The 115,343-nt window shown below is 41.8% G+C and carries 120 protein-coding genes and 9 pseudogenes (1 of these 129 running past the window's edge); 118 read left to right on the forward strand and 11 right to left on the reverse strand.

Translation table 11 applies throughout. The features are described from left to right. Nucleotides 1-171: 171 nt before the first annotated feature. The 21 genes and pseudogenes from CLOL250_RS09500 to CLOL250_RS09605 all read left to right on the forward strand — a co-directional run bounded on the left by CLOL250_RS09500 (nucleotide 172) and on the right by CLOL250_RS09605 (nucleotide 15,175). On the forward strand, nucleotides 172-672 hold the full coding sequence (locus CLOL250_RS09500; protein ID WP_274922270.1) for a hypothetical protein: 501 nt from the start codon (nucleotides 172-174) through the stop codon (nucleotides 670-672). A 109-nt stretch (nucleotides 673-781) separates the two neighbouring features. Further along, nucleotides 782-1,018 (forward strand): hypothetical protein, encoded by a 237-nt coding sequence (locus tag CLOL250_RS14195; protein WP_008402185.1) that lies wholly within the window; start codon nucleotides 782-784, stop codon nucleotides 1,016-1,018. Next, a complete protein-coding gene (locus CLOL250_RS13405) occupies nucleotides 987-1,415 on the forward strand; it encodes a ThuA domain-containing protein (protein ID WP_008402186.1) in 429 nt (142 codons plus the stop codon). The genes CLOL250_RS14195 and CLOL250_RS13405 overlap by 32 nt, the downstream gene beginning before the upstream one ends. 279 nt (nucleotides 1,416-1,694) lie before the next feature. Next, on the forward strand, nucleotides 1,695-2,474 hold the full coding sequence (locus tag CLOL250_RS09520) for a hypothetical protein (protein ID WP_008402188.1): 780 nt from the start codon (nucleotides 1,695-1,697) through the stop codon (nucleotides 2,472-2,474). Nucleotides 2,475-2,483: 9 nt separating this feature from the next. After that, complete coding sequence (locus CLOL250_RS09525) at nucleotides 2,484-2,711, forward strand: hypothetical protein (RefSeq protein WP_044945850.1); 228 nt, start codon at nucleotides 2,484-2,486, stop codon at nucleotides 2,709-2,711. A gap of 168 nt (nucleotides 2,712-2,879) precedes the next feature. After that, on the forward strand, nucleotides 2,880-4,115 hold the full coding sequence (locus CLOL250_RS09530) for an ATP-binding protein (RefSeq protein ID WP_342413221.1): 1,236 nt from the start codon (nucleotides 2,880-2,882) through the stop codon (nucleotides 4,113-4,115). Nucleotides 4,116-4,332: 217 nt separating this feature from the next. Continuing rightward, nucleotides 4,333-4,668, forward strand: a complete 336-nt coding sequence (locus CLOL250_RS09535; protein WP_044945854.1) for a helix-turn-helix domain-containing protein — start codon at nucleotides 4,333-4,335, stop codon at nucleotides 4,666-4,668. 485 nt (nucleotides 4,669-5,153) lie between these two features. Then, nucleotides 5,154-5,761 (forward strand): annotated as a pseudogene (locus CLOL250_RS09540) (recombinase family protein). A gap of 200 nt (nucleotides 5,762-5,961) precedes the next feature. Next, on the forward strand, nucleotides 5,962-8,091 hold the full coding sequence (locus CLOL250_RS09545; RefSeq protein WP_008402195.1) for a hypothetical protein: 2,130 nt from the start codon (nucleotides 5,962-5,964) through the stop codon (nucleotides 8,089-8,091). Nucleotides 8,092-8,355: 264 nt separating this feature from the next. Next, nucleotides 8,356-8,709, forward strand: a complete 354-nt coding sequence (locus CLOL250_RS13410) for a tyrosine-type recombinase/integrase (RefSeq protein WP_274922271.1) — start codon at nucleotides 8,356-8,358, stop codon at nucleotides 8,707-8,709. Further along, entirely contained in the window at nucleotides 8,693-9,088 is a 396-nt protein-coding gene (locus CLOL250_RS09555; protein WP_274922272.1) for a CPBP family intramembrane glutamic endopeptidase, read from the forward strand. Before CLOL250_RS13410 ends, CLOL250_RS09555 begins: the two co-directional genes overlap by 17 nt. 27 nt (nucleotides 9,089-9,115) lie before the next feature. Beyond that, the gene (locus CLOL250_RS09560; protein WP_008402199.1) at nucleotides 9,116-9,463 is read left to right on the forward strand and encodes a DUF6608 family protein; all 348 of its coding nucleotides are present in this window, start codon (nucleotides 9,116-9,118) and stop codon (nucleotides 9,461-9,463) included. A gap of 70 nt (nucleotides 9,464-9,533) precedes the next feature. Beyond that, the gene (locus CLOL250_RS09565) at nucleotides 9,534-10,010 is read left to right on the forward strand and encodes a hypothetical protein (protein WP_008402201.1); all 477 of its coding nucleotides are present in this window, start codon (nucleotides 9,534-9,536) and stop codon (nucleotides 10,008-10,010) included. A 30-nt stretch (nucleotides 10,011-10,040) separates the two neighbouring features. Next, a complete protein-coding gene (locus CLOL250_RS09570; RefSeq protein ID WP_147554327.1) occupies nucleotides 10,041-10,544 on the forward strand; it encodes a cysteine hydrolase family protein in 504 nt (167 codons plus the stop codon). An 84-nt stretch (nucleotides 10,545-10,628) separates the two neighbouring features. Continuing rightward, nucleotides 10,629-11,063 carry an NUDIX hydrolase gene (locus CLOL250_RS09575; protein ID WP_008402203.1) on the forward strand — a complete coding sequence of 145 codons (435 nt, stop codon included), beginning with the start codon at nucleotides 10,629-10,631 and terminating at the stop codon, nucleotides 11,061-11,063. A 235-nt stretch (nucleotides 11,064-11,298) separates the two neighbouring features. Next, the gene (locus tag CLOL250_RS09580) at nucleotides 11,299-12,258 is read left to right on the forward strand and encodes a hypothetical protein (RefSeq protein WP_008402204.1); all 960 of its coding nucleotides are present in this window, start codon (nucleotides 11,299-11,301) and stop codon (nucleotides 12,256-12,258) included. Between the two features lie 39 nt (nucleotides 12,259-12,297). After that, nucleotides 12,298-12,600 (forward strand): hypothetical protein, encoded by a 303-nt coding sequence (locus CLOL250_RS09585; protein ID WP_008402205.1) that lies wholly within the window; start codon nucleotides 12,298-12,300, stop codon nucleotides 12,598-12,600. 112 nt (nucleotides 12,601-12,712) lie between these two features. Then, nucleotides 12,713-13,123, forward strand: a complete 411-nt coding sequence (locus tag CLOL250_RS09590; protein WP_227572967.1) for a hypothetical protein — start codon at nucleotides 12,713-12,715, stop codon at nucleotides 13,121-13,123. A 67-nt stretch (nucleotides 13,124-13,190) separates the two neighbouring features. Next, nucleotides 13,191-13,775 carry a hypothetical protein gene (locus CLOL250_RS13415; protein WP_049941073.1) on the forward strand — a complete coding sequence of 195 codons (585 nt, stop codon included), beginning with the start codon at nucleotides 13,191-13,193 and terminating at the stop codon, nucleotides 13,773-13,775. Between the two features lie 77 nt (nucleotides 13,776-13,852). Next, nucleotides 13,853-14,815: an alpha/beta hydrolase gene (locus CLOL250_RS09600; RefSeq protein ID WP_008402206.1), complete on the forward strand. Its 963-nt coding sequence runs from the start codon at nucleotides 13,853-13,855 to the stop codon at nucleotides 14,813-14,815. A 66-nt stretch (nucleotides 14,816-14,881) separates the two neighbouring features. After that, complete coding sequence (locus CLOL250_RS09605) at nucleotides 14,882-15,175, forward strand: hypothetical protein (RefSeq protein WP_004853536.1); 294 nt, start codon at nucleotides 14,882-14,884, stop codon at nucleotides 15,173-15,175. Nucleotides 15,176-15,197: 22 nt separating this feature from the next. Here CLOL250_RS09605 and CLOL250_RS09610 read toward each other — a convergent pair whose 3' ends face one another. The 3 genes from CLOL250_RS09610 to CLOL250_RS09620 form a co-directional block, all read right to left on the reverse strand. Beyond that, on the reverse strand, nucleotides 15,198-15,671 hold the full coding sequence (locus tag CLOL250_RS09610) for a GNAT family N-acetyltransferase (RefSeq protein WP_008402207.1): 474 nt from the start codon (nucleotides 15,669-15,671) through the stop codon (nucleotides 15,198-15,200). A gap of 225 nt (nucleotides 15,672-15,896) precedes the next feature. Then, on the reverse strand, nucleotides 15,897-17,192 hold the full coding sequence (locus CLOL250_RS09615; RefSeq protein ID WP_005608354.1) for a tyrosine-type recombinase/integrase: 1,296 nt from the start codon (nucleotides 17,190-17,192) through the stop codon (nucleotides 15,897-15,899). An 86-nt stretch (nucleotides 17,193-17,278) separates the two neighbouring features. Continuing rightward, nucleotides 17,279-17,908 (reverse strand): helix-turn-helix domain-containing protein, encoded by a 630-nt coding sequence (locus CLOL250_RS09620; protein ID WP_008402208.1) that lies wholly within the window; start codon nucleotides 17,906-17,908, stop codon nucleotides 17,279-17,281. A gap of 171 nt (nucleotides 17,909-18,079) precedes the next feature. On the opposite strand from CLOL250_RS09620, the gene CLOL250_RS09625 reads away from it, so the two are divergent. From CLOL250_RS09625 to CLOL250_RS09660, 8 genes are all read left to right on the forward strand, one after another. Next, entirely contained in the window at nucleotides 18,080-18,310 is a 231-nt protein-coding gene (locus CLOL250_RS09625) for a helix-turn-helix domain-containing protein (protein WP_004843519.1), read from the forward strand. A 140-nt stretch (nucleotides 18,311-18,450) separates the two neighbouring features. Next, nucleotides 18,451-18,765, forward strand: coding sequence for a hypothetical protein (locus CLOL250_RS09630; protein WP_005608351.1), 315 nt, complete (start codon nucleotides 18,451-18,453; stop codon nucleotides 18,763-18,765). Nucleotides 18,766-19,094: 329 nt separating this feature from the next. Next, complete coding sequence (locus tag CLOL250_RS09635; protein ID WP_040893156.1) at nucleotides 19,095-20,816, forward strand: MobA/MobL family protein; 1,722 nt, start codon at nucleotides 19,095-19,097, stop codon at nucleotides 20,814-20,816. Next, the gene (locus CLOL250_RS09640; protein WP_008402209.1) at nucleotides 20,755-21,489 is read left to right on the forward strand and encodes a DUF6040 family protein; all 735 of its coding nucleotides are present in this window, start codon (nucleotides 20,755-20,757) and stop codon (nucleotides 21,487-21,489) included. Before CLOL250_RS09635 ends, CLOL250_RS09640 begins: the two co-directional genes overlap by 62 nt. Nucleotides 21,490-21,552: 63 nt before the next feature. Then, nucleotides 21,553-21,897, forward strand: a complete 345-nt coding sequence (mdcF, locus tag CLOL250_RS09645; RefSeq protein WP_008402210.1) for a broad-spectrum bacteriocin mediterrocin MdcF — start codon at nucleotides 21,553-21,555, stop codon at nucleotides 21,895-21,897. A 67-nt stretch (nucleotides 21,898-21,964) separates the two neighbouring features. After that, a complete protein-coding gene (locus CLOL250_RS09650) occupies nucleotides 21,965-22,414 on the forward strand; it encodes a hypothetical protein (RefSeq protein ID WP_004843525.1) in 450 nt (149 codons plus the stop codon). Beyond that, the gene (locus tag CLOL250_RS09655; protein ID WP_005608344.1) at nucleotides 22,415-24,355 is read left to right on the forward strand and encodes a DUF1430 domain-containing protein; all 1,941 of its coding nucleotides are present in this window, start codon (nucleotides 22,415-22,417) and stop codon (nucleotides 24,353-24,355) included. It begins immediately after the preceding gene. Further along, entirely contained in the window at nucleotides 24,352-24,960 is a 609-nt protein-coding gene (locus CLOL250_RS09660; RefSeq protein ID WP_005608342.1) for an ATP-binding cassette domain-containing protein, read from the forward strand. Before CLOL250_RS09655 ends, CLOL250_RS09660 begins: the two co-directional genes overlap by 4 nt. Nucleotides 24,961-25,111: 151 nt before the next feature. Here CLOL250_RS09660 and CLOL250_RS09665 read toward each other — a convergent pair whose 3' ends face one another. Next, a complete protein-coding gene (locus tag CLOL250_RS09665; RefSeq protein WP_004843528.1) occupies nucleotides 25,112-25,348 on the reverse strand; it encodes a DUF6061 family protein in 237 nt (78 codons plus the stop codon). Nucleotides 25,349-25,735: 387 nt separating this feature from the next. Here CLOL250_RS09665 and CLOL250_RS09670 point away from each other — a divergent pair, with 387 nt between their 5' ends. The 27 genes and pseudogenes from CLOL250_RS09670 to CLOL250_RS09805 all read left to right on the forward strand — a co-directional run bounded on the left by CLOL250_RS09670 (nucleotide 25,736) and on the right by CLOL250_RS09805 (nucleotide 44,870). Then, nucleotides 25,736-26,470, forward strand: coding sequence for a MerR family transcriptional regulator (locus tag CLOL250_RS09670; protein WP_008402212.1), 735 nt, complete (start codon nucleotides 25,736-25,738; stop codon nucleotides 26,468-26,470). 118 nt (nucleotides 26,471-26,588) lie between these two features. Then, a pseudogene (locus tag CLOL250_RS09675) lies at nucleotides 26,589-26,966 on the forward strand (tyrosine-type recombinase/integrase); the annotation flags it as partial. Nucleotides 26,967-27,020: 54 nt separating this feature from the next. Next, a complete protein-coding gene (locus tag CLOL250_RS09680) occupies nucleotides 27,021-27,323 on the forward strand; it encodes a type II toxin-antitoxin system RelB/DinJ family antitoxin (RefSeq protein ID WP_172681925.1) in 303 nt (100 codons plus the stop codon). Further along, a complete protein-coding gene (locus CLOL250_RS09685) occupies nucleotides 27,323-27,643 on the forward strand; it encodes a type II toxin-antitoxin system RelE/ParE family toxin (protein ID WP_008402216.1) in 321 nt (106 codons plus the stop codon). The genes CLOL250_RS09680 and CLOL250_RS09685 overlap by 1 nt, the downstream gene beginning before the upstream one ends. Nucleotides 27,644-27,709: 66 nt before the next feature. Next, a complete protein-coding gene (locus CLOL250_RS09690) occupies nucleotides 27,710-28,294 on the forward strand; it encodes a hypothetical protein (protein ID WP_008402217.1) in 585 nt (194 codons plus the stop codon). 617 nt (nucleotides 28,295-28,911) lie between these two features. Beyond that, a complete protein-coding gene (locus CLOL250_RS09695; protein ID WP_008402220.1) occupies nucleotides 28,912-29,580 on the forward strand; it encodes a hypothetical protein in 669 nt (222 codons plus the stop codon). Nucleotides 29,581-29,850: 270 nt separating this feature from the next. Next, the gene (locus CLOL250_RS09705; RefSeq protein ID WP_008402222.1) at nucleotides 29,851-30,486 is read left to right on the forward strand and encodes a CHC2 zinc finger domain-containing protein; all 636 of its coding nucleotides are present in this window, start codon (nucleotides 29,851-29,853) and stop codon (nucleotides 30,484-30,486) included. Beyond that, nucleotides 30,440-31,726 carry a virulence-associated E family protein gene (locus tag CLOL250_RS09710; protein WP_023923443.1) on the forward strand — a complete coding sequence of 429 codons (1,287 nt, stop codon included), beginning with the start codon at nucleotides 30,440-30,442 and terminating at the stop codon, nucleotides 31,724-31,726. The genes CLOL250_RS09705 and CLOL250_RS09710 overlap by 47 nt, the downstream gene beginning before the upstream one ends. A 266-nt stretch (nucleotides 31,727-31,992) precedes the next feature. Next, on the forward strand, nucleotides 31,993-32,157 hold the full coding sequence (locus CLOL250_RS13770; protein WP_004853612.1) for a transposon-encoded TnpW family protein: 165 nt from the start codon (nucleotides 31,993-31,995) through the stop codon (nucleotides 32,155-32,157). Between the two features lie 112 nt (nucleotides 32,158-32,269). After that, entirely contained in the window at nucleotides 32,270-32,716 is a 447-nt protein-coding gene (locus CLOL250_RS09715) for a hypothetical protein (RefSeq protein ID WP_226801020.1), read from the forward strand. A gap of 147 nt (nucleotides 32,717-32,863) precedes the next feature. Further along, nucleotides 32,864-33,766: pseudogene (locus tag CLOL250_RS09720) on the forward strand (VirD4-like conjugal transfer protein, CD1115 family); the annotation flags it as partial. A gap of 129 nt (nucleotides 33,767-33,895) precedes the next feature. After that, nucleotides 33,896-34,156: a Maff2 family mobile element protein gene (locus CLOL250_RS13420; RefSeq protein ID WP_008402226.1), complete on the forward strand. Its 261-nt coding sequence runs from the start codon at nucleotides 33,896-33,898 to the stop codon at nucleotides 34,154-34,156. A gap of 245 nt (nucleotides 34,157-34,401) precedes the next feature. Beyond that, nucleotides 34,402-34,914: an RNA polymerase sigma factor gene (locus tag CLOL250_RS09730; protein WP_003533443.1), complete on the forward strand. Its 513-nt coding sequence runs from the start codon at nucleotides 34,402-34,404 to the stop codon at nucleotides 34,912-34,914. Further along, the gene (locus CLOL250_RS09735; RefSeq protein WP_015527904.1) at nucleotides 34,907-35,611 is read left to right on the forward strand and encodes a zf-HC2 domain-containing protein; all 705 of its coding nucleotides are present in this window, start codon (nucleotides 34,907-34,909) and stop codon (nucleotides 35,609-35,611) included. The genes CLOL250_RS09730 and CLOL250_RS09735 overlap by 8 nt, the downstream gene beginning before the upstream one ends. A gap of 158 nt (nucleotides 35,612-35,769) precedes the next feature. Continuing rightward, nucleotides 35,770-36,228, forward strand: a complete 459-nt coding sequence (locus CLOL250_RS09740) for an RNA polymerase sigma factor (protein WP_023921375.1) — start codon at nucleotides 35,770-35,772, stop codon at nucleotides 36,226-36,228. Beyond that, a complete protein-coding gene (locus tag CLOL250_RS09745) occupies nucleotides 36,206-36,403 on the forward strand; it encodes a helix-turn-helix domain-containing protein (RefSeq protein WP_008402229.1) in 198 nt (65 codons plus the stop codon). Before CLOL250_RS09740 ends, CLOL250_RS09745 begins: the two co-directional genes overlap by 23 nt. A gap of 42 nt (nucleotides 36,404-36,445) precedes the next feature. Further along, on the forward strand, nucleotides 36,446-36,871 hold the full coding sequence (locus CLOL250_RS09750; RefSeq protein WP_005921288.1) for a hypothetical protein: 426 nt from the start codon (nucleotides 36,446-36,448) through the stop codon (nucleotides 36,869-36,871). Nucleotides 36,872-37,310: 439 nt separating this feature from the next. Then, nucleotides 37,311-37,709, forward strand: coding sequence for a plasmid mobilization protein (locus tag CLOL250_RS09760; protein ID WP_040647222.1), 399 nt, complete (start codon nucleotides 37,311-37,313; stop codon nucleotides 37,707-37,709). Further along, nucleotides 37,681-39,300 (forward strand): relaxase/mobilization nuclease domain-containing protein, encoded by a 1,620-nt coding sequence (locus CLOL250_RS09765; protein ID WP_044945864.1) that lies wholly within the window; start codon nucleotides 37,681-37,683, stop codon nucleotides 39,298-39,300. The genes CLOL250_RS09760 and CLOL250_RS09765 overlap by 29 nt, the downstream gene beginning before the upstream one ends. A 174-nt stretch (nucleotides 39,301-39,474) precedes the next feature. Then, a complete protein-coding gene (locus tag CLOL250_RS13780) occupies nucleotides 39,475-39,669 on the forward strand; it encodes a hypothetical protein (protein ID WP_006573562.1) in 195 nt (64 codons plus the stop codon). Further along, nucleotides 39,659-40,399 (forward strand): phage replisome organizer N-terminal domain-containing protein, encoded by a 741-nt coding sequence (locus CLOL250_RS09775; RefSeq protein ID WP_044945867.1) that lies wholly within the window; start codon nucleotides 39,659-39,661, stop codon nucleotides 40,397-40,399. Before CLOL250_RS13780 ends, CLOL250_RS09775 begins: the two co-directional genes overlap by 11 nt. Next, entirely contained in the window at nucleotides 40,396-41,235 is an 840-nt protein-coding gene (locus CLOL250_RS09780) for an ATP-binding protein (protein ID WP_008402238.1), read from the forward strand. The genes CLOL250_RS09775 and CLOL250_RS09780 overlap by 4 nt, the downstream gene beginning before the upstream one ends. Nucleotides 41,236-41,247: 12 nt before the next feature. Then, complete coding sequence (locus CLOL250_RS09785; RefSeq protein ID WP_005946147.1) at nucleotides 41,248-41,439, forward strand: transposon-encoded TnpW family protein; 192 nt, start codon at nucleotides 41,248-41,250, stop codon at nucleotides 41,437-41,439. A 134-nt stretch (nucleotides 41,440-41,573) separates the two neighbouring features. Next, nucleotides 41,574-43,180, forward strand: a pseudogene (locus CLOL250_RS09790) (recombinase family protein). Between the two features lie 193 nt (nucleotides 43,181-43,373). After that, a pseudogene (locus CLOL250_RS09795) lies at nucleotides 43,374-43,643 on the forward strand (helix-turn-helix domain-containing protein); the annotation flags it as partial. Nucleotides 43,644-43,873: 230 nt separating this feature from the next. Further along, nucleotides 43,874-44,401 carry a hypothetical protein gene (locus CLOL250_RS09800; protein ID WP_006859268.1) on the forward strand — a complete coding sequence of 176 codons (528 nt, stop codon included), beginning with the start codon at nucleotides 43,874-43,876 and terminating at the stop codon, nucleotides 44,399-44,401. 43 nt (nucleotides 44,402-44,444) lie between these two features. Continuing rightward, nucleotides 44,445-44,870, forward strand: a complete 426-nt coding sequence (locus CLOL250_RS09805) for a hypothetical protein (protein WP_022261510.1) — start codon at nucleotides 44,445-44,447, stop codon at nucleotides 44,868-44,870. A gap of 44 nt (nucleotides 44,871-44,914) precedes the next feature. On the opposite strand, the gene CLOL250_RS09810 is transcribed toward CLOL250_RS09805, so the two are convergent. Beyond that, nucleotides 44,915-45,736 carry a helix-turn-helix domain-containing protein gene (locus tag CLOL250_RS09810; RefSeq protein WP_006859270.1) on the reverse strand — a complete coding sequence of 274 codons (822 nt, stop codon included), beginning with the start codon at nucleotides 45,734-45,736 and terminating at the stop codon, nucleotides 44,915-44,917. Nucleotides 45,737-46,271: 535 nt separating this feature from the next. Here CLOL250_RS09810 and CLOL250_RS09815 point away from each other — a divergent pair. The 13 genes and pseudogenes from CLOL250_RS09815 (at nucleotide 46,272) to CLOL250_RS09875 (ending at nucleotide 56,416) form a co-directional block, all read left to right on the forward strand. Continuing rightward, on the forward strand, nucleotides 46,272-46,457 hold the full coding sequence (locus tag CLOL250_RS09815) for a hypothetical protein (protein WP_033118356.1): 186 nt from the start codon (nucleotides 46,272-46,274) through the stop codon (nucleotides 46,455-46,457). Beyond that, nucleotides 46,458-46,790 carry a hypothetical protein gene (locus CLOL250_RS09820; RefSeq protein ID WP_006859272.1) on the forward strand — a complete coding sequence of 111 codons (333 nt, stop codon included), beginning with the start codon at nucleotides 46,458-46,460 and terminating at the stop codon, nucleotides 46,788-46,790. It begins immediately after the preceding gene. Then, complete coding sequence (locus CLOL250_RS09825; protein WP_006859273.1) at nucleotides 46,787-47,089, forward strand: DUF3847 domain-containing protein; 303 nt, start codon at nucleotides 46,787-46,789, stop codon at nucleotides 47,087-47,089. Before CLOL250_RS09820 ends, CLOL250_RS09825 begins: the two co-directional genes overlap by 4 nt. Nucleotides 47,090-47,376: 287 nt before the next feature. Continuing rightward, a complete protein-coding gene (locus CLOL250_RS09830) occupies nucleotides 47,377-47,736 on the forward strand; it encodes an SdpI family protein (protein ID WP_006859274.1) in 360 nt (119 codons plus the stop codon). A gap of 152 nt (nucleotides 47,737-47,888) precedes the next feature. Next, nucleotides 47,889-49,478, forward strand: coding sequence for a MobQ family relaxase (gene mobQ, locus CLOL250_RS09835; RefSeq protein ID WP_006859284.1), 1,590 nt, complete (start codon nucleotides 47,889-47,891; stop codon nucleotides 49,476-49,478). A 64-nt stretch (nucleotides 49,479-49,542) separates the two neighbouring features. Beyond that, entirely contained in the window at nucleotides 49,543-50,184 is a 642-nt protein-coding gene (locus CLOL250_RS09840) for a CHC2 zinc finger domain-containing protein (RefSeq protein WP_014081132.1), read from the forward strand. A gap of 13 nt (nucleotides 50,185-50,197) precedes the next feature. Beyond that, a complete protein-coding gene (locus tag CLOL250_RS09845) occupies nucleotides 50,198-51,490 on the forward strand; it encodes a virulence-associated E family protein (RefSeq protein WP_007884071.1) in 1,293 nt (430 codons plus the stop codon). 242 nt (nucleotides 51,491-51,732) lie between these two features. Beyond that, on the forward strand, nucleotides 51,733-51,930 hold the full coding sequence (locus CLOL250_RS09850; RefSeq protein ID WP_006858666.1) for a hypothetical protein: 198 nt from the start codon (nucleotides 51,733-51,735) through the stop codon (nucleotides 51,928-51,930). 6 nt (nucleotides 51,931-51,936) lie between these two features. Continuing rightward, nucleotides 51,937-53,601, forward strand: coding sequence for a recombinase family protein (locus CLOL250_RS09855; protein WP_007884068.1), 1,665 nt, complete (start codon nucleotides 51,937-51,939; stop codon nucleotides 53,599-53,601). A 175-nt stretch (nucleotides 53,602-53,776) separates the two neighbouring features. Beyond that, a pseudogene (locus tag CLOL250_RS09860) lies at nucleotides 53,777-53,992 on the forward strand (SDR family oxidoreductase); the annotation flags it as partial. 92 nt (nucleotides 53,993-54,084) lie between these two features. Next, nucleotides 54,085-54,390 (forward strand): thioredoxin, encoded by a 306-nt coding sequence (gene trxA / locus CLOL250_RS09865; protein ID WP_008402246.1) that lies wholly within the window; start codon nucleotides 54,085-54,087, stop codon nucleotides 54,388-54,390. A 12-nt stretch (nucleotides 54,391-54,402) separates the two neighbouring features. Next, entirely contained in the window at nucleotides 54,403-54,723 is a 321-nt protein-coding gene (locus CLOL250_RS09870; protein ID WP_008402247.1) for a rhodanese-like domain-containing protein, read from the forward strand. Nucleotide 54,724: 1 nt separating this feature from the next. After that, on the forward strand, nucleotides 54,725-56,416 hold the full coding sequence (locus CLOL250_RS09875; protein ID WP_008402248.1) for an FAD-dependent oxidoreductase: 1,692 nt from the start codon (nucleotides 54,725-54,727) through the stop codon (nucleotides 56,414-56,416). Between the two features lie 121 nt (nucleotides 56,417-56,537). On the opposite strand, the gene CLOL250_RS09880 is transcribed toward CLOL250_RS09875, so the two are convergent. Further along, on the reverse strand, nucleotides 56,538-57,197 hold the full coding sequence (locus tag CLOL250_RS09880) for a Crp/Fnr family transcriptional regulator (RefSeq protein WP_226801021.1): 660 nt from the start codon (nucleotides 57,195-57,197) through the stop codon (nucleotides 56,538-56,540). Between the two features lie 118 nt (nucleotides 57,198-57,315). Here CLOL250_RS09880 and CLOL250_RS09885 point away from each other — a divergent pair, with 118 nt between their 5' ends. The 21 genes and pseudogenes from CLOL250_RS09885 (at nucleotide 57,316) to CLOL250_RS09985 (ending at nucleotide 76,428) form a co-directional block, all read left to right on the forward strand. Next, nucleotides 57,316-58,089: a DUF134 domain-containing protein gene (locus CLOL250_RS09885; RefSeq protein ID WP_008402250.1), complete on the forward strand. Its 774-nt coding sequence runs from the start codon at nucleotides 57,316-57,318 to the stop codon at nucleotides 58,087-58,089. Nucleotides 58,090-58,277: 188 nt separating this feature from the next. Further along, nucleotides 58,278-58,487: a DUF6219 family protein gene (locus tag CLOL250_RS09890; protein WP_008402252.1), complete on the forward strand. Its 210-nt coding sequence runs from the start codon at nucleotides 58,278-58,280 to the stop codon at nucleotides 58,485-58,487. A gap of 3 nt (nucleotides 58,488-58,490) precedes the next feature. Further along, nucleotides 58,491-58,946 (forward strand): thioredoxin-dependent thiol peroxidase, encoded by a 456-nt coding sequence (gene bcp / locus CLOL250_RS09895; RefSeq protein ID WP_008402253.1) that lies wholly within the window; start codon nucleotides 58,491-58,493, stop codon nucleotides 58,944-58,946. Continuing rightward, a complete protein-coding gene (yaaA, locus tag CLOL250_RS09900) occupies nucleotides 58,946-59,695 on the forward strand; it encodes a peroxide stress protein YaaA (protein WP_008402255.1) in 750 nt (249 codons plus the stop codon). The genes bcp and yaaA overlap by 1 nt, the downstream gene beginning before the upstream one ends. A 127-nt stretch (nucleotides 59,696-59,822) precedes the next feature. Further along, on the forward strand, nucleotides 59,823-60,230 hold the full coding sequence (locus CLOL250_RS09905) for a Fur family transcriptional regulator (protein WP_008402256.1): 408 nt from the start codon (nucleotides 59,823-59,825) through the stop codon (nucleotides 60,228-60,230). A 7-nt stretch (nucleotides 60,231-60,237) separates the two neighbouring features. Then, nucleotides 60,238-60,675, forward strand: a pseudogene (locus CLOL250_RS14410) (flavin reductase family protein); the annotation flags it as partial. Between the two features lie 57 nt (nucleotides 60,676-60,732). After that, nucleotides 60,733-61,404 carry a rubrerythrin gene (rbr, locus tag CLOL250_RS14415; protein ID WP_446714953.1) on the forward strand — a complete coding sequence of 224 codons (672 nt, stop codon included), beginning with the start codon at nucleotides 60,733-60,735 and terminating at the stop codon, nucleotides 61,402-61,404. Nucleotides 61,405-61,431: 27 nt separating this feature from the next. Continuing rightward, nucleotides 61,432-62,376, forward strand: a complete 945-nt coding sequence (locus tag CLOL250_RS09915; protein WP_008402259.1) for an L-lactate dehydrogenase — start codon at nucleotides 61,432-61,434, stop codon at nucleotides 62,374-62,376. A 27-nt stretch (nucleotides 62,377-62,403) separates the two neighbouring features. After that, nucleotides 62,404-62,778: a desulfoferrodoxin family protein gene (locus CLOL250_RS09920; RefSeq protein ID WP_044945872.1), complete on the forward strand. Its 375-nt coding sequence runs from the start codon at nucleotides 62,404-62,406 to the stop codon at nucleotides 62,776-62,778. Nucleotides 62,779-63,328: 550 nt separating this feature from the next. Continuing rightward, nucleotides 63,329-63,985, forward strand: a complete 657-nt coding sequence (locus tag CLOL250_RS09930; protein ID WP_008402263.1) for a hypothetical protein — start codon at nucleotides 63,329-63,331, stop codon at nucleotides 63,983-63,985. A gap of 198 nt (nucleotides 63,986-64,183) precedes the next feature. Next, nucleotides 64,184-64,612, forward strand: coding sequence for a GNAT family N-acetyltransferase (locus CLOL250_RS09935; protein ID WP_008402265.1), 429 nt, complete (start codon nucleotides 64,184-64,186; stop codon nucleotides 64,610-64,612). A 32-nt stretch (nucleotides 64,613-64,644) separates the two neighbouring features. Then, a pseudogene (locus CLOL250_RS13955) lies at nucleotides 64,645-64,776 on the forward strand (linear amide C-N hydrolase); the annotation flags it as partial. Between the two features lie 248 nt (nucleotides 64,777-65,024). Continuing rightward, the gene (locus CLOL250_RS09945) at nucleotides 65,025-67,127 is read left to right on the forward strand and encodes a LacI family DNA-binding transcriptional regulator (protein ID WP_008402268.1); all 2,103 of its coding nucleotides are present in this window, start codon (nucleotides 65,025-65,027) and stop codon (nucleotides 67,125-67,127) included. Nucleotides 67,128-67,645: 518 nt separating this feature from the next. After that, nucleotides 67,646-68,611 carry a sugar ABC transporter substrate-binding protein gene (locus CLOL250_RS09950; RefSeq protein WP_008402269.1) on the forward strand — a complete coding sequence of 322 codons (966 nt, stop codon included), beginning with the start codon at nucleotides 67,646-67,648 and terminating at the stop codon, nucleotides 68,609-68,611. 145 nt (nucleotides 68,612-68,756) lie between these two features. After that, complete coding sequence (locus CLOL250_RS09955; RefSeq protein ID WP_008402270.1) at nucleotides 68,757-70,256, forward strand: sugar ABC transporter ATP-binding protein; 1,500 nt, start codon at nucleotides 68,757-68,759, stop codon at nucleotides 70,254-70,256. 1 nt (nucleotide 70,257) lies between these two features. Further along, entirely contained in the window at nucleotides 70,258-71,277 is a 1,020-nt protein-coding gene (locus CLOL250_RS09960; RefSeq protein WP_008402271.1) for an ABC transporter permease, read from the forward strand. 21 nt (nucleotides 71,278-71,298) lie between these two features. Continuing rightward, nucleotides 71,299-72,777 (forward strand): glycoside hydrolase family 32 protein, encoded by a 1,479-nt coding sequence (locus CLOL250_RS09965; protein ID WP_008402272.1) that lies wholly within the window; start codon nucleotides 71,299-71,301, stop codon nucleotides 72,775-72,777. 21 nt (nucleotides 72,778-72,798) lie between these two features. After that, entirely contained in the window at nucleotides 72,799-73,764 is a 966-nt protein-coding gene (locus CLOL250_RS09970) for a carbohydrate kinase family protein (protein WP_008402273.1), read from the forward strand. Nucleotides 73,765-73,961: 197 nt separating this feature from the next. Beyond that, complete coding sequence (locus CLOL250_RS09975; protein WP_008402274.1) at nucleotides 73,962-74,360, forward strand: hypothetical protein; 399 nt, start codon at nucleotides 73,962-73,964, stop codon at nucleotides 74,358-74,360. A gap of 137 nt (nucleotides 74,361-74,497) precedes the next feature. Next, a complete protein-coding gene (locus tag CLOL250_RS09980) occupies nucleotides 74,498-75,832 on the forward strand; it encodes an ATP-binding protein (RefSeq protein ID WP_008402275.1) in 1,335 nt (444 codons plus the stop codon). Nucleotides 75,833-75,942: 110 nt separating this feature from the next. Next, nucleotides 75,943-76,428 carry a YaiI/YqxD family protein gene (locus CLOL250_RS09985; protein ID WP_044945878.1) on the forward strand — a complete coding sequence of 162 codons (486 nt, stop codon included), beginning with the start codon at nucleotides 75,943-75,945 and terminating at the stop codon, nucleotides 76,426-76,428. 130 nt (nucleotides 76,429-76,558) lie between these two features. On the opposite strand, the gene CLOL250_RS13960 is transcribed toward CLOL250_RS09985, so the two are convergent. The 3 genes from CLOL250_RS13960 to CLOL250_RS10000 all read right to left on the reverse strand — a co-directional run bounded on the left by CLOL250_RS13960 (nucleotide 76,559) and on the right by CLOL250_RS10000 (nucleotide 80,029). Further along, nucleotides 76,559-77,833 carry a sensor histidine kinase gene (locus tag CLOL250_RS13960; RefSeq protein ID WP_044945880.1) on the reverse strand — a complete coding sequence of 425 codons (1,275 nt, stop codon included), beginning with the start codon at nucleotides 77,831-77,833 and terminating at the stop codon, nucleotides 76,559-76,561. Nucleotides 77,834-77,848: 15 nt separating this feature from the next. After that, nucleotides 77,849-78,583, reverse strand: a complete 735-nt coding sequence (locus tag CLOL250_RS09995) for a LytR/AlgR family response regulator transcription factor (protein WP_008402280.1) — start codon at nucleotides 78,581-78,583, stop codon at nucleotides 77,849-77,851. Between the two features lie 540 nt (nucleotides 78,584-79,123). Continuing rightward, complete coding sequence (locus CLOL250_RS10000; protein ID WP_008402282.1) at nucleotides 79,124-80,029, reverse strand: GGDEF domain-containing protein; 906 nt, start codon at nucleotides 80,027-80,029, stop codon at nucleotides 79,124-79,126. Nucleotides 80,030-80,395: 366 nt separating this feature from the next. Here CLOL250_RS10000 and CLOL250_RS10005 point away from each other — a divergent pair, with 366 nt between their 5' ends. From CLOL250_RS10005 to CLOL250_RS10045, 10 genes and pseudogenes are all read left to right on the forward strand, one after another. After that, entirely contained in the window at nucleotides 80,396-81,661 is a 1,266-nt protein-coding gene (locus CLOL250_RS10005) for a substrate-binding domain-containing protein (RefSeq protein WP_008402284.1), read from the forward strand. A gap of 94 nt (nucleotides 81,662-81,755) precedes the next feature. Then, nucleotides 81,756-83,264 (forward strand): sugar ABC transporter ATP-binding protein, encoded by a 1,509-nt coding sequence (locus tag CLOL250_RS10010; RefSeq protein WP_008402285.1) that lies wholly within the window; start codon nucleotides 81,756-81,758, stop codon nucleotides 83,262-83,264. 18 nt (nucleotides 83,265-83,282) lie between these two features. After that, nucleotides 83,283-84,935 (forward strand): galactose/methyl galactoside ABC transporter permease MglC, encoded by a 1,653-nt coding sequence (locus CLOL250_RS10015; protein ID WP_008402287.1) that lies wholly within the window; start codon nucleotides 83,283-83,285, stop codon nucleotides 84,933-84,935. A gap of 243 nt (nucleotides 84,936-85,178) precedes the next feature. Beyond that, complete coding sequence (locus CLOL250_RS10020; RefSeq protein WP_008402289.1) at nucleotides 85,179-86,783, forward strand: response regulator; 1,605 nt, start codon at nucleotides 85,179-85,181, stop codon at nucleotides 86,781-86,783. A 19-nt stretch (nucleotides 86,784-86,802) separates the two neighbouring features. Then, a complete protein-coding gene (locus tag CLOL250_RS10025) occupies nucleotides 86,803-88,698 on the forward strand; it encodes a sensor histidine kinase (RefSeq protein WP_008402290.1) in 1,896 nt (631 codons plus the stop codon). Continuing rightward, nucleotides 88,685-89,659 (forward strand): sugar ABC transporter substrate-binding protein, encoded by a 975-nt coding sequence (locus tag CLOL250_RS10030; RefSeq protein ID WP_008402292.1) that lies wholly within the window; start codon nucleotides 88,685-88,687, stop codon nucleotides 89,657-89,659. The genes CLOL250_RS10025 and CLOL250_RS10030 overlap by 14 nt, the downstream gene beginning before the upstream one ends. Next, nucleotides 89,652-90,692 carry a galactose ABC transporter substrate-binding protein gene (locus CLOL250_RS10035; RefSeq protein WP_008402293.1) on the forward strand — a complete coding sequence of 347 codons (1,041 nt, stop codon included), beginning with the start codon at nucleotides 89,652-89,654 and terminating at the stop codon, nucleotides 90,690-90,692. Before CLOL250_RS10030 ends, CLOL250_RS10035 begins: the two co-directional genes overlap by 8 nt. Nucleotides 90,693-90,716: 24 nt before the next feature. Then, nucleotides 90,717-91,286 (forward strand): DUF6553 family protein, encoded by a 570-nt coding sequence (locus tag CLOL250_RS10040; RefSeq protein WP_008402294.1) that lies wholly within the window; start codon nucleotides 90,717-90,719, stop codon nucleotides 91,284-91,286. Between the two features lie 212 nt (nucleotides 91,287-91,498). After that, nucleotides 91,499-91,675 carry a hypothetical protein gene (locus CLOL250_RS13965; protein WP_156782873.1) on the forward strand — a complete coding sequence of 59 codons (177 nt, stop codon included), beginning with the start codon at nucleotides 91,499-91,501 and terminating at the stop codon, nucleotides 91,673-91,675. A gap of 94 nt (nucleotides 91,676-91,769) precedes the next feature. Further along, nucleotides 91,770-91,991: pseudogene (locus tag CLOL250_RS10045) on the forward strand (type II toxin-antitoxin system RelE/ParE family toxin); the annotation flags it as partial. A gap of 70 nt (nucleotides 91,992-92,061) precedes the next feature. Here the strand turns inward: CLOL250_RS10045 and CLOL250_RS10050 are convergent. Further along, complete coding sequence (locus CLOL250_RS10050; protein ID WP_008402298.1) at nucleotides 92,062-93,549, reverse strand: DUF1846 domain-containing protein; 1,488 nt, start codon at nucleotides 93,547-93,549, stop codon at nucleotides 92,062-92,064. A 111-nt stretch (nucleotides 93,550-93,660) separates the two neighbouring features. Continuing rightward, nucleotides 93,661-94,605: a GTP-binding protein gene (locus CLOL250_RS10055; protein WP_008402299.1), complete on the reverse strand. Its 945-nt coding sequence runs from the start codon at nucleotides 94,603-94,605 to the stop codon at nucleotides 93,661-93,663. Nucleotides 94,606-94,968: 363 nt separating this feature from the next. On the opposite strand from CLOL250_RS10055, the gene CLOL250_RS10060 reads away from it, so the two are divergent. The 18 genes from CLOL250_RS10060 to ftsH all read left to right on the forward strand — a co-directional run. Then, complete coding sequence (locus CLOL250_RS10060) at nucleotides 94,969-96,525, forward strand: ABC-F family ATP-binding cassette domain-containing protein (protein ID WP_008402300.1); 1,557 nt, start codon at nucleotides 94,969-94,971, stop codon at nucleotides 96,523-96,525. Between the two features lie 141 nt (nucleotides 96,526-96,666). Next, nucleotides 96,667-97,257, forward strand: coding sequence for a M48 family metallopeptidase (locus CLOL250_RS10065; protein WP_008402301.1), 591 nt, complete (start codon nucleotides 96,667-96,669; stop codon nucleotides 97,255-97,257). Nucleotides 97,258-97,283: 26 nt separating this feature from the next. Continuing rightward, a complete protein-coding gene (locus CLOL250_RS10070; RefSeq protein ID WP_008402302.1) occupies nucleotides 97,284-97,508 on the forward strand; it encodes a hypothetical protein in 225 nt (74 codons plus the stop codon). A 153-nt stretch (nucleotides 97,509-97,661) separates the two neighbouring features. Beyond that, nucleotides 97,662-98,222 carry a GNAT family N-acetyltransferase gene (locus CLOL250_RS10075; RefSeq protein WP_008402303.1) on the forward strand — a complete coding sequence of 187 codons (561 nt, stop codon included), beginning with the start codon at nucleotides 97,662-97,664 and terminating at the stop codon, nucleotides 98,220-98,222. Between the two features lie 11 nt (nucleotides 98,223-98,233). Next, complete coding sequence (locus tag CLOL250_RS10080; protein ID WP_008402304.1) at nucleotides 98,234-99,754, forward strand: glycoside hydrolase family 32 protein; 1,521 nt, start codon at nucleotides 98,234-98,236, stop codon at nucleotides 99,752-99,754. Nucleotides 99,755-99,985: 231 nt separating this feature from the next. Beyond that, nucleotides 99,986-100,741, forward strand: coding sequence for an exodeoxyribonuclease III (locus tag CLOL250_RS10085; protein WP_044945919.1), 756 nt, complete (start codon nucleotides 99,986-99,988; stop codon nucleotides 100,739-100,741). Nucleotides 100,742-100,845: 104 nt separating this feature from the next. After that, nucleotides 100,846-102,330, forward strand: coding sequence for an AAA family ATPase (locus CLOL250_RS10090; RefSeq protein WP_008402307.1), 1,485 nt, complete (start codon nucleotides 100,846-100,848; stop codon nucleotides 102,328-102,330). 53 nt (nucleotides 102,331-102,383) lie between these two features. Continuing rightward, a complete protein-coding gene (locus tag CLOL250_RS10095) occupies nucleotides 102,384-103,181 on the forward strand; it encodes a Cof-type HAD-IIB family hydrolase (RefSeq protein ID WP_008402308.1) in 798 nt (265 codons plus the stop codon). Between the two features lie 40 nt (nucleotides 103,182-103,221). Further along, nucleotides 103,222-104,751 (forward strand): C69 family dipeptidase, encoded by a 1,530-nt coding sequence (locus tag CLOL250_RS10100; RefSeq protein ID WP_008402309.1) that lies wholly within the window; start codon nucleotides 103,222-103,224, stop codon nucleotides 104,749-104,751. A gap of 47 nt (nucleotides 104,752-104,798) precedes the next feature. Then, complete coding sequence (locus CLOL250_RS10105) at nucleotides 104,799-106,154, forward strand: sodium-dependent transporter (RefSeq protein ID WP_008402310.1); 1,356 nt, start codon at nucleotides 104,799-104,801, stop codon at nucleotides 106,152-106,154. A gap of 52 nt (nucleotides 106,155-106,206) precedes the next feature. Further along, nucleotides 106,207-106,647 (forward strand): SseB family protein, encoded by a 441-nt coding sequence (locus tag CLOL250_RS10110; RefSeq protein ID WP_008402311.1) that lies wholly within the window; start codon nucleotides 106,207-106,209, stop codon nucleotides 106,645-106,647. Nucleotides 106,648-106,872: 225 nt separating this feature from the next. Beyond that, nucleotides 106,873-108,090 (forward strand): iron-containing alcohol dehydrogenase, encoded by a 1,218-nt coding sequence (locus CLOL250_RS10115; RefSeq protein WP_008402313.1) that lies wholly within the window; start codon nucleotides 106,873-106,875, stop codon nucleotides 108,088-108,090. Between the two features lie 246 nt (nucleotides 108,091-108,336). Further along, nucleotides 108,337-109,965 carry a Na+/H+ antiporter NhaC family protein gene (locus CLOL250_RS10120; protein ID WP_446714954.1) on the forward strand — a complete coding sequence of 543 codons (1,629 nt, stop codon included), beginning with the start codon at nucleotides 108,337-108,339 and terminating at the stop codon, nucleotides 109,963-109,965. 101 nt (nucleotides 109,966-110,066) lie between these two features. Continuing rightward, nucleotides 110,067-111,467, forward strand: coding sequence for an alanine/glycine:cation symporter family protein (locus CLOL250_RS10125; protein WP_008402315.1), 1,401 nt, complete (start codon nucleotides 110,067-110,069; stop codon nucleotides 111,465-111,467). 267 nt (nucleotides 111,468-111,734) lie between these two features. After that, nucleotides 111,735-112,652, forward strand: coding sequence for a GDSL-type esterase/lipase family protein (locus CLOL250_RS10130; RefSeq protein ID WP_008402316.1), 918 nt, complete (start codon nucleotides 111,735-111,737; stop codon nucleotides 112,650-112,652). A gap of 24 nt (nucleotides 112,653-112,676) precedes the next feature. Continuing rightward, a complete protein-coding gene (locus tag CLOL250_RS10135; RefSeq protein WP_008402317.1) occupies nucleotides 112,677-113,249 on the forward strand; it encodes a sigma-70 family RNA polymerase sigma factor in 573 nt (190 codons plus the stop codon). Next, nucleotides 113,239-114,123, forward strand: coding sequence for a DUF3298 and DUF4163 domain-containing protein (locus tag CLOL250_RS10140; protein ID WP_021944519.1), 885 nt, complete (start codon nucleotides 113,239-113,241; stop codon nucleotides 114,121-114,123). Before CLOL250_RS10135 ends, CLOL250_RS10140 begins: the two co-directional genes overlap by 11 nt. 268 nt (nucleotides 114,124-114,391) lie before the next feature. Beyond that, nucleotides 114,392-115,343 carry the 5' portion of an ATP-dependent zinc metalloprotease FtsH gene (gene ftsH, locus CLOL250_RS10145; protein ID WP_008402320.1) on the forward strand. 866 nt of this gene lie beyond the right edge of the window, so the window shows 952 of its 1,818 coding nt (coding positions 1-952); the start codon lies at nucleotides 114,392-114,394; the stop codon falls past the right edge of the window.

Here is a 115,343-nt window from a genome sequence, read left to right on the forward strand (position 1 = left end):
GACTCGCACTGTGGTGGATTCTAATTTTTTGATGATATAAGGAATGCAGAAAATCCAATATCCAATAATAGAAAACTTATAAATACCATAGCGATATTGTTTCTCGGAATAGCTTTGGGAACTTTCTCAAAATATCTGGATTTTCGTCAAACTGAACTTCCAGGTGTGCTTATGGCAATAAATGGAGTCTTAGATATTGGTAATTTTCTTGGGCGTTTTGCAATCTGGATATTGATTGCACTGTGTATTTCTATTTATAGCAATTCTGCAATAAGAGCAAGCATCAATGTTTTTGTATTCTTTGTTGGTATGGTTGCAAGCTACTATTTGTATTCAAACTATATTGCAGGATTTTTCCCAAGAAGTTATGCGATGATTTGGTTTGGATTTACAGCTGTTTCTCCATTATTGGCTTTTGTCTGTTGGTATGCAAAGGGGAAAAGCAAACTGGCATTTATACTATCAGCGCTGATTTTGGCAGTATTGTTCAATATGTGCTTTGTATATGGATGCTGGTATTTTAATGCAAAATCTGTTTTGGAAGTGATAGTCTTTATTATTGGACTTATTGTTTTGAGGAGAGACACATTGAGGAGTTCTGCGCTAATGGGAACGATTAGTATAGTTCTTGCAGTTTTACTTGATATGGTTATTCCATTTCATTTTGGATAAACAACTTCCAGTTTGTCGAACACATGAAAATTTGAATTTAACGCACATCTAAAAAACGAGAATTCACAAAAACGTAGCCATAAAATGGTGATGAAAGGACGTATAACTTATGAGTAAAAAAGTATTTGTTTTGGTACACGATTACTGGCATCACGATGATTCCATCAAGCCTATGATGAACTATCTGTTTAACGCAGATTATGAAGTAACATTCACAAAGAATCCAAATGATTATTTCAAGGGGCAGTTTGATTTGTTTTTGTCTTTCAAAGATCCTATTGAAAATGATCAGATTCCTACTCCAATCTGGTGTGATGAAAAAATGGACGGAGAAATTTCTGAATGATATTCAGAATGGTATGGGAACGATTATGCTTCACGCATCACTTACTGATTACACAGAAAATCACGCAATCCTCACAAATGTTGTAAGAAGTAACTTTATCACTCATCCCGAACAATGTCCGCTTACTGTAAAACCGATAGCAGAACATCCGATTATTGAAGGCATTGGCAAATTCACATTCCCTGATTTTGACGAACATTATGTAATGAAAATGATTCCGAATGCTGATACAACGATTCTTGCAGAAACCGTTTCAAAGAACGGCGTTCAGCCTGCTGTATGGATTCACACCTATGGCAAGGGAAAAATCTGCTGTATCGTTCCTGCACACACTACCCAAAATCTGACCTGTGAACCATTTGTCAAACTTGTAAAGAATGCTATTGATTGGGTTTAATAGCATTAATAGAGCGTCAAATTCCAGTTTGTAGGGAACAACAGATAAGACAATTTTATAATAAAACAGCGTCAGAGCATTTATGTGTAAAAGCATGAATGCTCTTTTTTTGTCCTTTCATGGACAAAGAACAAGAGAGCAGCTTTTGGACAAATTGTCCAGAAGTTCAAATAAAAAAGAAGGAGGATACCTGATGTATAGCAAAAATGGTATTCCGTGGGTAAGACCACCCACACAGGACAGGAAGCATAGAGAAAATAATATCGGGAGGACAGAACAATGGTCGATGAATTGACGCAGGAGTCGTTCCAGACAGGAAAGGCGATTGTGACTGTCAGCGTAGATCTGATTACTGCCATTGCAGATGCGTGCAAGCGGTCTGAACAGCAGAATCCTGGTATGAGCGAGGAACAGAAGGAGACATTGCTCGGCAAGGTTGTCGATAAGGTAATGTCGAATTATAAGGAAACGCATGGCTCATTAAAGGGATTCAACAGAGAGGGCAAAGATGTCACGCATATTGATGTGAATGATGAGAGAACAGCGGAGCTTTTAGAGAAAGCCTGTAAGAAAAGTCATATTCCGGTGGATATGAAAAAGGTAACGAGGGCAGATGGTTCCATCACGCATACTGCATTCTGTGAAGTGAAAAGCATAGACCAGATGGCAGCATTACTGAAGATGGCTTCCGAACAGGTACTTGAGGAGCAGAAGGAAATGACCAAGACACTTGTACTTTACGATGATAAGGGCAAGGAGGTTATGTCGGCTGACTTTGTAAATAATGGTGAGATAAATATGGATGATGTGGAAACACTGTCAAGATTCTCTACGAGATTTGAGATCAAGGATCACAAGAATGAAGTTTTGGAATCCGGAAGTATCACACCAAATGCAAAGGAGGAAATCAAGGAAGCGGCGAGAAAACATAATCCGAAGAAGGATAAGTCGCTTACGGAGAGAATCAAGGACAAGAAGGAGCAGTCACAGAAGAAACAGAAAGACAAGAACCGGCAGCGTGAAAAAACGAAGAAAAAGAGCCGGGATACAAGTTTGTAGGTGGTGCTTATGGGAAAGAAGAATATTGGCGGTGCCGTACTCGATGACCTGAAGGCATTACCGAAGAAACTGTTAAAACCATATTATAAAAATGGCAAGTTAAATGCAAATAAGGTTGCGATTGATGGCATACCGTTCATCATCATATTTTATGTCATAAATAAATATGTGCAGGCTGCGGTTATGTCGGATGGTGGAGATATAATTATTTTGAATTGTGATACAATGAAAATATAGTCAGATAGAATGTAAACGTCAAACCATGCGTTTACGAAATGTCTGCTGCTTTTTTGCTCTATAAGAAAATGCTATTACCAGAAAATGAATTATTTAAAAAAATGGGAATAGAATAATGACAGAAGCAGCTGACTGTGCTAGAATATACATGAAATGTATTACCAAAATATAAAGAAATTTCAAAAAATGGGAATGGGAGATAGTGATATGCAGTTTATTGTAAGGCAAAAGTATCTAGATGAATTGATTGAATTATATGGGACGCCAGATATAAAAGTAATCACGGGCATCAGACGAAGCGGCAAGTCTGTTTTGCTACAGGAATTTATCACTTATCTGCAGTCGTTAGAGGAAAAGAGCAATATTGTAATGATAAACCTTCAGGAATTAGAGTTTGATCATTTGCTGGAATATCATGCATTGCATAAGTATATCTTGGGTCAATATAAAGAGGGAATGAATAACGTATTATTGATTGATGAGGTTCAGATGTGCCCTCAGTTCGAACTTGCAATCAATAGTATTTATACAAAAGGAATCTATGATATTTATGTTACCGGTTCAAATGCATTTTTGTTAAGTTCAGATTTGGCAACACTTTTTACCGGAAGAACGATGGAAATAAAGGTATATCCTTTTTCTTTTGTGGAATATCTGACTTATTATGGAATTACGGATGGATTTGATGATGCATTTGATCAGTATGTCCGAACCGGTGGTATGCCGGGAGCCTATGTATATAAGACAGAGGATAGACAGTATGATTATATCAGAGATGTGTATGGGACTATTCTTATAAGAGATTTGGTTGAGAAATATAGAATAAGAAATACATCAGAGTTTGCCAGTATATCTGAATTTATGATGGATAATATTGGCAACCTGCTTTCTCCCAATAATATCTGCAAGACATTAAATAATGACCAAAGAGAGATTACCAGAAAGACAGTATCAAAATACATTGGTTATTTAGAGAACGCATTTCTATTTTATGAGGCAAAACGGTATGACCTAAAGGGGAAAAAATATCTCGAAAACAATAGTAAGTTTTATCTTTGTGATCCAGCATTTCGATATGCAGTCAATGGTACACGAAATATGGACTTTGGAAGGGTTTATGAGAATATTGTTTATCTGGAGTTACGAAGGAGAGGTTATGAGGTATATGTTGGTAAACTTTATAAAAAAGAAGTGGACTTTGTAGCAAAGAAACGAGACACACTGATATACATTCAGGTAAGTGACAATATTTCAGATGAAACAACATTTGAGAGGGAATATTCGCCATTGCTTGCAATACGAGATGCATATCCTAAGATGGTAATTGCAAGGACCCATCATGAAACTTATGATTATCAGGGTGTGCAGGTGGTCGATATTTGTAGATGGCTGCGATGCAGATAGATAAATTCCGATTTGTTTTTCTCTGGATTTCATATTATACACCAAAATTGTGAATATTTCTACCCGCCATCTATTGACCTCAATTTTGAGGAAATAGGCGGCTTTTTTTCGTTCAGAAAAAATTTTTTCAAGAAATTTTTGCAAAAGTAGCGATTTTGGGTGTGCATTTCATACCCCTTTGTCCAAATGAGTGAAGCACACTAAGGGAGGTGATGTGATGAAGCTCGATACAATCGGCAAGAATATAAGAAAGTTCCGACTTGCGAAGAAATTACGCCAAGAAGATTTGGCTGAGAAAACAGACTTGACAACAAATTATATTGGTATGGTTGAGCGTGGAGAGAAAATTCCGTCACTCGAAACTTTCATAAAGATACTAAATGCTTTAGGTGTATCATCGGATATGGTTCTTACAGATGTTTTGGAAACGGGATACACAGTCAAGAACTCTATGCTGAATGAGAAACTTGAAAAACTTGCTCCTGAAGATAGAAACAGAATTTATGAAGTTATAGATACACTTGTGAAGCAGTCAAAGCAAATACTTCCATAAAACACAGAAGTTCGTCCTAATCGACGAGCTTTCTTTTTTTGTGCCAAAAACAGATACCAAATTGAGGAATACCGCATAAATACAGTATCTATCAGCAAAATAGCAAGAAGAAAATAAGGAAATTTACAACGAAATTACAACAAATGAAAGAGCCTGATGTAACGACTTATAAAGAGAAATACAGAGTTATAAGAAATCGACGCTTGAAATAGAGCGTCTTTTTCTATGTCGTGAAACAACATACTATCTCATTTCTGCTTGTTCGCTATCAATGTCTTAGTTCACGGCGTGTCAAGAGCCTGTTGCAACGCAATGTGTCAACGCTCTTTACAAGCTGTGGGATAAGGCGTAGCTTCTTAAAGGCAGAAATGGAAAGATAATAACAAGTGAATATATTTTTCTATAAAGCATTTTACTTTTACAGTAAGGTGCTTTTTTGTTTATGATACTTTTCTATATCCATAGCAAAGGAGGATTGATAATAAATGGCAGAGATTTATGGATATGTACGAGTGTCAAGTATAGACCAGAATGAAGAACGGCAGATTGTCGAACTCTCAAAAAGAAACGTGCTTCCTAAAAATATCTACATAGACAAGCAGTCTGGAAAAAGTTTTGAGCGTCAGCAATATAAAAAGCTCGTCAGAAAGCTAAAAAAAGGTGATTTGCTCTATATCCTAAGTATTGACCGTCTAGGCAGGAACTATCTTGAGATACAGGAACAATGGCGAATACTGACGAAAGAAAAAGGATTGATATATGTGTCATAGATATGCCCTTACTGGACACAAGGAACGGGAAAGATTTAATGGGTACATTCATCGCTGACCTTGTATTACAGATACTATCTTTCGTGGCACAAAATGAGCGTGAGAACATCAGAAAAAGGCAGGCACAGGGCATAGCTGTGGCAAAGGCACAGGGCGTAAAATTCGGCAGACCAGAAATCATGCTTCCAGAGAACTTTGGAGAGCTTGTCCGTGAATGGGAAAAGAAAAGGCTTCCTCTGTCGGAAGTCTTGAACGTATGTAAAATGAGCGAAGCTACATTCTATCGGAAATTAAGTGAATACCGCTTATTACAGCAAAGGTAGTCTATTCTGAACTATCACAAAGTACACCTTTTGCAAAAAATATAATCTGGCAATATTAGCAAAAATAACATCTTCAAAGCTGTTCTAAATGATTTGTTTATTGAAAAAACAGGCGTTTTCAGCTATACTAGATAATGATATAGTGGCTATTAACAGGTGTACCTTTTGAGAAAAATCAAGGAAAGGAGCAGAAAGTAAATATGAAACAAAGATATTTGAAAAAGCCTTATTCATTTTTGCTGGTAAGTGCAATGGTATTGACTATGTTTCCGACGTTTAGTACCAGCGTTCATGCAGAGGAAAATCAATCGCCAACGAAAGAGCAGTTTTCAACTGTTGAAGAATTAAAAAACTATGATACAAATGATAATGACGGAGTGAAAAATCCTGCAAAAGTCTATTTCGGAAATAACAATCAACAGTGGTGGATTGCAGGAAGTCAAAGTAATGATAGCATAACGTTTTTTTCTGCAAGTTCTATGAGAGATGATGTACAATTTGAATCAAATTATATGGACAATAAAACATATGATGATAAGTGGAACTGTACCTATCCTGATAGAGAACCAGCAGAAGTTTTCCCGAATCACTACGGTGCGAGCTATATAAGGAATGTTACCTTAAAAGAGATGGAAGCTTCTTTTTTTACAAGTTCAGAACAGGCACTGATAAATGAAACAACGATTTATACGGATGATACGAAAAACAACAGCGTCTATTCCACGACGGACAAGCTATATTTGGCTTATGGAGACCAAGAAGATTATAATCACATTACTGTGGGAAAGAACAGCGCAAATGATTTGAATGACGGTCTTCGTATTGATCCAAGTTATTGGGGAGAATCTGTTCTTGAATTATTTTGGATTCGTTCACCATTTGTTAGTAATGATGATCCGAATGATGGAAATGATGTTTTGACTGCGTGGCCTTCTAAGAATTATCCTGCTTTTAATGGAGCTCAAACAAGCAATGTAGAAAAAATAAGACCTGCTTTTGAACTGAATTCATCAACGATTCTTTTTGCATCGGCTGTTCCGTCAGCAACATCTACAGGTAATTTAACATTGCAGGATACGGATGGAGATGGAGCGTTTACATTACGCTATGACGCCGGTAAGTATAGCAAGAACCTAGGTTCAGCCGTAATTTCTTATGATGGTAGCAAGGTTATCTTAACAGATGTTCCAAATGGTACATATCTGGTTGCGCAAAACAGCAATGGTGCGTATGCGAAACAAATTACGAATGAAACAGAAGTTTCTGCAAGTGGTATGAATTTAGATAATTTTGCGAATTGCAAGATATGGCTGGAAACAACAGATACAGCAAATAGAATCACATATGCGGCTTTGGCAGAGAAAGAACAAGAAACTGCTGTGAATATTGTTGCGGGTGCGGGATTGAATATCACATCGAATAATGGTGTGCAGGAAGTTGTTCCAAACAAGGCAATTACAGATATTATAGTAGAAGCTGTTGACGGATATTTTCTTCCGGATGGTTATGAGGACAGAATCCAAGGCTTGAACGGATTGACAGTGACAAAAATGACTAAAAATGGTTTTACCATTTCAGGTACGCCGATAAGTGATGTGAATATCACACTGCCACCTGCAACAAAGAAAGTTTACAGCATGCTTTTAAGTGGTGACGGAACATTTACAGGAACTTGCGTAGGATATCAACCAATTACCGCAAAGGAATTTACGATTACAAATAGCGGAAATGTTGATTTAGAGAATGTAGATATATCTATCACGGGTACAGATAAGGATAAGTTCGAGTTGAGTGGTGATGGTACTACAACCATCCAGCTAAACGATACTCTAAAAGTAGCAGTAGCACCAAAAGACAGTTTAGCAACAGGTATATATCGGGCAACGCTTACTGTAACAGCAGCTAATGCTCAAATAGCAACAACGGAGCTACAGTTTACTGTAAACGAACATGATTATGTTGCAGTCGTTACACCACCAAATTGCACAGAGAAAGGATATACGACATATAACTGCAGAAATTGTGGCTATAGCTACAGAGGAAACGAAGTAGATGAGTTAGGTCATACGTGGGGAGCATGGAAAGTCATCAAGGAAGCAACAACCACAGAAACAGGCAAAAAAGAACGTGTTTGTGAACGTTGCGATTATAAAGAAACAGCAGTCATTTCTATGATTTCCAACGAAGAACAGCCTACTACTTCTACAAAGCCAGATACAGCAGTTAAGACAGGCGATAGTACAAATATTTTGCTGTTGAGTATGGTAACGGTCATTTCCCTTGCAGGAATGCTGACAGCATTGTTCTTCAAACGCAGAAGAAGCAGATAAGCAAGGATAAGGACAGGGACAAAGGTTTCTGTCCTTTTCTTATCCCCTGCTTTAGAAACGTATTTTTAAGGACGCAAACAGCAACCGACGGAGTGATCCAGACACGGTGGCGGTTGTAAGACAAATCGCCACGCCAGCCTGCTGGCGAGTGCCTGGTTCACTTTGGCGGTTATGCGAGCGAAGCGAGCTTTCTAAGCCCCCGTTATCTAACAGGGGGGGACTATTACAAAAAGCAAAAGGCAAAACAAATATAAAATCGCCGATATGCAACGATTTACAATGTGTCGCTCGACAATCAGACAGGACAGAACCTATCAGAAATATTATGATGATATATTTATCCTGCTGAAAACAGGCTTGCGAATATCAGAGTTCTGCGGACTGACAAAAAAGGACTTGGATTTTGAAAAGCATACTATCCATGTCAATCATCAGCTTTTAAAGGACAAGGACGGATATTACATAGCCGAGCCTAAGACAGCAAGCGGAAACCGCAAAGTCCCTATGAGCAATGAAACAGAAAAGGCATTTCACAGAGTTCTGAAAAGAAAGCAGAAAGCAAAGATAAAAGAGATTCATCATATTTATACAGGCTGCGTTCCTGTACGGTGGAAATGAAGAACTTGGCTGGCGAGGTACTATGTTGCCGATTCTGGAGAAGAAAGTTTCTGCACCTTTAGCAACATTAATCGTTGGAATTGTATGGGTCATTTGGCATATTTCACTCTGGTTCATAGAAGGCAATTCACATCAGGGCATGTCATTTATCTGGTTTGCAGTCTTAGGACTGGCGCTTAGCTATTGGTTATCTATGGTTTATGATGCCACCAGAGCTGTCATGTTCTGCATGATTCTACATGGATGGACAAACACATTGATGGGAGTGGTAGATATCAATCAAGATTCGTTATATTATGTGTTACTGGCTGTAATGACAGCAATCTCAACGATAATTAGCATCTGGATTCAGAAAAAACGAGAGAACGTTCATTCATAACTTCCAATTTGACGGAGGAAACAATACATGAAAAACATATGGAACAGAGGTTTAAAGGATTCGTTATTAATATATTGTGGCTTATATACAATTGCGACAATAGTAAATAGTATTTCTTATCTTTCAAAAGGGATATATGAAGATCCAACAGGAAACTGGCACGAATTAGACCGTGCAATTATTACTTTAATTGTGATTTTAGCATACTCACTAATTAGATATATACATATAAAGAATTTTGCAATTAAATTAGTTGTGGTGTATGTTCCAACAATTTTATTGGCTTTTTTGTATGTATGGTTTAGGGGACTAACTGCTGAATTAGCATCTTCGGCATATAGAGATATTTTTGTCAATTATACTATTGGTTTTTGATTGTATCTATTATAGTATTTATTGTAAATAAGATAATACAAAAGATAAAAGCAAAGGAAACTTCCAGTTTGTGGAATCAAGAAAATCGAAATTTGAAGGTGAGAACATGATGGAGTGGATAAACATTTTTGGGGCAGTATTTATAGCAGTAATCATGGTACCCAATATTATTTTTACATTAAAGTATAAAGATGGTTTTGAAAATAAGTGGAATAATAAAGGTGTTGAAGTTGTAGAACAGATAGGAAGATTTGGGTGTTTCGGATTTATGGTTGTTAATATTCCTGGAACCTGGTTCGGTTGGTGGTCTGATGAAGCTTTTGCGATATATTTAATAGCAAATGTCGTTTTAATTATACTTTATTGTGTGATATGGATTATTTGTTTTAGAAATAATACGATTTTTAAAGCATTGACATTATCTATTATTCCATCCGTAATTTTCATCTTCAGTGGAATTATGAGCAGGTCTGTATTATTGATTGTGGCATCACTATTATTTGCACCTGCACATATATTGATTTCATATAAAAATGCAAAGTATTAGATGAATTTGAAGATGACGGAGGGAAAGAAAGTGAAAAAAGCATTGTTGGTAATTGATATGCAGAATGTATGTGTTGGAAAAAATCACGCTACATACTTTAAATATGATAATGAAATTCTGATTCAAACTGTAAACGAAGTTATTGACGCAAATGAAAGTAATGTGGTTGTTTATATCAAAAATATCATGAAGAAAAATTTAATAAATAAGCTTGCACCATTTAAGGCTTATGAAGGAACTGAAGAAGTGGAACTAGTTAGCAATCTTCATGTTGTATCTGATTATGTTTTCATAAAATATGAGGGAAATGCATTTAGCAATCCTAAACTTAATGAGTTCTTAAAAGCACATAAGATTAAATGTGTTGAAATCGTAGGAGTTGATGGTGGTGGGTGCGTAGCATTGACTGCGTTAGGGGCCATAAAAGAAGGCTATAGTGTAATACTTAATGAATCAGCTATCGGAACAATGTTTAATAAGAATAAAGAAAAATATTTTAAAAAGCTTCGAGAAGCAGATGCAAAAATTATTTAGATAAATATAAGGCACTCAAAACTTTCAGTCATGCGGAGAGATTGAAAGCAACAGAAACTTTGAATTTGACGAGGTATTGGTAGAATGGTAGAAGTAAAATTTTATGACAATGTCGCAGATGAACTTTTGAAGTTTGCAGTAATAATATCAAAAACAGACAACAAGTGGGTATTCTGTAAACACAAAGAAAGAGAGACTTATGAAGTGCCAGGCGGTCACAGAGAACCTGGAGAAAGTATTTTTGAAACAGCCAAAAGAGAATTACAAGAAGAAACAGGGGCAATTGATTTTAAAATTGAACCAATATGTGTGTATTCTGTTAAAGGAAAGACACGAGTAAATGAAAATATTGATGATGAAACTTTTGGAATGTTATTTATTGCAGACATTAGCTCATTTGTGGAATTACATTGTGAGATTGAGAAAATATTGATTTCAGATAAGTTAGTTGATAATTGGACATATCCTTTAATTCAACCTATATTGATTGAAGAAGCAAAAAAAAGAGGTTTTATATAAAAATCAAGATAAGCAACGGAAACTTTCAGTTTATCTTTTATAATACCGTGGTTTATGGGATTAGGTGCATAGGAACTTATTCAAGTGCGAAGTTTGAGTATATAAAAATATATAACATATATGAAAGTATATAGAAATATATAAAAATAAATAAAACATATAAGAATATATAAGACAAAAAGTCGGGGGACTGACGAAAATTTTATTTCAAAGGTTATGTAGGGAGTAAACCGGAATGAAAAATGATAGGAAGAATGTTTCAAATATGGTGATTGCCATTGTGTGTGTCGTTTTGTTTGCTGTGACTGCGATTTATTGTGTGCCGAGATTCTCTTTGCTTTCATCGAATGCATTGCCGGCAACGGTTGCGGGTGTGGACAAGCATGGGACAAGCGGCTATGCAGTATTAAAGGTAGACGGAGCCAGAGAGAATGGAGGAACGATATTCTTCCACTATTATTATCCCGGAAGCAAGTCGCATCTAAAACAGGATGAAAAGGTGTTGGTAAGTGGTAACATCACATTTATGGATGAATCGACAGAAGAGGGAGTGAACGCAGATCTGGTTATCGGAACAAAGACACCGGTACTTATATGTTTGATTTTATCCTTGCTGGGGTTGGTTGGCGCAATCTGCCTGTTACCATCAGCAATTCGCAATTTCCGTAATAAACCATGGAGTCGTGATGAGGAGATAGAAACGAAGAGCAAATCGGTGGATGCATTCTATACGGCTGAGATTTTGGCACTTGTAGTTGCTTTGATTTTCTTTGTGGCGGGTATGACGCAGGTGGTCGGATATGCCTGCGCGAAGAATCATACAACAGGAACTGTAACATATCAAAGTTCTCGGCAGAGCTCCAATCATGTTAAGGTACATAGCGGAAATGATGTCAGAAATTACAAATCACGTTATGGGAAAGGTATTCGACCAACTTATACGGTGCTGCAGATTAAGGCGGATTCACCGGTCAATGGTGCCGATGTGTTCTGGTATGAGGGAAATTGCAGTATTCTGGGCAGTAAGAATGTTTATATAGGCTATAGTGATAATTCCATGTCGGTCTTATCACAGTTTGAACTGGTGATGACTCTCATAAGCGGTGCATTTTTATTATTCCATGCAGTTTCAGCACGGTTGCTCAGTAAGAAAAATCCATATGGCGGGAAGCTTTTCTGGTTCTTTAAATTTTGACTGGTCCGGTAGTTTATTTTTTGTTTGGAGGTGTTTATTATGAATAATGCAATCAAGAAAATATGCTTGGGAATACTAGGGCTTCTGCAAGGAACGCTTGGTAGTTACTTAGCATTACTGGGGTGGGTGCTTGCTTTTCCTGAAACTTCTCCCGGCACAAAAGATTATGTAGAGGATATGTTTTTTGTACCATTTGGATATTTTATTATGTTCGCATGGTTAGCCATAATGATAACCGCAATGATTCTGCTTCGAAAAAATAAAGCAAATTTTCTATCTTTTATAATACCGTGGTTCGTGGGATTCGTTGGATGTTTGGTAGTAGTGTTTGTAATACTTTGATTTTCAACGATTATAAAATATGAATCCGACATGATGGTGAAATTGTAAGGAAAGCTGAAAGATAATGGGGAAATACAAAAGTAAAGTATTAAAGAGAACATGTAAAAGGTGTATGATTGCGGTGCTTATAACGGCTATCCCCGGAATCATTGCCGGACTTTTTAACAGATGGCTTTTTTTAGCTGCTCTCTTTGCAATTATTCCTATCATCTATTTGGTCAATCGATTTTCCGTGATTATAAAATGGAATCTGGTCGAGGGGATCATCGAAGATGTAACGTTAGTTAATGATTTTAACCAGCCCTATACCGAAGCTCATATTATATTTAAGACAAAAGATAATATGGAACATGAGTGCCGCTTCACGATCGGGCATTATGGAGATTACGAAGAAGGAATAGAACCAGAGTTAGAGAATATGCTTCAAAGTGACAAAAAGTTGTTTATGAAGAAGAAAGTTCCGGTTTTTTATTCTCCAAAAGATGTTAACAGATGTATAGTGTATTTAGAAGATTCACAATGAATATAAAATGATATCAAGCGTTTTTAAAACTAAGAAATTGGTATTTGTTAGGAAAGGAACTTTATTTATGACAGCTGAAACAGAGGCAATAAAAGCACAAATTCTTTCAACAGGAAACGCTGAAATATTGCTTGAGGAAAACGATTTTCTGATTGTAAAATGGATAAAACCGGAAATAAAATATAGTATGGCAGCATATCAATACGGGAAAACAGGAATGGCTAACAACTATCCATGGGAATGTAGTTTGACGGAGGAACAAATCGCATTTTTTCTGGAACATATCAATGCAGCTGTCGAGTATTTTAAATCAAAACATCATTATTTCCATCTTGAGGTTAAAGAAGTCTCCTACGAGAATATTGTTTCTATTGATGAGCATGGAATAAAATTTAGTGATTTGCATTGGTTGACATACAAAGAATGTACTATAAATTTCAATCGGAAATATCCCAACAGTAGAGGAAACTGTATCGGAGAAAGAAATATCACTGCCGAACCGCCATATATCGAATTGTATAGCACATACGCACATACTAAAATATTGTTTAATAAAAAAGGACTATTTCGGAAAAATAAAAACATGATAGATTTTCATAATTTGCAAAGACATATCAACGAGTTTGGCTATACAACTCTTGATTTAAGTTAAGAACAATTTTATCATTTATCTAACTGATAATTTCAAGTTTGTAGAATCAAGAAAATCGGAATTTTTAGGAGAAAACGATGAAGAAATGGACAAAAATATTGTTGATAATAGTTATAGTTATTTTACTTTTGTTTGTGGGAATGTCCTATTTTATAGGGACGCAAGTTTTCATGGGGTCTACTCAATTGGTTACTTGTGAAGATACTTCAAAAGTGAAAGATAGTTTTTGGGAAAGATATAATATGGATTATGATGTTTTCTGCAGTACATATACTATAGAAAAAGTTGAAATCACTTCAACTTTTGATGAACATATGATACCGGCAGATTACATATATGCTCTTGGTGAAGAAGGAGATAAGAATAATCCAACAGTTATTTTAGTGCATGGTCTTGGTGGAAATCGTTATACCAATTATCCTTTAGCAGAAATGTTTTTACAGAAAGGATATAATGTATTGACTTATGACCAGAGAAGTAGCAACGAAAATACAGCTCAATATACTACATTTGGATACTGGGAAAAATATGATTTGATTGATTACATTGATTATGTCTATAGCCATGCACCGGAGCAAGTGATAGGAATATGGGGTACATCGTTTGGTGGAGCAACTGCAGGATTAGCAATGGGAGATAAGGATGTTGAAAACAAAGTGGATTTTCTGATTCTAGATTGTCCGGTTAGTGATATGAAATGGATGGTAGAAGAAGAAATGAGAAAGATGGATATTGGATTGCCTATATCTTACATGACATTCTGTGGCAACATTATCAACAAAATGAAATTGGGATTTAGTTATGATGATGCAAATGTATGTGACAAAATTGCAGATATTGAAATTCCGGTTTTGGTAATAAACAGTGAAGCAGATACATTAACCCCACAGTTTATGGGACAAGAAATATATGATTCAATACAAAATGAAGAAATTAAAATGATTTGGACGGTAACTGATAGTGAACATACAGAAATATGGTTAGATCATAACCAAGAATATCGAGAAAAGGTTCAAGAATTATTGAATTTTACTAAATGATAGAAATAGGGAAAGTAAACTTTCAGTTTGTGGAATCAAGAAAATCGGAATTTGGAGGGGAATAACATGAATAGATTTGGTGTAAAGCTAATTCTTTCAATCGTTTCTTTTTTGGCAGTCAATATCTGGCTTATAGGTAAGGGTGTAGCAAAGGGCGCTGCTGACTTTTTCATATCTGCAACGGTTGAGGAAACAATACTATTTATCATTTTACAGCTATTAGTTGTACTGATATATTTTATATATCCTCTTACGGTAAAAAAATATAAAATCATTTACTGGTCTGTATCTGAAGCCTTAGTCATTATTACAGTTCTCTTTTGGGGAATATTTATTGTCGGTCCGATTTGGTTAAAATAAGCAAATTTGAATTTGCAAGTGTCTATAATTTACAAATCATAATATATTCTTCATCATTTTCATCAATAATTTCAAATCCTATCTTCCTATACATACGGACAGCATAATTCATCTTTTGAACTGATAATGATGCTTGTTTATATCCTTCTAATTTTAGTTTTGTTAGCATCTGTTTCATTAATTCTGTTCCGATACCATAGTTTCTATACTCCTTAAGAAGTGAAATTGCAAAAGACGGTGTTTCATTATCTATATGACCATAATCATTCATAATCCGAACCCATACGGCACCAACAATTTTATCCCCAACTTGAGCAACCAAACATAAGTCTCCCTTATTCTTACCAAAGTCTTTTACATATACTTGCAAATCTGGTTGGTTAATAATATCTTTGGGCGGTGCAGAAACTCCTTCGGGAATAAAAATCGCCTCGTACAAAAAAGTATCTAATACCTTATTTCCATCTTGTTTTAATTCTCTTATTGAATAATTCATATAAACCTCCGATTTATTTTTATTTATAAATCAGTTGTCATTCCACACATAATGATTCCTCCGTTAAATTCCGATTTCTCAGTTTCAAAAACTAGAATTTATATAATTATTCCTCTAACTTTCCCCATTTTATAGGCTTTCCCGCCTGTCCATTAGTGAAATGATATGTAGTTTCCCTTATTTTTGCCCTTATGAGATAATCACAAGGGAAATAAGGGAAATTTTTTAGTCATTGCCCACCACTTTATCAAGAAGCCGAACTGATTTTCGTTTCGCATCTCTTGTGGAGTGAGCATAGACGTTCATTGTGGTACTGACATCTGAGTGTCCCAACAATTCCTGCACATCTTTTGGGGCAGCTCCATTTGCTAAAAGGTTGCTTGTATAGGTGTGACGTAACTGGTGGAAATGAAAGCCTTCAAATCCCTCTAATGTTTTTGCCACCTTTCTGCAAACAGTCCCCAAAGTAGTTGGAAGTTCCAAACAACCATCCGGTCTTAAACAGACGAAAGAAATTTCTTTATAATCTGTCGGGACTTCCTCTGTTCTGTCTAAACAATAATATTCGTAGTACACTCTGTTTTTCTCTTTGACCTCTTTGTAGTAGTTCGTGTGATAAAGTTCTCCGTACTGCATTCGATTTTTTAACTGCTCTTTCCGGGCATTACGGAAAATCTCTACCAGTGTATCTCCAAAATCAACAACCCTTACTTTTTTCCGCTTGGTTGGTCCGATGATATATTTGCGCTTTGAGCCATCATATCGGATGCTGCGTCTTATGGTAAGGCATTGTTCTTCCAGATTTACGTCCTGCCATGCCAAACCGCAGGCTTCTCCAATACGAAGCCCGGCATAATAGGCTATCTGGATTGGAAGTATTGCGGCTGGGTTCTTTTTTTGCAGATAAGCAAGCAATCTTTCATAATCTTCTCGTGAAATTGGTTGGACATTTCCGTCCATATCCTCATCGGAAAACAAATCCACTTCATCCGTCTGATACCGCAGTTTAATATACTGCATGGGATTGAACGTAATATACTGTTTTGGAAATACTGCAAAGCGGAAAGACTGCTGCATGACTGCGGAAAAAGAATGGATGTAATCTTTGCTGTAACCCTTTCTCTCTTTTCCATCGGGATGAACTCCCCCGAAGGAAAGCAAATCAAAGAAAGATTGCAAATGCTCAGAGGTTACATTTTTTAATTTCCGTTCTGCCAGCGGATGTTTCTTAATATTTCGGATTGTTCCGAGGTAATTCTCCACAGTACCATTGCTGAGCGTACCTGTTTTTAATTCCTCCTCTGCCCACACATCCAGAAGTTGTCCGACTGTGAGATTTTCCGCTTTGGCAACAAATTTCTTTTTCTCATAATCATCCATTGCCTGACGGAGCAGCTTTTCAGTTTCACTTTTGCTTTCTGTTCCAACGCATTCTTTCTGAACAAGATTGCCGCTTGCGTCCTCTACATAGAAGCGGTAGTACCATTTCTTTCCTTTTTTTCTTACAGATCCTTTTGCCATAATCGTATGTCTCCTTTCGATATTAGACAATCGGAACTGATGAAATGCTTCGTGCGTGTAAGTATATCATAACTCCGGTTGTCTTACTATACCGATTCGGAATCTTCGTATAAGACTTCTGATAAAAGATTTGCAAGCCTTTGTTCTGCTGTTTTTGGTTTCTTGGAATAGAGCCTTACAACGTCTGCCATCTCATTAAAAGCATTGATGGTAGGAGTGATTTCCCTTAAGAACATAATCTCATTATATTCATCATTCGATTCAAACCCTATTGTTTTGGCAATATCCGTCTGACCAGCATTCCCCTTGAAGTTTTTGCAGGCGAACTGGAAGGAATCCAAAAACAGACCATATTGTTTTAACATCAGCAGTAATAAATCTTTTGAAAAAGCATCTTCTTCTTTGGTAAGGGCAAGCGGTAACTGTTCCAGAATATCTCCCATCGCATCACGAATCTGTAACTCTCTCTTATCCGTAATGTCGGTTTCATATTCATCTGTTTCCCCTTTGAGCCATTCCACAGATACATGGAGTGCTTCCGAAAGACCTTCCAGCACCATTTTTTTCGTATTGTCAATCGAACCATTCTCATAACGCAGGATTGTAGAAGCGGTAACACCCATCTTTTCTGCGACATAAGGCTGTGTCAGATTCAATTCCAGACGGCGCTGTTTTACTCTGCTGCCTATCAGCTTGCGTAGTTCTTTATCTTTCATGCTGACTGCCTCCTTTTTCGGTATGTATGAATTATAGCATTGTTTTTCTGTAATTGCAATATGCAACTTAAAAATTATTTTTAATATTTCGTAACGCTTGACAAAAAGATATGAAAAGGATATACTTACATCACAAGAATTGCATAATGCAATTTATAAGGAGGTGATTATATGACGCAAAGAAAAATTGCATTATCCATCGAAGAAGCTGCTGACTATACGGGAATCGGCAGAAACACCTTAAGACAGCTTGTAGAATGGAAGAAACTTCCAGTATTAAAGGTTGGTCGCAAAGTCCTGATTAAAACCGATATTCTGGAAATGTTTATGGAAGCGAATGAAGGTCGTGATTTGAGGGATAGAGGAAATGTAAAAGCCGTAACAAGAACTGCGGCAAATTAAAAAGGCGGCTTCCAAAGAAACCGCCAAAGGTTCTATCAGACCGAAGCCATGATATACCTACACGCAAGAAGATTATACCATGTGCTTCTTCTGATACGCAACCGAGAACTTATGTTTGTAAAAGAAAGGGGAATGTAATCATGGCAAAATCAACAAAAAGTTATGAAGAACGAATGCTTGAAATGGAAAAGAAGGAACAGGAAAGCCTTGAAAAAGCAAAACGATATGCAGCACAGAAGAAAGAACTTCTGAAACGAAAGAAAGCCGAAGAAAGTAAAAAACGAACCCATAGGCTCTGTCAGGTTGGCGGTGCGGTGGAATCCGTTCTCGGTGCGCCTATCGAGGAAGAGGACATCCCAAAGCTGATTGGTTTTCTGAAAAAGCAGGAAGCCAATGGGAAATTTTTTTCAAAGGCAATGCAGAAAGAAACACATACCGATATGGAGGAAGTGTAATGGCGGGGGGGGGATGAGTTTTTCATTCCCTTCATTGCTTTTTCATGAAGGGCGCACTTATGGACAACCAGAGGTCGTCCCAATAAGTTTGCCACAAGTGGCAACCGGTCTTCGCTCACGCTTGCCGGGCTCGTTCCGTCGGCGGGGCTTTCAGCCAGACCTGCTCATGCCGCAGGAGGCACTCTTCGCCAGAGGGGCGCATTCCATGCAGGCTGCTATGCGCAGGGCACTCTTACGCAGAGGGCGTTCCGGCAATACTGCTTTTTCTAAAACTGAAAGCAATGTTGCCGGAAATCTATGCCGGATGTGCAGAAAGGGGGAATCCAGACATGGCGATTTTTCATTACACAATCAAAATAGTCGGACGAAGTAAAGGGAAATCTGTTATCTCCGCTTCCGCATATCTCAATGGGGATGTGATGAAAAACGAGGAAACCGGGCGAATCAGTTATTACACTTCTAAAAAAGAAGTGGTCTACACCAGTCTGATGATGTGCGAAAACGCACCTCCTGAATGGCAGATAGTACCAGAAGAAAATATAAAACGCTTTCAAAAATCTGTCCGATACAAAAGGTCAGAAGATAAAGAAGCTGCTTTAGAAAAATTTAAAATCACATTTCAGAAACAACGGTTATGGAATGAGGTATTGAAGATTGAAAAAAGTGCAGATGCCCAACTTGGCAGGTCATTTGAATTTGCCCTCCCCAAAGAATGGAGCAGACAGGAACAGATTCAATATACAGCCGACTATATCAAAAAAACATTTGTGGATAAGGGAATGTGTGCTGATTGGAGTATCCACGACAAAGGGGATGGCAATCCTCATGTCCATCTGCTTCTGACAATGCGCCCTTTTAACCCGGATCATTCTTGGGGGAAGAAAGAAGTCAAAGATTGGGATTTTGTCAGAGATAAAAGCGGAAATATCGTGATTGATGAATCCCATCCGAACTGGTGGCAGGATAAGAAAAACCCTGACCGTCATGGAATCCGTATCCCTGTATTAGATGAAAACGGAATCCAGAAGATTGGTGCAAGAAACCGCCTGCAATGGAAACGGGTACTGACCGATGCTACGGGATGGAACAATCCAAAAAACTGTGAACTGTGGCGGAGCGAGTGGGCAAAGGTGTGTAATGAACATCTGCCTTTGCATAATCAGGTCGATCACCGTTCTTACGAAAAGCAGGGAAAACTCCAGATTCCTACCATCCATGAAGGTGCTGACGCAAGAAAGATTGAACAAAAGTTTCTTGCCGGGCAGGAAATAAAAGGTTCGTGGAAAGTAGCGGAAAATCAAATCATAAAACAACAAAACACGTTATTGCAAAAGATACTGGACACCTTTGGGAAAGTATCAGGTGCATTATCATTATGGAAGGAGCGATTAAATGACATTAGAAGAAAGCCGGGAAATTATACCCTTAATGGAGTCCATGATTGGGCAAATCGAAGAACAGCAGACCTTAATGGCAGAAATGCTTCTGGAAATGCAGAACCGGGACACCCAACTCTCTCTTATGCAGGAACAGAATCAGAAATTGCAAAAATTAAACAGCGAGTTATCCGAGCTGCTCAACATTTTGCCAAATACCGAGGAACTACTTTCCAAGATGGAAGAACAGAAAACGAAGATAGAACTTTTGGAAAACGAAAATCAGCAATGGCAGATATTGGCACAGAAGCTGAACAGCGAAAACAGTTTATTACTGAAACAGAACACCGAATTGCTGAACTGGAACAGCAGGTAGAGAAAGGACGTGATATAGATGAACGAATCCAGAGAATTAAAGAACGCCGAACAGTTGGAAGAACTTCTGCTCTTGACCGAGGAGATACAAGAAGAGTTGGAACAGAAAGACCAGCTTATCGTGGAACTGAAGACGCAGCTCAACGAATCTCTGACCTTGAACGAGAAATTAAACAAAGAGAACAGAGCCGGGAATATTCAAGCATTAAAGAACGACTTGAAGCTGGCAGACAGAGCATTGCGGAGCGAGAAAGAGAAGCTGCGAAGCGCAAACGTCACGATAGAGGAATGTCAAGATAAAATACGATGCTTAACACAACAACGGGATTATGCCCGGACACATCAGAAAATCGTAGGGATACCGGTAGAAAAGCCGGTACTCTATAAAAAATGCGAAGCCTGTGACCGGACAGCCTATCAGAATGCAAAAGCAAGATACGAAACACAAAAAGAGCAACTTGCAGGACAATATAAAGCAAAAACGGTAATGTTCCAAACAACCTTGTTCCTTCTTGCATGGTATTCGCTGACAACCACTCTTTTTCAGGCAGTACAGTCAGATGTGTTCCTTTCCGATTGCAAATCATTCTTCCATGATGCAGCATCATTCATACAAACTTTTATCGGTTGGACGATTGATGCCGGGCAATCTGTGGCACAAATCAGCACAAAAATTCCAAATGAGATTATAGCCGGAATCATATATTGGTTATTGATGATATTGGTTGTTGGAATATGTGTGGCAGGGACAGGGATACTGGCAATACTGATAGAAATAAAGGTTATAGAATTATATAAGAAAAACTGTTGGGATGTTATTACCCTACTGATGATACTGACAAGTGCGGCTGTCATCATTTATTTTGGAGAAGTAATTAAAAAAGCATTATCAATAAATCTGTTGTTCTTTTGGTTAATTTTACAAGGAATATATCTTACAATTCGACGCTATATAAGTCAAGATACTGATTGACTTGATACAAAATATTTGATAAAATATAAATAGAAATACAGCAGATCAAAGGAAGTAAAACTTATGAGAGCAAAGAAAGTGATTGTAGGGGTAGCTATTAGTGCAATGTTAATTTCTTCATCAATTCCAGTAATGGCATTTTCTGTTACAAACGGGAATAAGACATTTGATAAAAAGTGGGAATTGAGCACTACATCTGATGACGGAAAAGGTGTTTTGACTTATGGTTATAATACTCTTGCTATTAATGAAGATTATGCACACGCATATCATTCAACTAAAGATCATTACGCATATGTCAAGAATGGAAATGGTTCTTTTTCGGGTTCAAATGTTGGTAAAGGTAATTGGTCTAAAATTGAGGTTGCTCATAAAGGAAATAGTATTACCTACGGTAATAGCTACTAAACAAAGGTTCGGGATAATGGCTGAGTGGTTGGAATTCCAACCACTCTTTTTTGTGGAGTGTATATAAATGAAGAAAAAAATAAAATATATAGGAATTGTTTTGGTTATTTTGTTCTGTTGCTATAATTTATTTTGGTACTTCGGGAGTTATAAACCATATAACGAATTTCAGAAAGACTTCCCTGAAATAGAAGAATCTGGAGTAAAAATTTACACAGATAAAGATGGATTCCAGTATAGTGTGTCTGTCCCTGATTATTTGCTTTGGAATGGAAATCTTGCGATAGCTGAGTCAGATGTTCGATATGCACTAATTATTTGGATAAAACCATTTCACCAAGGAATAAGTCAAGGCGTGCTATTTAATGACTATAAGGATTTGAATACTCAAATTATGTTGTCAAGTAGCAAAAAAGCTGAAGATCAAGAAGATCAATGGATTGTTGATGAAAATAGCACAATATTGACTACGATATTTGAAAAAGCAAATAAAGTATGGAATCTGGGGTTGAAATAAATGAAAGCAATTAAAAACTTATGTTTGTTTTGTTTCCTGATTTTTGGAATACTTATGCAATCTGAAATATTTCAAGATCAGCTTTGGAACTTTTCTACAGCATATTTTACGTCATCACGCTATGAAGTTGCTAGTGAAGATATGTCGCAGTTTCTGAAAGATGTATCAGAAACTGCAACGGAGAATGATGTACATATTTTTTCTCAGTACAATGAAATCAATAATAAATACCTTTCAACACTTCATATTTATGGCGATGATAAAGTAATCAGACAAACATTAAAAAATACTGCAAACATAGAAGAATCAGAATATACCGCTTTAGTTTCCGGAATTACGAAAGTAAAATTTCATAATCTCTCAGAATTGCAAAGTACCTCTGTGGGTTATGAAAACTTTATCTCATACATAGGAAATGAGGACAATATTATCTCTGCATATCAGAAATTATCAGAAAAATATAGCTTAACTTATCCAGAATATTGGAATTCTACGGAAAAGGACATGATTTTTATTATATGGGGTATGATTATTGCATTGATGATTGTTCTAAATGTAATTGAAGTGGTTAGGCGAAAAAAAGAGGTTGTTGTACGAGTTTCCTTAGGAGAAAGTGCTGGTTTCATAGCATTTAAGGCTGCTTTATTCGATGTAACTTTTGACATTGCATTATTTATTGTTGCAAAAATATTGCTGTCAAATTATATATCGGGAGCATATGAGAATAGACTCGTCACAATTTTATATTCCATTGGAATTATTCTTTCCACTATTCCATATTGTTCTTTTTGCTTTTTTGATATTAGAAAGGCATTCGCAAATGCAACACACAAAAGAGGAGTGGATTTTTTAATTTATTCGTTAAAATTTATAGCAGGGGTAGCCGCTGTTTTTACAATTACCACTAATATTAGTAGTATTCATAATAACCTATTTACAAATGAACATTTGTTAGAAGAATATTATGATGCAAATTATTTTACCGTAAAGACTACTGATTTTAATGCTGAAAAAGAAGAAGCTTTTTGGAATAAACTATACAAGAATGAATATAACACATTAAAGCCTGTAATATGCTTGAATATTTTAAATGATAAAAATGATGTGATATATGTAAATAATCATGCAAAAGATATGTTACAAGGTTTTACGAAGCAGATAAATGCAGTAGAGAATGAATCTTCTGATTTGATTATTTTCATTCCAAAGAATAGATATTTTGCTAAAAACAAGCAATTAGCCTATGACTCCTTGAGCCATGTTTTAAATCATGATAATTTACAACAATTAAATATTCAGTACATAGAGTATAGCGAAACAGAATACTTTTCCTATTTAGATACAAGTAGAATAAATGGTATCGAAAAAAGCAAAAATCCGATAATTATTTATCAGGCAAACAAAGATTTAGCAGTCAATGGTGGGTATCTTGAAAGCTATAAAGCAGGAGCAGTTTTATTTCAATGTGATGAAAAACAGCTAAGAAATATCAGCAAAAAGTATGAAGATATGCTTGGAAATTATCAGCTAGTAATTACAAACGTACATGAACAGTATTTATATAATCACACATTTTTAATAAAACTCGTGGGATTTTTAAGTTCTCTTTGTACGATTGTATTGCTTTTAAATATTATGATTATTGTTACAGTAAGTAGACTAGAGTTCCGAGAAAATGCAATGAAAATTTCCTTGATGAAAATCTTTGGATATAGTTTATTTGAACGGCACAAAACACTTCTTAAAATGATTGTAGTGGAAAATTTTGTGATATTAGTAGGTATGCTTATCTATTCTTTATTATCGGTACAGACTGAAGTAGGAATTAGCATTCTTGTTAGTTCATTTATGGCACTAATAGAATTTACAATTATTTTCTTTAATATCACAATTGTTGAAAAAACAAACATACCGAAATCATTAAAAGGAGGTTGCTTATGATAACAATTGAAAATCTATGCAAAGCATATAATGATAAAATTTTGTTCAAAAATTTTCATTTGGAAATTCCAGATAGCCGTTTTTTGGTAATTAGTGGCGAAAGTGGATGCGGAAAAAGTACTTTACTTAATATGATTGGAGGTATTGAAACTCCTGACAAAGGTTCTATTATTGTGAATGGTTTTGATGTGGCAAAAAAAGGAAAAAAGCAGAAATATTTCAAAGAAGTTGTTGGATTTTTATTTCAAAATTTTGCCCTTTTGGAAAACAAAACAGTAAAAGAAAATCTAGAAATAATAAAAAAATCAGGTAGAACGGATATTTCAATAAATGAAGCTCTTGAAAAAGTTGGTTTACAGAAAGTAATTAACAAAAAAGTCTATCAATTATCTGGTGGCGAACAGCAGAGAGTTGCGTTAGCTCGTTTAATGCTAAAGAAATGTTCGATTGTATTAGCAGACGAACCAACTGGTTCCTTAGACAAAAAAAATAGTGAGATTGTTATGAATATATTGCATGAGTTAAGTGAACAGGGAAAAACAGTTATTGTTGTAACTCATAGTGAAGAAATTGTAGCACAAGAAAAGCATGTTCTATATTTATAATTACCCATAATAGAAGAATATGTTCTTTCGGGAGACACCTCCTCTAAGAACATATTCTTTTGGTTAAAATTGATTATAAAGATACTTTTATTTCAGTATATTCGCTATATTGATGGGATATATATTTGCATATTATTTATATGGATAAGGATTATAACTCTAGTGAGTCTTCTGCATCTACCCACATCTGTAAATTACCCTCAAGATATAATCTTGCATATTCCAAAGGCTCATCCACAGCCAATGAAGTAAGCGCACATTCTGATCCGTATGTGGTTTTTAGATTTTTTTCAGCTTTCCAGCAATCAATGCGAAGCATATATCCGGCACTTGTGTAAACATCAATACTATCGTGATTTATGTTGTATTCTGCATAAATTGTTCTCATCGTATCTTATCTCCATTTTCTTTTAATAATCAGTTATAGAGTTAAATATCGAAAACATTTCAATCAGTTCACCATGTCGTTATTGTTATACTGTGTTATGAAATTTTCTTTCCCTTATTTTTTCCCATATTAAGGTTCATGAAAACCAATGTGAGAATATAACACAAGGGAAAGAGTAAGGGAAAGCTCACTTGCTACAAACTTAGTATTTTCAAGGGTTTGCGAAGAATTTGATAATTAAATATAACAGTTATTAAATTTCCTAAAATATGTGAAATATCAACTGGAATTTATCAAGCTGTTAATTTTGAAAATTTCTTTGAAAATCTATTGACTCCTACGCAACGTAATAGTTTACGATATGTTTATCGAGAGGAGGAAATGACAATGATGACAGTGAATGAGGTAAGTAAATTAACAGGAATGAGTATACGCACTCTGCAGTATTATGATACCATTGGTCTCTTAAAACCTATTGAATATACAGAGTCAGGTTATAGGCTGTATGACGATACATCCTTGGAAAGGCTGCAACAAATTTTACTGTTTAAAGAATTGGAATTTCCGCTTAAGGAGATTAAAAAGATAATTGATGCCCCTAACTTTGACAGGAATAAAGCATTAGAGCAGCAGATTGAATTGCTTACTATGAAAAAAGAGCATCTTGAAAATCTTATTAGTTTCGCTCGAGGAATAAAAGGAATAGGAGTGAAATATATGGATTTTAAAGTATTTGATACAACAAAGATTGATGAGTATTCTAAACGAGCAAAAGAACAATGGGGACAAACCTCTGAGTATAAGGAGTTTGAAGAGAAAACAAAGAACTGGACGAAAGATGATGAAGCTACTGTTGCAAATGAGTTTATGCAATTATTTGTTGAATTCGGACAAATGAAAGAAATGGACCCAGAAGATGAACAGGTGCAGTTGCAGGTAAGGAAACTTCAGGATTACATTACAGATCATTTTTATACATGTTCTGATAAGATTTTATGCGGTCTTGGAAGAATGTATGCCGGTGGAGGAGAACTTACGGAAAATATTGATGATGTTGGAGGAGTTGGCACAGCAGAGTTTGCAAGTAAAGCTATTGATATATTTTATATGAGCGGAAGGTAAATTCCAGTAATACGCTCTGTTGATGCGCTGATTTTTCTACGATATACTCCTTCAAAAAGGAGTGTGCTCTTATGGGTAGAGAAATTTATGACATCATCAATGACATGGCGGAAGTATTAAATGCATCGCAGATGGCAAAGGAGACAAAGAGAGGAAAGCATATTTTGATGCTAAGACCAAAATTCATTTGTTGAATTATATTGAATCAAGGACAGATAATAATATAGCGTTATTTGTGTCGTTAAACAAACCATACAGTAGACTTACTGAAAGCGGTGTGGAGTTACGATTACGAGAAATGGGGAAGAAGTTAGGTGTAGAAAAGGTACACCCACATAAGTTCAGAAGGACTATGGCCACCAGAGCAATTGAGAAAGGTATGCCGATTGAACAGGTACAGAAAATTCTGGGACATGAGCAAATAGATACAACGCTCAGATATGCAATGGTTAATCAAAACAATGTGAAGCTATCGCATCGAAAATATATTTCATAGATTGATTTGTAACGCAAAAGACGTTACAATAAAAGAAAGATGGAGGTGTATTCTATGGGAAAAACAGCAACATTAAATATAAGAGTAAATCCAGATGTAAAAGAAAATGCAGAAAGTGTATTGGCACAATTAGGGATACCAATGGCTACTGCTATAGATATGTATTTAAAACAAATATCATTAGTAGGAGGAATTCCTTTTTCTGTTGTATTACCAAAAGCGGCTAATTCAGTGAATGCAGATATGATGTCTGTTACACAGATTCATCAAAAGTTAGAAAAAGGATATGCCGATATAGAGAAAGGAAATGTTGAGGATGCAGCTAGTGCGTTTGTGGCATTTAGAGAGAGGCATTAATGAAGCACTATAAGGTAGAGATTACAAAAGAAGCTTTGCAGGATATGGAAGATATATACAATTATATTGCTATAGATTTGCTTGCTCCGGATAATGCAATGGGACAATATAATCGCATTGCTGATGAAATACTTACATTAGACACTTTCCCGGAACGATTTAGGATTATGGATTCTGAGCCGGAAAAGAGAATGGAGTTGCGTAGAATGCTCGTCGATAATTATTCAGTATTTTACACAATCCGTGACGAAAGGGTAATTGTAACGGATGTGTTATACACGGCATCTGATATAGAAGCACGTTTGAGAGGCGAGCTATAAAAGCACGCGTTTATTTGAATTTGTCGACTTGTTAATTTCCAATTTTTAGTGATAGGGAGATACACAATGAATGGTTTGATTATAAAGGTACTCAGCATAAGTATTGCGGTAGTAACCGTAGTATACTTGATTATTTATAAAGGAAATACCATGATTACAAAGATATTTAGCGTGTGTATTATAGCAGCAATGGTAATATACTGGATTGTTTATGAAAGAAATACAAGAAAGCGAAAAAAACAGGAATTACAGCGTGATGACTATTTATTTGCGAAAGAAAACGATTTGCCGTTACAGATAAATTGGAATGAGATAAATGACTTTTTGTCAGATTCCGGATATGGTGTAAATATGCCAATGGAGAATTGGTTTATGATGGATTGGGCGATACAGCCCTGTGTGGAGAATGGTATAAAAGAAGGAAAGTTTTCTATGAAAGGATTTCGAGTGTTACAAGCTTTAAGTAACGATATGAAACACATTTTTTATGATGTGAGGTTTAATTATGACCGTGGTCCGGATATAGAAGATAAAAATAGGAAGTACGAAGCCGTAAAAAAGGTGTTGGATACAAAATACGCCGGTTTGTCAGAAGAAGTACGGAAAAATATATATGACCAATTTGTTAAGATATATGAAAGAAAAATCTAATTACAATACAAAGGAGGAAGCCGTTGGTTTTTTAATGAATGAAACTAATCTTACATATGAAGAATGTTCTAAAGCCAACGATTTCCATATTAGACTAAATAAGAAAAATTAATATACAATTCCAGTTTGTTGGTTATAGTGAAATTCGTTTCGTGAAGACGCCAGAAAAAGTGTGGCAACGAATATTGATTAAATTTTTGAAATAGACATAAATTACCCAATGTTGAAGGGATATATAGATGCATATTGGGTGAAAAATTCCAATATGAAAAAATCACCCAATCAAAATGGGAAGAAGTTCAGAGGACGATGGGGAAATTGTTGAAATATGAAAAAATTCCCCAATTGCGGATGAATGTGTAGGGAAGGATTGGGTGAATATTTGGAATGAAAAAAAACACCCAATGCAGGAGAAAATGTTATCGTAATGCGGTGCCATTCGCATTACGCTGCGCTTCATGCTCATGTCGCGCTGGCGCGCTATACATCCAGTCCGAAAATCAGCCGATTGTGAGCAAGCTCCCATGGCTGATTTCGTCCTGCCTGTGCACCGCTTGTAGAAACGCGCAAATTCCAGTTTATAGAGTTAAAAAATATAAGTTAAGGAGGCATGTATTATGAAAAAAGTAATCTATCTGCTTGTATTATGTATGGTGCTGGGAATGGCTGGATGTGGAACGAATCAAGAAAATAAAGAACCTGTGTCTGGAAATGTGTCCGTAGAAACAGAAAATAAAGAAAATGATGATGTAGTACAAAATGAGCAAATAGCAGATACTGGCTCATATCCTCCATGTGTTATGGTTGATGGTGTTATATATAAAGACACAGGATATGTAGCGTCAATGCCTGGTTGTGGAACAATGGATGGAGAAATTGTGTCAACAGTGGCAGGGACAGAGTTACCATCTGAAAATAATCAATCAAATTTCGGAAGCGGATATCATTATCAAAGGAGTTCTGAAGGTCAGCTCATAGTAGTCATTGATGACGAACGAATCATATTTAGAGATATTGAAAAAGATGATACGTCTATTCCAATAGAGGTTATCAATTTTAATGCAAAAGTAAAAGAAATTACCGATGATGGAGAACTTCTTGTAACGCATGTGAGTACAGCTGAAGGCTTTTGTCAGATGAATGATGGAGAGTATTATGTATCGGCAGAAAATTTAGCGGAAGATGTTCAGGTGGGAGATATCGTTACAATATGGTTTAATGGAATGATTCAAGAAACATACCCTGCTCAATTGGGGGTAGTTTATAGAATCATTAAAACACAATAATTAGTCAAATTCCAGTTTGTAGGGAACAACAGATAAGACAATTTTATAATAAAACAGCGTCAGAGCATTTATGTGTAAAAAGCATGAATGCTCTTTTTTGTGCATTTATGGATAAAGAACAGGAAAGCAGCTTTTGGACAAGTTGTCCAGAAGTTCAAATAAAAATGAAGGAGGACACCTGATGTATAGCAAAAATGGTATTCCGTGGGTAAGACCACCCACACATGACAGAAAGCACAAAAAAGCAAGGGGAGAGGAATTGGGATAAGCATGAATGTATTTGCAGTAGTGAAAGAAAATGTCACTGCAAGGCAGGTGGCTATGCAGTATGGCATCAAAATCAACCGGAGTGGGCTGGCTTGTTGTCCGTTTCATAAAGACAAGACTCCCAGCATGAAGATTGATAAGAGATACTATTGTTTCGGCTGTGGAGATACCGGAGATGCGATAGATTTTGTGGCAAAATATTTCGGGCTTGCACCAAAGGAAGCTGCAATGAAGATTGCATCTGACTTTGGACTGAATTATGACGCAACCAACCGGGCACCACCGAAAAAGATGGCACCAAAGAAAACACCGGAGCAGATACTGGATGAAGAGCAGAAGCAGTGTTTTTGTGTTCTGTCAGACTATTATCATCTGTTAAGGAAATGGAAAACAGAATATGCACTGAAGAGCATGGATGAGGAATGGCATCCCTGCTTTGTAGAAGCTCTGCAGAATATCAGTAAAGTGGAATATCAGCTTGATACTCTCCTTGAAAAGGATATCCCTGACAGAGCTTCTGTTGTTTCTGACATTGGAAAGGGGGTGAAGTCGATTGCAGGAAGAATTGAAGAGTATCGGAGAAGTCAGGGCGATGCTGGAGAGCACAGAAAAGGGAGAAGTCAGGAAAACAGTCGGTAACTATCGTCTGATTTTGATGAATGACCCTAATCTGCAGGGTGCATTCCGTCTGAACATGTTTACGGATAAAATCGACATTACAAGGGATTTGGGATGGTATCGTGAAAGCGACAGCCTGACGGATGTTGATTTGAAATTCCTTGTTGTCTACCTTGAAAAGCATTATGGATTATCCAACGAAAAGCGGATTGAGGATGTGATAAAGGTCGTGGCAAATGAAAACAGATACCATCCGGTTCTTGACCGCATCAATTCCATAACATGGGATGGCAGGGAGAGGATACGCTATGCACTGCATCATTTCTTAGGGGCAGAGGTCAGTGAGTACACCTATGAGGTAATGAAGCTTTTTATGATAGGGACGATAGCAAGAATTTCATGCCCGGGCATCAAGTTTGAAGTAATGCTCTGCCTGGTAGGTGGTCAGGGAGCCGGTAAATCCACTTTTCTGCGTTTCCTTGCCATGGAAGATGACTGGTTTACGGATGACTTGAAGAAAATGGATGATGATAATGTATACCGAAAAATACAGGGGCATCTGATTATAGAGTTCCCTGAAATGGTGGCAATTCTCAATGCCAAGAATGTGGAAGATACCAAGTCCTTTATGAGCAGACAGAAAGACACTTACAAGACCCCATACGACAGGCATCCCAAAGACCACAAGAGGCAGTGCGTGTTTGCCGGTTCATCAAATTCGCTGGATTTCCTGCCTATGGACAGGTCGGGAAACCGAAGATTTCTGCCTATTCTTTGCAATATGGAAGAGGCGGAAACTCATATACTCGATGATGAAAAGACATCAAGGGAATATATCGACCAGATGTGGGCAGAGGCTATGGAAATCTACAGGAGTGGCAAATGCCAGCTGAGGCTTCCGAAAGAGATGGAAAAAGAGCTTTGTGAGTATCAGAAGCAGTTTATGCAGGAAGATACCAAGAAAGAGCTGATTCTTGACTATTTGGAGCATTACGAGGGAAGCATGGTATGTTCAAGGCAGTTATATTCTGAGGCATTGGGAAATGACGGAAATCCGGCACAATGGGAAATTCGTGAGATTAATGACATTATGAATAACTGCAGTGATTGGATTGCCTTTAGTAATCCAAGACATTTTCCTGAACCATACCGCAGGCAGAAAGGATGGGAGAAGCCTGACAACAGAGGTCAGGATTTTCAACCGATAACCAAGGAGCAGATGGAGCAGTTATCATTGCCACCGGAGTGGATGGAGAGATAAATGCCTGATAGGTTGTCGGCTGGTTGTCTATCCCGTTGCCAACCCCGTTGTCGGTTCTATGTTCTATAAAACCTTATATTTACTATGTTTTTAAGGGATATATATAGTTCTGACAACGAAAGCAACGGAATATTTGAGAAAAAGTAAATTTAGGAAAAGTAACTATAAATAAAAGGAATTGAGAGTTTTTAGAGGTCGGTTGTCAGCTTCCGGTTGTCAGCTGAAAGAGGCTCTTCCTTACCAGGCAGACATAAAGGAGAACACAAATGGAGAATAGAAAATCACACACACCGGTAGCACTCAGAAAGCAGATAGGTGGCACAATGTATGTTGTGAGAGTGCATTTCAATGAGGATGCCGAAGAAAGCATGAAGGACAAGATAAAGAGGCTGATTGAGAATGATGTTAGGGCAAATCAGCATACGGCATAGGTAGAAAAGCATATGGAAAACTTGCATATATTGTGGTATAATTAGTATGTTCAATAAGAGCGAAAAATAAGAATATTCTTAACAGATGAATTTATGGAAGGGGGAATTTATCATGAGGAAGAATGTAAAAATCATTGTTGGTGTCGTTGTGCTTATTCTTGTACTCGTTGTTGGTTCTTTTGTAGGACTCATAATTAACCGTACCAACGACCATAAATTTGGGAGATATGTATCAACGGAAGGTCCTTGGGGAATGACTGCCACCTGGGTATCGGAGGACAGTGCCAGTTATCTTGTCTGCAAGAAGGAAAACGATGAACCGTTTGCCAATGTTACAGCCTATTTTCAGGGTGTGGACGGTTGGCAGGCCTATGAGTTGAATAGCATCGATAGAATTGTTTATCTGGACATTGTAAAAGATGGCGTTGTTGTTGACGGCACCAGCGGCTATATGAAATTTGATGGAACTACATTTACTATTACAGATCTGGACAAAGATACCTTTGGTGCAGATGAATTTCATTATGTCATTACCGATAAGGAGTTCAGTCCCGAATAAAGTGTCAAACCTATTCCAGTTTGGGCATGAGGTTGCCGAAAATCAAAAGTGAATAAAAATGACTTTATAGCCATTGTGGAGAAATCTACAGTGGCTTTTTTCATGCAATGAAATGTATGGGTACTAAAAAGTCTTTGACATTTTGTTTCAGGTAAGACAGCCAAGAGTATTCTGGTTTCCTGTGGTGCGAGACTTGCACCATTTGACATCAAGGAAGTCAGGGAGATAACAGCATATGATGAACTCGACTTAGGGGACATCGGTAGAAGAAAGACAGCATTGTTTGTCATTATTTCGGATACAGATGATTCCCTTAATTTTTTGGTATCAATCATGTACACACAGCTTTTCAATCTGCTCTGTACGATTGCAGACGATGAATACCATGGAAAGCTCCCGGTACATGTTAGGTGTATCTTAGACGAGTTCACAAACATCGGACAGATTCCGAAGTTTGACAAGCTGATTGCAACCATACGAAGCAGAGAGATATCGGCTTCCATTATCCTACAGTCTAAGGCACAGTTAAAGTCAATTTATAAGGATAACGCAGAGACGATCGAGGGTAACTGCGATACATTTCTGTTTTTAGGTGGCAAGGAAAAGTCAACATTAAAAGATCTGTCGGAAGTGCTGGGTAAGGAAACTATTGACACATACAACACATCTGATACCAGAGGAACATCTCAGTCCTATGGTCTGAACTATCAGAAACTTGGACGAGAGCTTATGAGCCAAGACCGCCTGGCTCTTATGGATGGCGGCAAATGTATATTGCAGGTGCGTGGAGTAAGACCGTTCTTTTCAGATAAGGTTGATATAACCGCACACGAGATGTACAAAGAGCTTTCGGATTTTGACAAGAAAAATCAATTTGATATTGAGAAATATGTTTCCGAATATGGCAGACCGAAGTTTTCCAAGAAGGATAAGTTCATAGAACTTGACCTTACCGGAGTGAAGTATCCGGATGATCTGGTGAACTTTGCCATAGAGGAAGCCGGGATGATGAAGAAAGCAGAGCAAAACGAAGCAGCGGCTTTACAGTAAAAAGAATAAATGAGGGGAGAATCCTTCATGTGTGTATTTGCCGCTGCTCCTGATCTATCACCACAATAGACCGCTCTTATTATATCACGGAGGGTCGAAAAATAAGAGATTAAAAGGAGATTATTTATTATGAATTTACTTATGAATTATGCCATGACTGCCATGTCAGGCTCTAACTTACTTTCAAGTGTTGCGTCATTTTTTGCTTCACACAAGCTGCTTGCAAACCTGCTTATCCTGCTTGACTATACATCGTTCCTTACAAGCGGTGTATCAGCACTCAAGGTCGTTATCATTGCAGTAGGCGGTGGTCTTGCAGTTCTTGGCGTTGTAAATCTGCTTGAAGGTTATGGTAATGATAACCCGGGTGCAAATGCTCATGTACGGTAGAGAAGCACAAAGCAAAACAAGGATAGCCAGCCCTGCCACTATTCCGAAGTCAGGGGAACGCAATAGAAAAATTCATAGCTGTATGCTATACTTAATTAGCATTTGAACATATCAAGCTGACACAGCAATCTCTTTACTTGCCGTTAATGCGCGTCTACCAATAGTCCGCACAAAGCAAGAGTAGCGTAAAGGTATAAAAATTTCAAACTTCTTTGTAACGAAATTCCGATTTCTCCGTCTAACCTATGAAGCTGAAGGAGGTGATGACAAGTATGGACTATGAAAAACTCTATAAAGCCTACTATTTACAGGTATACTCGTATACTATTTCTCTTGCCAAAAATCGTGAGATAGCAGAGGAAATCACGCAGAACACATTCTATAAGGCTGTTTCTACAACATCACAATTCAAAGGTAAGTCAGATGAATTGACATGGCTCTGCTCCATAGCAAAAAATCTTTACCATGATGAAATGCGAAGCCGTCAGCGAGTAGCTGATGTGAGTGAAATCAATGACTTGCCATCAAATGAAAATGTTGAGAACTCAGTTGCAGATTCTGACATGGCGTTCCGCATACACCTCGTTCTTCACCGTTTGGAAGAACCATACAAAGAAGTCTTTCAGCTTCGCGTATTCGGGGAACTATCTTTTTCACAAATCGCTGCAATTTTTGGAAAAACAGAATCATGGGCGAGAGTTACTTATCATCGTGCAAAGCTAAAAATTCAAGAAAGGATGGATGAAAAGCATGAGTAAACAATGCGATATTGTTCGAGATATTCTTCCGCTGTATGTTGACGATGCTTGCAGCGAAGCAAGCGCAGAGATGGTAAAAGAGCATTTGAACGCCTGTGCTGACTGTAACGCAATTTATCAGAAATTGCTTTCTCACACGAGCGAAGATGTTCTTCACGAAGAAAGCGAAAGCGTTATTATGCGCCATGAGGCAAAAGAAAAGCAGAGAGGCAGAAAAAAGATAACGATTGCTGTTCTCGTTTCCATCGCTCTTTGTATCATTGCAATTTTTACAGCTCTCTTTCTGTTACCTATAAACATTGCTTATGAGCCTGTCAAAATCGACTTCCCATTTGAGGTTGAAGATGTCGAAAACGTTGAAATGTACCACTATGACGGAGTGCCTGCATCAGCAGAAAAGAAAGTAGTTGTTGCTGAAAATGATATAAAGACCCTGTATGATAAGTTCAAGGGCTTATCCCTAAAAGACAAAACGACTGAGGAAACTGCCGGAGCAGATGTGACCAGCTTTAGATTTAACCTCTCAGATGGAACAAGCTACGATTTGATTTACGCCTGCTATGGGGTTAAAAACGGCGAATTGAAGTCAGCAGCAGGCGGTTTTAAGTATTTCACAAGTGCGGATATCGGCTCTTATTGGAACAATTTGAATACGGAACTTGAGGCAATTCCTATCAATGAGAGTGAATTGCCGTGAGCAGATAGCAAACCCAGCCGAGCCTGTCAACGGTCAAGATGAACGGCGCAAATGCGCCGCCGTTGACAGCCCCGCCCGTCTTTGCTGTTCGGTAATCAAGAGGGCGACAGCACAAGATGCTGCCGCCCTCTGCCATTATTCAGAAAGGGGGATTTTCCATGACCGAACACGAAAAGTATCAAGAACATATCCGGCATACACACGATGCCTTTTGCAAGACTGTTATTCGCCACGCTGCCATAGACGCAGCCCGGAGCATACGGAGCCGCCGCAAGCGGGAAATCTCGCTTGAATATCTGATAGAAGAAAAACACTATCCATTCAGTACCACAGATAAATACTTTGCGGAGCAATCCGGCATGACCAGCTATCCGCTTTTCGTCTGTGGTCAGATGGTGCTTTTGGAAAGTCCAGAGCTTGCCGCAGCCCTGTCCGCACTATCACAGATGGAACAGGAAATCATTTTCTTGTACTACTTCCAACGATTGACGCATAGGGAGATTGGACGGAGATATGGACGGGCTGGCAACACAACCGGGCGGCGTATTCAGATGATTTTACGGCGGCTACGGGCAGAGTTGGAGGGTTTGTCCTATGAGCCAGCTACTTCCCTATGAGACAATCGTTAAGGCAAGCGAGGGCGACCCGGAAGCTGTTGCCGCCGTCCTATCCCATTATGCGGGATATGTCCGCTCTTGTGCGAAAATGGACGGACAGATTAACACGGATATGCAGGAGCATATCGTCAGGCAACTGATAGAAAGCCTGTTGAAGTTCCACTTTGACCGCTAAACAGAAAAGTTGTATAATTAGAGCCTGACAAATTAAACTTCAATGAGGGTAGAGCAAATGGAACAGATTATCAATTATAGAGACATACCCACAGATAAAAGGATTGACATATTAAATGCTCTTGAGCGAATAGGTTTTTTTCCGGCATACGGCGGCGTGAGAACAATGCAGCAAATTATGGAAAAGTCAGTTCCAGGTTCAGGCCCACAATTCTATTTCGTTTTCCGTGAAAATGAGTTGATAGGGTACAATTTTCTCATTGGGGACACTAAGAAATATAAAGCGTTCCCATGGCTTGCTATTAGCAATATGGATGAGCAGAAGTTGACTGTTTGTGAAGAACTGATGAAAATACAAATTGCCTTTTTTGAAGAACTCGGAATGCAAAAGATAGCAGATCATTGCGTTAGGATTATGGAAGATTACAGAAAAGGAATTGGAAAGCGGAAAGAAAGCGATTGCAGATAAATTCCATTTGAAAAACGGCTGACAATTTAATACCGCCGCCCATCACAGCGGCAGATAAGCAGTAAATCTTGAAAAGGTTTACTGCTTTTTTTGCGCCCATTTTCAAAAATCTTTGGCAAACCACACCGCCGGATTGTTGTAGGGAGCAGACAGGGAAAATAAAAAAATTTTCGCTGCGTTTGCCAAAACGCCCCCTTTTCACCGTTGTAGTGGTGAACAGCGGGCAGAACACGCCGCCGCAATCGCTATATTGGTGGAGCAAGCCAGTATATCCGCAAACCAGAGCCGCCGAGGAAAGCGGTAGTTTTTTAGAGCAAGATTCTACCACGGTGCCAAAATCCGCATATCTGCGGTTTTGCCCCTTTGGTAAATCTTGTTGGGGAGTGCCTTCCCCAAACCCTGCTCATGCGCCCTGTCGGGCGAGAAAGGAGGTCAACGCTTGAAGAAAAAATACAACACACCCCACCGCTGCCATGTGGTCAAAACCCGCATGACCGAGGAAGAATACGCCGACTTTACCGAGCGGCTGAAACACTATGACATGAGCCAAGCCGAATTTATCCGGCAAGCCATTACACGGGCGACCATTCGCCCCATCGTTACCGTTTCCCCGGTCAATGATGAACTGTTGTCCGCCGTTGGCAGGCTGACCGCCGAATACGGAAAAATCGGTGGCAACCTCAATCAGATTGCCCGCGCCCTCAACGAGTACGGCACACCATACAACGCCCTGTCCGTTGAAGTCCGCGCCGCCATTTCTGACCTTGCTGCCTTGAAGTTTGAAGTCCTGCGAAAGGTAGGTGACGCTGTTGGCAACATTCAAACATATCAGCTCTAAAAATGCGGATTATGGCGCAGCCGAGCAGTACCTCACCTTTGAACATGACGAGTTTACCATGAAGCCCACCCTTGATGAAAACGGGCGGCTCATGCTCAGGGAGGACTATCGAATAGCCACGCTGAACTGCGGCGACGAGGATTTTGCCGTTGCCTGTATGCGCTCCAATCTCCGCTATGGGAAGAACCAGAAGCGGGAAGATGTAAAAAGCCACCACTACATTATCAGCTTTGACCCACGGGACGCGGTGGACAACGGTTTGACCGTAGACCGGGCGCAGGCGTTGGGCGAGGAATTTTGCCGGAAGCAGTTTCCCGGACACCAAGCCATTGTCTGCACCCACCCGGACGGACACAACCACAGCGGCAATATCCATGTGCATATCGTTATCAATTCTCTGCGGATAGAGGAAGTTCCGTTCCTGCCTTACATGGACAGACCGGCAGACACCCGCACCGGGTGCAAACACCGCTGCACAGACGCGGCGATGGAATACTTCAAAGCCGAAGTCATGGAGCTGTGCCACCGGGAAAATCTCTATCAAATCGACCTTTTGCATGGCAGCAAAAACCGCATTACCGAGCGTGAGTATTGGGCGCAGCGGAAAGGGCAGGCAAAGCTGGACAAGGAAGCTGCTGCCTTGCCAGCCGAGGAGCAGCCAGCCAAGCCCACGAAGTTTGAAACAGACAAGGAAAAATTGCGGCAGACCATACGCACCGCGCTGTCCTCTGCCGCAAGCTATGGCGAGTTCGCCGCCGTTCTCTTGCAACAGGGCGTGACTGTCAAGGAGAGCCGAGGGCGGCTATCCTACCTCACGCCGGACAGGACAAAGCCCATTACCGCCCGCAAGCTGGGAGATGATTTTGACCGCGCTGCCGTTCTTGCCCTTTTGGAACAGAACGCCCACAGAGCCGCCGAGCAGACCGCAACCGTACCCGAATACCCCCGCAACATAAGGGAGCGTTTGCAGGGCAAAAAAGCTGTCCAAACCACCCCGGAAAAGGACGGTATTCAGCGCATGGTTGACCGGGCAGCGAAGCGAGCGGAGGGAAAGGGCGCGGGCTATGATTGCTGGGCGGCAGTCCACAATCTGAAACAAATGGCGGCTACCGTTGCCGCCTACGGGCAGTACGGCTATTCGCCGGAGGAGCTGGACGCAGCCCTTGTATCCGCCAATGCGGATTTACAGGACAGCACCGCCAAGCTGAAAGCCCTGGACGCTGCTATCCGGGAGAAAAAGGAGCTTCAGACACAGGTGCTTGCCTATGCCAAGACCAAGCCTGCCCGTGACGGTCTGAAAGCGCAGAAAACGGAAAAAGCCCGCAGCGCCTACCGGGAACGGCACGAAAGCGATTTTATCATAGCGGACGCAGCCACCCGTTATTTTCGGGCGCATGGCGTTTCCAAGCTGCCAAGCCATAAAGCCCTGCAAGCGGAAATCGAACGGCTTACCGCCGAAAAGAACGCCCATTACAACGAATACCGGGAGAAAAGAGCCCGTGTCAAGGAGCTGCATACCGTGAAAAGCAATCTTTCTCAAATCCTGCAAGGCGAGAAAGACAGAGAGAAAAAGCACGAACATGAGCGTTAAAAACCGCCCCGAAACGATACCAAAACGGGGATATGCCCTGCACCCTATCCGCAATACTGCCCACCTTTGAAACGGGGTGCACAGCGCAGGAAATCCCCGAAAATGACACCGAGAAACTACATTTTTACCGACCTATCCGCTTATACCAGCGGAAACGGCAGAAAGGAGCGAGAAATGCCACGCATGAGCAAAAAGCGGCGGTTGGAATGGAGCTTTTTCCTCAACCACCGAAACCGTATTACCTACAATGACCTTTGCCGGGGCTGCACACACGGCTGCAAGCAGAGCTTCCGGGCGATTATCGTCCTCTGCCCCCGGTATTTCTCTAAGAGATGGAAACACAGGGAGGACACCGCCAATGGCAGATAACCGCAAATATTACTACCTCAAACTGAAAGAAAACTTCTTCGACAGCGATTCCATTGTGCTGTTGGAGGACATGAAAGACGGGATTTTGTATTCCAATATCCTCTTGAAGCTGTACTTAAAATCGCTGAAAAATGGCGGCAGATTGCAGCTTGACGAGCATATCCCCTATACCGCCCAGATGATAGCCACGCTGACCCGTCACCAAATCGGGACGGTGGAACGGGCATTAGCCATCTTCCAGCAGTTAGGGCTTGTGGAGCAGCTTGACTGCGGGCTGCTTTATATGACCGACATCGAGCTGATGATCGGTCAATCCTCTACCGAAGCGGAACGGAAACGCGCCGCAAGGCTTGAAAATAAGGCACTTTTGCCGCCGCGGACAAATGGCGGACATTTGTCCGACATTCGTCCACCAGAGATAGAGATAAAGAAAGAGATAGATATAGAGTTAGAAAAAGAGGGAGAGTTAAAGGGACAAGCCATCGCCCGCAGCTATGGCAGATATGAGAATGTATTTCTGACTGATACGGAGCTTTCCGAACTGCAAGCGGAGCTGCCCGAAAAATGGGCGTACTACATTGAGCGGCTTTCCGGCTATATCGCGTCCACGGGCAAGAAATATAAAAACCACGCCGCCACTATCCGCAGATGGGCGGCAGACGATACCGCAAAGGCTGCCCCGAAACAGGGCATACCCGAATACGCCTGCAAGGAGGGCGAGAGCTTATGAGTAATCTGTTTACAGAACGAGTTTTGAATATGGCGGCTGTTACCCCACAGCCGGAGGACTACACGGGCGAGGACGGACTGCTTTACTGCGGCAAGTGTCACACTCCGAAAGAAGCCTACTTCCCGGAAAAGCAAGCCGCCCTGTTTGGGCGTGACCGCCACCCGGCAGAATGTGACTGCCAGAAAGCCCAGCGTTTGGAGCGTGAAGCCGCCGAACAGCGCAGAAAGCACCTTGACACCGTGGAGGACTTGAAACGCCGGGGATTTACCAATCCTACCATGCAGGAATGGACTTTCGCCAACGACAACGGGAAATGCCCGCAAATGGAGATTGCACACTTCTATGTGGAGCATTGGGAAATCATGCGCGAGGAAAATATCGGCTATCTGCTATGGGGCAAGGTCGGCACAGGAAAAAGCTATTTTGCCGGGTGTATCGCTAATGCCCTCATGGAGCAGGAAGTCGCTGTCCGCATGACGAACTTCTCTGCGATTTTGAATGACCTGACCGCCAGCTTTGAGGGGCGCAACGAGTATATCGAGCGTCTTTGCCGTTTTCCTCTGCTTATCATTGATGATTTTGGAATGGAGCGCGGCACAGAGTACGGTTTAGAACAGGTCTACAATGTGATTGACAGCCGCTACCGCAGCCGCAAGCCCTTAATCGTTACCACCAATCTGACATTGGACAGCCTGCAAAATCCGCTGGACACCGCCCATGCCCGGATTTATGACCGCCTTTTGGAAATGTGCGCCCCTATCCTCTTTACGGGAGAGAACTTCCGCCGTGAAACGGCGCAAGCCAAGCTGAACAGACTAAAAGAATTGATGAAATGAAAGGAGTTGCCTATGGCAGAGAACAAGCAGAACACCACCCCGGAACGCCGCCCGGACTGCGTGACAGAGATCCGCATGGGCAACACCGTCCTTGTCGTTTCCGGCTTTTTCAAAAAAGATACCACCGACACAGCAGCCGATAAGATGATGAAAGTGCTGGAGGCGGAAGCCGCCGCAGGACACAAAGCCCAGCTTTCGCCCTAACGCTACAAGCCGCACAGAAAAATCGTCATTTTACCGGGCGGTAAAGAAGCAGAAGCCGCTATACAGACAGCCGCCCCATGTGGTATAATCGAAATACGGAATAGTGGGGCTGGCTGTCGGAAACGGAGGATTTTATGTTAAGACAGACCACCCAGAAAATCACTGCCCTTTATCCAAGACTATCCCATGAGGACGAGCTGCAAGGCGAAAGTAATTCCATTTCCAACCAGAAGCGTATCCTTGAAACCTACGCAAAGCAGAACGGCTTTTCCAATCTGCGCTGGTACACGGACGATGGCTATTCTGGTGCGAACTTCCAAAGACCGGGCTTTCAATCCATGCTTGCGGACATTGAAGCCGGGAAAGTGGCTACCGTTATCGTAAAGGATATGTCACGGTTAGGGCGAAACTACCTGCAGGTGGGAATGTATACCGAGATGATTTTCCCACAAAAAGGAGTCCGCTTTATCGCCATCAACGATGGAGTAGACAGCGCACAGGGCGACAATGATTTTGCCCCTCTGCGGAACATTTTCAACGAATGGCTGGTGAGAGATACGAGTAAGAAAATCAAAGCTGTAAAACGGTCAAAAGGCATGAGCGGCAAGCCTGTTACGAGCAAACCCGTGTACGGCTCCTCATGGACGAGGACGAAAACTTCATCATTGACGAGGAAGCCGCACCCGTGGTCAAGCAGATATACCGTCTGTGCCTTGCCGGGAACGGTCCGACCAAGATAGCCCGTATGCTGACCGAGCAGGAAATCCCAACGCCGGGAACGCTGGAATACCGCAGGACGGGCAGCACACGCCGCTATCACCCCGGCTATGAGTGCAAATGGGCGACAAATACCGTGGTGCATATCCTTGAAAACCGGGAGTACATGGGCTGTTTGGTGAACTTCAAGACGGAGAAACCGTCCTACAAGACCAAGCACAGCATAGAAAATCCCATTGAGAAACAGGCAATTTTCGAGAACCACCATGAGCCTATCATCGACACCCAGACATGGGAGCGTGTGCAGGAATTACGCAAACAGCGCAAGCGTCCGAACCGCTATGATGAAGTGGGCTTGTTCTCTGGTATGCTCTTTTGCGCGGACTGCGGCAGCGTCATGTATCAGCAGCGTTACCAGACCGATAAGCGGAAACAGGACTGCTATATCTGCGGGAACTACAAAAAGCGCACCCATGACTGCACCGCACATTTTATCCGCACCGACCTTTTGACTGCGGGCGTTCTCTCCAATCTACGGAAAGTGACGAGCTATGCGGCAAAGTATGAAGCCCGGTTTATGAAGCTGCTGATCGAGCAGAACGAGGACGGCGGCAAACGCCGGAACGCCGCCAAGAAAAAGGAACTGGAAGCTGCCGAAAAGCGTATCGGTGAACTTTCCGCTATTTTCAAGCGGCTGTATGAGGACAGCGTAAGCGGTCGCATTTCTGACGAGCGTTTCACGGAGCTTTCGGCAGACTATGAAGCCGAACAGCAGGAATTGAAAGAGCGTGTTGCCAGAATACAGGCGGAGCTTTCCAAAGCACAGGAAGCTACCGTAAACGCAGAAAAGTTTATGAACATTGTCCGCAAGCACATGAACTTTGAAGAACTGACCCACACCCTCTTACGTGAGTTTGTAGAGAAAATCGTTGTGCATGAGTGCAGCTACGATGAAAATGGCACACGCAGACAGGATATTGAGATTTACTATTCTTTCGTCGGCAAGGTGGACTTGCCCGAATGACCGCCTGCCCTATCCGATACCAAAGACAAGTACCGGATAGGAAAGGCAAAATTTTTTACACTTCTATTACTTCTTTATCACACATAAGCAAAGTCACAGGGCATGAAGCAGCTCATGGCTAATTAGATGTAATAAAAGCGGAGAAAGGAAAAGCACAATCCAGACGGAACCGGCGGTGTAGTCAAGAAATATTGTGGAAACGCAAGATTTCTGCTATAATGGGTATAAAACACTTGACGATGGAAAGAAAGGCGGGAAGCCTATGCACATTAGTTATCAGCCACTATGGAACACACTGAAAGAGCGTGGCATGAGGAAAGAGGATTTGCGGCTTGCCGCCGGTCTTACCACAAATATGATTGCCAACATGGGCAAGGGAAAGAATATCAGCATGGAAACGCTGGTTCGCATTTGTGAAGCCTTGAATTGTGGTATTATGAATGTGATTAAATTAGAACAGGACAATATCTAAAGCGATATAATTTTATATTTGATTCGATTTGCACAAAAAATTAAATTTTAATGGTGTATATTTTCTATTGTACCCAATGTAAATAAGTGCTATCATAAAATAAAACAAGTACATTTGAAACATTTTATGATTTGAGAGTGTGCTTGCAGGTTAGTAGCATATTGCCAATAACTGAATACAAAAAATGTAGGTTCTGGTCATTTTAGAAAGGAGCATTGTTTATGAAAAAATTTAGTAAAAGATTGTTTACCTCGTTGGTAGCGTTTTGTATGCTTTTTTCTGTGAGTGCGGTTCCTGCTTTTGCAGCGGGAACAACAACGGAAATAACGGATACTCAACAGCCGGTAGTCATTGGAGAATATGACGGATACTTAACCGATGTTATGATTTCCGATGGTGTCACCAAAAGAGCAGTCGCTAATGTTCGTATTAACTCTTATGCAACTTATGATGAGGATGATGGGATTCAAGTTCATGTGAAGTTGTATGTACCGTGGTATGAATCTCCAAAACCGGAGTTCACTGGTATGACTGGTACAGTTAATGTGCTTATGAACAAAAAATCCACCAATACGGCATTTGCAGAATTAGCCGACGGTGAAGAAACAATCGAAACTGATGTGGATACTGGAAGAACAGGTAATAGCGGAGATAAGGGAACGGTTTCTGTTTCTGGTGTTGCTACCGCTAATAATGCCTTGGCAGGCGGTGGAGCTTTCGCTATTTCTTACCCTGTGACACTTCCCTAATTAAATGCAAAACAGTTGTGAATTAAGGTTGGTAATAGGTAAAATGAAACGGTTATTGGCAATATGCGTATGTTTTTTTATGTGTGTAGGCTTATGTTCGTGTGATTCTTCCCAAACTCGGTCGGTATCATCATATAACTGGTCTTTAGAATTTATTACTGATTTAGATGGTAATATGTTATTCTCAGGTTCAGTGCATGATGACATACCAGTATTGGATTTGACATTGAGTTTTGAAGAAAAAAGTTTTATCTTAACAGATAACACTCATAAACAAGAATGGACAGGTACATATTCGCTTGAAAAGATTGACAATTCTTCTTCGAAACTCGGATTAACTTTTGAAAATTTAGAGGAGCCTGTTACAGGCGTATATGGAACAAGAGTTTATTCTGATGATTCAGAAAGCGCAACAATTACATTACAAACTGATGAAAATATCCTGTCTTTTGTTGGAGAAGATTCATAAATAAAAACAGCCGCTGTAGGAACAAAATCCTACAACGGCTGTTTTTATTTCCACGGCCTGCGCCGGAAGTTCATACCAGACTGTTTTATCAGCGGGGATTTCTTGAACAGCTTTTTCAAAAGGCTTCGTTCCTCTTGTGAGAGCCGCTTGTATTTGAGCCGGAACGCCTTGCAGAATATCTCCGTGAATTGCTGAACCCTGTCCCCCGGAGATTGCATGGCCTTTTGTACTTCCCGTATAAGTTCATCGGCAGGCGTGGTATCCGGCGCACTTTCGCTGTCATTTTCGTGCGCCTTGCGTATATCATGGAGAATGACGTCCCATGTTTTGTGCGTCACATGGCAGAAAAAATCTTCTTCCTCTATCTGACAGGCTTCCAACACTTTGATTGCCCGGTCTGCCGCAGCTTCGGGGTGTTCTTCCAGTACCATAGCCCGTAAAGCAGCCAGTGAGCTGTTTGTGTCATGGAAGTGCATGGTTGCTATCCCGTCCACATAGATTTCTGCGTCTGCCAGCAATTCCTTAAATTTTTCATGGGAGATAATCTCACACAGCAGCCGGTTATTGAAGCGTTCACTTTTCAGCAGTTCCACGACTTCATCACTCAAATGTAATTCTTCTATCGGGGTGTTTTCATATCTCCGATTATTGGTAAGGCCGAGCAGATAGTCAACCGACACCTGATAGAAGTCTGCCAGCTTCAACAGGCTGCCGTGGTTAATTTCCTTGTATTCGTCGTTGTCGTTTTCATAACTGCCGAGGGCTGATTTTGAAATGCCGGTTTCCTGTGCCAGTTCTTCCAGATTCAAGCCCCGTTCCACCCGTAAATCTTTCAGGCGTTCCTGTACGGAAATGCGGGTTTTCATAAACACATCGCTCCTTCCTGCGGCTGGCTGCCGCTGTTATTCCTTATTATACCATATACCGTTCCGAAATCGTGGAATTTTTCGATTTTGGGGCGGTTTTCCTATTTTATGGACATACGGGAAAGGGTTCAAAAATGAGCTATGATTAAGTCAGTTCATCGATGGATTATTTCCAATCGAATGACCGGCCTGATGGGATATGCTCCCCGGCGATGTAGCGCAACGACCTGCGGCAAGGAAATGGAGGAACCTTGACCGCAGCGAGCGTACCAACGGGAACGAAACGCCGCTGTGAGATTCAGGGGCAGGAACGACAGCAGGACAACCCGGCAGAACTGATACCAAAACGCTACCCAAACACGACAAATCGGCGGGGTGTAGTCTGCCCCGTCCGTAATACTATGGGGCATTTCAAAGCGGCTCTATGGCCGTATTTTCCTTGAAAATCGCCCCGAAACATGACACCAAAAACCTTTATCCGCCTGTTCCCGTTGTTACGGCTGAAATGGGCGGATTTTCTATGATAGGAGGCACTATGCCGAGAATGAGCAAGAAACGGAAGTTGGAGCTTTCCTTCTTCCTCAATGACCGGGGGCGTGTGGCCTACAACGACCTGTGCCGGAAGTGCCAGCATAAGTGCAAGCAGAGTTTCCGGGCTGTCGTGATAGACTGCCCCCATTACCTGTCAAAACGAGCCAAGCGAAAGGAGAAAATCAGTTAAATGGAATTTGAATTTATGAGCGCAGACACGGTTCTGCCGCCTTGTATGCCGCTACCCGCCGCAATGCTTCGGCTGCCGATCAGCAGCACAGCAAAAGTCATGTATGCCCGTCTGCTGAACACCACCCTTACGGCAGGGATAGAGGATAGCAACGGCATTTTGTTTGTCCGTTTTCCTATCATGGAATTAGCGGCAGCCCTCTCCCGCAGCCCCGTCACTGTGAAGCGTTCCCTGAAAGAATTGGAGGACATCGGGCTTATCCTGCGGGTGCGCCGGGGTGTGGGAGAACCAAACCGCATTTACACGCTGCTTCCCAAAGGAGGGCTGCCATGATAAATGAGAAGCTGGAAAAGCTGAATCAGGAGATTGCCAAAGGCGAAGCCAGACTGCGGCGGGCGCAGCATGAAGAAAAAATACTGGAACACCAGGTGAAGCAGCTTACCCGGAAGGAACGGACGCACCGGCTCTGTACCAGAGGAGCTATGCTGGAAAGTTTCCTTTTAAGGCCGGAAGTGCTGACAGACGAGGATGTGATGGACATTCTGAAACAGGCATTTTCTCAAAGTGGCATGAAGGAAATAGTTGCAGAAAGCGTGAAAGGGCGGGTAGCCGGGGAATCCCTTACGGAGTAAGGGCGCAACTATACACCGGTCAAGCCGGTGCGTTGCGCCCTGCCGGGGGCTTCCTGCGGAAAGCGGATGATTTTCAGCACCGTTGCGGCTGCTTCCAATCATCACAGGGGACGCTACACTTCCCCTGCGCTGGCTGCGCCAGCTACCCCTTTGTGGACTTGCCGCCCGGGAACACCTTGCGCTGCAAGCTGTTCCCGTCCAGCAAGTTTACAATTTATCTATTCCAAAACAGGACTGCCCGTAGTATAATAAAGCTAATGACGAACACTATCTAAGGAGATGGTTTTATGTATGGATTGATTGCTTTGAATTTCATCATACCCTTTGTTATGGTTTTTGTAGGATATATCTTAAAGAAGCACCCGGTAAAAGATATGACATCCGGTAACGGATACAATACGCCTACATCTCGGAAGTCACAAGAGCATTGGGATTATGCACAAAGCATAGCACCTAATATTTTTATTGGTATTGGCAAAACATTAGGTTTGGTAGAAATCGTTTTGTGTATATCCTTACTTCTTCTTAATATTTCTACACAGACTACCGTATTTGCAGGAGTAGTTGTTGGAATTATTTTTCTGATTTTTGGATTTTATAAAACAGAAACTGGAATTACAAGTAAATTTGCGAACAAAAACTTTTAAGCTATTAGACAGCTTTCCATCATCGAGCCAACCTGACCCGAACCTTCAAAACTGAATACTAATCGCCTACCAGCGACACCACTAAGCAGGAAATCAGAAACGGTTTCCTGCTTTTCTTTTGCCCAAAATCAACCACAGGAAGGAGGAACGCTATGCCCTGTCCACACCATGATATAAAAATAATCCAGCGCAGCAACCACCAGTCAGCCGTTGCGTCTGCCGCCTACCAGAGTGGGGAACGGCTGTTTTCCGAGTACGACCAGAAGCAGAAATACTATTCCCATAAAAGCGAGATTGTCCATACAGAAATCATGCTGCCGCCCCACGCCCCACCAGCGTATGCAGACCGCAATACTTTGTGGAACGCCGCCGAAGCTATCGAGAAGCAATGGAACTCCCAGCTTGCCCGGAGAATCGTGCTTGCCATACCGAGGGAAATCCCCCCGGAACAGCACGCCGACCTTATCCGGGACTACTGCCGGGAGTTTTTTGTTTCTAAAGGCATGATTGCCGATTTTGCCATCCACGACAAAGGGAATGGGAATCCCCACGCCCACATCCTGCTGACCATGCGGGCAATGGACGAAAACGGGAAATGGCTTCCCAAGAGCCGGAAGGTTTATGACCTTGACGAGAACGGCGAGCGTATCCGGCTCCCGTCCGGGAGCTGGAAAAGCCACAAGGAGGATACCGTGGACTGGAACGACCAGAAGTACGGAGAGATCTGGCGGCAGGGCTGGGCGGCTACCGCTAACCGCTATCTGGAAGCCAACGGACGCCCGGAGCGCCTTGACCTTCGTTCCTATGAACGGCAGGGGCTTGATAAAATCCCCACCGTCCATATGGGGCCAGCAGTCAGCCAGATGGAGAAACGAGGGATACAGACCAACATCGGCAACTTGAACCGGGACATCAAAGCCGCCAATTCCCTTATGCAATCTATCCGGCAGATGGTACGCCACCTGAAAGGCTGGATTGCAGACCTGAAGGAGAAAAAAGCCGCCCTGCTGGAAGCCTTGCAGGAATCGAAGGAACCCACCCTGCCGGAGCTGCTGGGGAAATATCTGGATTTGCGCCGGGAGGAACGTACAGGCTGGACAAGCAAAGGCCAGCTTACAGGCAGCGTTGCCGATTTCAACAAGGTTATGGAAGCTATCCGCTATCTGCGGGAAAAGGAGCTGTCCACTGTGCAGAGTTTGGACGCTTATCTGGATACCGTCAGCGGGCAGGCCGTTTCCATCCGGGCAGAGATGAAGCCGAAAGAACAGCGTATGAAAGAAATCAACACCCTGCTTTCCCATATCGCCAACTTTGAAGCCCATAAGCCGGTTCATGTGGAGTATGCTGCCATCCGGTTTAAGAAGCCACGGGAACAGTTTGCCGCCGCCCATCGGGACGAGCTGGACGCCTATAATGCCGCTATCCGTTATTTCAAGGTGCATTTGAAGGAGAAGAAGTACAGCATTAAAAAGCTGAATGAGGAACAGACACAGCTTGCCGGAGAAGTTGCCGGATATAAGGAACGGTTGTCCGCATTACAGGAGGATGTGAAGATTCTCCGGGATGTGCGTCACTGGCTCAATCAGGTTCTTCCGTCTGAACAGTACCGCCAGACCGCCGAGCCGGGAAAGAAACCGTCCATCCAGCAGGCAGTCAAAGGCCGGACGCAGCGTATCCGGGAAGAACAGGCCGAGAAACGGAAGCAGCCCCGCACAGAGAAAAAACAGGATATGGAACTTTAATAGGCGCTTGCTATTTTCTTTTTCGAGAATGACAGGCGCTTTTCTTATTTTCAGGAGGATTTATTTGAATGTATTTAAAGCTGTCAAGCAGTCTGTTACCACCCGGCAGGCTGCGGAGCATTTTGGAATCCGGGTGGGACGAAACGGGATGTGTGTCTGCCCCTTCCATGCTGATAAAAACCCCAGCATGAAGGTTGACCGGCGCTTTCACTGTTTCGGCTGTCAGGCAGACGGGGATGTGATTGACTTTGTTTCCCGTCTGGAAGCTGTCAGTCCGAAGGAAGCCGCCCTCATGCTGGCGCAGGAGTTCTCCATCCCCTATGAGGACAGGGAACCACCCGGCAGGAGAAAACCCAAACCCCGGCAGGAAACCCCGGAACAGCGGTTTTGCCGCATGGAGCGTTACTGCTTCCGGGTGCTGTCCGATTATTACCATCTTCTGCGCCGCTGGAAACGGGACTATGCCCCTAAGATGCCGGAAGAAGCATGGCACCCGCTTTTTGTGGAAGCCTTGCAGAAGCAATCCCATGTGGAATATCTGCTGGATGTGCTGCTCTCCCCGGATATGGAGGAACGGGCAGTCCTTATCGTTGACTATGGAAAGGAAGTGAGCAATCTTGAAAGACGAATGGCAGAGCTTGCCGCCCAAGATACGGCAGGCCGCAGAACAGACCATACAAGAAGCAGCCCCGCCCCGGAGCATTGAGGAAGTAAAGGCCATGCTGGAAAGCACCGAGAAAGGCAGCGTCCGCAACAGTATCCGCAACTGCCTGACCGTCTTTCAGAATGACCCGCTGCTTTCCGGGGCAATCGCAAAAAATCTGCTGACCGAGCGAGTGGACATTGTAAAGCCCATCGGCTACCACCGCATCGGCACCGCCATCACGGACACGGATATGAACTATCTGCTCCTGTATCTGGAAGAAACCTATGGGCTTACCAGTGAGAAAAAGATTACCGCCGCCATCGGGATTGTTGCCAATGAAAACGGCTACCACCCCGTCCGGGACTACCTGAACGGCCTTTCATGGGATGGGCAGGAGCGTATCCGCTATTGCCTGCGCCACTTTCTGGGAGCCGACACCGACCAGTACACCTATGAAGCCCTGCGGCTGTTCCTGCTGGGAGCCATCCACCGGGCATTTTGCCCCGGCTGTAAATTTGAAGTCATGCTCTGTCTGGTGGGCGGTCAGGGAGCCGGGAAATCCACCTTTTTCCGGCTGCTGGCAGTAAAAGACGAGTGGTTTTCCGATGATTTGCGGAAGCTGGATGATGATAACGTGTACCGCAAGCTGCAAGGCCACTGGATTATCGAGATGTCGGAGATGATTGCCACCGCCAATGCCAAGAGCATTGAGGAAATCAAGTCATTTTTAAGCCGACAGAAGGAGGTCTATAAAATCCCATACGAAACCCACCCGGAGGACAGGCTGCGGCAATGTGTGTTCGGCGGCACTTCCAATGCCCTTGACTTCCTGCCCCTTGACCGTTCCGGCAACCGGCGCTTCCTGCCGGTCATGGTGTACCCGGAACAGGCCGAGGTTCACATTTTGGAGGACGAAGCCGCTTCCAGAGCCTATCTTGCACAGGTCTGGGCAGAAGCCATGACGGTTTACCGCAGCGGGGATTTTAAGCTGTCTTTCAGCCCGGAAATGGTGCGCTATCTCAAAGAACACCAGCGGGATTTCATGCCGGAGGACACCAAGGCCGGGATGATACAGGCATACCTTGACCGCTATACCGGCGGCATGGTGTGTTCCAAGCAGCTTTTCAAGGAAGCCCTGAACCACCCCTTTGACGAGCCGAAGCAATGGGAAATCCGGGAAGTCAACGACATCATGAACCATTGCGTGACGGGCTGGAATTACTTTTCCAACCCCCGTGTGTTCCCGGAATACGGCAGGCAAAAGGGCTGGGAGCGTGAAACGAAAGCAACGGACATCAGCAACGGAGCTGAAAAAATCCCGGAAGGATTTGAGGAAGTCACGGAACAGATGGAGCTTCCCTTCTGAAAAATGCAGCCGGTTGCCGACCCTGTTGCACTCCCGTTGCCGAGCCGGTTGCCGGGAAACCCCCCGTAACTGCGGGCTTTTCCCCTTATCAGCAACCAAAACAACAGAAAAATAAAAGAAAATAAAAATAAGAGCCAAACTGCCAGACAGAGATAGTTTTCAGGTTTTTTGAAGCCCGTTGCCGGACTTCGTTGCCGACCTTCTCCTTGTCTGGCTTATTCTATTATGGAGGATAACTGCCTATGGCAAAAACGAAAACAGAGATTCATGTTACCACAGTTTTTGACGGCGAACTGGACGCCACAGACGTCTTTGTGAGCCTGATTGCCCAAAAATATGGGCAGAATACCAGCAAAGAAAATCTTGCGAAAACACAAGATTTAGAGTATAATAAGGATGAGGTTCAGAAGAACCGTGTTCCGTCTGGATTGTGCGGGTAAACGGTTATGATGAACGGATATGAATATACAGACATGGACGCAATACTGGCAGGCAGCTTCCGGGCAGCCATCTATTGCAGGCTTTCCAAAGACGATGACCTTGACGGGGAGAGCGCCAGTATTGCCAACCAGCGGGATATGCTGGAAAAATACTGCGAAAAGCAGGGATGGGAGGTTGTGGCAGTCTATCAGGACGATGGCTACACGGGGCTGAACATGGAGCGCCCCGACCTGAAACGGATGCTCAAAGCCATCGAGCGCAGGCAGATAAACCTTGTCATAACGAAAGATTTATCGAGGTTGGGCAGAAATTATTTGCAGACCGGCACACTCATTGAGGACTTCTTTCCCCGCCACGGCGTCCGCTATATCGCCATGAATGACGGTATCGACACCATGCGGGAGAATAACGACATTGCGCCGTTCAAGAACATCCTCAACGAGATGTACAGCAAGGATATTTCCAAGAAGGTACATTCCTCTTACCTTCTGAAAGCCCAGCAAGGCCAGTTTACCGGCTGTATCGCCCCTTTCGGGTATCAGAAAGACCCGGAGGACAAAAACCATCTGCTGGTGGACGAGGAAACCGCCCCCATTGTCCGGCAAATCTTCCGCTGGGCGCTGGAAGGACACGGCCCGAACTTTATCCGGCGCAGGCTGGAAGAACAGAAGGTGCCTTGCCCTACATGGTGGAACCGGGAACGGGGCTTCCGCAATGTCCGCACTAAATGGGAAAAGAAAGACCCGGTAAACGGGCGGTATATGTGGGATTTTTCGGTAATCAAGGACATCCTGATGAATCCCGTCTATACCGGGGCTATCGCTTCCCAGAAGAAGGACTACCGCTTCAAAATCGGCACCATCGGGGAAAAAAAGCCGCAGGACTGGATTGTGGTGGAGGAACGGCATGAGCCGATTGTTGACCGCAAGAGCTTTGACATCGTGCAGGACAAGCTGAAATCCCGGCAGCGTTCCCGCCAGACCGGGGAAATCAGCCTGTTTGCGGGGCTTCTCAAATGTGGCGAGTGTGGGAAATCACTGACTATCCGCTACACCAACGACAAGCACCCGAAGCAGATTTATTCCTGTAAGACCTATAATGCCTATGGGAAACAGCACTGTACCCAGCACCGTGTGGAGTACGAAACCCTTTACCGCCTTGTGCTGAACAAAATCCGGGAATGTGCGAAGGCCGCCCTGATGGACGGGGAAGCTGTTGCCGGACGGCTTACCAACACCTGTGAAGCCGAGCAGAAAGGCCAGCGGGAAGCGTTGGAGCGTTCCCTGACGAAGCACGAGGAACGGATTGAGGTACTGGAAAAAATGGTGCTGCGGCTCTATGAGGACATGGTTGCCGGACGTATCAGCGAAGCAAACTTCAATCTCATGCTGGATAAGACGCAGAAGGAACAGGCTGAACTAAAGGAACGGGTTGAACAGGGGCGCAGGAAGCTGGCTGATGAAATCCGCCTTGCCGTGGACGCCAAGCAATGGGTGGACGCCATTCAGGAATACGCCGACATCACGGAGCTGGACGCTGCCACCCTCAACCGTCTGATTAAAGAAATCGTTGTCCATGAACACATCGACAGCGATAAGACACGACACATTTCTATTGAAATTCATTTTAATCTCAAACCCATCCCGGAGGTGGAACAGGTCACGGCCTGACCTGTTCCCGCCGGGGCGGTTCTAAAAAAATTCCATAAATTTCTTGACACGCCGCCGCCCGCCATCGAGCAGAGTTTTACACCTATTTTGGTATGAAACAGTTTATGGCGGGTGCCGGTGTTATGCTGATTGGTGCGCTTCTTGTACCAAAACTTAAGGACCTTATCCCAGCAAAGGTATTCGTGTTAATGCTGTTGCACCTGGGATTACAGAAACTGATATGATGAAAGCTGTGCCAAAGGAAGTTATCGAACCTATGATTGAAAGAATTCCATTGCGTCGTCTTGGACAGCCAGAAGATATTGCCAATGCGTTTGTGTTTCTTGCTTCAGATGAGGCGAGTTACATTACAGGTGTTATATTAAGTGTAGATGGTATGGCAAGAAGTTAATTTAATGTTGTATGGTGATGTAATCACGGAAAACAAATGAAATTAAGACTATAATAAAGCTACAAAAAGAAAAAGATAAGGAGGACTGTAAAATGTCTGCTATTAATATCAATAAAAATAATTTTGAGAACGAAGTACTGAATTCCGATAAAACCGTTCTTTTAGATTTTTGGGCATCTTGGTGTGCGCCTTGCCGTATGGTAGTACCTATTGTAGAGGAGATTGCAGGTGAGCGTAGGGATATTAAAGTTGGAAAGATTAATGTAGATGAAGAGCCTGAACTGGCAAATAAGTTCAGTATTATGAGCATTCCGACTTTAGTGGTTATGAAGAATGGGAAGATTGTACAGCAGGTTTCAGGGGCGAGATCTAAGAATGCGATTTTAGAAATGCTTTAGAGAGGTGTGCTAATGGGATTTTTTAATTTCTTTAAACAGTCGAATATTAATCAAGGCATAGAAGGATATAAAAGGACTGCTGGTGCAGTTCTGCTGGATGTCCGTACTCCGCAGGAATATCAGGAAGGACATATACCAGAAAGTAAAAATGTGCCGTTGCAGCAACTAGACAATATTGTTTCTGTAGCGAAGAATAAGGATATCCCTCTGTTTGTATACTGTTATTCCGGTTCCCGGAGCCGTCAGGCAACTGGGATGTTGCAACGAATGGGATATTCTAAAGTAAATAATATCGGTGGCATTGCAGCTTACTCAGGAAAGGTGGAAAAATAAGATGAAGGTAATAATCGTAGGAGGTGTAGCAGGAGGAGCTACAGCCGCAGCAAGAATACGCAGACTGGATGAACATGCAGAAATTACTGTGTATGAAAGATCCGGATACATATCCTATGCGAATTGTGGGCTTCCATATTATATTGGAGACGTGATTACAGATCCGGAAGCACTTACACTACAGACACCAGAGAGTTTTTTTAAACGCTTCCGTATTAACATGAAAATTCATCATGAAGTTATCTCAATACATCCCGAATGTAAAACTGTTTCAGTGAAGAATTTAGAAAACGGTGAAATATTTGAAGAAAACTATGATAAGCTAATCCTATCTCCAGGTGCAAAGCCTACACAGCCGAGACTTCCCGGAGTAGGTATTGATAAACTTTTTACACTTCGTACTGTAGAAGACACTTTTCGGATAAAGGAATATATAAATAAGAATCATCCAAAATCGGCTGTATTGGCAGGTGGCGGTTTTATTGGTCTGGAACTGGCAGAAAATTTGAGGGAGCTTGGCATGGATGTTACGATTGTCCAGGGGCCTAAGCAGCTGATGAACCCTTTTGACCCGGATATGGCATCCATGATCCATAATGAAATGAGAAAGCATGGGATAAAACTGATACTGGGCTATACAGTAGAAGGATTTAAAGGAAATGACAACGGAGTGGAGGTTCTGTTGAAAGATAATCCATCCCTTCAGGCTGATATGGTAGTTCTGGCAATCGGAGTCACACCAGACACAGTATTAGCAAAAGAAGCCGGTCTGGAACTTGGCATCAAGGAAAGTATTGTAGTGAATGACAGAATGGAAACCTCTGTACCGGATATTTATGCTGCAGGTGATGCAGTTCAGGTAAAACATTATGTTACGGGTAATGATGCGCTGATTTCTTTGGCAGGACCGGCCAATAAACAGGGCAGAATCATCGCTGATAATATTTGTGGCGGTGATAGTCGTTACCTGGGCAGTCAGGGAAGCTCCGTTATAAAAGTGTTTGATATGATAGCAGCCACTACAGGTATCAATGAAACCAATGCCAAAAAGTCAGGATTAGAGGTAGATACAGTAATTCTTTCTCCTATGAGTCATGCCGGTTACTATCCTGGTGGAAAAGTGATGACCATGAAGGTGGTTTTTGAAAAAGAAAGCTATCGTTTGCTTGGCGCTCAGATTATTGGATATGAAGGAGTTGATAAACGTATTGATGTGCTGGCAACAGCAATTCATGCGGGGCTGAATGCAACCCAGTTGAAAGATCTGGATCTGGCATATGCACCACCTTATTCTTCTGCTAAGGATCCGGTAAACATGGCTGGATTTATGATAGACAATATTGCAAAAGGGACATTAAAGCAATGGCATTTGGAAGATATGGACAAGATTTCTAAAGATAAAGATGTGGAGTTGCTAGATGTGAGAACTGTAGGTGAATTCAGCAGGGGGCATATAGATGGATTCAAAAACATACCTGTAGATGAACTGAGAGAACGAATTAGTGAAATTGAGAAAGGAAAGCCTGTGTATCTGATATGCCAGAGTGGTCTGCGCAGTTATATTGCGAGCCGTATTCTGGAAGGAAACGGTTATGAAACGTATAATTTCTCTGGCGGATTCCGATTCTATGATGCAGTGGTCAATGACCGTGCGCTGATTGAAAGGGCATATGCATGTGGTATGGATTATTAAAAAATAATCACGATATTTTTATAATTTTCTTATAGCATAAAAAGATCCCCCATTTATTAGAATGACTTTCATAATTCTGATAAATGGAGGATTCTTCTTTATATGTTACAGAAAAACAGTTTTATGACCTTTGGAGTGTTTCCAGTCTTTTTGGATCAAGGATTGTGATTTTGCCCCGGGAGAGTTTGACGAGACCCTCGCCTTGAAAGTATCGAAGCATTCGAGTGATAACTTCCCTGTGGGAACCAAGATGGTTGGCGATAGTTTCGTGAGTGATTTTCAATTCATTTGTTTCTTCGATAGAGGTCTCTTCTAAAAGAAATGAAGCAACACGCTTATCCAAACTCTTCCACATGATTTGTTCAATCAGCCACATGACATCAGAAAAACGAGTAGCCATTAACTCATTGGTATAGTTTGCGACAGGAGCAGATTCATTCATGATGCCCTTATAGATTTCAGCAGGGATGATCCAAAGATCAGTATCTTTTTCTGCCTCAATGGTTACTTCAAATTGAATGGATCGTATGATACATGAGGCAGATAAAAGACATATATCCATATCGAACAGACGGTAGAGTGTAATCTCTCGTCCTTCATCTGATAATATATAAGTTCGAAGCTGCCCGGATTTAACCAGTAATAATCCGGTACAATCCATGTTCCCGTTGTGAATGATTGTTCCTTTTTTCACATGCTGTGTGATCAAATTGTCTGAAATTAGTTTTTTCTGTGCTGTATTTAAGTCATTCCATAGTGGAAAATAATTTTCGAAGCTCATAATAGTTATCTCCTTTATGAACATAGTATACTTGCTTTTTTAAGATGCGTCAATCGAATAATTGACATATGCCCTTTATAGGACTATTATATAAGAAAGGCGAGAAAGGAGCAATTTCATGCCGAGACCAGTAAAATGCAGAAAAGTCTGCCATTTCCCAAATGTTTTAGAATTCCTTCCGGCAGATGATACTGAGAAAAAAATGCCCATTGTTCTGACGGTAGATGAGTACGAGACAATCCGTCTTTTGGACAAGAAAGGTTACAGTCAGGAGCAGTGTGCGGAATCTATGCAGATCGCAAGAACGACGGTCCAACGGATTTACGAGATTGCCAGAAAGAAAATAGCAGATGCTCTCATTGATGGACATCCGCTTAAAATTGAGGGTGGGGATTTCATAATCTGTGACGGTCAGAGCAGCGACTGTAGCTTTGGAGGATGTTACAATCATGAGATTTATCAAAAATATGCAGTAGAAAAAGGAGAAGGTATCATGAGAATAGCAGTAACATATGAAAATGGACAGATTTTCCAACACTTTGGACACACAGAGACATTTAAGATTTACGATGTAGAGGAAGGAAAAGTGCTACATTCAGAAGTAGTAGATACGAATGGAAGCGGACATGGTGCATTGGCAGGAGTTCTTAATGCATTAAATGCCGATGTTTTGATCTGCGGCGGAATCGGAGGGGGTGCTCAGACTGCGTTAGCGGCAGCGGGTATTAAGCTTTTTGGCGGAGTTTCAGGAGATGCGGATAAAGCAGTAGAAGCTTTTATCAATGATACGCTTGATTATAATTCGGATGTGAAGTGTTCTCACCATGAGCACAACCATGAGGAAGGACATACGTGTGGTGAGCATGGATGCGGAAGCCATAGCTGTCATTAAGAAGAAAAAAATACAACACGAAAGGATGCGTCAAGGTAATGCCAGAATTATCGTGATACATCCTTTTGTATTTGGAATGATTATTTTTCTTTCACTACTTGTCGAAAGTAATGGATGGAATGTACAATATTGTTAATGATCCAGAGATATTTATTTTGGAAACAGCTTAATCAATTTGGAGGTATAAAATGAAAGCACATAAATATTGGTCAATCGGAGCAATAGTTACAATGGTTGGAACTTTTTATACAGGATATAAAGGGTTAAAAGCAGCACACAAATACTTTGCATTTGGCTCTCTGATATGCTTGATTATGGCAGTCTATTCTGGTCATAAAATGATTTCTGGCAATAAGAGGACAAGAAAACAGATGGGAATGAAAGAAGTGGAGGAATAAAATATGTTAGAAGTAGGAAAAAAAGCACCGGACTTTGAATTGCCGGATCAGAATGGAGAAATGCATAAATTAAGCGATTATGCAGGAAAAAAAGTGATCCTATATTTTTATCCAAAGGATAATACACCAGGATGTACGAAGCAGGCATGTGGCTTTTCTGAGCGTTATCCACAGTTTAATGAGAAGGGAGCTGTTATTCTCGGAGTGAGCAAGGACTCTGTAGCGTCTCACAAGAGATTTGAAGAAAAATACGGACTGGCATTTACGCTATTAGCAGACCCGGATCGTAAAGTTATTGAAGCATATGATGTCTGGAAAGAAAAGAAAAATTATGGAAAAGTATCTATGGGTGTAGTAAGAACTACTTATCTTATTGATGAGCAGGGAATCATTATAAAGGCAAATGATAAAGTCAAGGCGGCAGATGATCCTGAAAATATGCTTAAGGAATTGGCATAATGAAGATTATTTTATCACCTGCAAAAAAGATGATAGTAGATACCGATAACTTAGCACCGGTTGGACTGCCTGTCTATATTGATAAGACAGCAGAAGTATTAAACTGGATGAAAAGCAAATCAAAAGAAGAACTGAAAGCTATCTGGAAATGTAATGACAAGATTGCAGAGCAGAACTTTAACAGATTGGAAAATATGAATCTTTATAACGGGCTTACTCCGGCTGTTTTAGCATATGAAGGGATTGCATTTCAATATATGGCACCATCTGTGTTTGAAATCCAGCAGTTTGAGTATTTGCAAAATCATTTAAGAATCTTGTCTGCGTTTTATGGCATTTTAAAACCAATGGATGGTGTGACTCCTTATCGTCTTGAAATGCAGGCAAAGGTTGGAATTGGAGATGCAAAAAATCTGTATGAGTACTGGGGGGAATTGTTATACCGCTCAGTAATCGATGACAGTAGGATTATCATTAATCTTGCATCAAAAGAATACTCAAAATGTATAGAAAAGTATCTGACACCACAGGACAGATATATTACGATTGTATTTTGTGAGTTATCCGGAGATAAATTGGTAACAAAAGGTACCTATGCCAAGATGGCTCGTGGTGAAATGGTCAGATTCATAGCGGAAAATAATATTGAAAATCTGGTGGAGATTCAGAAATTTGACAGACTCGGATACTCGTTTAGGTCTGATTTATCTTCAGATTCAGAATATGTATTTGAACGCAAAATAAAATAGTTATTCAGGTAAAAGATGTTCAGTTTGGCAGCTTTTATAATAATGAGAATTATTACTATTTTTATTGACAACAGGATGATAGTGGCATATAATCCTTATTAAGAATTATTCCCAATAAGGAGAATGAATGACAAGAAGGAGAAATACCATTCAAAAAGATCTCGTAAGAAATACCGTATACGAAATGAGAAGACACGTTACGGCAAATGAAGTGTATGAATTTATAAAAGAAGCATATCCATCAATTGGAAAAGGAACTGTATATAGAAATCTTGATATATTGGTAGAGGAAGGTGCATTAAGAAAGGTTGAAGTTCTGAATGGACCGAACCGATTTGATTTTACATTGAAAAATCATTACCATGTAAGATGTATAAAGTGCGGTGAAATTTTTGATGTGGATATGGATCAAATACCGGATTTGCTGGAAAGAATTCATAACACTCATGGAATTGAATTTGTGGATTACGATATTTCATTTAAAGGCATTTGCCCGAAATGCAGGGAGAAGGTAAAGGAGGAACAGCATGGATAGGAAAGCAATGTATAAGTTGAGTTATGGACTGTTTATATTGACCGCTAAAGAAGCAGAAAAAGATAACGGATGCATCATTAATACAGCCATTCAGGCAGCTTCGGAACCAAACCAGCTAAGTATCTGTGTAAATAAGTCAAATTATACGCATGATATGATTCAAAGAACCGGAAAATTTACTGTATCAGTCTTAAGTCAGAAGGCACAATTTGAATTGTTCAAACATTTTGGCTTCCAATCAGGAAGAGATACCAATAAGTTTGAAACATTTGAGCAGTGTGCCAGAGGCACGAATGGTATTTATTATATTACAGAAGGTACAAATGCATACATTTCTGTGACAGTTACTAAAACAGAGGACTTGGGTTCACATACGATGTTTATTGGTGAGATAACCGATATGGAAGTTTTAAGCAATGTTCCTTCAGTAACATATGATTATTATCAGAATAATATTAAGCCTAAGCCACAGGAGGTTGGAAAAACAGAGGATGGTCAGACAATATGGCGTTGCAGAATTTGCGGATATGAATATGTAGGCGAGGAATTACCGGATGACTTTATATGTCCTTTGTGCAAGCACCCGGCATCAGATTTTGAAAAAGTAGTAAAGAAAACGGAGGTAAAAGAGATGGCAGAAAACAAATATGCAGGAACACAGACAGAGAAGAATTTACAGGAGGCATTTGCAGGGGAATCACAGGCAAGAAATAAGTATACCTATTTTGCATCTGTAGCGAAAAAGGAAGGTTACGAGCAGATGTCAGCATTGTTTTTAAAGACTGCAGATAATGAGAAAGAACATGCAAAGATGTGGTTCAAGGAATTAGCAGGAATTGGTGATACAAAGGAAAACCTGGCGGCAGCGGCAGAAGGCGAAAATTATGAGTGGACAGATATGTATAATGGCTTTGCTAAAACAGCTGAGGAAGAAGGATTCCCTGAGCTTGCAGCAAAATTCAGGGCAGTAGGTGAGATTGAGAAGCACCATGAGGAAAGATATCGTGCACTTCTTAAGAATATTGAAACTGCACAAGTATTTGAAAAGAGCGAAGTTAAGGTATGGGAATGCCGTAACTGCGGACATATTGTGGTAGGAACTAAGGCACCTGAAGTATGTCCGGTATGTAATCATCCACAGAGCTATTTTGAAGTACATGAAGAGAATTATTAAGGAGATGAGATTATTACGAAGAAGAAAGTGATTAATTCAAAAAAAGCAGTAATGATAGGCTGTGGCTTTGTTGGTTCTGCATCGGTATTTGCTCTGATGCAGAGTGGCTTGTTTACAGAGATTGTCCTTATCGATGCAGATAAGAACAAGGCAGAAGGAGAAGCGATGGATATCAGTCATGGTATTCCATTTGCGAGTCCGATGAAAATATATGCCGGAGATTATGATGATGTGGCTGATGCTGCAATTGTTGTCATATCTGCCGGAGCGGGACAGAAACCGGGAGAGACAAGGCTTGATCTCGTAAATAAAAATGTAGCAATATTTAAGTCAATCATTCCTGAAATAGCAAAGAGAAATTTTGCAGGTATCATGCTTGTAGTTGCGAATCCGGTAGATATCCTGACTCAGGTAGCCATAAAGTTATCAGGACTTCCAGAAAACAGGGTTATTGGATCGGGTACTGTGTTAGATAGTGCCAGATTAAGATATAAGCTTGGTGAGCATTTATCTGTGGACAGCAGGAGTGTTCATGCATTTATAATAGGTGAGCATGGAGACAGCGAAGTTGTAGCATGGTCATCAGCCAATGTATCTGGTGTTCCATTAAGTGAAATGTGTGAAATGCGTGGACATTACAAGCACAAGGAAAACACGGCAGAAATAGCTACAGAAGTCAAGAACAGTGCTTATGAGATTATAAACAAAAAGCACGCTACATATTATGGAATTGCAATGTCTGTAAAAAGAATCTGCGAAGTGATTATGAGAGATGAAAAATCAATACTTCCTGTATCACACATGATTCATGGAGTATATGACATTGACGGAGTATCGTTAAGTATGCCAGCTATTGTAGGTGCAGATGGTATTGAGTCTGATATACCTATTAATTTAAGTGGCGAGGAAGCGTTAAAGCTTAAGGAATCTGCAGATTCATTGAAAAAGATTATGGAGACAATTGAATTATAAATTTTACACATGGAAGGAGAAAAAGTCATGGAAGTAAGGTATTATATTTGTAAGCATTGTGGAAACATTGTTGAAAAGGTAAAGGATAAGGGTGTACCTGTAATTTGTTGCGGAGAACCTATGCAGGAATTAAAAGCCGGAGTGACAGATGCTGCTGTCGAGAAGCATGTACCTGTATATACGATAGAAGGCAGTCATGTTCATGTCGTGGTCGGAGAGACAAAACATCCAATGCTTGAAGAGCATTTCATTGAGTGGATTACATTAAATACAAACCAGGGAATATATAGAAAACAGTTAAATCCAGGGCAGGAGCCGGCAGCAGATTTTTGTCTTTGCGATGGTGAACAGGTAGAAGAAGTATATGCATATTGTAACCTGCATGGATTATGGAAATGCTAAAAGCATTTATACATATTAAGGTTACAGAACAACACAATGATGAGGTAGAAGATCAAGATGAACAGATTATGGGAACTTTAAAATATCTCACATAGCGGTTAGTTAATCACATTCTGTATGTCGATGGTCAAATTCCAAAAGGCTGATATAGTAAGAAAGGCTGTTATTTTTTAGAGAGTAGCAGCTTTTTTTATTTTGAATATAAAATATGACACATACACTTGACAATATGCATACATGGATGAAATAGGACATTTCTTACTAAAACAGTATGTTTATGGTATACTAGCTAGTAGTAATGCAGTTTCAACCGATATTACATATTATTATAAACAACAGCGTTAGAGCATTTATGTGATTGAAACATAGATGCTCTTTTTTTGTGCCCGTTGGGCAATGGATATGAATGTAACTTTAGGACATTTTGTCCAGAAGTTCAGATAGAGGAAATCAAGGAGGAACACGAGATGTGCAGTAAAATGTGTATCTTATGGGTGAGAGCACCCACAGACAGAAGCAGCAGGAAAATATATAACAGGAGGACAGAACAATGGTCGATGAATTGACGCAGGAGTCGTTCCAGACAGGAAAGGCGATTGTGACTGTCAGCGTAGATCTGATTACTGCCATTGTAGATGCGTGCAAGCGGTCTGAACAGCAGAATCCTGGTATGAGCGAGGAACAGAAGGAGACATTGCTCGGCAAGGTTGTCGATAAGGTAATGTCGAATTATAAGGAAACGCATGGCTCATTAAAGGGATTCAATAGAGAGGGCAAAGATGTCACGCATATTGATGTGAATGATGAGAGAACAGCGGAGCTTTTAGAGAAAGCCTGTAAGAAAAGTCATATTCCGGTGGATATGAAAAAGGTAACGAGGGCAGATGGTTCCATCACGCATACTGCATTCTGTGAAGTGAAAAGCATAGATCAGGTGGCAGCATTACTGAAGATGGCTTCCGAACAGGTACTTGAGGAGCAGAAGGAAATGACCAAGACACTTGTACTTTACGATGGTAAGGGCAAGGAGGTTATGTCGGCTGACTTTGTAAATAATGGTGAGATAAATATGGACGATGTGGAAACACTGTCAAGATTCTCTCCATATTTTAGGTGCCGGCAAATGCAAAGCACCCGATATTATTTGATATATGCTGTGCGTCATAAATGTGACCAAAGTCAGCCCGAAACATTTACATTATACTAAATAAATTAGGAAAATGTGACAAAAAGTCATGTAAGTATTGCCCAAGTATTTTCTGGGATATTTTATAATAAATTTATGGGTGGCGGTCTGTTAATAATCACTTTGATATTTTATAATGTAAGCATTGGTTGTAATTTAGTTGATGGTGCAAAGTCAGTTTAAGTGGTCTGAAACTCAGCGTGAAAGGAGAATATAATTATGGAGATCAGAAAAGCGGCAGCAGAGGATTTTGATATTGTATTTGATTTTATAGAGAAATTATGGACATATAATACATATGACAGGGAAGAAATACGCAAAGTATATATGGACGTCATAAATGACGAACGCAGCTTTGCATTTTTATTATGGGATGAAGGCGTTTGCAGGGGCATGTGCCATGGAGACTATTTCAATACATTCTGGATGTCGGGACTCACATGCTATGTGTCAAGCCTTATAACAAGAGAGGAGGACCGCGGAAATGGCTATGGTGTGGCACTCCTGGATCATGCAAAGAAGCTTGCAAAGCAGAGGGGGTGCAAGGCTGTCACCCTTGATTCCGGTCTTCCGCGGACAGGGGCACATGGCTTCTACGAACACTATGGATTTGAAAAGAGCTGTTATGGCTTTGAACTGATGATATAAATTATCTGAGGAGATTGGAAAGAAGACAAAATATGTGTACAGCGGCGACATATAAGACAAAGAATTTCTATTTTGGAAGAACGCTGGATTATGAATTCTCGTACGGCGATGAGATCACCGTGACTCCGAGAAATTATCCGTTTGAATTCAGATATATGGGCAGGACGGCACAGAACTTGCCAGATATCCATTGCTGCAGGGGGAGAACATCAACTGGCAGAACTAAGTATCTGCCCCCCCGGGACCCGGGAAATACCAGGAAATAACTTGGCGTTTTTATCTGCATTTCTGCATTTTGCGAAAAATTTGTGCTGTTTTATGTAATGGTGGAGCCGGCAACTGCATGGTGCCAGTAGCCATCGCAGAGCCAGTAGCCCTCCAACAGAGCCGGCAGTCTGGATGATGACAGTGGTTGCACAAACATAGAAAAGTAGATTATAATATCGGAAAAGGACGTTGCCAGTGGCAATGTACGGAAGCCAGAGTTATATCTGTGATAAAGGAGAAAGAACGAGATATGGGCAAGTCAAAGGTTACAATAAAAGAGATTGCGGATAAGGCAGGGGTGTCCATAGCTACAGTTTCCCATGTTATCAACAGGACAAGGTATGTAAGACCTGAGCTTGTGGATAAGATAGAGAAGATTATTGTAGAGACGGGATATCAGAATAAGATAGCAGATAAGGAGAGAAAACTGCTGGTTGGCCGAGAGTCTACGATCGTTGCAGTCATTCCGAACATTGAAAGTACGATATACAGAGATATGGTAGCTTATGTGGAGCAACTTGTCAGTGTACAGGGATATCAGTTCCTTGTGGCGATAACAGACAATGATTTTAAGGAGGAGACACAGGTGCTTGCCGGACTTCTGGTCAACAAGAAGGTTGCCGGTATCATACATGCGCCGGTGAGTGATGTGGCAACCAACTACACAAAGCTTATACAGTCAGGCGTTCCATTTGTCTGCGTGGAGAGAAATATACTTGGATCAGGGATAGACTCAGTTGAGTTCCGAGACAGGGAGGCTATATTTAAGGGCGCAGATTATCTGCTCGCGAGTGGACACAAGAATGTTTTGTTTTTCAGAGAGAGTACGGACAGTACCACCAGGGATGAGAGAACAAAAGGTTTCCTGAGTGCTCTGCAGAAATACAATATAAATACAAACGATGCGAATATAGTGGATGTGACACTGGAAAATGGCGAGGATGACTGTATGCTCGTCATCCAGAAGGCGCTCCGCAGATACAGGCCGACCGCAGTTCTTGCGGGGGGCAACAGAATAACGCTCTACCTCATGAAGACACTGAGAGATATGGGAATCGACTGTCCGGGAGAGATATCTGTGGTTGGGTTTGGTGATGAGAGCTGGTCAGAACTTACATATCCTCCGCTTACCATAATCAGAAGAGATGTGAAGGGGTTAAGCACCAAGGCAGTTGGAATGCTTTTTGAGAAGATCAACACAGGTGCGGTCATATCCCATGACTGCTATGCCGATGTGGAACTGGTTGTCAGGAAATCCACCAAGATGCTGGATAATGGACCATTTGGAGATAAGGCAGCTGCCCCTGATTCCGTGGTGCTGACGAAGGAGGAAAAACAGAGGCTGAAGGCAGGACATTTCAGAGTTGCCATATCATTCCATTACACAGGTACGTCATGGGCTGAGCTTCATGAGAAGGGTATCTGTGAGGAGCTTGAGCAGTTCGGGATAGATGTGGTGTCGGTTATGGATGCGCACTTTGACTCGGAACTGCAGAATGCGCAGCTTGATGGAATAAGACTTCAGAAGCCGGACGCAGTTATAGCTATTCCGGCGGATGACAGCCGTACCAGAGAGAAGTTTCAGGAACTTTCCAAAGTGTCAAAGCTGGTGTTCATAAGCAATGTTCCGGATGGCATGTCCAAGAACAGCTATGTGTCCTGTGTATCAGTAAATGAGTCGGAGAATGGAACGAACACGGGAAGAATGCTGGGGGAATACTGCAAGGAGAACAAGAAAAAAAAGGCAGGTTTCATTATTCATGGTGCGGCATTCTATGGAACAAGAGTCAGGGATAACGCCGCTGAGAGGATAATCAAGGACAGTTATCCTGATATTGACATAGTTACGATCAGGAGTTTTGGAGAGATATCCAATGCATATCAGGTAGCCCAGGACGTGATAACTGCCAATCCTGAAATTGAGGCAATGTATGTGAGCTGGGATCGCCCGGCACTTCTGGTTATAAAGGCACTCAAGGAGCTTGGCAGGGAGGATGTGGCGGTGTTCACCACGGACCTTGATCATGGAATTGCCAGGTGCATGGAGGAAGGAATCGTCAAGGGACTCAGCACGCAGAGACCATACGAGCAGGGAAGAGCGGCCGCGGCAGTTGTTGCCAAGTCCCTGGTAAGTGAAGAACAGCTTCCAAAGTATGTGGGAGTTCAGCCGTATCAGGTTGAGCCAAAACAGCTCAGGCTTGCATGGAAGGAAATCTTCCATGAGTCCATGCCGGACAGATTGAGGTGACATGACATCTTTAGTTAGTTCGTGCCGGACAGATTGAGGTGATATGACATCTTTAGTTAGTCTGTGTCGGACAGAGTTAGAAACTGTATCTTTTTATCTAAAAAAGAATCCGTTAGAGAGAAAATTGTATCTTTCTGGCGGATTTTTTGCGTTTATACACAAGAGACAAGGTGACAAGTAACGGGTGTCAATCATACACTACAAATCCCATAAGCATGACATCTGGTAAAATATTTACGTAAAAAACGACAAAAGACCCGCGAACCATATAATACAATAGAGTTTTATTTGTGCAAAATGACGAATAAACAATAAATAAAACACTTGATATTGACAATAACCGACAAAAGTTATATCATCAAAACATGCAAGGGACGAAAAACAGTTTAAAATTTACGTAAATAAATCGGTTAAGAACAGTTTTTCGACAACGAGTTAGCAAAGAAAATACATGATAGTGGAGGTAAAAATTATGAGAAAATTTAAAAAATTAATTAGCAGTTGGAGCATGCCTGTGCATGTCACTCAGTTTACTGGCAGGTTGTGGATCAGGAAACACTTCGGGCAACGGTTCATCTGATTCAGGTACAAAGCAGGAGAGCACAAAGTCATCTGACCTGTCATTTGCATTTTGTACAAACACACTCAACAATACATTCCAGAGTTCAATTGATGCCAAGCTCAAGGAGCTCTGCGATGCGAACGGAATATCATATACATGTCTTGATCCTGACTACGATCTGAACACACAGCTCAGCCAGTTATCAGACGTGGCAAATAGTGGATACGACGCAGTGTTCATCATCCCGGTTGATTCAGCAGGTATCACATCAGGTCTTGCAGAGATCAAGGATGCAGGAATCCCAATCTTCAATGTAGATACAGCAGTTATCGAGGATGACATAGAGAACTTCGTAACACAGTTCGTTGGAACAAATGCTTACATGGCAGGACAGCTTGTCGGTGAGCAGATGGCTAAGGATTATCCGGACGGAGCAGACATTGCGATCCTTGACTTCCCATCAAATGAGAGTTGTGTAGACCGTGTAAATGGTTTCCTTGACGGACTCGGTGATAACAAGGATAAGTTCAACATCGTAGCACAGCAGGATGGCGAGGCAGCACTTGATGCATCAATGAGCCTTGCAGAGGATATCATCACAGCAAACACAGATCTTCAGGCATTCTTCTGTATCAATGATCCTTCAGCACTTGGCGCAGCAGCAGCAGTTAAGGCAGCCAACAAGACAGGTCAGATTGGTGTATACAGTATCGATGCTTCACCAGATGGCAAGCAGGCACTCCTCGACGGCGAGTTCACAGCAGTTGCATGTCAGGTTCCTGTACAGATTGCTGAGTACGCATTCAACGCAGCACAGAAGTATGTGGGCGGAGATACAACGATCGACGAGAAGAAGGTATATCTTGACTCACACCTCGTACTTAAGGATGAGGCTGAGAAGACAGTTAACGATTGGCAGTAACAGCACGGGGCTGCCCCCGGCTGGACATACATGACACAACGTAGGTGTATATAACACGGGAGAGACCGGGGATCTTAGATCTCCGGCCGAGATCCCGAAAAAGCAGGATAACAAAAGATTTATTTTAGAAACTTGGAGGTTTAATATGGGACAGACAGTTCTGGAAATGATAGGGATAAAGAAAAGCTTCTCCGGAATATATGCTTTAAGTGGCATCGACTTTTCCCTTGAGCTGGGAGAGGTACATGCACTGCTCGGTGAGAATGGTGCAGGAAAGTCCACACTGATCAAGGTCCTCGGCGGAATTTACCAGCCCGACAGCGGAATCATCAAGGTAAATGGCAAGGAGGTCAAGATCAACGGAGTTCCGGCTGCCAGAGAAAATGGTATAGGAATAATACATCAGGAAATCGTACTTGTTCCATATCTTTCGGTGGCACAGAATTTGTTTCTCGGCAGAGAGATAAGGACAAAGCTTGGAACGCTGGACTTTGCAGAGATGAACAGAAGAGCAGAGGAGATGATATCGTCCCTCGGTGTGAATATAAAAGCAGACACGATAGTAGAGAATCTGACCATCGCACAGCAGCAGATGGTGGAGATCGTCAAGGCGGTCTCATTCAACGGTAAGATCATAGTTATGGATGAGCCTACCTCATCACTCTCAAATGAAGAGGTGGAGCAGTTATTTGAGATCATTGAGAATCTCAGAAAGAAACAGGTAAGTATAATCTACATCTCCCACAGAATGGAGGAGCTCTTCAGGATATCTGACAGAGTTACCGTCATCAGGGATGGTGCATACGTAGGAACAAAAAAGACATCTGAGACCAACCCGAATGAGCTGGTTGCGATGATGGTAGGAAGAGATCTGGAGAGCTTCTATGCCAGGGATTACTGTGACATGGACAAGGCAGAGGTTGCTCTGGAGGTAAAGAACCTTTCACAGACAGGTGTCTTTGAAGATATAAGTTTTTCGGTACACAAGGGTGAGATCCTGGGATTCTCAGGTCTGGTCGGTGCCGGACGAAGCGAGATCATGGAGGCGGTATTTGGTGCCACACAGCCTACATCAGGCGAGGTGATACTCGGCGGAAAGCTGGTACACTTCAAGAATCCGATGCAGGCGATCAAGTCAGGCGTAGCCCTGGTTCCTGAGGACAGAAAGAAGCAGGGACTGGTGCTCGGCAACAGCGTGGCGTTCAACCTAACACTCTCATCCCTCAGATTCTATATGAATGGAATCGCCATAAGCGAGAAAAAGCGCGGTGAGGTCATAGACCATTATTCAAAGCGGTTGCGGATCAAGGCGGCGTCACCTGAGATCGAGGCGGGCAGCCTGTCAGGTGGAAATCAGCAGAAGGTAGTTCTGGGCAAATGGCTTGCAACCAAGCCGGATGTGCTCATTCTGGATGAGCCGACCAGAGGCGTTGATGTAAATGCAAAATTTGAAATATACACAGTAATCAATGAACTGGCAAAGGAAGGCATAGCGATAATCATGGTATCCAGTGAGCTTCCTGAGATCATCAACATGTGCGACAACGTATGTGTGGTCAGAGCCGGAAAACTCGTGAAGAAGCTGTCAAAGGACGAGCTCTCACAGGAAGAGATAATGAAATACGCTGCAGGAGGTATCGAATAATATGGGCGAGACAAAGAAGAATTCAAAAGCAACTTCTATATTAAAAAACAATCCCCTGACATCCATAGTCAAGGGCAACATAGGAATCATAGTGGTTCTGATAATCATGTGTGTGGCCGTAGCACTTGCCACAGACAAGTTTTTAACGACCAACAACATCATATCAGTGCTTAGACAGATATCGATCAACACATACATAGCACTTGGAATGACACTCATAATCATACTTGGTCACATTGACCTGTCAGTTGGATCGATAGTAGCTATGTCGGGAACTCTAACCGTAGGTTTTATAGTTAATCAGGGACTTCCTCTCGGCGTAGCAATAGCAGCAGGCCTTCTGGTCGGCACAGCGGCTGGCTTTGTAAGTGGTTTCATAGTAGCCAATTTCAAGGTGCCTGCATTCATCATCACAATGGCCATGATGAATATAGCAAGTGGTATAGCTTATGTCTACACAGGTGGACAGTCAACACGTATCACAAACAAGCTCTTTATCGAGATCGGTACAGGATATCTGTTCAATGTGATTCCACTTCCGGTAGTGTACATGGTAGTGCTCATCATACTGTTCAGCTTCATCCTCAGTAAGACAAAGTTCGGAACATACGTATACGCGATAGGTGGTAACCGCGAGGCCGCAAGACTTTCAGGTGTACCTATCAAGAAGATAGAGATCATAGTGTTTACAATATCAGGACTTCTCTCAGCATTCGCAGGACTTGTACTCTGTTCAAGAATGTACTCAGGCCAGCCTTCAGTTGGAAGCGGATACGAGCTTGATGCCATCGCAGCCTGTGTACTTGGCGGAACCTCTATGACAGGTGGTAAAGGACGGATCAGTGGAACAGTATTTGGTGCCATGGTCATCGGAATCATCTCAAATGGTCTTAACCTTATCGGAGTGTCATCATACTGGCAGCTCATCATCAAGGGTCTCATCATCGCATGTGCGGTACTCCTTGATGGACAGAAGGGCAAGCTTGAGCTCCTCAAAAAGAAGAAACTTGCAGCAAACTAGTAGAAAGAGAGGATTGATAATATGGAGATTTTTAGAAAGATGTCCTTCGCGGATTCCACGGGAGATGCAATACCTTTCTACCACGAGGGCAAATATCATATATTCTCACTGACTTCCCCTCCGGGAACAACAGTGTACCCGGCAAGACTCAGAACAACATGGAGCCACAGTGTATCAGATGATCTGGTGCACTGGGAGGAGCTTCCTACAGCGCTCTATCCGGGCGAGGGCGACGAGCCGGATGCATCGGGAGTATGGACTGGATCAGTCATATACGGCGAGGGCAAATACCATGCATTCTATACAGGCTACTGCCTCACCGCAGAGTATCAGCAGACCATATGCCACGCTACAAGCGACGATGGAATCACGTGGGTGAAGGATGCAGCCAATCCGGTCATCACACCTATGATAGAGCTTTACGAGAAGCTTGACTGGAGAGATCCATATGTATTCTACAATGAGGAGGACAAATGTTACTGGATCCTCATATCAGCGAGAAGGTTGGATATGCCGATAACCAGAAGAGGATGTATAGTTCTCTACAGATCAAAGGATCTGGTCAACTGGGAATATTACGGACCGATATATTCACCGGGACACACCAACTGTCCTGAGTGCCCTGAGATGTACAAGATGGGAGACAATTGGTATCTCTCATACTCAAGATTCTCAGAATATGTAAATACAATATACAGAGTTGCAAAGTCACCATTTGGCCCATGGAGAAAGCCAAAGAAGGATGGCATAGGCGGAAGAAGATTCTACGCAGCCAAGTCCATGCAGGATGATGACGGCAGACGCTTCTACTTCGGTTGGGCTCACGACAGAGCAGACAGAAGCGACAGAGGTGAATGGTACTGGGGCGGAACCTTCTGCGTGCCGCACGAGGTAGTTGCCACAGCGGATGGAGGACTTGACGTAAAGCTTCCAAAGGAATATGAGCATGTATTTGAGAAGCCTGTGGCATGGGATTACATCCCTGTACTTGGAAATGCAGAGCTTCACGGAGACAGACTGGTTGAGATGGATTCAGTAAGCACATGTACATACGGATTCCTTGGACACAATGAGGAGAGCTACATGCTGAAGTGCAAGATCATGCCTAGAGAGGTGTATGACCATTTCGGTATACTGCTCAAGTCAGACAAGGAAGCAAGCGGATGCCTTCTCCTTGAGTTCGATGTGGCCATGCAGAGAGTGTCATTGGTAAATCTTCCTATGGGAGTTGACCCGTTCTGGGTTCAGTCCTGTCAGGCTGTGCCTCCTGCAACGGAGCCGGGCCCTGATGGAGTCAGAGTGTGCGAGAAGACATTTGACATAACAGAGGGCAGCGAGATAGATGTGAAGATCATCGTTGACCATGATATGGTGGAGGTATTTGTCGGAGAACAGGTGGCATTTACATACAGGATATATGCAAAGCCTGAGTTTGAGACAGGACTTCTGGCACAGGATGCAAGAGTAGAATTCTATGACATAGAGATCACAGGAAAGTAAAATTCACAAGGAGGATCCAACATGGAAAAGAAATATGATGTTGTGGCTCTTGGTGAATTCCTGATAGACTTTACCCCTGCCGGAAGCACTGATTCCGGGATGAAGCTCTTCGAGCAGAATCCCGGAGGCGCTCCGGTAAATATGCTCACGGCAGTCAGCAAGGCCGGACTTAAGACCGCGTTTATAGGAAAGGTCGGGGATGACATGCATGGCAATTTCCTTATTGAGACGGCAAAGCAGGCAGGGATAGATACCAGAGGTATAGTTGTCGATGACACGGTATTTACCACTTTGGCATTTGTCACTCTGGATGAGAACGGAGAGCGTGAATTCTCATTTGCCAGAAAGCCGGGAGCGGACACAATGCTCTGTTACAAGGAAGTGGATGCCGAGCTGCTAAGAGACACAAAGGTGTTCCATATAGGTTCGCTGTCTCTCACGGATGAACCGGCCAGAACCACCACATTCCAGGCGGTGAAAGAGGCGAGAAAATACGGAGCGGTGATATCCTATGATCCAAATTACAGAGAGCCGCTGTGGGACAACAGAGAAAATGCGATGGAGAGAATGAAGAGTATTCTCCCGTTTGTAGATATAATGAAGCTTTCGGATGAGGAGACGGCACTCCTCACACCATTTGAAGATCCGAAGGAGGCTGCGGAGTATCTCCTTGGAACAGGCGTCAGACTTGTTGCGGTCACCCTGGGAAGTGAGGGTGTGTTGATATGCAGTAGGGATGGCAGCAGAAAAGTTCCTGGATTTGTCAGCCATGTGGTCGACACAACCGGAGCTGGAGATTCGTTCTGGGGGGCATTTGTATCGCAGCTTATAAGGGCGGACAAGAGCCTAGAGGAATTCAGTATAGACGAGCTTGAAGAATTTGCAAGATATGGAAATGCGGTGGCGAGCCTGTGTGTCGAGAAGCGCGGAGGACTCAGATCGATTCCTGAAGAGAGCGAGACATTTGAGAGACTCGCAGTAAAGTAAGTGTACTACAATTTTTCACATAAAATTTTCCCTTAACCCTGAAGGCCGGAGAGTTTCCGGCCTTCTTTTTTGTACAATCTAACATTTGGACAGTATAATCATTCAAAAGTGCATTAACTCATAATTCCATTTCCTATAATATGTGGCTGGTGAACAAAAAAATAATCATATATACCACATATTATTAGGAAGAAGAGATGATAAATTGGGAGGAGAGAAACAGAGCGAAAATACCAGGATCATATAAGGAGTGGCTTAGATTTTCAGGAAAATGTCGTATAGCAGGTAATACAGCAACATTTTGGGGACCGAATGAATTCCATTCTGAATATGTATCAGAAGGATTGGTTATAATTGGGGAAATTAATGGTGATGGAGAAGTGGTGTGCTTTTCAAAGAATGAAGGCGTTTTTGTACGGGTATTTGAAGGGAAAACAACAGAGATTAATGATTTTGCGTGTGTTCTTAAGGAAATAATAAAATTAATGGATGATAAACCTATCTTATCTCAAGAAAGATATTTAGAAATATTGCAGAAAATCAAAGAAAAAAGGATAGGGAGAAAAATAAATAAGCAAGCAGGAACGCAGCAGTAAATGGGTCCCATTTGTGATACAGGCAGAATACAATAATAAAATGTGATTTTAATAATTATATACGCTCATAAAATGTGAAAAAGAAGTTAGTAAAAGCTATAATTATGTGATATAGTATTCTGTGAGGAGGTGGAAGTATGTATTTTAAGAGAAAAATAGATGACTTTTTATTGAATTGGAAAGAAGATATATCGCATAAACCATTAATCATAAAAGGTGCAAGACAGATTGGAAAAACAGAGTCTATATTACATTTTGCAGGTAATGTCTATGCAAATGTTGTATATATAAATTTTGTGTTGGATAAAAGATTTCGTGCAATTGTAAGTGATGGCTATGATGTAGACACGGTAATAAAGAATATTTCTTTGGTTGATCCAAATTTGAAATTTGTTCCAGGGGAGACAGTTATAATTTTTGATGAAATACAGGAATATCCGGATGTAGCCACATGTTTGAAATCATTTAATATAGACAGAAGGTTCGATATTATTTGCAGTGGTTCTATGCTTGGGATTAATTATAAGAAGATTCATAGTAATAGCGTTGGAAACAAAACGGATTATGAAATGTATTCTATGGACTTTGAAGAATTTTTGTGGGCAAAAGGATATACGCAGGAACACATAGATGACATTTTAAGGCATATGATTGAGCTCAAACCATTTAACGAAACGGAGTTAAATGTGTATAAGGCTTTGTTTCTGGATTACTGTGTATTAGGTGGAATGCCGGATGTAATCAGAGGGTATATAGAAACAGGTACATTTTCCGGATCGACTGCTGTGCAAGAACAGATCAGGCTTGATTATGAGGAGGATGTTCGTAAATATGCAGAAGGGCTGGATCAGGCAAAAATCATAAGTGTATATAGAAGTGTGCCCTCTCAGTTAGCGAAAGAAAATAAGAAGTTTCAGTTTAATAAAATAGATAAAAATGCCAGATCAAGGGAATATACCGGTTGCATTGAATGGTTAATTGATGCAGGAGTTATTATAGAGTGTCAGTGCCTTGGGTATCCTGAGCTGCCACTTAAAGGAAATGTAGATGAAGGAAAATTTAAGTTGTATTATTCGGATACGGGATTACTGATTTCTGCACTTGATGAAGAAGCGCAGGAGGATTTACGTGTAAATAAGAACCTTGGTGTTTATAAGGGCGCGTTATATGAGAATTTTGTAGCTGAAGCCTTTATTAAACAGAAATTGGGGTTATTTTACTATAAAAAAGAAAACTCAACTTTAGAGGAAGATTTTTTTGTCAGATCAAAAAGTGAGTTGCTGCCGGTAGAAGTTAAATCAAACAACGCCAGATCAAAATCTTTGTCTTCGCTGATAAAAAATGAAAATTACAGTGATATAAAAAACGGAATTAAGCTTGGTGATTTTAATGTTGGATATGTAAACAATATATATACGTTTCCGTATTTCTGTGCATTTATGATTAAGGCATTTGTAAAAAAATTGGATTAAAAATATAGTGTAATCTTTATGGAATTTCATTAGGCTTATTTGATTTTGCGAATAAGGCTTTTCTTAAGTGGGTGAAGGCTGATAAGAATGATTTAGATGGAGAAATAATAATGCAGATATTTGTTGATGCAGATGCGTGTCCGGTAGTGGACATTGTTGAGACGATCGCAGAAAAATATAATATACCAACTACACTTTTGTGTGACACGAACCATGTGCTGTATTCTGATTACAGTGAAGTTATAGTGGTTGGTGCCGGTGCGGATGCAGTAGATTATAAGCTGATCAGCATATGCCATAAAGGGGATATCGTAGTGTCACAGGACTATGGCGTTGCCGCTATGGCACTTGGTAAAGGGGCATATGCCATTCATCAATCCGGTAAGTGGTATACAAATGAAAATATTGACCAGATGCTGATGGAACGGCATCTTAACAAGAAAACAAGGCGAAGTTGTCATAAGCATCATATGAAAGGACCGAGAAAACGTACAGAAGATGATGATTTACGTTTTGCTCAATCCTTTGAAAAACTCATACGGATGGCAAAGGCAAATGAAGGCAGTTCGAAGGAAAATGATGAACAAAGAAAATAGTTGCATGGCTATTTCTATATTGTATATTTGTTTGTAAAATGGAAAAATGAAGCTGAGAATGATGGCTGGCTGCTGATCATAGCATGATGTGATCATATATGAGCTTTTCGGACGGACAGAGTAAGAAGTATCAGGTTTCTACCAGCGGCAGTAATACTCTGACGGTGAAGATCTCGTCTTTTGCAAAGAACTGGAACTGACCATGATAGGAGTCTGCGATCGCAGCAATATTCTTAGTTCCGAATCCATGTCCTGCCTGTGTGGAGACAGGCAGCCCATTTTGAAAAGCAACCGTTCCGATAAACGGATTGCTGATCTGGATCAGAAGCGTCTGATTCCGTTCGGCGAGCTGAACCTGTATGAATTTTTCCTCTGTTTCGATCGATGCATGGAGCGCATTTTCCAGAGCATTTGACAGAATCGCACATAGCTTTGTGTCGGACAGAGGGAGTTCCGCAGGGATAGAAGCCTGAACCAGCAGGGAGATGCCCTCTGATTCCGCTTTGGTATCATAGGCGGACAGAAGCAGATTGATCAGCTCGTTTGAACAGAAGTGTTTTGGAGTGATCGCATCTAAGTCGGATTGGGCGGTTTGTATATATTCTTGAATCTTATCCAGATTCCCGGTTCCTGCAAGTGCCTGCAAATAAGTAAAATGATGGCGCATATCATGACGGTAGGAGGCTGCCTGTGTCTGCATGGTGCGCATATGATTCAGATCAATGGCAGCATGTGTAAGCTGCATATGAAGAGATTCTGCCAGGCGTTCTGCCTGTTCCTGTTCTTCCAGTTTATGATAATAATAAAAGATAAAAACAAAATAAAAAATGCAGCAAATGGACGGCATAAACTGAACTACAAATTCGTTGCTGGTATAAAGCATATTGGTATAAATCGTAGAGGCATAATCGAAAAGATAGTAGCAGAGAGGAAGGATGCCAAGAATATAGACGGATTTATTTGCTTTTGGCATAAAATGCTGCGCCAGATTTGATTCATAGTGGTATAGGAAATAAAAGGTTACAAAGGCACATCCTACATAAACGATCGTATAGATGATCTTATTGTCAGAAAATAAGCGAACCGCCAGTCCGCACCAGAGAGGGATCTGACAGCACATATAGGCAGTTAAGACACTGACGATCGAAGTGATCCATGAGCATTTGTATATCAGCCAGAGAAAAAGCACCAACGGAAGATGTACAACGACCGGATACAGCCCTCGGGAAATCTCCTGTCCGAAGACGGCGAAAGAAATGATCTGAAGTATTCCGTCGAGGGCACAGAAAACAGACAGAGTGAGTATGTTTTTCCGATTAAAAGGAACACCGGTAAAACATACGCTTGCTACTGTACCAAAGAGGAATACGGTAATAAAATAAATACTGTCGCAGAGAAAACTCATATCATTGTCTCCTTATTATTTCCCAAAAGAGTTTGTATAGGCAAAATTTAAAAACTGTTCCGAAATCTTCGTGTAGTTATTTCTGGAAAGCGGAATCTTCTGACCGTCTGTCAGGATGATATCGCTTTTCGTAACATATTGAATGTAATTCATATTTACCGCATAAGAACGGTGTGGATATATAAAGTCCGGATAGGTTTTCAGAATATCCTGAAATTCCGTAAAGGTCATTACGGCAGAGATCATGGTCTGATCTGCCAGATGTAAGGTGATGGTTCTGTGTGTGACCTCACCATAGACCAGAGAGGATACCCGGATCCGGCTGTACTGCTTCTCTGTTGTATAAATGATGAAGCTTGCGGTATCTTTCTCATCCAGTTCGGCAAGAATGGAATCTATGGAGGCAAAAAATTTTTCTTCGGTTACCGGTTTTAACAGATAGTTCTGGGCTTTTACTTCGTAGCTGTCTACCGCATATTCCGGAGAACTTGTCAGGAATATGATCTCGGTATCTGTTCCGGAAGCTCTGATATTTCTCGCAATCTCAATTCCGTTTTCTCCTGGCATTAAAATGTCCAGGATCGTAATATCAAATCGTTTTCCTTGATCGATGGCATCCAGTAATGAGAAGCCATTTTGAAATATATGAATCTGAAGCGGTGTGGCATGAAGCTCCTGATATCGTTTGAAAAGCGCTGCCAGTATCTGCCGTTCCTGTTTGCTGTCGTCACAAATCGCTATATGTATCAAAAAATCTACTCCTTATCATGGCTTAACCAATATATGATAAGCCGGTCGTTGATCGTCATTTGTACAGGCGTACTCATTGACCTGAGTTCATTATAGCATAGTTCTGATCAAATCGACGGACATTTCATGCACATATAGTGACAATTCGTGCACGAAAAGGGCAGACACAATGCTGATATGATGAACCGATCGTAAAAATGCCTGTAAATGAGATAAAAACGAGGAGGTTTTGAATATGAGAAAGTGCAAGCGTAAATCTTTGGTGTTTCAGTTAATATAAATAATAGGTGACTTTGTCATCATAATAATCAGACAATTGCGTCATTTGGAAATAAATTTTGCGAAAAGTTGAATGGAAAATGAATATATGGTATGATATTTATACATAAGTATGTGTTCGGAATAAAAATAAGAGGAAGGGCGGTGGTTCAATGCGGAAAAAAGGCAACCATAAAAATAAAAATCAAATAAATATAGCGGCAAAATCATTTGCCTACAGTTTGAAAGGGTATCGCTTGCGATACCCTTTGTTTTAAATGATTATCGGCTTGGTATACCAAGGCGTTTATGGTCAATTTCTTTTTGTATATACATGGCCTTATCTGCAAGACTGATGAGATCCTCTAGACGCTTGCTTATATCTGTAGTTGTAGAGGACCCCATGGCAATGCTTAAGGTTTCATCGAAAATATGAATGTTTGATATATAGTCCTGTACCTTTTCCATATATTGTGCAGCTTCTGCTTCACTTGTATTTGGCATAAATACCATAAATTCATCGCCGCCGGCACGGATGACGCTTGCATTTTCCGGTTTGCATGTCATTAAGGCCTCTGCTGTTTTGATAATGTAACGATCACCAACCAGATGACCATAATGATCGTTGATCCTTTTGAGACCATTACAGTCACAGACAATGACAGTCAGTGGATAAATGTCCAGATTTTTGTTTTTTTCAATCCAGATATCCATATAGGAACGATTCCTTACACCGGTCAGAGAATCTAGGGTTGCCATACGTTCAAGCTTATCTTCCAGAAGCTTTGTCCTTGTAATATCGTTGATCAGGCCAACAATACCAATCATGTTTCCGTTATCATCAAATACCGGATTCTTGATTAGCTGCATATATTCCGTTTGCCCATTTTCATCGAATTTTATCTCATAAGAAGTGCCTTTCTTGGTGGCAAAGATGCGTTTGTCTTCTTCCATTGCTTTAATAGCATTTTCTTTGTCTTTTCGGATATCGATATCATATTTGCCGCGGATGGTCCAGGTGGGATCATTTTTCGGAGTGTTGATGTGATTCCAATAGTGTGTACAGAAAACATATTTACCTTCCATATCTTTAAAATAGATGTTAGAAGGTAGTGATTTCAACATTCGTTCCACAAAGTTGATATCAATTTCGTTTATTTTAAAATCATCAAAATTTCCATTTTCCATACAAGTTATTCTCCTTGTTTCAAAGGTTATCGGTTATTTGTATTTTACTTCATTTTACTGGTGATGTTAATAGAGAAAAACATTTTTGGTGGATTTGCGTATTATTTGAATGAAAAATAGCGGTTAAGCATTCGGTTACTACCATTTATTATATATAAGTTGTAAAAAATTGGATTATGTGTATGACCGCAATAAAAATATTTAATGTATCGTCAAAATAAACATAAAAATATTAATAAATCCAAAAAAATTGCTAATAAATCCAAAAATATTCTATTCTTTCTTCCTGCTTGTCACATTATAATGAATTTAGTCAATGAGACAGAGCGAAAAATAAACAAAATGTACAAACAGGAGGAATGAAATATGAGAAAGAAAAAAATTATAGCTGTCGTTGCAGCAGCAACACTTGCATTATCAATGGTAGGATGTGGATCAGGCGGATCAGGCGGAAGCAGCTCAAGCGGAGTTGCAAATAAGGATAAGCCACTTTGCTGGTTCAACCGTCAGCCATCCAACAGCTCAACAGGAGAACTTGATAAGGAAGCATTAAGCTTCAACAAAGATACTTATTATGTAGGCTTCGATGCTAACCAGGGTGCTGAACTTCAGGGTCAGATGGTACTTGATTATATCAAAGCAAATGCAGCAACAATCGACCGTAACGGTGATGGCGTTATCGGATACGTTTTAGCAATCGGTGATATCGGACACAATGACTCAATCGCTCGTACTCGTGGTGTTCGTTCAGCACTTGGCACAGGAGTTGATGCAAATGGTGCAGTTGATTCAACACCTGCAGGTACAAACGTAGACGGATCAGCAAAAGTTGTTCAGGATGCAAAGCTTGATGTAGATGGTAAGACATATACAATCCGTGAGCTTGCTTCACAGGAAATGAAGAACTCAGCAGGTGCTACATGGGATGCAGCAACAGCAGGAAACGCTATCGGAACATGGACAGCTTCATTCGGTGATCAGATTGATGTAGTTGTTTCAAATAACGATGGTATGGGAATGTCAATGTTCAATGCATGGGCAAAGGATAACAAGGTTCCTACATTTGGATACGATGCTAACAGCGATGCAGTAGCAGCTATTGCAGAAGGTTACGGCGGAACAATTTCACAGCATGCAGATGTTCAGGCTTACTTAACACTCAGAGTTCTTCGTAACGCACTTGATGGTGTAGACGTTGATACAGGTATTGGCACAGCAGATGAAGCTGGTAACTGCTTAACAGAAGGTGAAGATTACAGATACAGCGAAGAAGAAAGATCATACTACGCATTAAACGTAGCAGTAACTGCTGAAAACTATCAGGATTTCACAGATTCAACAAAGGTTTATGACAAGGTTTCAAAACAGCTTGATTCAAGCAAGAGCCCAACAAAGAAAGTATGGCTTGATATCTACAACGCTTCAGATAACTTCTTAAGCTCAACATACCAGCCACTTCTTGAGAACTACGATGATCTGCTCAACCTGAAAGTAGATTACATCGGTGGTGATGGTCAGACAGAGTCTAACATTACAAACCGTCTTGGTAACCCGGGCGAATATGACGCATTTGCGATCAACATGGTTAAGACAGATAATGCAGCATCATACACAACACTTCTTAACAAATAAGATAACGGATCGGCAGGCAATAATGATTTAACTCAGAGGGGTGTCAGATACAAGATTTGATACCCTTCTTTTACTAAGAAAGGGAAGTAGAGATATGGCAGAAGATAAGAATAAATACATCTTATCGATTCAGGGCATGAGCAAGTCATTCGGTAGAAACAAGGTTCTGGATCACATCAACCTGAATGTGAAACCGGGCTCGATCATGGGTCTTATGGGTGAGAACGGTGCCGGAAAATCGACAATGATGAAATGTCTCTTCGGAACCTATCAGAAGGACGAAGGAACTATAATATTAGATGGTAAAGAAGTAAACTTCTCAGGTCCAAAGGATGCCCTTGAAAACGGAGTTGCAATGGTTCATCAGGAGCTTAACCAGTGTCTTGAAAGAAGCGTTGTGGATAACCTGTTCCTGGGACGTTACCCAAAGAATTCCCTCGGTGTGATCGATGAGGGAAGAATGAAAAAAGAAGCTTCAGATCTGTTCAGAAAGCTCGGTATTACCGTAAATCTGACACAGCCGATGAAGAAAATGTCAGTATCACAGCGTCAGATGTGTGAGATCGCAAAGGCTATTTCTTACAACTCAAAAGTAATTGTACTTGATGAGCCTACATCCTCACTGACAGCACCTGAGGTTGCAAAGCTGTTCAAGATGATGAGACAGTTAAAAGAGCAGGGAATTTCCCTGATTTATATATCACATAAAATGGATGAGATCTTCGAGATCTGTGACCAGATATCCGTTCTTCGAGATGGTAGTCTGGTAATGACAAAAGACAGTAAGGACACAAACATGAACGAACTGATCTCCGCAATGGTTGGTCGTTCTCTTGACAATAGATTTCCACCTGTAGACAATGAGCCCGGTGAGACAGTTCTCTCCGTACAGAACCTGTCAACAAAGTATGCACCAAAGCTCCAGAACATCACATTTGATGTTAAGAAGGGTGAGATTTTCGGACTGTATGGTCTGGTAGGTGCAGGTCGTACAGAGCTCCTTGAAACCATATTTGGTATGCGTACAAGAGCAGCAGGAAATGTACTTTATAACGGCAAGATGATGAACTTCTCATCACCAAAGGATGCCATGGATCATGGTTTTGCCCTGATCACAGAGGAAAGAAAAGCAAACGGACTTTTCCTGAAAGCAGATATCACATTTAATACAACAATTGCAAATATGAATCACTATAAGAGCGGAATCGCACTTAGCCATGACGATATGGTTCGTGCAACCGCAGAGGAGATCAAGGTCATGCATACAAAATGTATGGGACCGGATGATATGATCGCAAACCTCTCCGGTGGTAACCAGCAGAAGGTTATCTTCGGTAAATGGCTGGAGCGTTCTCCTAATGTATTTATGATGGATGATCCTACAAGAGGTATCGATGTAGGTGCCAAGTACGAGATCTATGAACTGATCATCAATATGGCAAAGCAAGGTAAAACGATCATCGTTGTATCCTCAGAGATGCCTGAGATCCTTGGTATCACAAACCGTATCGGTGTTATGTCGAACGGTCATCTTGCAGGAATCGTAAATACAAAAGAGACCAACCAGGAAGAATTATTAAGACTTAGTGCGAAATATTTGTAATAGAGAGGAGTTTTGGTTATGGCAGATAAAAGTAAGATCCTTTCGGCCGATGCAGAAGCAGCGCTTTTGAAGCCGATTGATGAATATGTAGGAAAAATACAGTCACAGATCGATGCACTCCGTGTAGACGGATCTGACAAGGTTCAGAGCTATAAGAACCAGATCGCAATTGCGAAGGAAGACAAGAACTTATCAAAGGATGAGAGAGCAAAAGCAGTTGCAGCAGCAAAGACTGGACTTGAAAAGGCAAAGAGCGTGGAAGCAGCAAACAAGGATAAGGTATCCAAGTTGATCGCAGAAGCAGAAAAGTACCTTTCAGAGAATTATAACAGCAAATATTATGATAAAGTAGTTGCAAGCTGCGAGGCAGAAAAAGCAGCAGAAAACGAAGCTTATGAGAAGGTTCGTGCAACGATCAAGACAGAACACGAACAGACACTTGCCAAGCTGTCCGCTGCAGACGAGATCAAAGATGAGAAATATGTATATAAGAACAGATTATTTGATGCACAGATGTCTCATGAATCCAGATTACAGGAGATCAAAGACAAAAAGCATGATGCATTTGCACATAAGTTCCATCTGATCGACCTCTTACGGATGTCCAAATACACATTTGGTCAGAAGCAGGCTCAGAAGATCGAGAATTACAAATACACATTTAATACATCCCAGTTCCTTTATAAGAACGGTCTGTATATCGTAATCATCCTGATCTTCATTGCACTTTGTATTATCACACCAATCGTTAAGAATACACAGTTATTAACCGTTACCAATATCCTGAATATCTTACAGCAGGCATCTCCTCGAATGTTCCTTGCACTCGGTGTTGCCGGTCTGATCTTACTTACAGGTACTGACCTTTCCATCGGACGTATGGTAGGTATGGGTATGGTTACAGCAACTATCATCATGCATAACGGCCCTAACACAGGTGGCGTATTCGGACATATCTTTGATTTCTCAAATATTTCGGCCGCTCCTAGAGCAATTCTTGCACTGGTAGCCTGTATAATTCTTACAACAGTATTTGCAAGTATCGCAGGTTTCTTCATGGCAAAGTACAAGATGCATCCATTCATCTCAACCATGGCGAACATGCTGATTATCTTTGGTTTAGTAACATACGCAACAAAGGGTGTATCATTCGGTGCGATCGATTCTTCAATCCCTAACATGTTCATCCCTACATTTGGCAGCTTCCCATCGATTATTCTTTGGGCAATCGTAGCAATCATTGTTGTATGGTTCATCTGGAATAAGACAACATTTGGTAAGAATCTGTACGCTGTAGGCGGAAACCCGGAAGCAGCAGCAGTTTCAGGTATCTCAGTATTCAAAGTAACACTTGGCGCATTCATCCTTGCAGGTATCCTTTACGGATTTGGTTCATGGCTTGAATGTAACAGAATGGTAGGTTCCGGTAGTGCCGCTTATGGACAGGGCTGGGATATGGATGCCATTGCAGCCTGTGTAGTTGGTGGTGTATCATTTACAGGTGGTATCGGTAAGATCTCCGGTGTTGTAACTGGTGTACTTATCTTCACATCACTAACATACTCACTGACAATCCTTGGTATTGATACAAACCTTCAGTTCATTTTCGAAGGTATCATCATCCTTGCGGCTGTAACTCTTGACTGTCTCAAGTATGTACAGAAGAAGTAAGGAAATGTAATACTCGCTCACAAAAAAATGATATAAATCAAAAGCCGCTCCGTTCGTCTTTGATGTGCTTTCTGTCAGGCTGACAGATGCAAGCTCCAGACTGAACGGAGCGGCTTTTAAAATATCAGGAGTACGCTGTTATTTTATTTGGATATATATAGTAAAACGGGATTTTGGGGTTCATTCTGAACGTAGATTTGTTATAATAAGGAACAGATAGAAAGAATAGAAGAGGAATGAGATATGGATAATTATAAAGTGGTACTCGTCGATGACGAGGTGGAAGTAATCGATGCGATCGAACAGAGAATTCATTGGGATATATTAGGATTTGAAGTTGTTGGAAGTGCGACAAACGGTGTGAAAGCACTGGAGCTCGTGGAGAAGCAGCAGCCGGATGTCGTGATAACCGATATCAAGATGCCATATATGGATGGACTGGAGCTTGCCAGGAGATTGAATAAAGAATATCAGAATATCCATATCGTCATTTTTACAGGATTTGATGAGTTTGAATATGCGAAGGAAGCTGTTCATCTGGAAGTAGAGGAATACATGCTGAAGCCAATCAATGCTCTGGAGCTTACGGAATGTATGAAACGACTGAAAAAGACTCTGGATAAGGAGAGAGAAGAGCGTCTGAATGTAACAAAGCTTGAGAATTATCTGAAGGATTCCCTTCCGGTGCTTCAGACGAATCTGTTTGTTTCGTTGATCGAGGGTCGTGTAAATGAAGAATATTGCGAGAAGTTTTTGAATGCGTATCAGATTGATATGAAAGGACCGTATTATTGCTGCGCGATCTTTCATACCTCGGAGCATCATGTTCCGGATGGTATGAATCCATTGTTGCTTGCCATGTCAGTCGAGCATGAGATCAAGGATCGTTTAGCACCGGAATGGAAGAATCATATGTTCACATATCTGGGAAATGCACTTATGATCATAGAACTGGAAACGGAAGAAATGGTAGTTGCATTTACAGATGCCTGTGACCGATTCTGTAAATGGGCATATCGTGTTATGGGAGCTGTTGTGACTGCAGGAATCGGAAGAGTCTGTGATAATCTGATCAGCGTTAATTCTTCTTATGATGGAGCAAGAGAAGCAGTTTCTTATCGTGTGTTATATGGAACGAGCCGTGCGATCAATATTGGTGAGATCGCACCGAAGGAGCAGGAGATCCTGATCCAGCCGGAGGATACAAAGATGCATGATCTGTTCAAGGCTATTCATCTGGGAGTACCGGAGACACTTGAACAGTCGGTGCGGAAGGAAGTGGAGAAGCTTCATAATAATGCGCAGACCGTGAACCAGTATAACCTTGCGATCATGGAGATGGTGGGAGCATTTTATCGATTCTGTGCTAATAATTTTATAGATTTTAATGAGTTTTGCGGTAATGTCGGAAATCCATACGAACGTGTACCGGAGATGGATGAAAGCACATTAACCGCGTGGATGATCGATTCGGCAAAAGCCATCAGTGAGGAGCTGAAAAATGCCAGAAACAGTACATCGAGACGTATGGTTACAGATGCGCAGAATCTGGTGCATGACAGGTATATGGAGCCGAATCTCTCCTTGGATACAGTGTGCTCGGCACTTGGAGTATCGAATTCTTATTTTTCCAGTGTATTTAAAAAAGAGACAGGAAAAGCATTTGTAACATATCTGACCGATTACCGGATGGATCATGCGGCAGAACTGATTCTCGAAACGAATGAGAAAAGTTATCAGATTGCAGAGCGGGTCGGTTATCTTGATGCAAATTATTTCAGTTATGTATTTAAGAAGCGTTTTGGGGTTTCGCCATCCAAATACAGAACGGAGCATCTGAAAAAATAAAGGATAAATAAGGGGAAGCGTGTTGAAGAATATAAGAAAGAATAAAAAGAAGAAAAATGAAAGTTCTATTATCGGACGTCTTCGGGGGTGGTTTTATCACGGCAGATTTATAGGTTTTGATATTCAGTCGATCATTATGACAGTGCTTACTGCCCTGACGATCATCACAACAGTTATCATGGGTCTGCTGTTGTATAATCGTTTTAAGATGGCGATTAAGCAGACTGCGGTCACGAATACGGAAAATATGGTGGAAAATACTGTTGAAAAGCTGGATGCAGATCTGTTAAATGTGCGTCAGATCACGAATGCGGTGAATTATAATATTATTCAGGAATATGATATTTCCAGCCGGGATTTTAACCGGCAGTTCAGTCTGTTATATGAGATCAATGCCGATAAGATCCAGAGTATGGCGCTATATGATGATAAAGGGAATCTTCTTACTGCAGAACCGGTCACGGTACAGAAGGATGCTGTGGAACCGTCAGAGCAGGACTGGTATCAGGATGCAGAGGCAGATATCGAGAATATTCATTTCTCTATACCGCATATCCAGAATCTGTTTGTCGATGGCACATATCGATATTACTGGGTTGTATCTCTCAGCCGTTCGGTTGATATCAACGATGGTGAGCAGCCGGGAAGTGGTGTCCTTTTGGTCGATATGAAATATTCGGTGATAGAGGATACATTGGCACGGATCAACGATGCGTCAAATGGCATCTATTATTACCTGTGCAGCCGTGATGGTCAGATGATCTACCATCCGCGCGGAACCGATATGGACAGAGGATATTTCAAAGAAGAATACAGAGAGGCAGCAACCTATGAGGATGGAACATATGAACTTACGGTCAATGGCAGGACAAGCAATGTGATCGTAAACAGCGTTGCCTATACCGGATGGAAGGTGGTCGGTGTAGTTCCGGAAAGTGTACAGATCGCGAGCATCAACCGGTTCCGGTATTATATCATTACGACGGTTATCATTCTTATGATGATGCTTTTAGGGGTGAACCGTATTATTTCGAAGAAGATATCCAGGCCGATTCTGAAGTTAAATGAATCCGTAAAAGCATATGAGGCAGGTGGCCCGACAGATATCTACATCGGTGGATCATCCGAGATCCGTCATCTGGGATATTCTGTTCAGAAATCCTACGAACAGATCGAAGCTTTGATGCAGGAGATCATACGGGAACAGACGGAACGAAGAAAGAGTGAGATGGATGCGCTGCAGAGCCAGATCAATCCGCATTTCCTTTACAATACCCTGGAATCCATCACATGGATGGTAGAAGCAAAGAAGAACCTGGATGCAGTGTTTATGATCTCAGAGCTTGCAAAACTGCTCCGTATCAGTCTGTCAAAGGGCAGAACGGTGATCAGAATATCGGATGAGATCCAGCATAGCAGAAGTTATATGAATATTCAAAAAGTTCGATACAAGGAGCGTTTTCAGATCGAATTTGATATTGATGAAGAGATTAATGAGTATTGCACAGTAAAGCTGATCGTTCAGCCGATTCTTGAAAATGCCATTTATTATGGTGTAGGAAATATGGATGAGGATGACGGAGGCAAGATCACGATCCGTGGTGAGAAAAAAGGCGATGATATTTATATTTCCATAGAAGATAATGGTATGGGAATGAATGAGGACATCGTAGAGAATATATTAAAAGATAATAACAAAGTACCAAAACATGGTTCCGGTGTCGGCCTGATCAATGTTCATTCCAGAATTCAGTTGATGTTTGGAAATGAATATGGTCTGGAGGTTTACAGTGAGCCGGACGAGGGTACAAGGATTGTGATCCACATACCGGCTATTCCATATACAGAGGAGAATCGGGAACAGCTTGAAACACAAAATTATGGAAAGGGGAGAGCGACAGATGAAGAGAAATAGAATTACTTTCCTCATAGCAGAGCTGATCCTGGTTGCCATTGCCGGTATATTTATCAACCGGATCTTTCGGGAAGATAATCCGCAGAAACGTGTGGCGGTTATTCTTCCGGATTCCGGTAATACCAGATGGGAAGGCCTGGTTAATGGACTGAAGCAGTCTGCGCAGGTAAATAACATTCATTTGATCATCTGTAATACAGATGAGATCGTAAGTGCAGATGATGAAAAAGAGCTGATCGATGAACAGCTTGAAAATGATGTGGATGCATTTATCATCTGTCCTGCTCCCGGAACAGATACAAAAGATATGCTTGCATCTTTGCAGGCGGAGAAAGAGACCTTTGTTCTGATAACGGAGGATGCATATATGGCAGATGACACAGAATCGACCGGATTTGTAACGATAAAGCCGGATAACTATCAGATCGGCTACACTCTCGGCAGGCAGATCATAAAAAATGATACAGATAAGCAGGCAGGCAAGAAGGTCGGAGTGATTGTCGGACGGGCAGAGACTGAGGCAAGTGTCAGCCGTGTAAAGGGACTTACCGATGCACTTGCAGGATATAGCTGTGAGCTTGTCTGGACGTATAATCAGGATAGCGGCAAAGATACCTGTAAGGCGGTTGATTCCCTGGAAGCGGTTGATTATATAGCAGCTATGGATACAGAAGCTCTTGATACACTCGGTGAAAATGCTGAAAATGGGTATTATAAAGGGGCAGGGATATATGGGGTAGGTACAAGCATGAAATCCGTTGCCCTGCTTGATTACAACAAGATTAAATGCCTTGTTGTACCGGATGGGTACAGCATCGGTTATGAGAGTGTAAATGAGATCGCAAAGAAACTTGGACGACCATTATATACATTAAAAAGTCATGAAGAAGCGATACGGGTAATCTATAAGGATGACCTGTTTTCGGAAGAGACAGAAAGGTTTTTATATTCGTATGAATAGAAAGAAAACAAGAAAAATAATAGCCTGTATATGCATATTGGCAGTTATGATGTCTCTGGTATCCTGCGACAGCAGGAAAAATCAGAAAGACAGAACTCTGCGGGTCGGCGTTGTTACGTATACGCCGGATGATCCGTTTATCAACGCAATGACAGATATATTGAAGGAGGATCTGAAAGCATTAGAAGCAAGTGATATGAAGGTTATCGTATCAGTCAGGAGCGGAGATAACAGTCAGCAGGAACAGGATGAAGTGGTGGAGGAAATGATCGATGCCGGATGCGATGTACTTTGTGTAAATCTGGTCGATCGAACGGCTCCGTCAAATATTATAAGACTCGCAAGACAGAATAATATTCCGGTGATTTTCTTTAACAGAGAGCCGGTAAGAGAGGACCTGCTGCAATGGGATAAGCTGTATTATATTGGATGTGATGCTGCACAGTCCGGCGAGATGCAGGGTGAGATTGCTGCGGAATATATAAAGAATCATCCGGAGGTGGATCGCAATCAGGATGGTAAGATCCAGTATGTACTCTTAGAAGGTGAAGCCGGACATCAGGATGCGATCAGCCGGACAGACTGTTCGGTAAAGACCATTCTTGAAAATGGTGTGAAGCTTGAGAAACTGACCTATCAGTTTGCAGACTGGAACCGCGCGCAGGCAGAGAACCGAATGAGCCGGTTGATCAGTCAATATGGGGATCAGATAGAGATGGTTATTTCCAATAATGATGAGATGGCACTCGGTGCAGTCGAGGCTTATAAGAATGCCGGATATATGCAGAGTAATTATCCGGTCATCTTCGGTATCGATGGATTAGATGATGCGGTGGAAGCTGTTCGGCTGGGCACGATGCAAGGAACTGTCTATAATGACAGAGAAGCACAGGCGAGAAAGATTGCACTGATTGCAGTAGCCTTGTTCCGTGGAAATGATGTGAGCGTATTAGGACTTGAGGATGAACGGTATTATATGGCACAGTACCGTAAGGTCGATGTCAATAATGTGGATGAGTTTTTGCAAAAATAGCTATGTAGCAGGAGGTTAGCACAAATGCAGGATATATGGATTGAATCTTTTTATAATGAAATTGATGCTGAGAAACGACAGGCATTTCTAAAGGAACATACAGGAGATCCGAAGGACGAATTGGATGAATTCCGAGAGAAACTCTGGATTGCCCGGTATGGTAAACGAAAACCAAAGAATGATGCATTTGTGGGCTATCTGATGCAGATGAAATATATCGCAGAAGGTGGTGGCATGAGCCTTGGTGCACAGAAAAGAAAGCAGGCTGCGGAAGTTCTGACCGGTTTATTCCTCGGAAGCTATGACAATCTGGATATCGAGAAGCAGGAGATGGTATTCTATGAGATAAAAAATGCTTTCCTGAAGCTGATCGGGGTCAGCAAGAACGGTCGTGGATTTACTTCTGTTGTATTTGGTATGGGACAGTTATCCGATGAAAGTGTAGCGAAGAAGATCGCAGACCAGATCAGCACGATCGCATTTGCCACACCGCACATGCTTCATATGGATAAGGAGTTTGCGGTATTCCAACAGGCAGCACTGGAAGCCTTTCGACAGGAATTCCCGAACCGGGAGCATTTTCTGAAGAAGTAGGGGTGAAGAATAGTTTGCTGCATTATAAAAACTTGTTTGTTTAGCTTGAACAAACAAGTTTTTTGCGGTATGCTCAATTTAGGAAAAAGATGAGCATTAATTTATCAGAATAAAGTATTTCTTTTTCGTGCATGATTTATAAGAATATGTTTATATTAGATACAAAATTGATTTGTAAATATAGTACGGAATATTTTGAAGGAGTGATTATTATGGGAGCTTATGCAACAGTAAATCAGTCGGAATATATAAGGAATATGAAAAAAAATCAGGAGGATGTCCGTGATATGGTGTTGGATAGTTATCAGGACATGCAGGATGGAAAAGGACGAGATTACAAAGAATTTTTTTCAGAATTAGAAAGCAGGTATCACATTTCGGATGTATAAGGTAATGATTTTGCCATTGGCGGAGCAGGATATTATTCAAAATACAGATTATATAGCGTATGAGAAGAAAGCACCATAGACAGCAGTCAAATTAGCACAGGGATTGAGAAAAGCAATTGAAGATCTTGAATTTATGCCAATGCAGCATGAGGTGGATGAAGACGAAGAGTTGGCAGAAAAAGGAATTCGAAAGTGTTACTATAAAAATTATAAGATTTTCTTTTTTATAGATCTGAAGCGAGAAACGGTTTATGTTTTGCGTGTGTTACATATGTTGGTAGATGCGAAAACGATATTGTTAAATATGCGGTTATAAAAAGAGCGTTATAAGATAAAAAAGCCAGATAAACATTAGTTATTGTGTTTATCTGGCTTTTTATGATCCTTTATGCATTCTCCTGCGTAGCAGCACCTTCGTATACGGCTTCATTTGTAAGTTCGATGCCGAGCTTCTTAAAGGTTGTCATGTCGACTGCGGACAGGATCGATGATACATGGAGCTGACAGCCGGACAGCTTTGGAAGCTGTTCTAATGCATGCTTTGCATTTGGATCGGAGACAGCGCACATGGATAATGCGATCAGAACTTCGTCGGTATGAAGACGAGGATTCTTGCTGCCGAGGTATCCGGTCTTTAAGTGCTGGATTGGTTCAATAAAGGTACGTGAGATCAGATGCGTGTTCTTATCAATGTTTCCAAGTACCTTAATTGCATTTAACAATACAGCAGATGCAGGACCGAGCAGATCGGAAGTGGAACCGGTAACGATCGTTCCGTCCGGCAGTTCTAAGGCTGCGGCGGCGGAACCATTTTCCTGTGCAAGGTTATTTGCAACCGGAACAACAGCACGATCATTGACTGTGATCTTCGCCTGCTTCATGATAAGTTCCTGTTTGTATACTTCGTCTTTGGTCGCTTCGTCTTTAACGAAACGGTTCAGAGACTGATAATATCGTCTGATAATTTCCTGCTTGGACGCTTCTCTGCAGGCTTCATCGTCAATGATGCAGTTTCCCGCCATATTTACCCCCATATCGGTCGGGGATTTGTATGGACAGTAACCATAGATCCCTTCGAACATGGAAGCCAGAACCGGATAGATCTCGATATCACGATTGTAGTTGACGGTTGTTTCCCCATAAGCTTCCAGGTGGAATGGATCGATCATATTGACATCGTTTAAGTCTGCGGTAGCAGCTTCATAAGCCAGATTGACCGGATGCTTAAGTGGGATATTCCAAATCGGGAAAGTCTCAAATTTGGCATAGCCGGCCTTGATGCCACGCTTGTTCTCATGGTAGAGCTGTGACAGACAGGTCGCCATCTTGCCGCTTCCCGGACCCGGTGCGGTAACAATGACAAGCGGACGGGTTGTCTCTACATACTCATTTTTTCCATAGCCCTCATCACTTACGATATAGTCAATGTTATTCGGATAACCCTCGATGGAATAGTGATGGTAGACCTTGATGCCGATCGCTTCCAGTTTCTTCTGGAAAATATCGGCAGATGGTTGTCCGGCATATCGTGTGATGACCACGCTGCTGACATATAGCCCTTTCTTTTTATATACATCGATCAGACGGATAACATCCTGATCGTATGTGATTCCCAGATCGTGACGGATCTTATTGCGCTCGATATCAGCGGCGTTGATCGAGATGATCATTTCTGCCTGATCTGCAAGCTGTAAGAGCATCTGTAATTTGCTGTCCGGTGCAAATCCCGGAAGTACGCGGGAGGCATGATAGTCGTCAAATAATTTGCCGCCAAATTCCAGATACAGTTTATCTCCAAATTGTTCGATACGTTCCCTGATATGCGCAGACTGCATGGACAGGTACTTGTCATTGTCGAAGCCAATGCGTTTCATTTTTTGAAATTCTCCTTCGTAAATTAATCAATATACGGTGGACACTTAAGAAAATGAAGTGCCCTATAAGAGAATACCACAGAGAGGGGAGAAAATATAGAGAAAATTTACTCAAGGTTTCGATTTTCCCCAATATCCTTCTATAGCTTCCTGATTTAATCCTTCGCCGATGACGATCAGGATGGCTTGTCCATTTGGGATCGGTTTGATCTCGGTCTTCTGGTGGGTGACGTTGATGGATATCCAGCTTCCATCAGCGAGCTTCTGGAACCCTTTAATCCGGAAGACCTTACCACAGGCTGGATCGTGCAGGATTTTCTGGCAACTTTCTTTTAAGAAATCCTCTGTAAAATCCATATTCATGAAGTACAGACTGTCGTAGGTCTGTTTGTCGTCAAACCAGAGTTTCGTATAATTGGCATCTTGATAGCCGGATGAGAGGATTGCTTTATAGTCCTCATCGGTCAGATCTTTCCAGTCTTTTTCCAGAACGACCTGCTTTGGTGTGGACTTAGAGTGTAAAATGTCAAATGACTGTTTTACATAATCTTTGGTAGAGGCTAACTGTTTCGGTGTGGCTTCCTGTGAATGACTGTATAAGACAGTGCCGGCCTGTGCCACCTGAGAAGACAGAAGATAACGGGAAGCCTCGGAGAGATTTTGCTCCAGTGTGGCATCAATGATCGTAATAACATTTCCAATCGTGTACCAGCGGTCAAGCGGATCTTCGTGCAGGACATCGAAGAATTCATCCATATCGAAGATGCCGGATGGCTCTACCAGAACGCGGTCATAACCACACATTCCCATTGCGATCAGCTTGGTTTTGAATCGTCTGCGGTGACAGTCGGCATCACAACCGCCGGCAACCATTTCTAGTGTACAGTTATCACCAAGGATATCCTGTAACAGCATGGCATCGACATTGACTGCACCAAAATCGTTTTCAAGAATACCGATGTTTAAGCCCTGATCGATCAGGTATTTAGCATATTTCCTTATAAAAGTAGTTTTACCGGAACCTAAGAATCCGGTGATCAAATCTATCTGAATCATAAAAATCACCTCTTGCTGTATTTGCAGATGATATTCGTGTGTGCATTCGTAACCTATATGTTATTTGTGTATCTTAACTTGCCAATACAGGGGCATTTGAGGTCGCCGGTACTTGATGGCACATAAGTGGCATCTTAGTACCGCTGCAGACCGAAACGAGCGGAAGCGTCCCCTGATTGGGAATGTTAAGGATACACAAATATAGAAGTAGATAAGTGCGCACACGAATACCATCTGCAATCACATTCTAGCATAGGCGGGGGAAAAAGAAAATCGAAGGAATGGGAAAAAGTTATCTTGTCTGAATCCTATCCATAAGGTATAGTAACCTTATCACGAAATAAACGGAAAAGGGTAAGACGAATGATTTTAAATGTAGAAAATTTGACACATGGTTTTGGAGACAGAGCCATTTTCAATAATGTATCTTTCCGGTTGCTTGCCGGTGAACATATCGGACTGGTTGGAGCAAATGGTGAAGGTAAAAGTACCTTTATGAATATTGTAACAGGCACACTTGCACCGGATGAGGGCAAGGTGGAATGGAACAAGCATGTGCGTGTTGGCTATCTGGATCAGCATGCGGTGCTGGAAAAGGGAATGACGATCGAATCTGTGCTGAAGTCGGCATTTTCCTATCTGTTTGAGATGGAGGAGAAAATCAACCAAATCTATGACAGTATGGCGGATGCAACGGATGATGAGATCATGGAAATGATGGAGGAGGTCGGCACATTGCAGGACCTTCTGACAAATCATGATTTCTATATGATCGATGCCAAGACGGAACAGGTAGCGAGAGCACTGGGACTTCTGGAACTTGGACTGGATCATGACGTAACAGATCTGAGCGGTGGTCAGCGTACCAAGGTTTTGCTTGCAAAGCTGTTACTTGAGAAGCCGGAGATTCTGTTGCTTGATGAGCCGACAAACTATCTGGATGCAGAACATATCGAATGGCTGAAGCGGTATTTGCAGGAGTATGAGAACGCATTTATCCTGATCAGCCATGATATTCCATTTTTAAATGATGTCGTAAATATCATCTATCATATGGAGAACCAGGAATTGAACCGCTATGTCGGCAACTATGACAAATTCTTAGAAGTATACGAGGCGAGAAAGGCACAGCAGGAGGCTGCTTACCGGAAACAACAGCAGGAGATCAGCGAGCTGAAGGATTTCGTTGCCAGAAATAAAGCGCGTGTTGCCACAAGAAATATGGCGATGTCCAGACAGAAGAAGCTGGACAAGATGGATGTGATAGAACTTGCGAGAGAACGTCCAAAGCCGGAATTTTACTTCAAGGAAGCGAGAACACCGGGTAAGATGTTATTTGAGACTGAGGATCTGGTGATCGGATATGATAAACAGGCGCCGCTTTCCAAACCAATCAACCTTCGGATGGAGCGTGGAGAAAAGATCGCGATCGTTGGTACAAATGGTATAGGAAAGAGTACGCTGCTTAAGAGTCTGCTTGGAATCATCAAGCCGATATCCGGTACGGTGCATCTGGGTGATTATCTGTATAAAGGCTATTTTGAACAGGAAATGGCCGGAACAGAGAATACCTGTCTGGAAGAAATCTGGCAGGAATTTCCGGGATTTTCACAGTATGAGGTGCGGTCGGCACTTGCCAAATGCGGATTGACAACCAAGCACATCGAGAGCAAGGTTAAGGTATTAAGCGGTGGCGAGCAGGCAAAGGTACGCCTGTGTAAGCTGATCAATCAGGAAACGAATCTGTTGATCCTCGATGAGCCGACAAACCATCTGGATGTGGATGCAAAGGACGAATTGAAGCGGGCACTGAAAGACTATCATGGTTCGGTTCTGTTAGTCTGCCATGAGCCGGAGTTCTATTCGGATATTGTGACAAAGGTGTGGAATCTGGAAGAGTACAGTGTGCTGACACTGTAATAAAGAAAAGTATTGCAGGCAGTTTTTATGTAGAAAATATAAGGCTGTCTGTAATTGATAGCACATATAGTTTAGTATGAGAAATGAAGTTATAAATATGAGGTGAAGACTGTCTATAATCGGATGGGAATATAGACGGCTATGAATATGCTGACAGAGATAATACTGAATGACAAAGGGACAAATGAAAACATCCGGGTACAGGTTATAAGGTCCGGGAGAAAAAGTCTCGGCCTGGAGGTGCGACCGGATGGAACGGTACTTGCAAGGATTCCGGCGAGATTATCTGACCGGGAATTAAAAGCATTTATAGAGAAGCAGCAGGAATGGATCTTAAAGAAAGTGAATCAGGTAAAAAAGCGTGCGGATGCACGCACGAAAATTCAGGTTCCATCTGTGGATGCGTTATCAGATGCAGAGATTCAGAAGATCAAAGACAAGATTGCAGACCGGGTAAAGTACTATTGTGCGGTTATGCAGGTGACAGTTGGGCGCATCACGATCCGCAACCAGAAGACCAGATGGGGAAGCTGCAGCAGTGCCGGGAATGTGAATTTTAATTATCAATTATATTATCTGCCGGATGAATTACTTGACTATGTAGTAGTGCATGAGCTGGCACACAGACGGCATATGAATCATTCCAAAGAATTCTGGTCAGAGGTGGAGCGGTATTGTCCGGACTATAGAGTGAGACGGAAGCAGTTAAAAGAATATCAACTGGCGAATTAAAGCCTGAAATGTAAAGGAAGTTTAATATGGGATTATTTCGAAAAAAGAAAGATCAGATAGCGTATGACAGTCAGAAAAAACGACCGGTCATCAAATGCAGCATTTGCACCGGTGAACAGGTCGCAGGCTTTCAGGATATTCATAATGGGACATTTGAAGATGTCATGTTGATCCGTGGAAAAGAAGATATGAAGGCTTTCCGGGAAAAATATGGAATCCCGCAGGATACGGAGATTCCAAAGATATATTGATTTTCTTTCATATTTTCAATATGATCGCCGAGTGTAACCCCGTCTTTGTTTATATCGATGTCTTTAATACCCATAATAGTTCCTCCTGAAAAAATAGTTCCTATATTATCTATAATACAGAGTTCATAACAAATAGCAAGAAGGAGTTTAACAGTGACACAGGAAAATTTAGCAAGATTTGAGTTCCGAAATATTAAAAAGAATGAAGCAGAGCAAACAGCAGAGATCGAACGGATCTGTTTTCCTCCGAATGAGGCCTGTACTCCGGAAATGATGCATTTGCGTGTGGAGAAAGTGCCGGAAATGTTTCTGGTTGCGGTAGATAAAGCAACAGGTAAGATTGCCGGATTTATTAATGGTCTGTCTACAAATGAAACGGTTTTGCGTGATGAATTTTTTCAGAATGCAGATCTGTATGATCCTGCCGGAGAAAATGTAATGATCCTTGGTGTTGATGTTTTGCCGGAATATCGCAGGATTGGGCTGGCTTCCGAGATGATGGAATGTTATAAGAACAGGGAAAGACAGAATGGACGAAAGCGACTGATCCTTACCTGTCTGGAATCCAAGGTTGCCATGTACCGGAAGATGGGATATGAGGATAACGGCATGTCGGTTTCTTCGTGGGGCGGCGAACAGTGGCATGAGATGACGTGTGAACTGGAAAAGGGTATCCCGGAGGCAATTGCAAAGACAGCCTTGGAGCTTGGATAAGGAGAAAGAATATGCATACATTAGAAGCAGCCAGAAAATATGAAAAAGAATATGAAGTTGATGCTGATAAAAGACCGTTATTTCATGTGACACCACCGATCGGCTGGATGAATGATCCCAATGGATTTTCAGTATATAAGGGACAAATCCATTTGTTTTATCAATATCATCCATATAGCAATGTATGGGGACCGATGCATTGGGGACATCAGGTAAGTGAAGATATGATAAGTTGGAAGCAGTATCAGACTGTACTCGCACCGGATATGGAATATGATGAGGAAGGATGCTTTTCCGGTTCGGCAGTTATGACAAATCTTGGACATGTGTTGTTTTATACAGGAGTCAGTAAAGATAAGAATGGTGGCTGTAATCTTCAGAATCAGTGTATGGCAGTTGGAGATGGTGTAGGTTATAAGAAGCTGAAGAACAATCCTGTTCTCACAGGAGCGGTGATGCCGGAGGGATTCAGCCATATTGATTTCAGAGATCCGAAGGTATGGGAAGAAGATGGTATTTACTATATGCTGACCTGTAGCCGGGATGCTCAGAATAAAGGAATGATCGCGTTATTTTCAAATTCTGAAATACATCAATATCTGGAAAAAACAGAGCTTACCGAACAGGAGACAGGAGCCTTTGAGAAAGCAGCAGGTTGTTGGAAATATGAAGGTGTATTTGCAGAGCACATGGAACGGTTAGGAAGCGTATGGGAATGTCCGGATTATTTCAGGTTGGACGGAAAAGATGTGCTGTTGTTTTCACCACCTGATGTACAGGCGCAGGGAAATGAACTGCATAATGGTAATAATGCGATCTATGTTGTTGGAACATATGATCATGCAAAAAAGCAGTTTCAAATGGAGCAGCCACATACACTTGATAAAGGTCTGGATTTTTATGCATCACAGACGACAGAACTTCCGGATGGAAGGAGAATCCTGATCGCATGGATGCAGTCATGGCATAATTCATTTATCCCGGATGGACAGGAGTGGCAGGGCATGATGACAATTCCAAGAGAATTATATCTGTCAGATGGCAGGATCATCCAGAAGCCTGTGAAAGAACTGGAGCAATATCGGGTTCGGCCGGTTTCATATTCGAATGAAAAGGTAGAAGGCGGGCAGAACTTTGATGGGATAGAGGGAAGAACGCTGGATATGACAGTAATAATAAAATCCGGTAAATTTCAGGAGTTTTACATTGATGTAGCAAAAGATGCAGAGCATTATACCAGAATTACATATAACAGAAGAAAACGGGAGATCGAAGTTGACCGGACATTTTCCGGAATGAACCGGGATGTAGCCTGCATCAGGCGGGCAGAGGTAGAATCGGAAGCAGAACGGATAACATTACGGTTTATTCTTGACCGCAATTCGGTAGAACTGTTTGTGAATGACGGAGAGTTGTCAATGAGTACAGTAATTTATACGCCGCAGACAGCAGATGGCATTTCGTTTTTCTGTGATGGAAATGCGATAATCGATATAGAAAAGTTCGATATTGAGATTCCGATGAACAGATAAATTCTGATACCGGTTATAGAAATAGTAATCTGAAATACCGACAATGCAATGAATTTATTTGACGGATAAACCAGATGTAGTATAATAAACATGACCATTCGTTTAGAAATAAGTGCGGCATTTGCCGTATTACCCATGACTCTTTTTTCTATTGCGTAGGCAGAGCGGAGCTTTCAGGAGGTAGCGGATGGTCTTTTTATGTATATAGATCAGACGGGAGGAAGCACTACAATGAAGATGATATCGTGGAATGTGAACGGAATTCGCGCATGTGTTGGAAAGAATTTTATGGATTTCTTTAAAGAGGCAGATGCAGATATTTTTTGTATTCAGGAATCAAAAATGCAGGAAGGACAGCTTCAACTGGAGCTTCCGGGTTATTATCAATATTGGAATTATGCAGAGAAAAAGGGATATTCCGGAACTGCTATTTTCGCAAAGAAAGAGCCGTTGTCAGTGGCATATGGAATCGGTATAGAAGAACACGACCATGAGGGACGAGTCATCACACTCGAATATGATAATTTTTATATGGTCACTGTATATACGCCAAATTCACAGAATGAGCTTGCCAGACTGGACTATCGTATGAAATGGGAGGATGATTTCAGAGAGTATCTGAAGCAGTTGGAACAGACAAAGCCGGTGGTAGTATGTGGGGATATGAATGTGGCACATACAGAGATCGATCTGAAAAATCCAAAGACCAATCGTAAGAACGCCGGATTTACAGATGAGGAAAGAGAAAAATTCAGTACCCTGCTTGACAGTGGATTTGTTGATACGTTTCGTTTTTTTAATCCGGACGCAGAAGGCATTTATTCCTGGTGGTCTTACCGTTTTAAGGCAAGAGAGAAGAATGCCGGATGGCGGATCGACTATTTTTTGACCTCAAAGGTTCTGGAATCCAGACTTGTGGATGCAAAGATCCATACAGAGGTGTTGGGTTCCGATCATTGTCCGGTAGAACTTGATATTGACCTGTAATGGTGCCATTTATAAGAATAAATGCATACTAACAGGCGAAAGCAAAGATTACAGCACTTGCGGGTGTAGAAGAATAGAAAAAATGATAAAAGGAGAAATTATATATGCCAGTTTTTGATTTCAGTGATAAACCGGTAAAGAATGAGGATACGGTTTGTACCTATACGGCATTTCAGTCAAATGCAAAGGAAAAGACACCGGAGGAACCGATTCTGGTGTTAGATAACAGTGAGAGACAGTGGATCCATCATGCGCTGGGAGTTTTTACAAATCCGGCAAAGCGTACTGCTTTTGAATTCAAGGAAAATGGGGAGACATTTTCAGCAGATATTTTAAAGATTGATTCCAGATTTGTCAGTCTGATCAAATGGCTGGGAGAAAATCATATCAGTGTACGTCTGTCCGGTAAAAATCTGGAAGACGGATATGCAGTATACAGAATCCGAGAGACAGCATTTGGTGGCGGAACCAAGTTATCTGCGGCAGATGGATTTTTACAGTTTATGATCGAACGACTGCTTGCAAGTACAGCGTCAGAGGAAGTCGAGGAGGATGATGATGCAGACGAGGAAGGCGACGATATGAAGCTGACCAGTCTTCAGAGCATTTCTGATTTTATGACATGTGCGGGCAGAACGATGCCGGATAATATCCGTCTCTGGGCGAGAAGAAATCTTGCTGTTGCCAGATCAAACGAGGTGTCACCGGAGGAGCGCCGTCATGCACAGAGAGCACTCTCGATCATGATGAATATTCAGTGGAAGAGCAATTATTTTGAAGCAATCGATCCGGTTGAAGCAAGACGGATCCTGGATGAAGAATTATATGGAATGGAACGTGTAAAGCAGAGGATCATGGAGACGGTTATCCAGATCAACCGAACTCATACCCTTCCTGCTTATGGACTTCTGTTGGTCGGACCTGCCGGTACCGGAAAATCACAGATCGCGTATGCGGTTGCCCGTATTCTGAAACTGCCATGGACAACCCTTGATATGAGTTCGATCAATGATCCGGAGCAGCTTACAGGAAGTTCCAGAATCTATGCAAATGCAAAGCCGGGTATCATCATGGAAGCATTCTCGATCGCAGGAGAATCCAATCTGGTATTTATTATCAATGAGCTTGATAAGGCTGCATCCGGAAAGGGAAATGGAAATCCTGCGGATGTACTTCTGACTTTGCTTGATAACCTTGGATTTACAGATAACTATATGGAGTGTATGATCCCGACCGTTGGCGTATATCCGATCGCAACGGCAAATAATAAAGAAGATATCAGTGCGCCATTGATGTCACGTTTTGCGGTTATCGACATACCGGATTATACCTTTGAAGAAAAGAAGATCATCTTCAGTAAATTTGCATTGCCAAAGGTATTGAAGCGGATCGGTCTGAAAGAGAATGAATGTATCATCACAGAGGATGGTCTGGATGCGGTCATTGAAGAATTCAAGAATACCTCCGGTATCCGTGATCTGGAGCAGGCAGCCGAGCATCTGGCAGCAAATGCACTTTACCGGATCGAGGTAGATCATGTACCACAGGTGACATTTGATGCGGAAGGCGTAAGACATTTATTCCTGTAGGAATGTTACCGGACGGCTGTTTTTAGTTAAATGAAAATGGAGCATAAGTAGAAATGATAAAATTAGTTGCAAGTGACGTGGATGGAACTCTTGTTCCTGACGGAACATTTGAGATCAATCCTGAGATCTATGATGTGATAAAGAAACTGAAAGAAAAGGGTATTACCTTTGTGGCAGCAAGCGGCAGACAGTATGCGAGCCTTAAGAAGTTATTTGCGCCGGTTGCAGACCGGATCTTGTATATCCCGGATAATGGCGGATTTGTCAGAGGAGGTAAGGGCGAAACATGGCTCAAACGTCCGATGGAGAAAGACCTGATCCGTGCGGTCGTGGAGGATGCAGAGAAGCTACCGGATGTAGAGCTGATGCTCTGTGGAAGGGATTATGCATATGTTGGAAGCGAGGATGGACGACTGTATAACTGGATGCGGGAAGCATACCGCTATGAGATCAAGGCAGTGCCGGATCTTACCGATATTGATGATGATATCGTGAAGATCTCGATATTTCACCCGGAGGATGCAGAGCGGATCGTAAAAGACTGGTTTTATGACAAATGGAAGGATACCATTCTGCTGGCACCTGCCGGAGTTTACTGGGTAGACTGTTCGGAACCATCGATCAACAAGGGAAGTGCATTACAGTTTCTGCTTGATAAATATGAGATCAAACCGGATGAAGTTATGGTATTTGGTGATAATATCAATGACCTTGGTATGCTTGCCTGTGCAAAGGAAAGCTATGCGATCGGAAGTGCCAGAGATGAGGTAAAGCAGGCAGCAGCCCATGTAGCAGATACGATGCGCAATCAGGGTGTGATCAAGGTGTTAAAGGAGCAGTTGTTAAAATAAACTCAGACAGTAGTTGTGATTGAAAAAGGAGTGAAGCCTGATGGCATGTACAACGATATTAGTTGGAAAGAAGGCATCCTATGATGGATCAACGATCATTGCCAGAAACGATGATTCAGGATCCGGTCATTATATGCCGAAGAAATTTGTAGTCGTAGAACCGGAAGAACAGCCGAAAACCTACCGTTCGGTTCTGGCGCATCTGGAAATCCCGCTTCCGGAAGAAGCGATGCGCTATACCTCGATGCCAAATGCAGTCGATGGTGAGGGCATCTGGGCGGCAAGCGGTGTAAATGCAGCCCATGTTGCAATGACAGCGACCGAAACCATTACATCGAATCCGAGAGTGCTCGGTGCAGATCCTCTGGTCGAGTATCAGCCGGCAGAGAACGGAAACGAAGAAATACCGGGCGGAATCGGAGAAGAAGATATTGTCTGTCTGGTACTCCCATATATAAGAAGTGCGAGAGCAGGTGTAGAACGTCTTGGAAATCTGCTTGAAACGTACGGAACCTACGAGATGAATGGAATCGCATTCCAGGATCAGGATGAGATCTGGTGGATGGAGACGATCGGAGGACATCACTGGATCGCGAAGAAAGTGCCGGATGATGTCTATGTTGTGATGCCGAATCAGTTCGGCACGGATGTATTTGATATGAAGGATGCATTAACGGATCAGAACGCACATATGTGCTCAAAAGATCTGGCGGAATTTATCGAGAAGAATCATCTGGATCTGACTATTAGAAGAAGCACAGAACGTAAGGCCGAAGATGCGGATCTGCCGTTTGGCAGATTCATTAATCCAAGAGAGATATTTGGCAGCCATGATGATTCGGATCATGTCTACAATACGCCAAGAGCATGGTTTATGGAGCGGTACCTGAATCCGAAGACCTACCGCTGGGATGGTGAAAATGCAGATTACACACCGGTATCGGACGACATTCCGTGGAGTTTGATTCCGGAGCATAAGGTGACGATGGAGGATGTCAAATATGTGTTGTCCTCGCATTATCAGGGAACACCATACGACCCATATCTTCCATATGGAGATAAGAAGATGGCAGGTGCATATCGTTCCATCGGCGTTAACCGGACTGATTTCATGTCTGCGATCCAGATGCGACCATATGGAGCAGAGGACAACCGTGTGATCGAGTGGGTGGCATTTGCCTCAAATGCATTTAATGTCATGGTGCCATTTTATGCAAATGTGGACACAACACCGGAATATCTGGCGAACACGACCGCTGATGTATCTACCGATAATTTCTACTGGAGCAGCCGGATGATCGCAGCGATGGCAGATGCATCTTACAGCAAGTCGTTGTTTCATATCGAACGGTATCAGGAAACCATGCTTGCGAAAGGGCATGAGGTGATCAACCGATACGATGAGCAGATAGAAAAAGAACCGGATGCCGGTAAACGAAGTGCGCTTCGAGAGCAGGCCAATCAGGAAATGGCAGATATCCTCCGGAAAGAGACCGGTAATACGCTTTCCAAAGTCTTATATGAACTGAGTAATCAGATGAAGAATTCTTATGCGAGATCGGATGCTTAAGGCATCGGCATAGAGAAGCAAGAAATACAGGAGAAAAAGTAGAAAATATGAAACGAGAATCATTTAAATCCCGTTTAGGCTTTTTATTAGTAAGTGCGGGATGTGCAATCGGAATTGGAAATGTATGGAGATTCCCATATGTAGTAGGAGAAAATGGCGGTGGTATCTTTGTACTGTTCTATCTGCTGTTCCTTGTGGCAATGGGACTTCCGGTTCTGACCATGGAGCTTGCAGTCGGACGAGGAAGCAGGAAGAGTGCAGTTCTTGCATATAAGGAGCTTGAGAAACCAAAGAGCAAATGGCATATCCATGGCTGGTTTGCCATCCTTGGATGTTATGTGCTGATGATGTACTATACAACCGTATCCGGCTGGATGGTATCGTATTTTTATAAATTCGTAACAGGCGAATTCAAGGCAGGTATGGATGTGGATGCGACCGGATCTGTATTCTCTGATCTGCTTGCTGATCCAAAGCAGATGGGCTTCTGGATGATCTTGACGGTTATTGTCGGATTTATCGTGTGCAGCCGTGGGCTTCAGAATGGTCTGGAAAGAATCAGTAAGATCATGATGACAGCATTGTTGGTGCTGATCGTGGTACTGGCAGTTCACAGTATTACTTTATCAGGAGCCGGTGAAGGTTTACGGTTCTACCTGATCCCAAATCTGTCAACGGTTGAGAAAGTCGGGATAGGAAATGTAATATCGGCGGCTATGAATCAGGCATTCTTCACTCTGAGTCTTGGTGTAGCTGCGATGGAGATCTTCGGAAGTTATATGAGCAAGAATCATGCACTGGCAGGCGAGGGCGTGCGGATTTGTGCCCTGGACACATTTGTTGCTGTTATGTCAGGACTGATCATTTTTCCGGCATGTTTCAGTTATGGCGTAGAGGTTACTTCAGGACCAAAGCTGATATTTGTAACGCTGCCGAATGTATTTGTAAATATGGCAGGCGGAAGGATCTGGGGTTCTCTGTTCTTTCTGTTTATGACATTTGCAAGTTTTTCGACTGTAATTGCGGTATTTGAAAATATTATGTCTTTTGCAATGGATATGTTCGGATGGAGCAGGAATAAAACAGCCATCATCAATTGCATTATTATTCTGATCGCAAGTCTTCCTTGTGTTCTGGGATACAACGTGTGGAGTGATCTGCACCTGATCGGTGGCAGAGATGTATTAGACAGTGAGGACTTCCTGGTAAGTAATCTTTTGCTCCCACTCGGTTCGCTGATCTATCTGTTGTTCTGTGTTACGAAATGGGGCTGGGGCTTTGATAATTATATCGAGGAAGTAAATACCGGTTCCGGACTGAAAATGTCCAGAAAATTAAAACCATATTTCCAGTTTGTACTTCCTGTTCTGATCCTGATCATTCTGATTCAGGGACTGTTATAAAGAAGATTTTCAAGATAAAATATGAGAAGATATTTGGGAGATAAGACGGTATATGGATACAAAAAAATATGAAGATCAGATGCCTGTAGATGAAGGTCTACAGGGAAATGAGACAATCGAAGAAGCAATCCTTGCTTTACAGCAGGAACCGACAGAAGAAATACTTGCGCATACGCTTACAGTGATAAGACGGCGTGCGAGAGCAAATGGACAGTTCATTGTTGCTGTTATACCACCGGTGGGTGCAGAGAGCAGTTTGCAGATCCAGGCGATCCAGACCGAGGATGAGCGGTACTGGTGGATGGCATTTACCAGCTTTGATGAGGAGATAAAGGGCGGTGAAACCGTAATGTCGACCTTTATGGCAGATATCAGCCATCTCTTTGAAGCAGCTTTAATGACGGACGATATAGAGGGCATTATTCTGAATCCCTGGAACCGTGCATTAATGTTGGATAAGAGCCTGCTTCAGCTGATTCTTGCAGGAAAGTAGCTCAACATTAGAAAAATGCCATTTTTTGTATAAAAAGTTTAGAAAATTTAATTTTTCACAAAAACAGTTGTTTAAATTTCACAAATATATAATGAGAAATGAAAAGAATTGTGATATAATCAGAAAGTAGTGTAGTAGTACACTACTTTTTGTTTTTTTATAGGCAAGAGCCGTTTGCGGCTCCTTAGTCGTACCAATAAGATAGAGTAATAGGAGGATGGAAAGATGGCAAGATTTACGTTACCTAGAGATATTTATCATGGAAAGGATGCATTAGATGCATTAAAAACTTTTAAAGGAAAAAGGGCGATGATCTGTGTTGGCGGTGGCTCTATGAAACGCTTTGGATTTCTGGATAAAGTAGAAAAGAATCTGAAAGAGGCAGGAATGGAAGTTCAGTTATTTGAAGGCATTGAACCGGATCCGTCTGTTGAAACAGTTATGAAGGGTGCTGCTGCCATGCTGGAGTTTGAACCGGACTGGATTGTAGCAATCGGCGGAGGTTCTCCGATCGATGCGGCAAAGGCAATGTGGATCAAATATGAATATCCGGACATTACATTTGAAGATATGTGTAAGGTATTTGGTATTCCTTCCCTTCGTAAAAAAGCTCATTTCTGTGCAATTTCATCTACTTCAGGAACTGCAACTGAAGTAACGGCCTTTTCAATTATCACGGATTATCAGAAGGGCATCAAATATCCGATCGCTGATTTTGAGATCACACCGGATGTAGCGATCGTTGATCCTGAGCTGGCAGAGACGATGCCGCAGAAGTTAGTTGCTCATACCGGTATGGATGCAATGACACATGCGATCGAGGCATATGTATCAACCGCAAACTGTGATTTCACAGATCCGCTTGCATTACATGCTATTAAGATGATCCAGAATGATCTGGTTGGTTCTTATAACGGAGATATGGAAAAACGTGACGCAATGCACAATGCTCAGTGCCTTGCAGGTATGGCATTCTCAAATGCGCTTCTGGGTATTGTTCATTCTATGGCACATAAAACAGGTGCAGCATTTGCGGATTATGGTGCACACATCATTCATGGTGCGGCAAATGCAATGTATCTGCCGAAGGTCATCGCATTTAATGCAAAGGATGAAACTGCAAAAGAAAGATATGGAGTGATTGCAGACTTTATGGGACTTGGCGGTGATACATTAGATGAGAAGGTAACACTGCTGATCAACTATCTGCGTAAGATGAACGATGATCTGAATATCCCACACTGTATCAAACATTATGGTGCTGACAGTTATCCGGTAGAGCAGGGCTTTGTACCTGAGAATGTATTCTTAGAGCGGTTGCCGGAGATCGCAGCAAATGCAATATTGGATGCATGTACAGGATCGAATCCTAGACAGCCGAGTCAGGAAGAGATGGAGAAACTCTTAAAGTGCTGTTATTATGACTCAGAAGTTGATTTCTAAAAGTTATTGATTTATAAGAGGTACAATACTGATATAAAATAAGAAACCAGGGTATTTTTGGAACAAATTCCGAAAATACCCTTTTAAAATGTCAGGTAAAACTTGATTTCTTAGGGATAGCACTTTATACTGGAAAAGTAGTGTGCCTTTATGGAAACGGATGTAGCAGAATGCTTATCATAGGGCATAAAAACAAAAGAAAATTTTGGAGGAGAGAAATTGAAGATCAAAAGAAAACAGATTGCGATGCTTATATTCATTGCGATCATAATCGTACTCATGGTGGTAACCGGTAAAACACCGGGGGAGATCGCAGATCCGGAGAATTATCAATGTAAGACCTATGCAACGATATTATCTCTGCTTCCACCGGTTATTGCGATCGGTCTGGCACTGATCACAAAGGAGGTTTATACTTCGCTTCTTGCAGGAATTATTACAGGTGGATTATTATATTCGAATTTCAATCTGGAGTTAGGTATCAATACCATGCTGTTTAATGAAAATGGCGGTATGATCGCGAAGCTTTCAGATTCAGGAAATGCGGGTATTCTGGTATTTCTTGTTATGCTTGGTATTCTGGTATCCCTGTTAAATAAAGCAGGAGGCTCTGCGGCATTTGGAAAATGGGCATCAAAACACATTAAGACAAGGATTGGTGCACAATTATCCGTTATGGTTCTTGGAATACTGATCTTTGTAGACGATTATTTTAATTGTCTGACTGTAGGAAGTGTCCTTCGTCCTGTAACAGATCGTCATAAAGTATCAAGAGCCAAATTATCTTATATTATTGATGCTACAGCAGCACCGGTGTGTATCATAGCACCGATCAGTTCATGGGCTGCAGCTGTTACATCATCCGTACCGGAGGATGCGGGAATTAACGGATTTGCAGTATTTATCCAGACAATTCCATATAATCTGTATGCACTTCTTACGTTAGTCATGGTACTTGGAGTAACCATTCTTCGTGTTGATTTCGGTCCGATGAAGAGACATGAAATGAATGCGATCGCAGGGGATCTGTTCACAACTCCGGGAAGACCATATGAAGATAATGAAGAAGAAATTTTAAAAGAAAATGCACATGTGCTGGATCTGATTCTGCCGGTTGTTGTGCTGATCATAAGCTGTATCATTGCAATGGTATATACAGGTGGTTTCTTCAGCGGAACATCATTTGTAGATGCATTCGCAAATTCATCCGCATCGGTTGGCCTGGTGCTTGGTGGTGCTGTTACACTGGTATTTACGTTTATTTATTTCATGCTGCGTGATACCTTATCCTTCCGGGAATTTACGGAATGTATACCGGAAGGTTTCAAATCAATGATCGCACCGATCCTGATCCTTACAATGGCGTGGACACTTTCCGGTATGACGAATCTCCTTGGCGCAAAGGTATATGTAGCTGATCTGGTATCCAGTTCTGCCGGTTCCATGCAGGGCTTCCTGCCGATGATCATATTCATTGTTGCAGCCTTACTTGCATTTGCCACCGGAACGTCATGGGGAACCTTCAGTATTCTGATCCCGATCGTGATCGGCGTATTCCCATCCGGACAGATGATGGTAATCTCTATCGCATCCTGTCTTGCAGGTGCGGTATGTGGTGACCACTGCTCCCCAATCTCAGATACAACGATCATGGCATCTGCCGGAGGACATTGTGAGCATGTAAACCATGTATCTACACAGCTTCCATATGCAATTGTTGTAGCTGCAGTATGTATGGTTGGATATCTGCTGATCGGAATTCTTCAGGCTGCGAAGCTTGCCGCACTTTCATGGCTTGCGCTTCCGGTTTGTATCGTGCTGTTATTTGTAGTTCTAATGCTTATTCGTGCAAAAACCGGACGTGAAGAGGTTTAGGTTTCGAATATTTTCACCGAAACGTATGGACATATTTAAGAGCGTACGACCTGAATTCGAAAAACTTGCCAGATTATAGTAAAGGAAATTAGTAGTAAAATATGTTAGAAACAATTGAATCAATCAACAACGTAGTCAATAACTTTATATGGGGTGTCCCTGCCATGATCTGTATTATTGGTGTCGGTCTGGTGTTAAGCTTCCGAACCCGGTTTCTGCAGATCAGGAAATTCCCATATGCGATGAAAGTTACGATCGGGCGAATGTTTCGAAAGAAACAGGCTGCCGATGGAGCCATGACACCGTTTCAGGCGGTGTGTACCGCGCTTGCGGCTACGGTCGGTACAGGAAATATAGCAGGTGTTGCAGGAGCGATCGCTATCGGTGGACCGGGCGCCGTCTTCTGGATGTGGATATCCGCACTTCTTGGTATGTGTACAAAGTTTTCAGAAGTAACACTCGCCGTTCATTTCCGGGAGAAGAATGATAAGGGCGAATTTGTCGGCGGACCGATGTATTACATCAAGAATGGTCTGAAGAAGCACTGGCACTGGCTTGCATATTTGTTTGCAGCATTTGGTGTGATCACAGTATTCGGTACAGGAAATGCCACACAGGTAAACACGATCACGACAGCGATCGATTCTGCATTATTTAATTATGGAATTATTTCAAAGAATTCCGCGTCAACCATAAATCTGGTCATCGGTATTGTGCTCGCAGTCCTGCTTGCATTGATCCTGCTTGGCGGGATTAAGAGAATCGGACAGGTAACAGAGAAGCTGGTACCATTTATGGCGCTGTTCTATGTGGTGCTTGCGCTTGGAGTCGTAATTTTAAATATCAATCATGTGCCGGCAGTATTTAAAGAGATTGTGGAAGGCGCATTTTCACCGGCGTCAGTAACCGGTGGTGTTGTTGGAAGCTTTTTCATGAGCATGAAGAAGGGTGTATCAAGAGGTATCTTTTCAAATGAGGCCGGGCTTGGTACAGGTTCAATCGCACATGCATGTGCAGATACAAGAAAGCCGGTAAAACAGGGATTCTTTGGAATCTTTGAAGTATTCGTAGATACTATAGTTATCTGTACCCTGACTGCATTGGTTATACTTTGCAGCGAAGTGCCGATCACATATGGACAGGCAGCGGGCGCTGAGCTTACGATCAGTGGGTTTACTGCTACATATGGCAATTGGGTATCACTTTTTACAGCTGTGGCGATGTGCTGTTTCGCATTTTCAACTATTATTGGTTGGGGATTATATGGTGCGAGGTGTATCGAGTTCCTGTTCGGAACAAAGGTAAATAAGCCGTTTATGTTTGTTTATTCACTGGTTGCTATCGTTGGTGCAACCTTAGATCTTGGATTGCTCTGGAGTATTGCAGAGACCTTCAATGGTCTGATGGCGATACCAAACCTGATCGCAGTATTCTTGCTTTCCGGTGTAGTTGTGAAGCTTGTCAGGGAGCATTTTGATCCGGAAGCAAGGGAAGAAGCATAATAAAAATAACAGATAAATAAAAATAATAGATAAACAAAAAACATCTAATCGGATAACAGATATGAATATGTCGTTAACCGATCGGATGTTTTTTTGCTTTATGGAAAGTCTTATTGTATAAAGCAAGGAACTTCAGATTAAAATTTCGTCAAATCAAAATTTTTTCAAAAAATATAAATTTGTGTCAACTTTTTCTCATCCTTAAACATCTAAATAATAGAAAACAAAGTAAGAAATACTTTTGAGATAGATAAGGAGGAACGGATAATGCGTCAGAATAGGAATAGAGTCAGATTACAAAAAAGAAGAAAGATGTTCTTAATGCAGCAAAAGAGAAAGAGAAGGAGAAGAAGACAGCAGATATTTATGCGTGGAACGGCAGCAGCAATGCTTCTGTTTGCGTTCTGCATCAGTATTCGGTTCATACATATGGCGAAAGACAGACCGATTGTAGAAGGATCAACGCAGGAGCCTGTGACAACAGAGGTAAGTACGACAGAGACAAGTACGACAGAGAGTTCCGGATCCGGTAATGTGAAAGAGACATTGCTGACAGGCCGGGGCGATGATACTACAACAGAATCAGTAAAAAACATGGATTTAAAGAGCAATGACAAATCAAATGAATTTTCGGATGCGGTATTTGTCGGAGATTCCAGAACGGAAGGCTTCGTGTTACAAACCGGTATACAGACAACCGCATATGTACACAAGGGATTAACTGTTGCAAGCGCATATACCGCAAAAGTAATCCATCAGGACGATGAAGACCGGTCAGTGATGGAGGCACTTGCCAGAACAAGATATAATCGTGTATATTTAATGTTTGGAATCAATGAGACAGGCTGGATCAGTAATGATATATTTATCTCAGATTACAAGCAGATCATTGATGATATTAAGGCACAAAATCCATCTGCAAAGATATTTATTCAGTCGGTACTTCCGGTAAGTAAAGCGGTATCGGATTCCGGCGGATATGTCAGAAATGATAAGATCGCGGAATATAATAAACGATTAGAGCAGCTTGCAGCGGATGAAGGTGCTACATTTGTGAATGTGCAGGAAGCGGTATCAACAGATGGAGTTCTGCCGGATGATGCGGCCACAGATGGAATTCATCTGAATAAGAAATATTGTGAAAAATGGCTCACATATCTGGAGGAACATACACTGGATAAATAAAAATATTAACAGAGGGAACAGAACGTGAATGAGCGTAGTATTTTAAGAAAAACGAAATATCAGAATGAACGTGCCGGTTATAAAAAGCAGGAATCACAAGATACGGGAATCCGGTCAACTATAGTGATACGATTTATTGAGGATAATCAGGAGAAGTTTTATCGGATGGCATTTGGCTATATGAAGAATGAACAGGATGCTTTAGATGCGGTTCATGATGCGGTCGTTAAGATACTGCAGAACCGGAGCCAGGTAAAAAGTCCGGAATACTTTGAAACATGGGCGTATCGTATACTGATCAATGAATGTCTGATGGCTTTGCGAAGGCAAAAAAAGGTTGTCTATCTGCAGGAGGATGATTCACTTGAAGACAGTACAGACAGGACGGGAAAGCAGGAGGAATATGTCGATCTGTATCATTCTATGGATCGGCTTCCGGCAAAATTGAAAACAGTCGTTCTTTTGCGTTTTTTTGAAGATATGCAATTTGACAAGATCGCAGAGGTTACAGGAGATAATATCAACACAGTAAAATCAAGGTTGTATAAGGCTTTGAAACTCTTAAAGCTGGATTTGGAGGTTTATGATGAAGTTTAATAAAGAGGAATATGAAAATATAAAAATCCCGGAACAATTGAATTCCATAGTTCAGGATGCGATAGAAGAAGGGCTGACGACAGAGAGCACAGGGATGTCGGATCAGAAGCCTGTTAATATATATACGAGACGGAAGAAACATATACTGCGTTATGCAGGAGAGGCCGTAGCTGCAATGTTTTTGATATTTGTGGTTCTGCTGAATGTATCTCCGACGTTTGCAAAGGCAGCAGCAGATACGCCGTTTATCGGTCCTGTGTGTCAGGTATTTACCTTCCGGGAATATGAATATGCGGATGAAGCCAAATATGTAAATGTGAAAGTTCCGCAGTTGAATAATACCGGAAATTCCGAACTGGAAAAGCGTGTGAATCGTGAGATAGCAAAGATGATCAACCAGGAAGTGGAAGCAAGTAAGAAGCGTGCGGAAGAAGAGTATAACGCTTATATATTAACCGGGGGAGATCCGAAGAACTTTATCCCATATGATATCGTTATTGACTATGAGGTCAAATGTCTGGATGAACATTATGTATCTTTTGTGATCAGTGAAAATGAGACCCGGGCAACCGGTTATTACCAGATGTTCTATTATAACATTGATCTGGATACAGGAAAGGATATTACATTAAAAGAATGGTTTGGCAGCAATTATAAGAAGATCATAGCCGATGAGGTTCAGAAGCAGATCAATACCTGGGACGACGAAAAGAAATTCTATCTCTGGGAAGATTTAGATCTGGAAGATTTGATCAATGAAGATACACAGTTTTATATCAATGACAAGGATCAGGTTGTGGTATTTTTTAATAAATATGAGCTGGGTGCAGGAGCAATGGGAACGCCGGAATTTATAATTGATGTATCAAAATAATATAAAATAAAAAGCTGTAAAGGAAGTGTGAAATCTTTATAAAAGAGATTGACATTTCCTTTTTTTCTGGCTATATTGTTCTAAAAGAAACTTAGCACTCTTATATAGCGAGTGCTAATAGCTTTTCCTGCATAAGCAATACCAAAAGCTGTGTCAACACAGGTCAGCGGCAATTGCTGCGATAATTTGCGAAACTTGGAAATAATACAGGAAAAGGCAGTACATATATGTAGAAATTACAGGTACCTGCCGGAAAGAGAGGAGACATATGAAAGAAGTAAAATCACCCAAGAAGCCGTTGATCTTCTATTATGGGATCGTGCTGGTCGTTCTTCTGGTTTTTAATATGTTTATTTATCCGCTTCTGATGAAGATACAGGTCAAGGAAGTAGATTACGGAACATTTATGAAGATGATCAATGAGAAAAATATTGGTGAAGTAGAGGTGGATGATTCTGAGATCATCTTCACAGACAAGGATAAGAACACATACTATAAGACCGGAGCTATGGATGATCCGGGACTGACGGAACGGTTATACGATGCCGGAGCGGTATTTTCAAAGAATGTCGATGAGACGGTATCACCGGTCTGGCATTTCCTGTTGACATTCCTTCTTCCGATCATTATATTCATCGGACTGGGTCAGTATTTCAGTAAGAAGCTGATCGAACAGGCGGGCGGTAAGAATGCGATGTCCTTTGGAATGGGCAAGAGCAATGCCAAGGTATATGTGCAGTCAACAAACGGTATCCGTTTCTCGGATGTCGCAGGAGAGGATGAAGCAAAAGAAAATCTGGCAGAAATCGTTGATTATTTGCACAACCCTGCGAAATATACGGATGTCGGTGCTTTGATGCCAAAAGGTGTCCTGTTAGTAGGTCCTCCGGGAACCGGTAAAACAATGCTTGCAAAAGCAGTTGCGGGAGAGTCCAATGTACCGTTCTTCTCGATGTCCGGTTCGGAATTCGTAGAAATGTTTGTAGGTATGGGTGCCTCCAAGGTCAGAGATCTGTTCAAGCAGGCAAAGGAAAAAGCACCATGTATCGTATTTATCGATGAGATCGATGCGATCGGTAAGAAGCGTGACGGACAGATCGGAGGAAATGATGAAAGAGAACAGACCTTGAACCAGCTCCTGACTGAGATGGATGGCTTTGAAGGAAACAACGGCGTTATCATCCTGGCGGCAACAAACCGACCGGAATCGCTTGATCCTG

The organism is Clostridium sp. L2-50 (assembly GCF_000154245.1).
Lineage (GTDB): Bacteria > Bacillota > Clostridia > Lachnospirales > Lachnospiraceae > Coprococcus.

Excerpts from the sequence above, each read along its gene's own strand:
- CLOL250_RS09500 (WP_274922270.1), top strand. The coding sequence starts at position 172 with ATGGCAATAAATGGAGTCTTAGATATTGGTAATTTTCTTGGGCGTTTT.
- CLOL250_RS14195 (WP_008402185.1), top strand. The coding sequence starts at position 782 with ATGAGTAAAAAAGTATTTGTTTTGGTACACGATTACTGGCATCACGAT.
- CLOL250_RS13405 (WP_008402186.1), top strand. The coding sequence starts at position 987 with ATGAAAAAATGGACGGAGAAATTTCTGAATGATATTCAGAATGGTATG.
- CLOL250_RS09520 (WP_008402188.1), top strand. The coding sequence starts at position 1,695 with ATGGTCGATGAATTGACGCAGGAGTCGTTCCAGACAGGAAAGGCGATT.
- CLOL250_RS09525 (WP_044945850.1), top strand. The coding sequence starts at position 2,484 with ATGGGAAAGAAGAATATTGGCGGTGCCGTACTCGATGACCTGAAGGCA.
- CLOL250_RS09535 (WP_044945854.1), top strand. The coding sequence starts at position 4,333 with ATGAAGCTCGATACAATCGGCAAGAATATAAGAAAGTTCCGACTTGCG.
- CLOL250_RS09545 (WP_008402195.1), top strand. The coding sequence starts at position 5,962 with ATGAAACAAAGATATTTGAAAAAGCCTTATTCATTTTTGCTGGTAAGT.
- CLOL250_RS13410 (WP_274922271.1), top strand. The coding sequence starts at position 8,356 with ATGCAACGATTTACAATGTGTCGCTCGACAATCAGACAGGACAGAACC.
- CLOL250_RS09560 (WP_008402199.1), top strand. The coding sequence starts at position 9,116 with ATGAAAAACATATGGAACAGAGGTTTAAAGGATTCGTTATTAATATAT.
- CLOL250_RS09575 (WP_008402203.1), top strand. The coding sequence starts at position 10,629 with ATGGTAGAAGTAAAATTTTATGACAATGTCGCAGATGAACTTTTGAAG.
- CLOL250_RS09580 (WP_008402204.1), top strand. The coding sequence starts at position 11,299 with ATGAAAAATGATAGGAAGAATGTTTCAAATATGGTGATTGCCATTGTG.
- CLOL250_RS09585 (WP_008402205.1), top strand. The coding sequence starts at position 12,298 with ATGAATAATGCAATCAAGAAAATATGCTTGGGAATACTAGGGCTTCTG.
- CLOL250_RS09590 (WP_227572967.1), top strand. The coding sequence starts at position 12,713 with ATGATTGCGGTGCTTATAACGGCTATCCCCGGAATCATTGCCGGACTT.
- CLOL250_RS13415 (WP_049941073.1), top strand. The coding sequence starts at position 13,191 with ATGACAGCTGAAACAGAGGCAATAAAAGCACAAATTCTTTCAACAGGA.
- CLOL250_RS09600 (WP_008402206.1), top strand. The coding sequence starts at position 13,853 with ATGAAGAAATGGACAAAAATATTGTTGATAATAGTTATAGTTATTTTA.
- CLOL250_RS09605 (WP_004853536.1), top strand. The coding sequence starts at position 14,882 with ATGAATAGATTTGGTGTAAAGCTAATTCTTTCAATCGTTTCTTTTTTG.
- CLOL250_RS09610 (WP_008402207.1), bottom strand. The coding sequence starts at position 15,671 with ATGAATTATTCAATAAGAGAATTAAAACAAGATGGAAATAAGGTATTA.
- CLOL250_RS09615 (WP_005608354.1), bottom strand. The coding sequence starts at position 17,192 with ATGGCAAAAGGATCTGTAAGAAAAAAAGGAAAGAAATGGTACTACCGC.
- CLOL250_RS09620 (WP_008402208.1), bottom strand. The coding sequence starts at position 17,908 with ATGAAAGATAAAGAACTACGCAAGCTGATAGGCAGCAGAGTAAAACAG.
- CLOL250_RS09625 (WP_004843519.1), top strand. The coding sequence starts at position 18,080 with ATGACGCAAAGAAAAATTGCATTATCCATCGAAGAAGCTGCTGACTAT.
- CLOL250_RS09630 (WP_005608351.1), top strand. The coding sequence starts at position 18,451 with ATGGCAAAATCAACAAAAAGTTATGAAGAACGAATGCTTGAAATGGAA.
- CLOL250_RS09635 (WP_040893156.1), top strand. The coding sequence starts at position 19,095 with ATGGCGATTTTTCATTACACAATCAAAATAGTCGGACGAAGTAAAGGG.
- mdcF (WP_008402210.1), top strand. The coding sequence starts at position 21,553 with ATGAGAGCAAAGAAAGTGATTGTAGGGGTAGCTATTAGTGCAATGTTA.
- CLOL250_RS09650 (WP_004843525.1), top strand. The coding sequence starts at position 21,965 with ATGAAGAAAAAAATAAAATATATAGGAATTGTTTTGGTTATTTTGTTC.
- CLOL250_RS09655 (WP_005608344.1), top strand. The coding sequence starts at position 22,415 with ATGAAAGCAATTAAAAACTTATGTTTGTTTTGTTTCCTGATTTTTGGA.
- CLOL250_RS09660 (WP_005608342.1), top strand. The coding sequence starts at position 24,352 with ATGATAACAATTGAAAATCTATGCAAAGCATATAATGATAAAATTTTG.
- CLOL250_RS09665 (WP_004843528.1), bottom strand. The coding sequence starts at position 25,348 with ATGAGAACAATTTATGCAGAATACAACATAAATCACGATAGTATTGAT.
- CLOL250_RS09670 (WP_008402212.1), top strand. The coding sequence starts at position 25,736 with ATGATGACAGTGAATGAGGTAAGTAAATTAACAGGAATGAGTATACGC.
- CLOL250_RS09680 (WP_172681925.1), top strand. The coding sequence starts at position 27,021 with ATGGGAAAAACAGCAACATTAAATATAAGAGTAAATCCAGATGTAAAA.
- CLOL250_RS09685 (WP_008402216.1), top strand. The coding sequence starts at position 27,323 with ATGAAGCACTATAAGGTAGAGATTACAAAAGAAGCTTTGCAGGATATG.
- CLOL250_RS09690 (WP_008402217.1), top strand. The coding sequence starts at position 27,710 with ATGAATGGTTTGATTATAAAGGTACTCAGCATAAGTATTGCGGTAGTA.
- CLOL250_RS09695 (WP_008402220.1), top strand. The coding sequence starts at position 28,912 with ATGAAAAAAGTAATCTATCTGCTTGTATTATGTATGGTGCTGGGAATG.
- CLOL250_RS09705 (WP_008402222.1), top strand. The coding sequence starts at position 29,851 with ATGAATGTATTTGCAGTAGTGAAAGAAAATGTCACTGCAAGGCAGGTG.
- CLOL250_RS09710 (WP_023923443.1), top strand. The coding sequence starts at position 30,440 with ATGCTGGAGAGCACAGAAAAGGGAGAAGTCAGGAAAACAGTCGGTAAC.
- CLOL250_RS13770 (WP_004853612.1), top strand. The coding sequence starts at position 31,993 with ATGGAGAATAGAAAATCACACACACCGGTAGCACTCAGAAAGCAGATA.
- CLOL250_RS09715 (WP_226801020.1), top strand. The coding sequence starts at position 32,270 with ATGAGGAAGAATGTAAAAATCATTGTTGGTGTCGTTGTGCTTATTCTT.
- CLOL250_RS13420 (WP_008402226.1), top strand. The coding sequence starts at position 33,896 with ATGAATTTACTTATGAATTATGCCATGACTGCCATGTCAGGCTCTAAC.
- CLOL250_RS09730 (WP_003533443.1), top strand. The coding sequence starts at position 34,402 with ATGAAGCTGAAGGAGGTGATGACAAGTATGGACTATGAAAAACTCTAT.
- CLOL250_RS09735 (WP_015527904.1), top strand. The coding sequence starts at position 34,907 with ATGAGTAAACAATGCGATATTGTTCGAGATATTCTTCCGCTGTATGTT.
- CLOL250_RS09740 (WP_023921375.1), top strand. The coding sequence starts at position 35,770 with ATGACCGAACACGAAAAGTATCAAGAACATATCCGGCATACACACGAT.
- CLOL250_RS09745 (WP_008402229.1), top strand. The coding sequence starts at position 36,206 with ATGAGCCAGCTACTTCCCTATGAGACAATCGTTAAGGCAAGCGAGGGC.
- CLOL250_RS09750 (WP_005921288.1), top strand. The coding sequence starts at position 36,446 with ATGAGGGTAGAGCAAATGGAACAGATTATCAATTATAGAGACATACCC.
- CLOL250_RS13780 (WP_006573562.1), top strand. The coding sequence starts at position 39,475 with ATGCCACGCATGAGCAAAAAGCGGCGGTTGGAATGGAGCTTTTTCCTC.
- CLOL250_RS09775 (WP_044945867.1), top strand. The coding sequence starts at position 39,659 with ATGGCAGATAACCGCAAATATTACTACCTCAAACTGAAAGAAAACTTC.
- CLOL250_RS09780 (WP_008402238.1), top strand. The coding sequence starts at position 40,396 with ATGAGTAATCTGTTTACAGAACGAGTTTTGAATATGGCGGCTGTTACC.
- CLOL250_RS09785 (WP_005946147.1), top strand. The coding sequence starts at position 41,248 with ATGGCAGAGAACAAGCAGAACACCACCCCGGAACGCCGCCCGGACTGC.
- CLOL250_RS09800 (WP_006859268.1), top strand. The coding sequence starts at position 43,874 with ATGAAAAAATTTAGTAAAAGATTGTTTACCTCGTTGGTAGCGTTTTGT.
- CLOL250_RS09805 (WP_022261510.1), top strand. The coding sequence starts at position 44,445 with ATGAAACGGTTATTGGCAATATGCGTATGTTTTTTTATGTGTGTAGGC.
- CLOL250_RS09810 (WP_006859270.1), bottom strand. The coding sequence starts at position 45,736 with ATGAAAACCCGCATTTCCGTACAGGAACGCCTGAAAGATTTACGGGTG.
- CLOL250_RS09815 (WP_033118356.1), top strand. The coding sequence starts at position 46,272 with ATGCCGAGAATGAGCAAGAAACGGAAGTTGGAGCTTTCCTTCTTCCTC.
- CLOL250_RS09820 (WP_006859272.1), top strand. The coding sequence starts at position 46,458 with ATGGAATTTGAATTTATGAGCGCAGACACGGTTCTGCCGCCTTGTATG.
- CLOL250_RS09825 (WP_006859273.1), top strand. The coding sequence starts at position 46,787 with ATGATAAATGAGAAGCTGGAAAAGCTGAATCAGGAGATTGCCAAAGGC.
- CLOL250_RS09830 (WP_006859274.1), top strand. The coding sequence starts at position 47,377 with ATGTATGGATTGATTGCTTTGAATTTCATCATACCCTTTGTTATGGTT.
- mobQ (WP_006859284.1), top strand. The coding sequence starts at position 47,889 with ATGCCCTGTCCACACCATGATATAAAAATAATCCAGCGCAGCAACCAC.
- CLOL250_RS09845 (WP_007884071.1), top strand. The coding sequence starts at position 50,198 with ATGCTGGAAAGCACCGAGAAAGGCAGCGTCCGCAACAGTATCCGCAAC.
- CLOL250_RS09850 (WP_006858666.1), top strand. The coding sequence starts at position 51,733 with ATGGCAAAAACGAAAACAGAGATTCATGTTACCACAGTTTTTGACGGC.
- CLOL250_RS09855 (WP_007884068.1), top strand. The coding sequence starts at position 51,937 with ATGATGAACGGATATGAATATACAGACATGGACGCAATACTGGCAGGC.
- trxA (WP_008402246.1), top strand. The coding sequence starts at position 54,085 with ATGTCTGCTATTAATATCAATAAAAATAATTTTGAGAACGAAGTACTG.
- CLOL250_RS09870 (WP_008402247.1), top strand. The coding sequence starts at position 54,403 with ATGGGATTTTTTAATTTCTTTAAACAGTCGAATATTAATCAAGGCATA.
- CLOL250_RS09875 (WP_008402248.1), top strand. The coding sequence starts at position 54,725 with ATGAAGGTAATAATCGTAGGAGGTGTAGCAGGAGGAGCTACAGCCGCA.
- CLOL250_RS09880 (WP_226801021.1), bottom strand. The coding sequence starts at position 57,197 with ATGAGCTTCGAAAATTATTTTCCACTATGGAATGACTTAAATACAGCA.
- CLOL250_RS09885 (WP_008402250.1), top strand. The coding sequence starts at position 57,316 with ATGCCGAGACCAGTAAAATGCAGAAAAGTCTGCCATTTCCCAAATGTT.
- CLOL250_RS09890 (WP_008402252.1), top strand. The coding sequence starts at position 58,278 with ATGAAAGCACATAAATATTGGTCAATCGGAGCAATAGTTACAATGGTT.
- bcp (WP_008402253.1), top strand. The coding sequence starts at position 58,491 with ATGTTAGAAGTAGGAAAAAAAGCACCGGACTTTGAATTGCCGGATCAG.
- yaaA (WP_008402255.1), top strand. The coding sequence starts at position 58,946 with ATGAAGATTATTTTATCACCTGCAAAAAAGATGATAGTAGATACCGAT.
- CLOL250_RS09905 (WP_008402256.1), top strand. The coding sequence starts at position 59,823 with ATGACAAGAAGGAGAAATACCATTCAAAAAGATCTCGTAAGAAATACC.
- CLOL250_RS09920 (WP_044945872.1), top strand. The coding sequence starts at position 62,404 with ATGGAAGTAAGGTATTATATTTGTAAGCATTGTGGAAACATTGTTGAA.
- CLOL250_RS09930 (WP_008402263.1), top strand. The coding sequence starts at position 63,329 with ATGGTCGATGAATTGACGCAGGAGTCGTTCCAGACAGGAAAGGCGATT.
- CLOL250_RS09935 (WP_008402265.1), top strand. The coding sequence starts at position 64,184 with ATGGAGATCAGAAAAGCGGCAGCAGAGGATTTTGATATTGTATTTGAT.
- CLOL250_RS09950 (WP_008402269.1), top strand. The coding sequence starts at position 67,646 with ATGTCACTCAGTTTACTGGCAGGTTGTGGATCAGGAAACACTTCGGGC.
- CLOL250_RS09955 (WP_008402270.1), top strand. The coding sequence starts at position 68,757 with ATGGGACAGACAGTTCTGGAAATGATAGGGATAAAGAAAAGCTTCTCC.
- CLOL250_RS09960 (WP_008402271.1), top strand. The coding sequence starts at position 70,258 with ATGGGCGAGACAAAGAAGAATTCAAAAGCAACTTCTATATTAAAAAAC.
- CLOL250_RS09965 (WP_008402272.1), top strand. The coding sequence starts at position 71,299 with ATGGAGATTTTTAGAAAGATGTCCTTCGCGGATTCCACGGGAGATGCA.
- CLOL250_RS09970 (WP_008402273.1), top strand. The coding sequence starts at position 72,799 with ATGGAAAAGAAATATGATGTTGTGGCTCTTGGTGAATTCCTGATAGAC.
- CLOL250_RS09975 (WP_008402274.1), top strand. The coding sequence starts at position 73,962 with ATGATAAATTGGGAGGAGAGAAACAGAGCGAAAATACCAGGATCATAT.
- CLOL250_RS09980 (WP_008402275.1), top strand. The coding sequence starts at position 74,498 with ATGTATTTTAAGAGAAAAATAGATGACTTTTTATTGAATTGGAAAGAA.
- CLOL250_RS09985 (WP_044945878.1), top strand. The coding sequence starts at position 75,943 with ATGCAGATATTTGTTGATGCAGATGCGTGTCCGGTAGTGGACATTGTT.
- CLOL250_RS13960 (WP_044945880.1), bottom strand. The coding sequence starts at position 77,833 with ATGAGTTTTCTCTGCGACAGTATTTATTTTATTACCGTATTCCTCTTT.
- CLOL250_RS10000 (WP_008402282.1), bottom strand. The coding sequence starts at position 80,029 with ATGGAAAATGGAAATTTTGATGATTTTAAAATAAACGAAATTGATATC.
- CLOL250_RS10005 (WP_008402284.1), top strand. The coding sequence starts at position 80,396 with ATGAGAAAGAAAAAAATTATAGCTGTCGTTGCAGCAGCAACACTTGCA.
- CLOL250_RS10010 (WP_008402285.1), top strand. The coding sequence starts at position 81,756 with ATGGCAGAAGATAAGAATAAATACATCTTATCGATTCAGGGCATGAGC.
- CLOL250_RS10015 (WP_008402287.1), top strand. The coding sequence starts at position 83,283 with ATGGCAGATAAAAGTAAGATCCTTTCGGCCGATGCAGAAGCAGCGCTT.
- CLOL250_RS10020 (WP_008402289.1), top strand. The coding sequence starts at position 85,179 with ATGGATAATTATAAAGTGGTACTCGTCGATGACGAGGTGGAAGTAATC.
- CLOL250_RS10030 (WP_008402292.1), top strand. The coding sequence starts at position 88,685 with ATGAAGAGAAATAGAATTACTTTCCTCATAGCAGAGCTGATCCTGGTT.
- CLOL250_RS10035 (WP_008402293.1), top strand. The coding sequence starts at position 89,652 with ATGAATAGAAAGAAAACAAGAAAAATAATAGCCTGTATATGCATATTG.
- CLOL250_RS10040 (WP_008402294.1), top strand. The coding sequence starts at position 90,717 with ATGCAGGATATATGGATTGAATCTTTTTATAATGAAATTGATGCTGAG.
- CLOL250_RS13965 (WP_156782873.1), top strand. The coding sequence starts at position 91,499 with ATGGGAGCTTATGCAACAGTAAATCAGTCGGAATATATAAGGAATATG.
- CLOL250_RS10050 (WP_008402298.1), bottom strand. The coding sequence starts at position 93,549 with ATGAAACGCATTGGCTTCGACAATGACAAGTACCTGTCCATGCAGTCT.
- CLOL250_RS10055 (WP_008402299.1), bottom strand. The coding sequence starts at position 94,605 with ATGATTCAGATAGATTTGATCACCGGATTCTTAGGTTCCGGTAAAACT.
- CLOL250_RS10060 (WP_008402300.1), top strand. The coding sequence starts at position 94,969 with ATGATTTTAAATGTAGAAAATTTGACACATGGTTTTGGAGACAGAGCC.
- CLOL250_RS10065 (WP_008402301.1), top strand. The coding sequence starts at position 96,667 with ATGAATATGCTGACAGAGATAATACTGAATGACAAAGGGACAAATGAA.
- CLOL250_RS10070 (WP_008402302.1), top strand. The coding sequence starts at position 97,284 with ATGGGATTATTTCGAAAAAAGAAAGATCAGATAGCGTATGACAGTCAG.
- CLOL250_RS10080 (WP_008402304.1), top strand. The coding sequence starts at position 98,234 with ATGCATACATTAGAAGCAGCCAGAAAATATGAAAAAGAATATGAAGTT.
- CLOL250_RS10085 (WP_044945919.1), top strand. The coding sequence starts at position 99,986 with ATGAAGATGATATCGTGGAATGTGAACGGAATTCGCGCATGTGTTGGA.
- CLOL250_RS10090 (WP_008402307.1), top strand. The coding sequence starts at position 100,846 with ATGCCAGTTTTTGATTTCAGTGATAAACCGGTAAAGAATGAGGATACG.
- CLOL250_RS10095 (WP_008402308.1), top strand. The coding sequence starts at position 102,384 with ATGATAAAATTAGTTGCAAGTGACGTGGATGGAACTCTTGTTCCTGAC.
- CLOL250_RS10100 (WP_008402309.1), top strand. The coding sequence starts at position 103,222 with ATGGCATGTACAACGATATTAGTTGGAAAGAAGGCATCCTATGATGGA.
- CLOL250_RS10105 (WP_008402310.1), top strand. The coding sequence starts at position 104,799 with ATGAAACGAGAATCATTTAAATCCCGTTTAGGCTTTTTATTAGTAAGT.
- CLOL250_RS10110 (WP_008402311.1), top strand. The coding sequence starts at position 106,207 with ATGGATACAAAAAAATATGAAGATCAGATGCCTGTAGATGAAGGTCTA.
- CLOL250_RS10115 (WP_008402313.1), top strand. The coding sequence starts at position 106,873 with ATGGCAAGATTTACGTTACCTAGAGATATTTATCATGGAAAGGATGCA.
- CLOL250_RS10120 (WP_446714954.1), top strand. The coding sequence starts at position 108,337 with ATGCTTATATTCATTGCGATCATAATCGTACTCATGGTGGTAACCGGT.
- CLOL250_RS10125 (WP_008402315.1), top strand. The coding sequence starts at position 110,067 with ATGTTAGAAACAATTGAATCAATCAACAACGTAGTCAATAACTTTATA.
- CLOL250_RS10130 (WP_008402316.1), top strand. The coding sequence starts at position 111,735 with ATGCGTCAGAATAGGAATAGAGTCAGATTACAAAAAAGAAGAAAGATG.
- CLOL250_RS10140 (WP_021944519.1), top strand. The coding sequence starts at position 113,239 with ATGAAGTTTAATAAAGAGGAATATGAAAATATAAAAATCCCGGAACAA.